The organism is Blastococcus sp. VKM Ac-2987, from assembly GCF_026967805.1.
In the GTDB taxonomy this organism is placed as follows: Bacteria; Actinomycetota; Actinomycetes; order Mycobacteriales; family Geodermatophilaceae; genus Blastococcus.
Genome location: NZ_JAPVBG010000001.1, coordinates 230181 through 342749, shown reverse-complemented (window position 1 = coordinate 342749; position 112569 = coordinate 230181). Strand labels below are relative to the sequence as shown.

Genomic DNA, 112569 nt, shown 5'->3' with positions numbered 1-112569 from the left:
GCGCAACCGGAAGGGGGTCGGCGGTCAGTGCCCGCCGCGGCGGCCCGGCGCGGCCTCCCGCACCAGCCGGCGTGCGGTGTCGACCTCGCGGGCCACCGGCGCGAGCACGCCCTCGGCGTGCAGCTCGGCGTCGTCGGGGGCGCGCGGCGCCCGGACGTCGCCCTCCAGCGAGCGGATCGCCCGGCGCAGCACGGCGACCTGGGCGAGATCCGGGGCCGGTTCGCCGCCGCGGGTGGCGATGACCGCCTCGGTGACCGCGTCGGAGGTGCGCTCCAGCTGCACGATGACCGGCCACCAGGCCGCCGCCCGGGTGCTGATCGGCGGTGGCTCGGCGAGCCGCCGCTGGAGCTGCGTCTGCAGCTCGGTGAGCGCCCGGTAGTTGCGCCGGCGGGCGCGGCGGCGTTCGGCCGGGCTCCCGGTGAAGGCGGCCTCGACGAAGGCGTCGAGGGCCAGCGCGGCGTCCCGCAGCGCCTCGTCGAGCGGGGCCCGCCAGGTCTGCGGCCACAGCAGGTACCCGAAGACCAGCACGATCGCGCAGCCGATCAACGTGTCCAGCAGCCGGGCACCCACCAGCCCCGGGCCGCCGGGGATGGCGACGTCGAGCAGCAGGATGATCAGCGGCGTCTGGAAGACGGAGAACAGCCCGAAGTTGGCGTTGCGGGCCCACGGCAGCACGGCCGCGGAGAGGGCCAGTGCGACGATCACCCAGCCGTTGCGCGGCAGGGCCGCCAGCAGCGCCGAGCCGATCAGGACGCCCAGCAGCGTTCCCGCGCCGCGCTGCACGGCGCGGGTGAAGACCGACCCGAAGTCGGGCTTGAGCACGATGGCGACGGTGAGCAGCACCCAGTACGGGCGCTCGATCGGGAGGTACTGGCGGGCGATCTCGGCCACGGTCATGCACAGCGACAGGCGGACCGCGAAGGCGCGGGTGTCGGCGCTGGCCACGGTCCGGTCGGCCAGGTCGCGCACCCGGGCCCGGAGGCTCGACGCGGGCCGGGCCGCGGCGGCGCTGGCCCGCTCCTCGGGGTCCCCGACGACGTTCCACACCAGTCGCACGCCGTGCCGCACCGCCCGCACCGCAGGGTGGCCCTCGGTGAGGGGAGGCGGCCGCCGGTCGGTCAGCTCGCCGCCGGTGACCGCCGCCGCCAGCGCGTGCACCGCCGTGATGTCGTGCGGATCGGCCGGGACGCCGGCCCGCGCGGCGGCGACCGCTCCCTCCACCAGCGGCGCGGCGGCGTTCAGGACCCCGGCCAGCTCCGACAGCTCGCGGGTGCGGCCGGCCGACCGGCTGCGGCTGCGGATGACGCGGTCGTAGGCGGCGTTGAGGGCGGTGGTGAGCTCCCGCCGGGCGTCGGGTGCCCGTTCGCTGCCGGCCGCCGCGAGCAGCTCGGCGATCCGGGTGAACACCGTGGCGACGGCTGCCCGGTCGGGGTCCAGCTGCTCGGTGCCGGCCTGGACGAGGGTGATCAGCGTCGCCCACGCCGCGCCGCCCAGGAAGAACCCCACCTCGGCGGCGGGCGGCAGCGGGGTGAGCAGGCCGGAGGCGAGCGCCGTGTAGATCAGCAGCTGCAGCGCGCCGAGCGAGAGCGCGGCGTTGACCGCGCTGATCAGCGCGGCGGCCGCGGACAGCACGGCGATGACCACCACCGGCTCCCACCCGCCGCCGGTGGCGTACTGGCCGGCGAGCAGCCCCAGCATGCCGAAGAATGTGGCCGCCGCGATCCGGCGGAGCCGGTCGCGCAGCGGGCCCGGCTGCGGTGCGAGGGTCGCCGCGAGCGCGCCCATGGTGCCGAACACCCCGGCGCCGAGACCGGCAGCGGAGTCCAGCCCCCCGGTCACGGCGACCGCCAGGGCCAGGGGAGCGGGGATCGCCACGGCGAACCGGGCGACGTCGCGCCACGGCACCGGGGGAGGGGTGGTGCGCACCAGCTCCTCGAGCCACGCCGGTGCGCGCAGCGCCCGCTCACGCCGCTCCGCCACACCGGAGAGCTTGTCATTCCGCCCGGCAGGTCGCGTGCACCCGCCGCCTACGCTGCGGAGCCGTGACCGTGCAGCTCGGGACCGTCCTCGCCGCCCTGGAAGCCCGCTACGACCCCGCGCTCGCCGAGAGCTGGGACGCCGTCGGCCTGGTCTGCGGCGACCCTGCCGAGGAGGTCCGGTCGGTGCTGTTCGCCGTCGACCCGACCGCCGCCGTGGTCGACGAGGTGATCGCGACCGGCGCCCAGCTGCTGGTCACCCACCACCCGCTGTTCCTCACCCCGGTGCACGGCGTGCCGGCCGACGACGCCAAGGGCCGGCTGGTGCACCGGCTGGTCCGGGCCGGCGCCGGGCTGTTCGTCGCGCACACCAACGCCGACCGGGCACCCGATCACGGGGTCAACGCCGCGCTGGCCGCCGTCCTCGGTCTCGCCGACGCCGTCCCGCTGGAACCGGCCGGCGACGACCCGCGCGCCGGCCTCGGCCGCGTGGGCACGCTGCCCGAGGCGATGACCCTGCGGGAGTTCGCCGGGCACGCCGCGGCGGTGCTGCCGGCCACGGCCGGCGGCGCCCGGGCGGCCGGCGACCCCGGACGGCTGGTGCGGAGGGTGGCGGTGTGCGGCGGCAGCGGGGGATCGCTGCTCGCCGCGGCGGCCGCGGCCGACGCCGACGTGCTGCTCACCAGCGACCTCAAGCACCACCCGGTGTCCGACGCCCTGGAGGTGCCCGGGCCCGCCCTGGTGGACGTCGCGCACTACGCCTCGGAGTGGCCCTGGCTGCCGGTGGCCGCCGACGTGCTGCGTCGCGACCTGGGCGGTGCGGTGGAGGTCGCGGTCTCCACCCGGCGGACCGATCCGTGGAGCTGCCGGGCGGGCGGGCCGAGCTAGCCGGGACCGGCTACCCGTGGCCGGCGGCCCGCAGCGCCTGGATGCAGGTGCGTTCCAGGCTGCGCTGACGGCGCACCCGGGCGAACAACCCCGGCACCGGCTCCAGCTCGCGCGTGGCGGCCGGCCGGACCGCCGTCAGCCGGCCGTCGGAGTACCGGCCGGTGGTGGTGTGCACCGTCCAGCGCTCCACGTCGGGCACCGACAGCTCCTGGCCGACGAGCACCGCCGGGCCGGAGGCATCAGGGGGTCCGTCGAGCACCGGGAGAGGATCGGCGTCCCAGTCGGCGACGCGGACGGTGCGCACGTGCAGCGCCCCGTCGTCGACCCCGAGGACGGCGTCGGCGGGACCCTCGCGCCGGTCGACCGGGACGACGTCCGCCGCGTCGAGGACCAGCACCAGGCGCGGCAGGTACCACCAGTGCTCGCGGCGCAGCATGTGCGAGTCGGCGAGGGCCCGCGACGGCGGGTGCTTGCGCAGCTCCTGGTCGAGCAGCTCCTCGGTGAAGAGCTCGCCGGTCCCGTCCTCCACCAGGGTGAACCGGCCGGTCAGCGCCAGGGGTGACCACCGCGACCCGGTGAGGCGCGGGTCGGAGAGCACCAGCGCGGCGGAGCCGGCCGCCGCGGCGGCGCGGGCGGTGGCGACCTGCGCCCAGGGCAGGGCGACGGCCGCCCGGCCCCCGAGCACGAGCGGGACGACGCCGGTGGCGCCGGGCGGCCCGCCGGGCGCGGTCCACAACAGTTCGGCCACGCCCGCGGCGTGGAGGGCGGCGAGACTTGTGTCGTCCATCACCTGGATGTCTACTCCCTCCGACGGCGGCGACGAGGCCGCCCGTGACCTGGGAGTTCGCCGTGCCCGCGTTCGTCGTGGCCGCCGTGGTCGGAGTGCTGTTCTTCCTCGGCTACAGGTACTACTCCAGCTACTTGGCCCGGAAGGTTTACGCCCTCGACCCGGCGTTCGTCACCCCGGCGCACGAGTTCAACGACGGCAACGACTTCGTGCCGACGAACAAGCACGTCCTCTTCGGCCACCACTTCACGTCGGTGGCGGGGGCCGCGCCGATCGTCGGCCCCGCCATCGCCGTCTTCTGGGGGTGGGGCCCGGCGCTGACCTGGATCGTCCTGGGGACGATCTTCGCCGCCGGCGTGCACGACTTCGGCGCCCTGGCGGTGTCGGTCCGGCACAAGGCCAAGAGCATCGGCACCCTGGCCGGCGAGGTCATCAACGGCCGCGCCCGGCGGCTGTTCCTGGTGATCATCTTCTTCCTGCTCACCCTGGTGAACGCGGTGTTCGCCGTCGTCATCGGCAACCTCTTCGTCGCCAACCCGGGTGCGGTCATCCCGATCGTGCTGGAGATCCCGCTGGCCATCGCCATCGGCGTCTACATCTACCGGACCCGCTCCTCGGCGCTGCTGCCGTCGATCGCGGGCGTGATCGTGCTGTACGCGCTGATCCTGGTCGGCAACGCCTTCCCGATCTCGCTGGACGGGCTCGCCGAGGCGCTCGGGGTGGAGCAGACCCGCAACGTCTGGGTCGTGCTGCTGTTCATCTACACCTGGATCGCCTCGCGCATCCCGGTGTGGGTGCTGCTGCAGCCGCGCGACTACATCAACAGCCACCAGCTGTTCATCGCCCTCGGTGTCATCGGCCTCGGCGTGATCGTCGGCATGAACACCATCCAGGCGCCGATCGTGAACGACGTGCCCGAGGGCTCGCCGAGCTTCTTCCCGTTCCTCTTCATCACCATCGCCTGCGGGGCCATCTCCGGGTTCCACTCCCTGGTCTCCTCGGGGACCACCTCCAAGCAGCTGGACAAGGAGACCGACGCCCGCTACGTCGGCTACATGGGCGCCGTCGGCGAGGGCTCCCTCGCCACCGGTGCGGTCCTCGCCGCCACCGCCGGGGTCGCCGCCTCGCAGGCGGACTGGGAGGCGCTCTACCCGGACTTCGCGACGGCCTCGGGCGGCGCGGTCGGCAACTTCGTCAACGGTGTCGCGCAGTTCGCCAACAACCTGGCGATCCCGCTCGACATCGCGACGATCTTCGCCGCGGTCGTCGTCATCAGCTTCGCGGCGACGACGATGGACACCGGCGTCCGGCTGCAGCGCTACGTCGTCCAGGAGATCGGCGAGCTGATCGGGGCGCGGGTGCTGTCGCGCAACCTGACGGTCGCCACCACCATCGCGGTCGTCATCCCGCTGGCCATGGCGCTGCTGCCCGGCGGCGGGGAGGCCGGGTACACCTTCGGCGTCCTGTGGCAGCTGTTCGGCACGACCAACCAGCTCACCGCCGGGCTCGCGCTCTCGGTCATCGCGGTCTGGGTCACCCGGCGCGGCCGCAACCCCCTTCCCGCGCTGATCCCGCTGGTGTTCCTGCTGGCCATGACCACCTGGGCGCTGATCGTGAACCTGCGCAACTTCATCCGCGACGAGCAGTGGGTGCTCGCGCCGCTGGACGCGCTGATCTTCGTGCTGGCGGTCTGGCTGATCGTCGAGGCGGCCATCGCGCTCCTCGCGGCGCGGCGGGAGCGGCCGGCGGTCGCGGACGCCGACGGGACCGGCGGCGGGCGGGAGTCCGTCGTGGCCCGGGCGAACCCCGACGAGGCGGTGTCGGACCGGCCGCTCGGCGGTCCCGACCGGGACGACCGGCGGTGAGCCCGCGGGTCGTCCTCGTCCGCGGATCCCGTGCGCCCGCCGGGTCCGGCGGCTGCTGCAGCGGGGACGTCCGGCCCTTCGACGAGGGCGGCTCGCACTGCCACGTCCCGCAGGGGGACGACGCGGTGGGCGCGGTGTACCGGGCGCTGCGCGCGCGGCTGCCGGGCGACGTCGCCATCGAGGTGGTGTCGCCGTCGAACTGGCTGTGGCTGCTGCCGGAGCTGGTCGGCGCCGGGCGCCGCCGGGGCCTGCGGGGTGCCGCCCTGCGCCGGTCGGTGCGCGCGGGGATGGCCGTCGAGTCCCTCGTCGTCGACGGCGTGGTGCTCGCCACCGGGGGCCTGCCCGCGCCCGACGCCGCGGTCACCGCGGTGGAAGCCGAGCTGGCGCTGCGGTGACCGGGCCGGGGACGGGTGGGTGCACCGGTAGGTTGGCGGGGTGAAGGTCGACCATTTCGAGCAGCAGAAGCTCCTGGAGCTCGCGGCGGAGGACGTCGCGCTGACCCAGCTCGCGCACCGCAAGCGGACGCTGCCGGAGGCCGCCGCCGTCGAGGCCGCCGCGGAGGCGGAGCGGGCGCTGGCCGACGACGTCGTCCGCGCCGAGACCGAGGCGCGCGACCTCCAGCGCGAGGTGAAGCGCCTGGAGGACGACGTGGACACGGTCCGCCAGCGCGCCACCCGCGACCAGCAGCGGCTGGACGCCGGCGGGGTGGGCGCGAAGGAGGCCGCCAGCCTGCAACAGGAGCTGGAGTCGCTGGCCCGGCGCCAGTCGACCCTGGAGGACCAGGAACTCGAGCTCATGGAGCGCCTGGAGACGGCCGAGTCGACGCTGCGCACCGCCCAGGCCGGCCGTGACGAGGCCCGGGCGGCCCGGGAGCGGGCCGAGCAGCTGCGCGACGACGCGATCGCCGACATCGCCGACGGCACCAGCCGGCACGAGGCCGCCCGGGCGGCGGTCGCCGGCGCGATCTCCGCGCCGCTGCTGACCCTCTACGACCGGGTGCGCACCCAGACCGGCACCACGGGCGCGGCCATGCTCCGCGCCCGACAGTGCCAGGGCTGCCGGATAGAGCTCAACGGCCGGGAGCTGGCCGCGGTGCGCACCGCCGACCCGCACGAGGTCGTCCGGTGCGAGAACTGCGGGCGGATCCTGGTGCGCACCGCCGAGTCCGGGCTGTGACCGCGAGAGCGACGGTCGAGGGAGCATCGCAGGGAGCGCCAGCGACCGAGGAGCGGATCGAGACCGGAGCCGAGCGATGACGCGCCGGTTCGTCGTCGAGGCCGACGGCGGGTCGCGGGGCAACCCCGGGCCGGCCGGCTACGGCGCGCTGGTGCGGGACGCGCAGACCGGGCGGGTGCTGGCCGAGCGGGCCGCGTCGGTCGGGCGGGCCACCAACAACGTCGCCGAGTACGGCGGCCTGGTCGCCGGGCTGCAGGCGGTGCTCGACCTGGACGCCTCCGCGCAGGTCGAGGTGCGGATGGACTCCAAGCTCGTCGTCGAGCAGATGTCGGGCCGCTGGAAGATCAAGCACCCCGACATGCAGCAGCTGGCGCTCCAGGCCCAGCAGATCGCCCGGAAGCTCGGCGGGGTGCGCTACACCTGGGTGCCGCGCGCGCAGAACGGCGCCGCCGACGCCCTGGCCAACAGCGCGATGGACGGCCGGCCGGTGCACCGCGACGCCGCGGCCGAGCCGTCGGCCGCCGAGGACGACGTCCAGCCGGTGCGCGAGCCGGCGCCGGTGGTCACCACCGTCACCCATCTGCTGCGGCACGGGCAGACCGAGCACACGCCCGAGCGCCGGTTCAGCGGGCGCAACGAGCTGCCGCTGTCGCGCACCGGGCGGGCCGAGGCGGAGGCGGCCGGGGAGCGCGCCGCGCAGCTGGGCATCGAGGTCGTCGTCGCCTCGCCGCTGGCCCGGACGAGGGAGACCGCGGAGATCGTCGCCGCCCGGCTCGGCCTGCCGGTCGAGTTCGACGACGACCTCCGTGAGCTGGACTTCGGCGACCTGGAGGGGCTGACCTTCGACGAGGCCCGCGCCCGCCACCCGCTGGCCGTGCGCCGCTTCATGGCCGACGTGACGGTGGCCGCGCCCGGCGGGGAGTCGATCGCCGACGTGAGCACCCGCCTGGCCGGTGCCCGGCGGCGCATCCTCACGAGGCACGCAGGGAGGACCGTGCTCGTGGTCAGCCACGTCACGCCGATCAAGCTGCTGCTCGCGGCCGGGCTCGGGGTCGGCGACGACGTCGTCCACCGGGTGTTCCTGGAGGCGGCGTCGCTGTGCACCGTCGCCTGGACCTCCGAGGGGCGGGCCTCGGTCCGCCTGGTGAACGACACCGCGCACCTGCGCTGAGCGTCCGGCCGCGCTCAGCGGGCGGCCGGACGCGGCACCCGTAGCGGAAGGGAAACGCCAGCACCGGCGCCCAGGCCGAGACCGTCCCGGCGATCAGCCCGCGGCCAGGAGCACCACGGCGAGCGCCCACGTCGGGGCGCCGGGCAGCAGCCGGGCGCGGAGCAGGGCGGGCATGCGGAGCTCATCGGACCGCTCCGGCGCCGGATGACGGCGGCGCCGGCCGGTCTCCCCCCTCGGGGGTGGCGGCTCAGACGCGGGCGAAGAGGTAGATCGAGACGGCCACGCCGAAGGTCACGATGATGACGCGCAGCGGCGTGACCGGGATGCGGCCGGCGATCCGGGCACCGAGGAAGCCGCCGACCAGGCTGGCCGGCGCGGCGACGGCGACGACGGCCCACGCGACCGGCCCGAAGAGGCCGAACACCACCAGCGTCACGGTGGCGGTGACCGCCGACAGCGCCGACTTCAGCGCGTTTGCCAGCTTCAGCCGGTGCAGCCCGATGCCGAGCACGCCGACGAGGATCACCCCCAGCGCCCCACCGAAGTAGCCGCCGTAGACGGTGGCGAGGAAGAGTGCTCCGTACAGCCACGCGGGGTCTCGGCCGGGGCCGTCGGCGACCTGCTGGGCCAGGCGCCTGGTCACCAGGGGCTGGAGGGCGAGCAGCAGGCTGGCCAGCAGCACGAGCACCGGGACGACGCCGTCGAAGGCCTCCGAGGGCGTGGTGAGGAGCAGGACGCTGCCCACGAGCCCGCCGGCGACCGCCACCGCCGAGAACCGGATCAGCCGTCGGCGCTGACCGGCGTACTCGGGCCGGAACCCGGCGACGCCGCCGAGGTAGCCGGGCCACTGGGCCAGCGAGTTGGTGACGTTGGCCGCCACCGTGCCCAGGCCGAGCGCCACCAGGGTCGGGAAGAGGATCAGCGAGCCACCGCCGGCGATGGAGTTCACGACCCCGGCCACGAACGCGACGCCGGCGGCGATGAGCAGGTCGACGGCGGACACGACGGGGAACCTTACGGTGGGCACATGCGGGCAGAGACGCGAGCGCTGGGGATGGCGGCCGGGATGACCGGCGCCGGGGTGTTCCACCTGGTGCGGCCGCAGGTCTACGACTGGATGATCCCGCCGGAGCTCGGCCCGGCCCGGCCGTGGGTGATCGGCAGCGGCGTCGTCGAGCTGGCCACCGCGGCGCTGCTCGCGGTCCCCGCGACGCGGCGGGCCGGCGGCTGGGCGGCGGTCGGGCTCCTGGTCGGCGTGCTGCCGGCGCACCTGCAGACGCTGCGGGTCACCCGGCGGTCCCCGGTCGAGCTGGCGGTGGCCGCGGCGCGTATCCCCTTCCAGGTGCCCATGCTGCAGGCGGCCCTCCGGGTGGCCCGGGGCGGCTGATCCGCCGTCCGCACCGCGCGGTCGCCGTCCTCGGTCGACGCCGGGAACCGCTGCCGCACCGCGAGGACGACCGCGCGGACGCGGGCCGGGGCACACTGCGGGCATGCCTTCGCCCATGCCCGACGACTGGCAGCGCGCCCTGGTCGTCGCCGCCCACCCCGACGACATCGAGTACGGCCTCGCCGCCGCCGTCGCCGTGTGGACGGCGGCCGGCAAGGAGGTGCACTACCTCCTGGCGACCCGGGGCGAGGCGGGGATGGCCGGGGTGCCGCCGGCGGAGGCGGGGCCGCTGCGGGAGGACGAGGAACGGCGCTCGGCAGCCGTCGTGGGCGTGCGCGAGGTGGAGTTCCTCGACCACCGCGACGGGACCCTCGTGGCCGGGCCCGAGCTGCGGCGGGACCTGGCCGCGGCGATCCGGCGGCACCGCCCGGAGCTCGTCGTCACCGGCTACTTCGGGCCCACGTGGACCCCGCCCGGTGTGTCACCGGCGTACCTCAACTCCGCCGATCACCAGGCGCTCGGCCAGTCCGTGCTCGATGCCGTCGCCGACGCGGGCAACGAGTGGATCTTCCCGGACCTGGCCGAGGAGCGCTGGAGCGGCGTCCAGTACATCGCCGTCGGCGAGCTGACCGACCCGCCGCACGAGGTGGACGTCAGCGACGCGGTGGAGCTCGCCGTCGCCTCGCTGACGGAGCACCGCCGCTACCTGGAGCTGCTCTCCGACGAGCCGGTCGAGGACCAGGCCCGCCAGGTGGTGGACATGTCGACGCTCACCGAGGACGGCCGCCGCCGGGTGGGCTTCCGGCTCTACTGGGGATAGGTGGTACGGCCGCCCCCGCTGCTGACCGAATGGGTCAGAACGGCGGCGGGTCGGCATCCGGATCGGGCAGGGGCGGCGGTGGCTGCGGCCGCTCGGTGATCACCCGGTGGCCCGGTGGTCGGCTCACCCGGGTGACGCCGCTGGGGGTGATGACGGTGAGCACCCCGTCTTCGCTGACGGTGTGCCGCCAACCCGGTGCGAAGGTCTTGAGCCGGTGGTGGCGGCGGCACAGGCAGCAGAGGTTCTCGCAGGCGGTCTCCCCGCCGTCGGCGTGGGCGACGACGTGGTCGAGGTCGGCCCAGCCGGCACGCACGCTGCAGCCGGGATGCCAGCAGCTGCGGTCGCGCACGCGGAGGAACCGCTGCTGGGCGGCCGAGGGGCGGTACCGGTCGACCGGACCGGGCCTCCCCAGCAGCGGGCAGGCGCAGCGCCGGTGGGGGTGCTCGGGATCGGCGGGGTGCTCGGGGCAGCCGGTGGCGGCCAGCCGTGCCAGTTCACGGCGGCCGATGACGGCCAGCAGGGCGCCGGTGGAGCCGGTGATCGCGATGTCCAGGGTGCCGCCGGGCGGCGCGTGCACGTCCAGGGCGTCGAGCTGGGCGAGCAGCTCGCGCAGGTGGGTCGCGGTGATCGGCTCCCCGTCCACGTGGGCCACCGGTGCCGCTGCACCGGGCCGGGCGGACGCGGCCGGTCGCGGAGCGCCGGCGGTGAGGGGCGGGCCGGGGGTGAGCGCGTCGAGCGGGGCGACCACGGTCAGCTGCGCGGTCACCGCCGGCCGGTCCTGCCAGGGCTGCAGGACGAGGTCGGCGAGCGCACCCGCCCGCAGCATGCCGATCGGCCGGGGGTCCCCGGCCTCCTTGGCCGCCCGCGCGTGCTGGTCCACCGCGTCTCGACAGGCGCGTGCCTCCGGGTGCGGCAGCAGGGCGCGCAGCTCGCTCATCCCGTCCCCGACCGGCCGCACCGTCACGTCCGCCGCCTGCCGGGCCCGCTGCCGCCGTCGGTCCGCCGCGGCCGCATCGCGGGCCAGCAGGCCGGCCCGCACGGATCCGCGCAGCCGGCGTACCGACAGCTCGGCAGAGCACGGCAGCACCACCGCCTCCATCCCGGCGATCACCACCGGGTCGGTCTCCCGCCCGGTCGCGGCCACCTCCGCGGCCACCGCCCGGGCCCGGGGCCAGTCCAGCCGCCCCTGCCGCAGCTGCCCGTAGGTGGCCGGCAGCAGCGTGGTCAGCACCTGGGCGTGCTCGAGCAGCGTGACCGCCGCCGCCCGGCTGCAGTTGTGGATCATGGCCAGCTCGTCGGGCAGGAACTCGCTCACCCCGGCCGGCCCCACCTCACCGGTGGTCTCCGCACCGCGCGGCGGATCGGCGGGCGCCGGGCGCGCCGCGGCCAGGTCCATCACCAGCTCCGCGCGCAGCGCCGCCAGCTTCGCCTCGGCCACCACGATCTGCTGCAGCAGCGCGGTCGCCTCCGCCGCGCTCCGCCGGGGCGGCAGCAGCTCACCCAGCGGGTCGTCCCACCGGGCCGGCTCCGGATCGGCCGGCTCCCACGGCGCGGGCGCCTGGTCCACGGGCACCACGGTCACCCCGACCGCGAACCCGCCACCCGACGACATACCCGCAGGCTAGGCAGGGGGTACGACACTTCCGGCTGCACGCGTGACGGGGCGGAACGACCACCACGGCGCGGTGCAGCCGCCGACGCCGGAGCGCCGACCACCGCCTAGACTTCCCGGCACGACGGACGAGTCGGCTGGGCGGTCGCGTCGGCGGGGGAGACCCCGTCGCCGAGGAACGTCCGGGCTCCACAGGGCAGGGTGGTCGTTAACGGCGACCCGGGGTGACCCGCGGGACAGTGCCACAGAAAACAGACCGCCGGCGCGTGCGCTGGTAAGGGTGAAACGGTGGTGTAAGAGACCACCAGCACGCCGGGTGACCGGCGTGGCTCGGTAAACCCCACCCGGAGCTAGGTCAAGAAGGGACGGCGGTCCGCCGCCGTTCCGCGCAGGCGTTCGAGGGCGGCCCGCCCGAGCCTGCGGGTAGACCGCTGGAGCCTGCCGGCAACGGCAGGCCTAGATGGATGACCGCCCATCGGGAGGCCGCAAGGCACCCGTGGACAGAACCCGGCGTACAGGCCGACTCGTCCGTCGCCTCCCGCCGACCCGGGCCCGGTGGGTCAGCGGTCGGCGGCAGTCCGGCGGGGTCGGCGGGGCCGGTCATCCGACGGCGGACCAGCCCCCGTCGGAGGCGATGGTCTGGCCGGTGACCCAGTCGGCTTCGTCGCTGACCAGCCAGGCGACCAGCTTCGCGGTGTCCGCCGGGGTGCTCCAGCGTCCTCCGGGGTTCCGGGCGACCACGGCCGCGTGGGTGGCTTCGTCGGCGTACCCGGTGTCGTTGGGCCCGGGGTCGACGCAGTTGACCGTGATACCGCGGGGTGCCAGGTGCACCGCGAGGCTGGGCGTCAGCTCGTGCAGCGCACCCTTGGAGGCGATGTAGGGCAGCTCGGCCGGCATCGCCCCGTGGTACTGCCCCGAGGTGAACAGCACGACCCGACCACCCGGACGGCCGTCGTGCAGGGCGGCGTAGGCCTGCACGAGGAGCATGGTGGCGCGGGTGTTCACCGCGTAGCTGAGATCGATCTCGGTGGCCGTCAGCCGTTCCAGGTCCTGCATGCTGCTCCGCGCGTGGTTGGCCACCACGACGTCCAGGTGCCCGAACGCCTTCCTGGCGGCCGCGACCAGCTCCGCCGGCGCCTCGGGGTCGGCGAGGTCGGCGGACACGTGCGCCGCCCGGCCCCCGTCGGCGCGGATCTCCTCGACGAGAGCCGCCGGACCGTCCGGATCCGCGCCCCAGGGCTGTTCGGCGTCGTGGGGAGACCAGGAGTGCACCAGGACGGCGGCGCCGTCGGCGGCGAGCCGGCGGGCGACGGCAGCACCGATGGCGATGCGGCGGCCGGCGCCGGTCACGAGGACGGCGCGTCCGTGCAGCCGCCGGTCGGACGTCACCTGCTCGCCTCCGCGTGATCGATCGGCGGTCCCGTTCGCCGAGCCGCGTCCGGCAACGTCGCCATGCGCCACCGTATCCGGCCCCGATCGGTCTCATGCTGCCCCGCGCTGCCCGTCCGCGACGGCTGTGCGGTCACCCGAACGGGTGAAACGCGGCGCTGCGCGCATGGCTCGTGACTCCGCGTGCGGCGACGCGGAGGATCCGAGAAAAGGTCGGGAACGATCTCCTGGGTCACCGCCGGGCTGTTTACCGTTCCCCTCGTCCGCTGATCGGCGGGCCCGGATGGCCGCCCGCCGAACCTGCCCACGGCCAACCGGACGCGTCGACACGACGGGCAGGCGCGGGGGACCCACCGTTCAGTGGCCCTCCGGGACCTCGGGGTGAAGCCGCGCATGCGGCCGGGCAGCTCTCGCCCGAACCCGACAGCTAACTCCGCAGGCGGCGAGAGGCTCATATCTCCATGCGCACCAGCCACCGCACCGTGGGTCGACACCGTCGTCCCACCCGCAACCGCGCCATGACGGCCGTGGCCTACCCGGCCGTGGTCCTCGCGGCAGCGTCGGCCGTCACCCTGGGGGCCATCGGCCCCGCGGCGGCGCACACCGGCGAGCACACCGTCCAGTCCGGCGACACCCTCGGCAAGCTCGCGACCGCCCACGGCGTCTCGTGGCGCGACGTCTACGAGGCCAACCTCGCCACGATCGGCGCCGACCCGAACCTGCTGCGCGTCGGGCAGGTGCTCACCATCGGTGGCGCCGCACCGGCGGCACCGGCAGCGGCACCCAGCACGGCGGGTACCTACGTCGTGGTCGCCGGGGACACGCTGGCCGGGATCGCGGCTCGCCACGGCACCACCTGGCAGGACCTGCACGCCCTGAACCTCGCCGTCATCGGCCCGAACGCCAACGTGCTGCGCGTGGGTCAGGTCCTCGCCGTGAGCGGCGGGGGAGCGGTGCCCGAGCGCGCCAGCCGGTCGGACCGGGCCGCCCCGGCCCCGGCCCCGGCCCCGGCGCCCGCCCCGGCCCCGGCGCCCGCTGCGACGTCCGAGGCCTACGCCGCCTGGGACCCCCATGTCCGCCCAGCCGTCCAGGAGATCGCCCAGCAGTTCGCGATCGGCACGGTGCTCACCCGCCCCGGCCACAGCCCCACCCAGGGTCGCGCGGCGGACTTCATGGTGTACGACGACTCGGCCGCGGGCGACGCCGTCGCCCAGTACGCGATCGACAACGCGGCACGGCTCGGCGTGGACTACGTGATCTGGGAGCAGCGCATCGCCGGTGCGTGGACCGGTTGGGCGTGGCAGGCCATGGAGGACCGTGGATCGCCCACGGCCAACCACATGGACCACCCGCACGTGGCCTTCGTCGCCGGGTAACCGGCCGACGGGGCCACCGGCGGGCCCCACCACCGATGACGAGCGCCCCCTGCCCGGGTCCGGGCAGGGGGCGCTCGTCGTCGCACGGGCCGCCCAGCTGGTCGCGCGCCGGTCACCTGCGGTTGGCCCGGCGGCTGCCGCGGCGTCGCCTTCGCTGACCAGGGTCGGGACCACCTGTCCCGCTACCCCTGGAGCCCTCCTGTGCCATCCCGCGCCCGGCTGCTCAGCTGCACGTTCCCCGCGGCCGCCCTGGTCCTCGCCGCAACCGTCGCCCCGGCCGGTGCGGAGCCGGCGCCCGCGCCGGCCTTCGCCGAGCTGGCCACTTTCGAGGTGAGCGGGGAGGTCGCCGAGATCCTCGCGGTGACCCCCGACGGCCGGACGCTCCTCTACACCGACTCGGCCACCGGCGAGGTCGGGCTGGTGGACCTGACCAGGCCCGCGGCGCCCCGGGCGATCGGCAGCGTGCCGGTGGACGGGGAGCCCACGTCGGTGACCGTCACCAGGGACGGGCGCCACGCCCTCGCCGTCGTGGACACCAGCACCTCGTTCGACGCGCCGTCGGGGGAGCTGGCCGTCATCGACCTGCGCACCCACGCGGTCGTCCGGACCATCGACCTGGGCGGGCAGCCCGACTCGATCGCCCTCGCCCCCCACGGGGCGGTGGCGGCCGTGGCGATCGAGAACCAGCGCGACGAGGACGTCGAGGTCGGCGGCGTGGAGGGCGGCCTGCCGCAGGCGCCCGCCGGTTTCCTGGCCGTCGTCGACCTGAAGGGCGCGCCGGAGCGGTGGACGGTCGACCGGGTGGAGCTGACCGGGCTCGACGGGGCGCTCCACCCGGAGGACCCCGAGCCGGAGTACGTCGACATCGACCGCAGGGGCGTCGCGGCGGTGACGCTGCAGGAGAACAACGCCGTCGCCCTGGTCGACCTCCGGACCCGGACCGTCGTGGGGTCCTTCTCGGCCGGGACGGTGACGCGCGCCGATGCCGACACCTCCGACGACGGCACGATCGCGTTCGACGACCAGTTCGAGGCGCCCCGCGAGCCCGACGCGATCCAGTGGACGCCGGAGGGCAACCTGCTCACCGCCGACGAGGGCGACCTGGCCGCGGAGCCCAGCGGTGGGCGTGGCTGGACGGTCTTCTCCCCGGAGGGGGACGTCGTCGCCGCGTCCGGTGCGGCCGCCGAGCAGGCCCTCGCCGCCGCCGGCCGGTACCCCGACGGGCGCAGCGACGACAAGGGGGCGGAGTTCGAGGGCGCGGAGGTAGCCGCGCTGTACGGCACCACCTACGCCTTCATCGGTTCCGAGCGAGGAGACGCGGTGCTGGTCTACGACCTCGCCGACGAGAGTGCCCCGGAGCTGCTGCAGGTGCTGCCCACCGGCGTGGCCCCCGAGGGGCTGCTCGCCGTCACGCGTGGGCACCTGCTCCTCACCAGCAACGAGGACGACGGCACCATCTCGGTGTTCCAGCTGGCCAGGCGCTGAGCGACCGGCCAGGGGGCGCGGCGCCCCCTGGCCGCGGCACCGCCCACCGGGCTGGTCGGGTTGCCGTTCATCTTTGTGCGGTACACCTCCTGTATGCCTGCTGTTCACCTCGAGGTCGAGAAGAAGTACTCCGCGGACGACGCCTTCGAGCTCCCGCCGCTGACCGATCTCGTCCTGGACGGCGCCGTGGCCGTCGACAGCGGCGGCCCGGTGGTCGAGGGCGACCCCGTGCAGCAGCAGCTCGACGCCACCTACTTCGACACCGCCGACCTCCGGCTGGCGGCCGCCGGGCTGACGCTGCGCCGGCGGACGGGCGGGGACGACGCCGGCTGGCACCTCAAGGTCCCGGCCGGTGGGAGCGCCCGCTCCGAGGTCCGGTTGCCCCTGGGCCGTGCCTGGCGCACCGTGCCGCAGACCTTGCGGCGGATGGTCCGTGCGCACACCCGGGGAGCGGTGCTCCAGGCGGTCGCGGAGATCTCCACCGACCGGACCGTGCGCCGGCTGGTCGACGCCACGGGTCAGGTCCTCGCCGAGGTGGCCGACGACCGGGTCACGGCGCGCCGGATCCTGACGGCGGCCGACGGCGACGGTGCCGGGGAGCAGACGTCCTGGCGCGAGATCGAGGTCGAGCTGACCGGGGGCGCGGCCGAGCTGCTGGACGCGGTCGACGCGCGCCTGCGGGAGCGCGGACTGGCGTCGGCCGGCAGCTCCTCCAAGCTCGCCCACGTGCTGGCGGGCGCAGGAGGGGGCTCGGGCACGCCGGGCAAGGGCAAGGGGAAGGGGAAGGGGAAGGGGCGCAAGGGTGCGGCGGGGAAGAGCGGGAAGCGGTCCGGCAAGCTGACGGCCAAGTCATACGCCGGCGCCGTCGTGCTCGCGCACATCCGCGAGCAGGTGGAGCAGATCCGCAACCAGGACCTGCCGGTCCGGCTCGACGCCGCCGACAGCGTCCACAAGATGCGCGTCGCCACCCGCCGGCTGCGCAGCGCCCTCACCACGTTCAAGCCGCTGTTCGACGCCGAGGTCGCCCGCCCCCTGCGCGGCGAGCTCAAGTGGCTGGCCGCGGAGCTCGGCGCGGCCCGCGACGCGGAGGTGATGCGTGACCGCGTCGCCGGCACCGTGGGCGGCGACGAGGAGGCCGGCGCCCAGACCTCGGCGGACGTCGTCGAGGAGCTCGACCGGGCCTACCGCGAGGCGCACGACCGGGTGCTGGCCGAGCTCGACGGCGAGCGCTACCACCGGCTGCTGGCGAGCCTCGACGACCTGGTGGAGACGCCGCCGTTCACCGCGCGTGCCACCGAACGCGCGGGCACGGTGCTGCCGCGGCTGGTGGGCCGGAGCTACACCATCGTCCGCCGGCTGGTGGAGGACGCCGACGCCCGCCCGGCCGGGGAGGAGCGGGAGGAGCTGCTGCACGACGCGCGCAAGACCGCCAAGGCCGCCCGCTACGCCGGGGAGTCGGTGTCCCGGGCCTTCGGGGCGGACGCCACGGCGTTCGCCGAGGCCATGGAGGCGGTGCAGGAGGCGCTGGGGGAGCACCAGGACTCCGTGCTGATCCGCGAGCGGCTGCGCACGCGCGGGCTCGCCGCGACCTCCACCGAGGCGGCGTTCCTCTACGGCCGGCTCCACGGGCTGGAGGAGGTCCGGTCCGAGCAGTCCCAGCACCGCTTCGACGACGCCTGGAAGGCCGCGGGGCGCAAGTCGCTGCACCGCTGGACGCGCTGACGGAGGACCTCGCCGGTCGCCCGGTCATCGCTCCGCGCAGGCGCGTCGTCGGAGGCCAGCGCGCCGTCTCACGAGATCACCTGCACCCGAGCGGGTCGTGCAGGTTCCGACTGGCCCCGCCTGCTCCCGGCGGTCAGGCGGCGACGGCGGTGACGAAGGTGCAGATGCCCTCGCCCGAGTCGGCCCGGAGCCGCACGCCGATCGCCCACAGCAGCGCCATCTCGACCCGGTGGACCAGGCGCCGCGGGCCCGTGAACCAGGTGCTGCCGCCGGTCGTCACCGTGATGTCGGTGAACCCGGCCAGACGGACGTGCTCGGCGAGCATCCAGTCGGGGAGGATCGAGATGTGGCCGGGCTGGTGGTAGTGCCCGGGCCCGAAGATGAACGGCGCGCCCCGGAGGAACATCTTCAGCCGCGAGTGCGGATGGGTGATGTTCGGGGTGCTGACGACGATCCGGTCGCCCGGCCGGAGCAGCGAGCGGATCGACCGCAGCACCTGCCGCGGGTTCTCCACGTGCTCCAGCGTCTCGACGCACATCACCAGGTCGAACGGGCCGCGGGTCTCCTCGGTCCACTCCGGGTCGTCGAGGTCGAGGCGGTGGATCCAGTCGTGCGGCGGGTCCAGGTCGGTGGGCACGACGACGAACCCGGCGTCCCGGAGCCGGCAGGCCAGCGCGCCGCACCCGGCACCCACCTCGAGGATCCGGCCACCGTCGGGCAGAGCCTGCCGGGCGAGCTCGACCGCGTATTCGTGCACGCCCGGAGCGGCGTGCACGCCGTGCCCCTGGTACGACCCGGTGGCGGCGGTGCGGGTGGAGATGCGTTCGTCGGCGGTCACCCCGGCATTCTGGGCCACCGGCGATCGCTACGCGCGGCGGTCGGCCGGCCCGCGGCGCGCGTGCCGGCGGAGCCGGAGCGCGCGGAGGGCGACGCCGACGGCCAGGGTCGCCGCACCGGCCGCCACCGACGGCCACGGCAGGGTGGCCGCCAGCACCAGGCACCCGGCGGCCCCGGCCACCTGGAGCGCCCGCGGCCAGCGCCGGTGCTCGGCCGGCTGGGTGAAGGCCGCCAGGTTGGCGACGACGTAGTACAGCAGCACGCCGAACGACGAGAACCCGATGACCGCCCGCAGGTCGACGGTGAGCACGAGCGCGCAGACCACCGCTCCCACCGCGAGCTCCGCGCGGTGCGGCACCCGGAACCGGGGATGGACCGCGGCGAGCGGGCGCGGGAGGTCGCCGGTCCGCCCCATCGCCAGGGCCGTGCGGCCCACGCCGGCGACCAGGCCCAGCAGCGCCCCGAGCGCGGCGGCGGCGGCCCCGATCCGGACGAGGGGTGACGCCCAGTCCCAGCCCCCGGCCGCGACGGCGTCGGCGAGCGGGGTCGCCGTGCCGGCGATCCCGGTGGGCCCGAGGACGAGCAGCAGCGTGACGGCGACGACGGCGTAGAGGGCGACGGCGATGCCCAGCGCCACGGGGATGGCGCGGGGGATGGTGCGAGCCGGGTCGCGCACCTCCTCGCCCATGGTGGCGATGCGGGCGTAGCCGGCGAAGGCGAAGAAGAGCAGCCCGGCCGACTGGAGGACGCCGTACCAACCCTGCGGACCGTCGGTCCAGCCGGTGAGCCGGCCGGGATCGGCGGTCCCCGCCGAGAGGCTCGCGAGCACCGCCACAGCGAGCGCGGTGAGGACGACGGCCAGGAGCAGGCGGGTGAGGTGCGCCGTGCGGGTGATGCCCCGGTAGTTCACCGCCACGAGCGCGACGACGGCGGCGACCGCCACCGGGCGCTCCCAGGGCTGCGGGACGGCGTAGGCGGCGAAGGTCAGCGCCATGGCGGCGCAGCTGGCGGTCTTGCCCACGACGAACGCCCAGCCGGCCAGGAACCCCCACCAGGGGCCCAGCCGCTCCCGCCCGTAGAGGTAGCTGCCCCCGGACGCCGGGTACTGCGCGGCCAGCTGCGCCGACGAGGTCGCGTTGCAGTAGGCCACCGCCGCGGCCAGGGCCAGGCCGATCAGCAGCCCGGTGCCGGCGGCGCGGGCCGCGGGGGTGACGGCGGCGAAGATCCCGGCTCCGAGCATCGACCCCAGGCCGATGACGACGGCGTCGGTGGTGCCCAGCCGGCGGGCGAGCCCCGGCTCGCTGGTCATCGTGGTCCTCCTCGGCCGGCGCTGCTCGCCCGATCGGTCGTCGGGAGCACCGAACCACACCTGCCGCGGGTGCGCGGGAGCCTGGCGCGCCGGTGGTCGGGCGGTCCCGCGGCCGGCGGTGGTCGCCGTGCGAAGGTGCCCCCGTGAGCGCGCGTCCCCGGTCGTCCGCCCGGTGACCGGGCTCGTCGTCGCCGTCGCGGCGGTCGTGGGGCTGGTCGTCGGTTCGGCGGTGAACCGCGCGGCCGGCGCGTTCCCCTGGGACGGGTCCGGCTCCGGTCCGGCGGTCCGGCCGCCGCTGCTCGAGCTGGCGACGGCGGCGCTGTTCGCGCTCGTGGTGCTGCGCCTGGGCGTGGTGTGGGCGCTGCCGGCCTTCCTCGTCGTCACCGGGGTGGGGGTGCTGCTCGCCGCCGTCGACCTCCGGCACCGGCTGCTGCCGAACCGGGTGATCGCCCCGGCGGTCGTGGCCACCGCCGCCCTGCTCACGGTCGCGGCGGCCGTCGGCGGCTCGCGGGAGGAGCTGACCCGGGCGGCTCTGGGCGCCGTCGTGCTGTTCGCCGGCTACCTGGTCCTGGCGCTGATCTCCCCGGGCGGGCTGGGCATGGGCGACGTGAAGCTCGCCGGTCTCCTGGGTCTGCCGCTGGGCTGGCTCGGCTGGGACGTGCTGCTGCTCGGCGCGGTCGCCGGCTTCGTCGTCCAGGCGGCGCTGGCGCTGCTGCTGCTCGCCACCCGGCGGATCGGCCGCAAGGCGGAGCTGCCCTTCGGCCCGGCCATGCTGCTCGGCGCCGCGATCGCGGTGGGCTGGAGCGGGACGCTCCCCGGCTGATCGCCGCTCGGCCGGTCACGGTGCGTCAGCAGGAGCCCGGCAGCGTCCCCCGGCGGGCGGAACGATGTCCCCAGATCGGGTGAACGGCGCTCAAGCCCCGGTGTGTCCTGCACGACAACCCTCACAACGCCGCGAGGCCGGATCACCCCGATCCGGAACCCGACGGCCAAGAACCGAGGGAGCACCGCATGCTGATCAACGCCTACGCCACCCTGGCCAGCCTCGTCGCCGTCGCCCAGGACCGCCTCAAGAACGAGGAGAAGGGCGCGACCGCCGTCGAGTACGGCCTCATGGTCGGCCTGATCGCCGTCGTCATCATCGCGGCGGTCACGCTGCTCGGTGAGCAGCTGGATGCCCTGTTCGACAGCGTCAGCGACGAGCTGCCGGCCGCTCCCGCCGCCACCCCCTGAGCACTCGCTGCTGCGCGACCACGTAGCGGTTCCGGCGCAGCGGCCCTCGTCCCGGGGGCCGCTGCGCCGCTGCACGAGAGAGGCGGTGGATCGGATGCGGGGACGACTGCGCGGCGAGCGCGGCGCCAGTGCGGTGGAGTTCGCCTTCATCGTGCCGCTGCTGCTCACGCTGGTGCTCGGCATCGCCGAGTTCGGCCACGCCTTCCAGGTGCAGGGCACGCTCTCGGCCGCGGCCCGCGAAGGGGTGCGGGCGATGGCGCTGCGCAACGACCCGGCCGAGGCCCGGGACGTCGTCCGGACCGCCGCGGCCTCGCTGGACCCGGCGATCACCGACGACCAGATCCACATCGCGATCGTCGGGGGCGCGGCCGGGACCTGCCCCCTCACCGGCGCCGGCGACACCGCCGTCCGCCTCACCATCACCTACCCGATGCCCTTCCTCACCGACTTCTTCGGCGCGGGGATCGAACTCACCGGAACGGGGGTCATGCGATGCAACGGCTGATCTCCCGCGTCCGGCGCCGGCTGGCCGGCGAGCGCGGCGCCAGCGCCGTCGTGCTCTCGCTCCTGCTGGTCCCGCTCCTCGGCTTCACGGCCATCGCCGTCGACATCGGCGCCCTCTACGCCGAGCGCGCCCGGCTGCAGGTCGCCGCGGACGCCGCCGCCATCGCGGTCGCGCAGGACTGCTCCCGCGGCAACTGCGGGGACATGCTGGCGACCGCCCAGGCGCTGATCACGGCCAACGACCCCGAGGGCACGGCCGGCCAGCCGGTCCTCAGCAGCGACCCGCTGAGCGTCACCGTCACCGGCGGCGTCGCCAAGGAGCACTGGTTCGCGCCGGTCATCGGGCACGACTCCACCCTGGTCTCCGCCACCGCCACCGTCGGCTGGGGCGGCCCGAGCCAGGGCACCGCGGTGCTGCCGCTGACCTTCTCCTGGTGCTCGTTCAAGGCGCAGACCGGCGGCGGCCTGCCGTCGACGGAGACGCTGCAGACGATCATGTTCAGCAAGTCCGACGACGTGGGCGGCTGCACCGGGCCCTCGGGGAACTTCGTGCCCGGTGGATTCGGCTGGGTCGTGCCCGACGAGGGCAGGTGCCACGCCACCTCCAAGATCGGCCAGCGGCTCCTCTCCGACACGGGCGTCTCCCTGCCGGCCGGCTGCACCGAGGCCGACCTCACCGGGTGGCTCGGCCGGACGGTCCTGCTGCCGCTGTTCGACGAGTACGGGGCCGGCGGGAGCCACGGCTGGTACCGGGTCTACGGCTACGCCGCCTTCACGCTGACCGGCTACGCGGTGAACGGCTCGATCAAGAGCGGCCACAAGGTGTGCGGGCCGGGCACGAACTCCAGCGACCGGTGCGTCACCGGCTACTACACCCGGTTCGTCGAGCTCTCCGACGCCTGGAACTACAGCCCGGACGCCCCGCAGCTCGGGGCCTCGATCCTCCGACTGATCCGATAGGGGCGCCCACTCGTGAGACGTCGACTCCTGGCCGCTGCGGCGGCCCTCCTGCTCGTCGCGGCCGGCACCGTGGTCCTCCTGGCCTACGTGCGCGGCGCGGAGAGCCGTGCCTTCGCGGGCGTGCAGACCGTCGAGGTGCTGGTGGCCGATGCCGTCATCCCCGCCGGCACTCCCGGCAGCGCGCTGGCCGAGCTGGTGAGCACCGAGGTGCTCCCCGCCAAGGCGGCGCTGCCGGGCCGGGTCACCGACCTCGCCGCACTGGCCGACCGCGTCACCACGGTCGACCTGGAGCCCGGGGAGCAGCTGCTCGGCAGCCGGTTCGTGCGCCCCGACGAGCTGCAGGCCCCCGGCACGGTGCCGGTGCCCGAGGGCATGCAGGAGGTCAGCGTCGTCCTCGAGCCCCAGCGGGCCGTGGGCGGCCGGCTGGCCGCCGGTGACACGGTGGGCATCTTCGTCTCCCTGGACGGCGACACCGGTGCGAACACCCACGCCGTCCTGCACGAGGTCCTGGTCACCCAGGTCCAGGGCGCCCCCGCCCCGCCCGCCGCCCCTGCCGACGGGACCGTGGCGGCCACCTCCACGCCCGTCCCCTCGGGCAGCCTCATGGTCACCTTCGGGGTGACGGCCGCGCAGGCCGAGGCCGTGGTCTTCGCGGCGGAGCACGCCCGCATCTGGCTCTCGCTGGAGCCGCAGGACCCCGACGTCTCCCGCACCCAGGTGCTCACGCCGGACACCATCTACGGAAAGGCCTACTCATGAGCCGCGTCGTCCTGGCCGGAGCGGGGGAGGACCTGATCCTGCGGGTCAAGCAGGCCACCGACGGCGACGTGCACGTGCTGCCGCCGGGCCGGCTGCCCAGCGACCCGGCCCGCCTGTTCGAGCAGCTGGTCGACGACGAGCTGCCCGACGTGCTGCTCGTGGGCCCGTACGCGCCGGCCCCGGAGGTGCTGACCCTCGCCGGCCGGCTGGACGTGCAGTCCCCGGGGATCACCGTCGTCCTGATGGCCGAACCGTCCCCGGAGATGCTGCAGGCGGCGATGCGGGCCGGCATCCGCGACCTGCTGCCGCCCGACGCCGACGTGGCGGAGATCGCCGCCGCCGTCGAGCGGGCCGGGCACGCCGCCGCGGGCCGGCGCCGGGTGCTGAGGCCGGCCAGCGAGACCGACCGCTACGCCGGCCGGGTCATCACCATCGCCTCCCCGAAGGGCGGGGTCGGCAAGACCACCGTCTCGACCAACCTGGCGATCGGGCTCACCGCCGCGGCCCCCCAGTCCACGGTGCTCGTCGACCTGGACGTGCAGTTCGGCGACGTCGCCTCGGCGCTCGGCCTCACGCCGGAGTACACGCTGCCCGACGCCGTCCACGGCCCGGCCAGCGAGGACACCATGGTCCTCAAGACGTTCCTGACCCAGCACCCCAGCGGGCTGTACGCCGTCTGCGGGTCCGAGTCGCCGGCCGCCGGCGACACCATCACCGGTGAGGACGTCAGCCGGCTGCTGGCCTCCCTGGCCCGCGAGTTCCGCTACGTCGTCGTCGACACCGCCCCCGGGCTGTCGGAGCAGGCGCTGGCGGCGCTCGACCGGGCCAGCGACGTCGTGATGCTCACGAGCATGGACGTGCCCGGGGTCCGCGGGCTGCGCAAGGAGCTCGACGTGCTCCGCGAGCTGTGCATGATCCCGGCCGGCCGGCACGTGGTCATGAACTTCGCCGACCCCAAGGGCGGCCTGACCGTCCGCGACGTCGAGACCGCCATCGGCACCGGCGTGGACGTCGTCCTGCCGCGCTCGAAGGCGGTACCGGCCACCACGAACCAGGGCGTCCCCATCCTGCAGAGCGGGAGCCGCCGCGAGCCGATGGTGCAGGAGCTGCGCCGGCTGGTGTCCCGCTTCTCCGCCACCCCGCTCACGAAGGCCAGCCGCTACCGGGCCAAGCACCGGGCGGAGGCGTGAACCTCGCCCAGCGGCTCCAGGCCGCACGCGGCGGGCCGGCGGGGGCCACCCCGGCCCCGCCCGCTCCCGCGCCCGCCGTCGACCGGCCCGCCACCGCGGTGCCGGCCCCCGTCGCGCGACCGGTCGTGGCCCCCCGCGCCGCCGTGGCTCCCCGCGCGGCCGTGGCTCCCCGCGCGGCCGTGTCGCCGTCCCCGGCGCCGCCGACCGACGCCCTGGCGCGGCTCAAGGACCGCGTCGGCAAGGCACTGTTCGAGCGCATGGGCAGCCGGATGAACGACCCGTCCATGGCCGAGGACGCGCTGCGCGCCGTCGTCCTCAAGGAGCTCGACGAGGTCGTCGAGGAGGAGAACGTCCCGCTCAGCGCCGAGGAGCGGCAGCGGCTCACCGCCGAACTGGCCGACGACGTGCTCGGCTACGGCCCCCTGCAGCGGCTGCTCGACGACGACGCGGTCAGCGAGATCATGGTGAACGGACCGGACTCGATCTACGTCGAGCGCAGCGGCAAGCTGCAGCGCACCGCGACCCGGTTCACCTCCGAGGAGCACCTGCGCCGGGTGATCGACCGCATCGTCTCCCGCGTGGGACGCCGGATCGACGAGTCCTCGCCGCTGGTGGACGCGCGGCTGGCCGACGGGTCGCGCGTCAACGCGGTCATCCCGCCGCTGGCCTTCAGCGGCTCCACGCTCACCATCCGGAAGTTCGCCAAGGACCCGTTCCGGGTCGACGACCTGATCGGTTTCGGCACGCTGTCGCCGGAGATGGCCGAGCTGCTGCAGGCCTGCGTCGACGCCCGGCTGAACATCATCGTCTCCGGCGGTACCGGCACCGGTAAGACGACGCTGCTCAACGTGCTGTCCTCCTTCATCCCGGACGGCGAGCGGATCGTCACCATCGAGGACGCCGTCGAGCTGCAGCTGCAGCAGGAGCACGTGGTGCGGCTGGAGTCCCGGCCCCCGAACATCGAGGGCAAGGGCGCCATCACCATCCGCGACCTGGTGCGCAACTCGCTCCGCATGCGCCCCGACCGCATCGTCGTGGGGGAGTGCCGTGGTGGGGAGTCGCTGGACATGCTCCAGGCGATGAACACCGGCCACGACGGGTCGCTGTCCACCGTGCACGCCAACTCCCCGCGCGACGCCGTCGCCCGCCTGGAGACCCTGGTGCTCATGGCCGGCATGGACCTGCCGCTGCGGGCCATCCGCGAGCAGATCGCCTCCGCCGTCGACGTCGTCGTGCAGCTCACCCGGCTGCGCGACGGCACCCGCCGGGTCACGCACGTCACCGAGGTGCAGGGCATGGAGGGGGAGACGGTGACCCTCCAGGACGCGTTCCTCTTCGACTACTCCGCCGGCGTCGACGCCTCCGGCCGCTTCCTCGGCAAGCCGGTGCCCACCGGGGTGCGCCCGCGGTTCACCGACCGGTTCGACGAGTTGGGCATCAGCCTCTCGCCGCGGGTGTTCGGGGCCGCCGAGCCGGCCGGCGCGCCGAGGTGGGAACGATGACCCCGGTCCTCCTCGTCGTCGGCGTCGGGGCGATCGCCGCGGCCCTGCTGGTCCTCGCCCTCGCCGTCCTCCCGGCCGGGCCGCCGCGGGTCGCGCTCTCCCGGCTGGACCCCTCCGTGGCGCCGCCGTCCTCCGCGCTGGCCGGTGCCGGGGCGGCCGCGGGGGCCGCGGTGGAGAAGGTGCTGCTCAAGCGGGGCCGGCTGGCCGCCGGCGCCGCCGCCCTGGAACGGGCCGGCATGTCGACGACGCTGCCGAACTTCGTCCTCGCCGTCGGGCTGACCACGGTGGTCGCCGCGCTCACCGGCGCGCTCGTCGGTGGTCCGCTGCTCGCGGTGCCGGCGCTCGTGGGGGTCCCGCTCGGCGCCAAGCTGCTGCTGGGCTTCCGCGCGGGGCGCCGGCAGGCCGCGTTCGCCGACCAGCTCGACGACTCGCTGCAGCTGATGGCAAGCAGCCTCCGCGCCGGGCACAGCCTGCTGCGGGCGGTCGACTCGGTGTCCCGCGAGGCCGAGGCGCCGACCTCCGAGGAGTTCGCGCGGATCATCAACGAGACCCGCGTCGGCCGCGACCTCAGCGACGCCCTCGACGAGGTGGCCGCGCGGATGGGCAGCGACGACTTCACCTGGGTCGCCCAGGCCATCGCCATCCACCGCGAGGTCGGGGGCAACCTCGCCGAGGTGCTCGACGCCGTCGGCAACACGATCCGCGAGCGCAACGCCATCCGCCGGCAGGTCAAGGCGCTCTCCGCCGAGGGCAAGCTCTCCGCCGTCGTGCTGATGGCGCTGCCCTTCGGCGTCACGGGGTTCATCTCGGTGAGCAACCCCGGCTACCTCGCGAAGTTCACCGAGAGCCTCGTCGGCTACGGGATGCTCGGTGCGGCGGCCGTGATGCTGGTGGCCGGGGGCCTGTGGCTCAAGAAGACCGTGGCGATCAGGTTCTGATGAGCACCGTGCCCCTCTCCGTCCTGCTGGCCGCGGTCGCGGTCTGCGCCGCCGTCCCGGTGCTCGGCTGGTCGCTGCTCGCCCGACCCTCCGCCGCGGCGGTCCAGGCGCGCGACAACCTGGTGCGCGGGCTCACGCCGACCGACGGGGCCGCCGCGGCGGTGAGCTCCGGACCGGGCCTGCTCACCCGCATGGCCCGCGGCCTGACCCCCCGGGGCACGGTCGCCCGGCTCAACCGCCTCGCCGGCACCGCCGGCCGTCCGGCGGAGTGGCCGGTGCCCAGGCTGGTGGCGGCCAAGCTCGTGCTGGGAACGGTCGCCGGGGTGCTCGGGCTGCTCCTGGCCACGTCCCGGCCCGGCGTGCTCACCGTGCTGGTCGCGGTGGTGGCGACCGTCGTCGCCTACTTCCTCCCGGAGCTGCTGCTCCACAGCCGCGGGCAGGAGCGGCAGGAGGCCATCGCCCTCGAGCTCGCCGACACCCTGGACCAGATGACCATCGCGGTGGAGGCCGGGCTCGGCTTCGAGTCGGCCATGGCGCGGGCCGGGAGCAACGGCAAGGGCCCGCTCGCCGAGGAGCTCGTGCGCACGCTGCAGGACATCGCCGTCGGCCAGCCGCGCCGCGACGCCTACCTGGCGCTCGCCGAGCGGACCGGCGTCACCGACCTCCGCCGCTTCATCCGGGCGGTCGTGCAGGCGGACCAGTACGGCGTCTCGATCGCCGACGTGCTGCGCACCCAGGCACAGGAGATGCGGCTCAAGCGCCGTCAGCGGGCGGAGGAGAAGGCCATGCAGATCCCCGTCAAGGTGATCTTCCCGCTGATCCTCTGCATCCTGCCGACGCTGTTCATCGTCCTGCTCGGTCCTGCGGTCATGGACATCGCCGAGGCCTTCAGCGGCTGAGCACATCGGCGTCCCAGGCGCGGCCGACCTCCTCCCGCGCACCCCAGGCATAGGAGGCTTTGCCTACGGATTGACCTGCTGATCCGTAGGCAAAGCTTCCTATGCCTGCACCGGCCGGCCCGAGTTCCGTCAGCCGGTCAGCCGGTCAGCGGGGCTGGGCGGGGTTGGTCGGGTCGCCCTGCGAGGGCGGGTTCATCTTCGGGCCCGTCGTGGCCTCGGAGACCTTGGAGCCGCCCGACGGCTCCGGAGGCGCCTCCGGGGCCGGTGCGGCCGGGTCGCCACCGGAGGGCGCGGCGCCCTCGGCGAGCCCGTTCAGCCGGTGCTCCATGGCGGACACCACCTGCATGCGGTTGGCGTGGGAGCGCTCGTACTCGAGCAACGTCTTGAGGTCGTCGGACCCGAGGGTGCGGATCCGGGACGTCAGCGAACCGACGGGCAGGTGGTCGTAGTCGGGCAGCGGCAGATCGTCGCGCACGGTCATCGCTCGTCCTCTCGACTGGTTCTCGGGTCGGGGAGCCGCCTACCCGGCCGCCTGGGATCCGACACCGGGTGTGAGGGGACGGTCGGTGGGTAGGCGGCGACGAGGGGTTCGCGAGCAGCTGCGGCCCCGTGACCGACTACCACCCCCGATCGATCGAGGAGTTGTCCCGTCGTCATGGACGTGTCCTTCCTGGAGCCGGTGTTCGCCGCCGCAGGGCCCTACGCCACGGTGTGCGCCGACGTCACGCACACCACCGAGAGCGCCGACGCGGAGCTGGAGCTGCGGGTGCGCGCGCTGACCGGGCAGCTGACCGAGCAGGGCGCCCCCGAGGTCGTGACCGAGGCCGTGCGCGCCCGGCTGCTCGAGGGCAACGAGGGTGGCGAGGCCGGCACGCTCAAGGGCCGCGCCCTCGTCGTCGCCGCCGACGGCTCCGTGGTCCTGGACGAGGCGCTGGCCGACCGCCCCGCCCGCGAGTCGGCGGCGTGGTCGCCGCACCCGGATCTCGTCCCGGTGCTCCAGCAGCTCGCCGGCCGGGTGCCGCACGTGGTGGTCGTCGCCGACCGCGTCGGCGCGGACATCACCACGGCGGGCCTGCCCAGCCGGCCCGACCAGGAGCAGCAGGTGGAGGGCGACGACTTCCACATGCGCAAGGTCAAGGTCGGCGGCTGGGCGCACAACACCTACATGCACACCGCCGAGAACCAGTGGGAGGAGAACGCCGGCCGGGTCGCCGACGAGGTCGACTCCCTGACCCGCCGGCTGCCGATCCGGTTCGTCCTGGTCGCCGGCGACGTGCGCGCCCGGCAGATCTTCGGTGACACGGCACCCGCTGCGTGGTCGGACCTCGTCGTGTCGATGGAGGAGGGTGGCCGGGCCGCCGGTGCCGACCGCGAGCCGATCCAGCGGCGCACCGCCGAGCTGATCGCCGAGCACGAGGCCCGCGACATCGCCGACGTCGTCGAGAAGGTCCAGGGCGCCGCCGCGCACGGGCTGTCCGTCACCGGCACCGCTGCAGTGGTCGAGGCGCTGCGCAAGGGGCAGGTCGAGACGCTGGTGGTCACCGACGCCCTGGGGGACGACGCCACGCTGCTCGTCGGCGGCAGCCCGCTGGAGCTCGGCGTCAAGCAGCAGGACATGGACGCTCTCGGCACCCACGGCGAGGTCCGCCCCGCCGGGTCCGCGCTGCTGGCCGCCGCGGTGGCCAGCGCCGCCGGTGTGCTCGTCGTCCCGGCCGCCGCGCTCCCCGGTGACGAGCCCGTCGCCGCGGTCCTCCGCTACACCGACGCCTCCACGCCGTCCTGACCTCCCGCCCGAAAACCCGAAGGAGAACGAACCCGTGAGCGACCCGCACCAGCCCGCCACCAGCCCCGGCACCGACCCGGGCGACATCGAGCGTCGCGCCGCGCTCGCCGAGTCCCTCGGCAAGGAGGTCTGGCCGGCCGACCGCGACGCGCTGATCGCCAAGGCACAGGAGGGCACCGCCCCCGACCGGGTGCTCTCTGACCTGCGCCGGCTGCCGGCCGGTCAGCAGTTCAGAAACGTCCAGGAGGTCGCCGACGCGCTCGGCCTGGGCACCGAGCAGCAGCGGTTCTGAGGTGACCACGCAGAAGAAGCCCAGCGCCGAGGCGCTGGACAACGTCACCGAGGAGAACATCGAGACGCGGTCCCACCTGCTCCCGGAGGAGGCCGGGCTGAAGGGCAGCGGCATGGAGGAGGTCGCCGCCGAGGTGATCCTCGCCGAGTCGGAGGAGCGGACCGTGCACCCCGACGCCGACGACGCCCAGGGTGCGCACCGGGAGTCCGCCGAGACCGCGGACCAGCCCTGACGTGCGTCACGAGCACCCGGTCCGGCTGCGCTGGTCGGACCCCGACATGCTGGGCCACGTCAACCACGCGCGGGCGCTGAGCCTCCTGGAGGACGCGCGGCTTGCGCTGGGCGACGACCACGCCGGCGGCGGGCTGATCCTGGCCCGCCTCGAGGTCGACTACCTGCGCCAGCTCTACTACCGCGTCGGTGAGGAGCTCTGCGTGCGGAGCTGGGTCACCCGGCTGGGCACGAAGTCCTTCACGTTGCGGCAGGAGCTGGCGCAGGACGGCGAGGTGGCCATCCGCGCCGACGCCGTCCTCGTGGTCTTCGACTTCGCGGCGAACGCCAGCCGGGCGATGACCGACTCCGAGCGCGCGCACTGGACCCGGTACCTGGAGAGCTGACCACCGGGCTCCGCAGGGCCCGGTGCTGGTCGGAGCGCCGGTCGCCGCCTCCCTGATGTGATCATCTCCGCCGATCCGGGTAGGGCCGCCGGAGTCCACGAGAGGAGCGATCATGCCGAAGACGGCGAAGAACGGCTCGGCCAAGCAGTCGGAGCTGCCCAGCACGCTGCGGCGTTCGCCCAAGAAGGCGCAGCGCACCTTCACGAAGGCCTACGACTCCGCGGTCGAGGAGTACGACGACGAGGAGCGCGCCAACCGGACGGCGTGGGCCGCGGTGAAGCACAGCTTCGAGAAGGTCGGTGACCACTGGGAGAAGAAGCCCGGTGGCAAGAAGGGGCCCTCCGACGCCCAGGCCGCGGGTGGCCGTGGCACCGGCAAGGAGACCAAGGGCGGCGTGAACGCCAACGCCTCCAAGTCCCACCTCTACGACGTGGCCAAGAAGCTCGACATCTCCGGCCGCTCGACGATGGGCAAGAAGGAACTGGTCGCCGCCATCCAGAAGGCGAACGACAAGAAGACCGCCGCTGCACGCAAGAAGTAGCCGGCGCCGCGACGCCCGGGGCCGCTACCCCTGCCGAGGTCGGCCCGGGCGCGCGTCCCGGGGCACGCTCAGCCGGCCGGCAGGAGGATGAACTCGGTCTGCCGGCCGTCGAGGTACTCGAGGCCGGCCGCGGTCAGCGCGACGCCCTCCTCGAGCCCGAGCCGCACGCACTGGTCGTCCCACTCGGGTACCGGCCGGCGCACCGCGAGTTCCAGCGCGTAGGCGGTGTCCGCGTGCACCGGGTGGTCCCCGGCACCCGGCACGCCCTCCTGCTGGTCCCACTGGCCGATGGCCGGACCGGCGCCGTGCCCGTGGTAGCCGATCGGGTGCGAGTACACGTCGCCGTCGATGCCTTCGGCGGCTGCGGCGGCGCGGGCCACCGACAGGACCTCGTTGCCCGTCCGGCCCGGCACCAGGGCCGCCGCGGTCAGCTCCTGCATCCGGTTCGCCGCAGCGAGCGCCGCGCGCAGCCCCGCCGGTGCCGCCGTCTCCCCGGGGCGCAGGACGTAGGCGTTGCGCTGGGTGTCGGTCCGCAGGCCCAGGCTGCTCAGGCCGACGTCGCAGTGCAGCAGGTCACCGGGGCGGACCACCGCGTCGTACGGGACGGCGGGCAGCAGGGTGCCCCGGTCCTCGACCAGCGGTACCCCGGCCCGCTGCAGGAGCACCGAGGGCTGGAACCACGGCTCGACCCCGAGGTCGTGGAAGCGCTGCCGGATCCACCAGGCCACGTCCAGCGCCGTCGTCGTCCCGACCGTGACGACGACGGGGGAGAACGCCTCGGCGATGACCTCGTGGGCCAGCCGGTTCATCGCGCGCAGCGCCGCGATCTCCTCGGGCAGCCGCGTCTCCAGCCAGCCGACCGCCAGCTGCTCGGCCGACACCAGCCGGTCGGCGTAGGGCCCGAGCGCCTCGGTGAGCAGCCGGTGCTCGGTGTGCGACAGCCCGTCCCCGAGAGCGAAGTGCTCGGAGACGTCGATCCCGATCCGCCGGGGCCCGGCCTGCTCCACGAACCGGCGGACCTCGGCCCACTGGGCGCGCTCGCCGGCGTCCGCGGTGTCGCCCGTGTCGCCGGTGTCGCCGGTCCAGGCCGGGAGGAACTGGCCGACCGGGTAGCGCGAGACGGCGGCGGGGGTCACGCCGTCGTCGCTGCGGTGCAGCAGCAGGATGGTGCGGCGCCGGGCGGACAGCCAGGTGGCCGGCAGCAGCGTCGCGAGGACCGGGTCCTCGTTGTACTCGCGGCCCACGACGATCCACAGGTCGATGCCGGCCCGGTCCATGAGGCCGGGCAGCACGTCGAGCAGGCGCTGGGTGAGCCACCGGTCGCGCACGTCCGCCTGATCGCGCAGGGGCAGCGGCACCGTCCGCGTCGGATCAGGCGCGACGAGCGACATGGCCCTAGCGAAGCAGAGAACCGCCCGATGCACCGGTCGAGAGCGCCGCACCCGGCGGAACGTCCCCCGGCCGTGCGACAACGCCTACGTCGGGGTCTCCTCGGGCTGCGGGGTGCGGGCGCGGGGCGCGGCCGCGGTGGCCACCCGGTCCCGGCCCCGGCGCTTGGCCACGTACATGGCGGCGTCGGCGCGGTCGAAGAGCCGCCACAGCGCGGCGACCGGGTCCTCGCCGTCCACCGGCCGGGCGACGGCGAGGCCGACCGAGGCGGTCACCGCGTGCCCGTCGCACGCGCGACCCCGGGTCACGGCCACCCGGAGCCGCTCGGCCAGCCGGGTGGCCTCGGCGAGGTCGCTGACCGCCCCACGACGACGAGCTCCTCGCCTCCGGTGCGGGCCAGCACGTCGGCCGGCCGGACGGTGGCCGCGAGGGAGCGGGCCACCGCCCGGAGGACCGAGTCGCCGATGGCGTGCCCGAACTCGTCGTTGAGCCGCTTGAAGTGGTCGAGGTCGAGGACCATCGCGCTGACCTGGGTGCCGTCCCGGCGGGCCTGCCGCCAGAGGCGCGGGGCCTGCTCGACCAGGTAGCGGCGGTTGTACAGCCCGGTCAGCGGGTCGAGGCGGGTCAGCGTCTCGGTGGCGACCAGCAGCCGCTGCACCCGCCGGCGGAGCAGGAACAGCCCGGCCGCGGCGGCGTTGAGGGTGCCGGCGCTGACCCCCACCTGCACGCCCAGGCCGACTGCGCTGTCGTAGCTCGGCCACAGCGCGGCCAGGCAGACCGCCGTCGTCACCGCCATGTGGACGTACAGCTGGCGCAGCTCCAGGAACCACGCGGCCACCAGCGCCGGGAACAGCAGCATCAGCGGGGTGGCGTAGCGCAGCGGGTCCTGGATGCAGAGAACGACGACCAGGTAGACCAGGTCACCGACCAGCACCATGGCGAACGTGTGGCCGTGCCCGACCCGCCGTCGGACGGCGAGGCCGGTCCCGATCCCGATCAGCAGCAGCATGGTGGCGCCGTACGCCCAGCGGGCGGCGCCCTCCCGCAGCACCCCCTCGACGAAGAGGTTGACCGAGCCCATGAGCCCGCCGGCGGTGAGGAGCGTGGCGAGGGTGGACGCGGCGACGTGGCTCTCCGGGCCCCGGGCCGCGGCAGGGCCGGAGGAGTCGGGTGCCAGGCCGGAGATGTGGGCATCCGCGCTGGTCACGGGAGCAGGATGCCGTATCGGGGGACCTCCCGGCACCGGCTCGCGCACGACCGGTACGTCGGGCCCCCCGTCCGGGTGAGGGCGGTGCCAGGGTGGGGGCATGTCGCACCCCGATCCGGCCCTCGTCGACGTCCGGCCCCTCGCCGACCACCCCCTGGTCGAGGCGGGGGAGGGGCGGTCCCTCCGGATGGTCGCCCCGGGTGCGGTGACCCGCGGCCGGTTCGGCCTGGTCGAGTACCGGCTCGGCCCACGCACCCCGGGCGCGGCACCGCACTACCACCGCACCTTCGCCGAGTCCTTCTACGTGCTCTCGGGCCGGCTGACCCTCTACGTCGGCGGCGCCTGGCAGACCTACCGGCCGGGCGACTTCGCGATGGCCCACGAGCAGGGCGTGCACGGCTTCCGCAACGACGGCGACGAGCCGGCCTCGATGCTCATCCTCTTCACGCCCGGGGTGGCGCGCGAGGCGTTCTTCGCCGAGATGGCCGAGATCGGGCGCCGGGACCAGCCGCCGACGAAGGAGGAGATGGCCGCGCTCTACGCCCGGCACGACCAGGTGATGGTCGACGTCTGAGCGGGGTCGGGCGGCGGATGGAAGGCTGGACGGCGACGACGGACGAAGGAGGCTGCGCATGGCCGAGGGGCCCTGGTTCTTCTGCATGAAGCACAACCAGGTCGAAGGGCGCGACGGGTGCGCCGAGCGGCACCGGCTCGGCCCGTACGAGACGCGGCAGGAGGCGGAGCACGCGCTGCAGGCAGTCGCCGAGCGGAACGAGAAGCTCGACGAGGAGGACCGCCGGTGGGAGGGCGACTGATCCCCGTCCGCGCGGTTAGGCATGATCAAGCGAAGGAGCCGGGCTGTCCGGCGCCGCGGAGGGGGTGGACGTGACGGACGGTCGCGCGGTCGAAGAACTGGTCGTCGGGGTGCTGGGCGGCACCGGCCCCCAGGGGCGTGGGCTCGCCGTCCGGCTGGCCGCCGTGGGGCAGCGGGTCCTGATCGGCGGCCGTGAGGCGGCGAAGGCCGAGGGCATCGCCGAGGAGGTCGCCGGGCGCGCGTCGTCGGTCGCCGCTCCCGGGGTCGAGGTCTCGGTCACCGGCGGCTCGAACGTGGACGTGGCCGGCGCGGCTGACCTGGTCATCGTCGCCGTCCCGTACGCCGGGCACGCCGCGACCCTGGCCGAGCTGGCGACGCCGCTGGCCGGGAAGATCGTCGTCGACTGCGTCGTGCCGATGGGCTTCGACGAGCTGGGCGCCTACGTGCTCGACGTCGAGGAGGGCAGCGTGGCCCAGCAGGCCGCCGCGCTGCTGCCCGACTCGCACGTGGTCGGCGCGTTCCACCACCTGTCGGCCACGCTGCTCGAGGACCTCTCGAAGCCGACCATCGACGGCGACGTGATGGTGGTCGGGGACGACCGCGCGTCCATGGACACGGTGCAGGCCCTGGCCGGCCGGCTGCCCGGCATGCGCGGGATCTACGCCGGCCGGCTGCGCAACGCCCGCCAGGTCGAGGCGCTGACCATCAACCTGGTGTCGGTCAACCGCCGCTACAAGGTGCACGCCGGCATCCGGGTCACCGACGTCTGACGACAGCTGCGGGAGCGTCGCAGCGAGGGACGAGCGAGGAGCGGACCGGGGCGCGGAGTCGGACCGATGACACCGTCTGACGACAGCCGCGGAAGCATCGCAGTGCGGGATGACCGGGGTGGGGCCTACGACGGGCCGCCGCCGCGGCGGGTCGTGTCGCTGGTCCCGTCGCTGACCGAGGCGATCGCGGTCACCGACGCGACCCTGCTCGCCGGCGCCACCGATTGGTGCACGCACCCGGCCGGCCTCGACGTGCCGCGGGTCGGCGGCACCAAGTGGCCCGACGTCGCGCGGGTGCTCGCCCTGGCGCCGGACCTGGTGATCGCGAACGCCGAGGAGAACCGGGACGAGGACGTGGCCGCGCTGCGGGCCGCCGGGGTCCCGGTGTGGGTGACCGCGCCGGCGACCGTCGACCAGGCGCTGGACACCCTCGGCCGGATGCTCGCGGTGCTCGACCGGCCGGAGCCGGATTGGCTGGTGCGCGCCCGGGAGGTCTGGGCCGACCCGCCCCGGCTCGCCGGCGTCACCGCCGTCGTCCCGATCTGGCGCCGTCCCTGGATGGTGCTGGGCCGGAACACCTTCGCCGGGGACGTGCTGGCCCGGCTCGGCGTCCGCAACGTCTTCGCCGGCTCCGACGACCGCTACCCGAAGCTGGCCAAGGACGACCCCGCGACGGTCGACGCCGAGCTCGTGGTGTTCCCCGACGAGCCCTACGCCTTCACCCCCGACGACGGCCCCGAGGCGTGGCCGCAGGCCCGGCCGGTGTTCGTCAGCGGCCGGCACCTCACCTGGTACGGCCCCTCGCTGGCCGACGCGCCCGCGGTGCTGCTCGATCAGCTCGAAGGCTGACATCCTCCCCGTCGCCAGCCCCGCTCCGGGAGTGTTCCTCGCGCTCCGGGGGTTCTGCAGCCCCCGCAGAGCCCGAGGAGGGCACCCAGAGCGGCCACCGACCGGTCCGGCCCCGGGATCGAGCCGGATGCCGCCGGATCCCGCGGCCACCGGTGTCAGACTGCCGATGTGCTGCTCGCCGACCTGGTCGCCGTCCTGCACGCGGCCGCCGTCCTCCTCATGCTGACCGGCTCGCTGCTGGCGCTGCGGTGGCCGCGAGTGCTCTGGCTGCACGTGCCGGTCAGCCTGGTCATCCTCGCCCTGTACCTCACCGGCTCCGACTGCCCGCTGACCACCTGGGAGCTGGCACTGCGGGAGGCCGCGGGGGAGAGCGGCTACCGCGGCGGGTTCATCGGGCACTACCTCACCGAGCCGCTGGGTTTCCCGATCGAGTCGGCGTCCACGCAGCTCGGCATCTACGTCGTGGCGTTCACGCCCAACGTGATCGGCTACGGGCTCCTCGCCGCCCGGGCCCGGCGCGCACCCGGTCACCGGGCGAGCGCGACGAGCGGCTCCACCACGTCTGCCGGGTGAGGCAGGGCCGCGATCTCCGCGGCCACCTCGCGGGCGGCGACTCGGAGCGCGGGGTCGGTGACGAGGCGCTGCAGATCCGCGGTGGTGAGGTCGGCGGCCTCGACCGCGAGACCGGCGCCCCGGGCCGCGAGCAGCTCGGCATGGGTCCGGCGGTCGCCCGCGCCGGGCACGGCGAGCTGCGGGATCCCGGCGCAGAAGGCGGTCATCAGCGTCCCGGCGCCGCCGTGGTGCACGATGCCGGACAGGCGCGGCAGCACGTCCGCGAAGGGCAGCCAGTCGACGGTCCGCACGCCGGCCGGCAGCCTGCGCCGGGCGACCCGGCGGTCGGGCCGGACGAGGACGAGGTCGAGGTCGGCGCCCGCCGCGGCGTCGACCACCCGGCTCATCAGCAGGTCACGGCCGGGCCCCGGAACGGTCGTGCGGGTGACCAGGACGATCGGCCGGTCGCCCGACCCGAAGAGTTCCGCGGGGACGTCGCCCGTGGCGGTCGCCGGGACGTAGCGCACGAGCCGGCCGCGCCGGTGCTCCACGACGCTGGGCGGAGCCGTGCGGACCACCTCGGCCGGAACGGGGAGTGTGCCGACGCCGTAGCGCCGTGACCAGGCCGTCAACCGGGTGGCGGTGGCTGCCAGCAGCTCCTCGGGGTCGTAGAGGGAGAGGTCCACGAGCGCGACCGGCACGCCGTGACGGGCCGCGGCCAGCGTGCCGGCGGCCGCGAGGGGTTCGTGCACCACCAGGTCGGGCCGCCACCCGTCGACCAGGTCGACCAGCTCCGCGGCCATCCGCTCGGCGACCGCCGCGAAGAGCAGGCCCACACCGTCGGTGCCGCCCCGCCCGGCCATCTCCCTCCGGGCGATCCGCGGATGGGTGAGCATGATGCGGGCGAAGAGCGGCCCGGTGCGGAACCCCGGGGCGACGTCGCGGACGGGCAGACCCGACGGTGCGGCCGCCCCGACGCCCGCACCGCCGGTCGCCAGCACGACGTCGTGGCCGGCGTCCCGGAACGCCGTCGCCAGCGGCACCAGCGGCAGGACGTGCCCGACCAACGGCGAGGCGACAAACAGGACCCTCACGAGGTCCAGGGTGGCGGGCGTCCAGACGGACCGGAAGGGGCTGCGTCGGCCCGAGGTGGGTCAGTCGAAGGAGTGCTCGGGGCCGGGGAAGACACCGCCGCGGACGTCGTCGGCGTACTCCTTCGCCGCGCGCAGCAGCTCACCGCGCAGGTCGGCGTACTTCTTCACGAACTTCGGCACCCGGCCGCCGTTGAGCCCGGCCATGTCCGGCCACACCAGCACCTGGGCGTCGCAGTCGACGCCCGCACCGATGCCGATGGTGGGGATGGACAGCTCCTTGGTCACCTGGGCGGCGAGGGCGGCAGGCACCATCTCCATGACGACGGCGAAGGCGCCCGCCTCCTGCACGGCGTGCGCGTCGGCGAGCAGCTGGTCGGCACCGGCGCCCCGGCCCTGCACCCGGAACCCGCCGAGGGCGTGCTCGCTCTGCGGCGTGAACCCGATGTGCGCCATGACCGGGATGCCGGCCTCGTGCAGCATCCGGATCTGCGCGGCCACCCGCACCCCGCCCTCGAGCTTGACCGCCTGCGCGCCACCCTCCTTCATCATCCGGACGGCGGTGTCGAAGGCCTGCTGCGGGCCGGACTCGTAGCTGCCGAACGGCAGGTCGGCCACGATCAGGGCCCGCGAGGTGGAGCGGGTCACCGCCTTGGTCAGCACCAGCAGGTCCTCGACGGTGACGGCCACCGTGCTGGTGTGGCCGAGGACGACGTTGCCCGCGGAGTCGCCCACCAGCATCACCGGGATGCCGGCCTCCTCGAAGATGGCCGCGCTGTAGGTGTCGTAGGCGGTGAGCATCGCCCACTTCTCGCCGCGCTGCTTGGCTTGCTGCAGGTGGTGGATGCGCACCCGCGCGGTGGACTGACCGCCGTAGAGGACCGACTCCGTCATGCCTGAGCTCCTTCTCGCACGGTGGGGAGGCTCTCCCGCCAGCGGTTGGTGATGGGCAGGCGCCGGTCCCGGCCGAACGCCTTGAGGCTGATCTTGGTACCCGGTGCCGACTGCCGGCGCTTGAACTCGGCGGCGTCCACCAGCCGGAGGACGCGGGCGACCACCTCGGCGTCGTGCCCGCGCTCGAGCAGCTCGGCCATCCCGAGGTCGCGGTCGACGTAGTCGGCGATCACCGCGTCCAGCTCCTCGTAGGAGGGCAGCGAGTCGCTGTCCACCTGCCCGGGGGCGAGCTCGGCCGACGGCGGCTTGTCGATGGAGTTCCGCGGGACGGGCTCGGTCTCGCCCCGGTCGCGGGCGTACGCGTTCCGCCAGCGGGCGAGGTCCCAGACCAGCGTCTTGGGCACGTCCTTGATGGGGGCGAAGCCGCCGGCCGAGTCCCCGTACAGGGTCGAGTAGCCGACGGCGACCTCGCTCTTGTTCCCCGTCGTCAGCAGCAGGTGCCCGTGCTGGTTGGACAGGCCCATGAGGAGCGTGCCGCGGACCCTCGCCTGCAGGTTCTCCGCGGCGACGCCGGAGAGCTCCACCGAGGCCTCGTAGGCGTCGACCATCGGCGCGATCGGGACCACCGAGTAGCGCAGCCCCGTCCGGCGCGCCAGGTCCTCGGCGTCGGCGAGCGAGTGCTCGCTGGACCACTTCGACGGCAGCCCGACACCGTGCACCCGGTCGGCGCCGAGGGCGTCGACGGCGAGCGCGGCGACCACGGCGGAGTCGATGCCGCCCGAGAGACCGAGCACCACCGACGGCATGCCGTTCTTGTCGATGAAGTCCCGCAGCCCCAGGACCAGCGCCCGCCAGACCTCCTCGTGGTCGCTCAGCGGGTCGGCGATCGTCGCCGGGCGCCGCTCGAAGGCGGGCACGGGCTCCTCCGAGACCACGTGGCGGGTCACGGTCATCGGCCCGACCCGGCCGTCGCGCCGCTCGGGCACCGACGACGGGTGCAGGTCCAGGTCGACGGTCGCGAGGTGCTCGACGAACTGGGGGGAGCGGGCCAGCAGCGTGCCGTCGGCGGCGACGGCCATCGAGTCGCCGTCGAAGACCAGCTCGTCCTGGCCGCCCACCTGGTTGCAGTAGACGATCGTCGCCCGCGCCTCGGCCGCGCGCCGGCGGACCAGGGGGAGCCGCAGGTCGTCCTTGGCCCGCTCGTAGGGGGAGGCGTTGGGCGAGACGACGAGGTCGACCCCGGCCTGGCCGGCGACCCCGCACGGCCCGCCCTCGACCCAGAGGTCCTCGCAGACGGTCAGCGCGACGTCGACCCCGTGCAGCCGCACCACCGGCAGCTCGGTGCCCGGCACGAAGTAGCGGGCCTCGTCGAAGACGCCGTAGTTGGGCAGGTGCCGCTTGTAGTAGCGGACGACGACCCGCCCGCCGTGCAGCAGCGCGGCGGCGTTGCGCGGTGCGCCCCGGCGCGGGTTCGCGTCGGCCGGCCGATGGTCGTCGGTCGGGGGCTCGTCGACCGGTGCGGGGCCGCTGCCCTCGGTGTGCGCCAGGTACCCGGCGACGACGGCGACGTTCCCCAGCCCCTCGTCGGCGAGCCGGGCGGCGAGGTCGACCAGCGCCCGCTCGCTGGCGCGGGCGAAGGACTCCCGCAGCACCAGGTCCTCCGGCGGGTAGCCGGTCAGCGTCATCTCGGGGAAGACCACCAGGTGGGCACCGGTCCCCGCCGCCCGGGCCGTCCACCGCACCACGAGGTCGGAGTTGCCCTGCAGGTCACCGACCCGGGTGTCGACCTGGGCCATGGCCACCCGCAACTGCACCGGCTGCTGATCACTCACGCCGCCAGTCTGGTCGCTCCGCACGGCCGGCGGCCAGGTGGGGGCGCCGCACCGGTCCCGCGGCGCCGCGGCCGCGACACGTGCGGTCCCGCGACCGGGGACCGTGTGCGAACCGCCCGGAGGGGGCACGCTTGCGGCGACGTCACACCCCTGAAACGAGCGGACTGGATCATGGCGGGCATGGACCGACAGCAGGAGTTCGTCCTGCGGACCCTGGAAGAGCGAGACATCCGCTTCGTGCGGCTGTGGTTCACCGATGTCTCCGGCTACCTCAAGGCCGTCGCGGTGGCCCCGGCCGAGATCGAGGCGGCGTTCGCGGAAGGCATCGGCTTCGACGGCTCGGCGATCGAGGGCTTCGCCCGCGTCTACGAGTCCGACATGCTGGCCAAGCCCGACCCCGGCACCTTCCAGGTGATGCCGGCGCGCGAGGGGCGGGCCAGCGTCACCGCCCGCATGTTCTGCGACATCACGCTGCCCGACGGCTCCCCGTCCTGGGCCGATCCGCGCCACGTGCTGCGCCGGACCCTGGCCAAGGCCGCCGACATGGGGTTCACCTTCTACACCCACCCCGAGATCGAGTTCTTCCTGCTCAAGGACCTGCCCACCGACGGCAGCGCCCCCGAGCCGGCCGACACCGGTGGCTACTTCGACCTGTCCACGCACAACGTGGCGCACGACTTCCGGCGCGAGGCGGTCTTCGCGCTCGAGGCGATGGGCATCTCGGTGGAGTTCAGCCACCACGAGGTGGCCCCCGGCCAGCAGGAGATCGACCTGCGCTACGCCGACGCCCTGTCGATGGCCGACAACATCATGACCCTGCGGCACGTGGTGCGGGAGGTCGCGCTGGCCCAGGGGGTGCACGCCACCTTCATGCCCAAGCCGTTCACCGAGCTGGCCGGCTCGGCGATGCACACCCACCTGTCGCTGTTCGAGGGCGACCGCAACGCCTTCCACGACCCGGCCGACCCGATGCGGCTGTCGACGACCGGCAAGCAGTTCATCGCCGGCCTGCTCACCCACGCCCGGGAGGTCACCGCGGTGACCAACCAGACGGTGAACTCCTACCGCCGGCTGCTGGCCGGCACCGAGGCACCGACGGCGGCGACCTGGGGGCGGGCCAACCGTTCCGCCCTGGTCCGCCTCCCCAGCTACAAGCCGGACAAGGGCCAGTCCGCGCGCGTCGAGGTCCGCTCGCCCGACTCGGCCTGCAACCCCTACCTCACCTTCGCCGTCCTGCTGGCAGCCGGCCTGCGGGGGATCGAGAAGGGCTACGAGCTGCCCCCGGAGGCCGAGGACGACGTCTGGTCGCTCACCGACACCGAGCGCCGGGCAGCCGGGTACGAGGACCTGCCGGTCAGCCTCGGGGAGGCGCTGACGGCGATGCAGGGCAGCGAGCTGGTCGCCGAGACCCTCGGCGAGCACGTCTTCCAGTTCTTCCTGCGCAACAAGTGGGAGGAGTTCAACTCCTACCGCCAGAACGTCACGCCGTTCGAGCTGCGGCGCTACCTGCCCGGTCTCTGAGCCGGCCGCGGGGGTGCCGTCCGTCGACCGGACGTCCCGCGCGCCTGCGGGAGCACGGACGGCGCCCCCGGAACCGGCCGTGACGGCGGCCGGCCCGGGGCCACTAACCTCGGCTCCGTGACCTCCCGCGGCCGTCTGCTCGTCGTCGTCCCGAGCGAGACCGACCCGCCCGCCCGGCTGGGGGAGTGGTTGCGCACGGCCGGCCTGGAGCTCGACGAGCGGCACCTGGGGCTGGGTGACCCGCTGCCCGGCACCCTCGACGAGGTGGACGGGCTGCTGGTCCTGGGCGGGCCGCAGTCGTCGCTGGACGACGAGGCGACCAGTCCCGAGCTCGTCGGCGTGCGGCACCTGCTCCGCCAGGCGGTCGACGCCGACCTGCCCACCCTGGCGATCTGCCTCGGCGCCCAGCTGCTGGCCCAGGTGGGCGGCGGCCGCACCCGGACCGGGGTGGACGGGCCGGAGGTCGGCGCCACGCTGGTGGCCAAGCGCGACGCCGCCGACACCGATCCGGTGTTCGGCCCGGTGCCGCTCTCGCCCGACGTCATCCAGTGGCACCACGACGAGATCTCCGAGCTGCCGCGCGGCGCCACGCTGCTGGCGGGCAACCCGCACTACCCGCACCAGGCCTTCCGGGTCGGCGGACGCGTCTACGGGCTGCAGTTCCACATCGAGACGACGCCGGAGATGGTCCGCGCCTGGGCCGGCAGCGACCCGGTCGGCGTGGCCGCCTCCCCGCTGGACGTCGAGACCCTCTGCCTGCGCGCGGACGCCGCCCACGACGACGTCGCCGAGGCCTGGCAGCCCTTCGCCGTCCGCTTCGCCGACCTGGTCCGCGCCCGCGCCGGGACGCGGGCATGACCGTGCCCCGGGCGGAGATCCCGCGCCGGGCGGTCGTGCGCCTGGTCCGGTTCGGCTTCGAGGACGGCGAACGCGCGGCCCGGCTGCTGGCGGACCCCGCGCTGGGCCTGTGGGACCTCGAGCGCAACGAGCCGGCCGACCCCGAGGCCGGGCCGGTCGTCTCCGCGCTGGCCCGCGCCGGCGACCCGGACCTCGCCGTCCGCTCGCTGCACCGGCTGGTCGAGGCCCTCGACGACGCCGACGACAGCGGACAGGCCGCCGCCACCCTGCTCGCCCGGCTGCGCGGATCCGGCCACCTGCGCGGTCGCCTGCTCTCCGTCCTGGGCGCCAGCTCCGGGCTGGCCGACCACCTGGCGGTCCACCCGCTGGACTGGGACGTCCTCGACGACGAGCAGAACGGGTGGCACCGGCCGACGCCGCACGCGCTCGAGCGGCAGATGCTGCTCGCCGTCGGCGCCGATCCCGACGACCCCCCGTGGGGGGTGCGCCTGGGCGCGGCCGCACCGGACGCCGCGCCGGAGCGGGTGCGGGCCCTGCGGCTGGCCAACCGGCGGGCGATCCTCTCCCTGGCCGGGCGGGACCTCGCCGACGGCGTGCCGGCCGAGGACGCCGCCGCGGAGCTGGCCGACATCGCCGCCGCGGTGCTCACCGCGGGGCTGGCGCTGGCCGTCGCCGAGCAGCCCGCGGACGCCGCACCCTGCCGGCTGTCGGTCATCGCCCTGGGCAAGACCGGCGGCCGGGAGCTGAACTACGTCAGCGACGTCGACGTCGTCTTCGTGGCCGAGCCGGTCGACCCGGGGCAGCCGGAGGCCGCGGCGCTCGGCTCCGCCACCCGGGTGGCCGCCGCGCTGATGCGGATCTGCCGCGAGGCCGCCTGGGAGGTCGACGCCGCACTGCGCCCCGAGGGCAAGGCCGGGGCGCTGGTCCGCACGGTCGCCGGGCACGCCGCCTACTACGACCAGTGGGCCGACACCTGGGAGTTCCAGGCGCTGCTGAAGATGCGCCCGGTGGCCGGCGACCCGGACCTGGGGCGGGCGTACGTCGAGGCGCTGTGGCCGCTGGTCTGGAAGGCCGGCGACCGGCCCGGGTTCGTCGGCCAGGTGCAGGCCATGCGGCGCCGGGTGGAGGCCAACATCCCCCCGGCCCAGGCCGAGCGGGAGCTGAAGCTGGGCCGTGGCGGGCTGCGCGACGTCGAGTTCGCCGTCCAGCTGCTGCAGATGGTGCACGGCCGGGTCGACCCCACCCTGCGGGTCGGCGGCACCGTCCCGGCGCTCACCTCGCTGTCCTCGGGCGGGTACGTCGGGCGCGAGGACGCCGCCACGCTCATCGCCTCCTACCGCTTCCTGCGCACCGTGGAGCACCGGCTGCAGCTGCTGCGGCTGCGGCGCACCCACCTGCTGCCCACCGACGAGCAGCAGCTGCGCTGGCTGGCCCGCTCGCTGGGCTACAAGCCCGACCACCGCGGCGACGCCGTCGAGGTGCTGCGGGCCGAGCTGGCGCTGCACACCCGCGAGGTGCGCCGGCTGCACGAGAAGCTCTTCTACCGGCCGCTGCTGTCGGCCGTGGCCAGGGTGCCCGCCGAGGCGGCGCAGCTGGGCAGCAAGGCCGCGGGCGACTGGCTGCGGGCCCTGGGCTTCGCCGACCCGGACGGCGCGCTGCGGCACCTGGCGGCGCTCACCGGCGGGGTCTCCCGGTCGGCCTCGATGCAGAAATACCTGCTGCCGGTGCTGCTGCAGACGTTCGCCTCCTGCCCCAATCCCGACTCCGGGCTGCTGGCCTACCGGCAGGTCAGCGAGGCGCTCGGCGGCAACCAGTGGTTCCTGCGGCTGCTGCGCGACGAGGGGCAGGTGGCCGAGCGGCTCGCCCAGCTCCTGGGCTCCAGCCAGTACGTCGCCTCGCTGCTGACCCGGACCCCCGAGGCGCTGCGGCTGCTCGCCGACGACGCCGAGCTGGAGCCGCGCAGCGCGGCCGCCCTGGCCAAGGCCTGGCGGCAGGCCGCCGGCCGGGCCCCGGACCCGCAGGCGGGCATCCGGGTGATCCGGGCGCTGCGCCGGCAGGAGCTGCTACGGATCGCCGCGGCCGCCCTGCTGGGCCGGCTCGACGTGCACCGGGTGGGTCAGGCGCTCACCGACGTCGCCGTCGCCACCCTGCAGGCCGGGCTCGACGCGGCGCTGCGGGCGCACGCGGGCGAGGCCGGGGTCGCCGTCGCGGACCTGCCCATGGACCTCGCGGTCGTCGGCATGGGTCGGCTCGGCGGGGCGGAGATGGGCTTCGGCTCGGATGCCGACGTGCTGTTCGTGCACCGCGCCCGCCCGGGCGCCGACGAGACGAGGGCCTCGGCCGCGGCCAACGCCGTGGCGCACACGCTGCGCCGGCTGCTCGCCGAGCCGGCTCCCGATCCCGCTTTCGAGGTGGACGCCGACCTGCGGCCCGAAGGCCGCCAGGGAGCGCTGGTGCGCAGCCTCTCCGCGTTCCGTGAGTACTACGAGCGCTGGGTGTCGGTGTGGGAGGTGCAGGCCCTGCTGCGCGCGGTGCCGGTGGCCGGCGACGAGGAGCTCGGCGCCGCGTTCGTCGCGCTGGTCGACCCGATCCGCTACCCGGCCGACGGGCTCAGCGCCGAGCAGGTCGCCGAGATCCGGCGGATCAAGGCGCGGGTGGAGCGGGAGCGGCTGCCCCGCGGCGCCGACCCGGCCACGCACACCAAGCTCGGCCGGGGCGGGCTCGCCGACGTCGAGTGGACCGTCCAGCTGCTGCAGCTCGAGCACGCCGCCGGGGTGCCCGCGCTGCAGGTGGCCTCCACCACCGGGGCGCTGGGCGCCCTGGAGGACACGGGCCGGCTCGATGCCGACCAGGCCGAGGCCCTGCGCCTGGCGTGGGAGCTCGCGACCCGGGCACGCAACGCGATCTTCCTGGTGCGGGGGCGTCCCAGCGACCAGCTGCCGCGGCCGGGGCTGGAGCTCGACGGGGTGGCCCAGGCCTGCGGGTACGGCCCCGACGACGACCCCGGCCAGTTCGTCGACGACTACCGGCGGACCACCCGGCGCGCCCGGGCCGTCGTGGAGCAGGTCTTCTACGGGCAGCCGCCGCAGGGTTGAGCGCACCCCGGCGCGCATGTCGATCCGGTGGCAATGCGCCGCGCGGGGTTGAGATCGGCCGGGGACGGCAAGGGGAGAGGGAGCCCTGCCCCCGATCCAGTCAGGACGTGCGATGCGCCTCCTCCCTGCCGCCGGCGTCGCCTCGGTGCTGGTCCTGACCGCCTGCACCAGCGACGACGAGCCACCGGCCGACGCCGGGCCGACGGTGACCGCGACGGCGACGGCGCCGACGGAGGACGGCGCGGAGCCGGACGGCGAGGCCCCGGTCGACGACGAGGACGACGGCGGCGACGACGGCGGGGATGCCCTCCAGCCGGTGGAGGACGGCGACACCGCCGGCTCCACCGGCCCGGGGGACGGCCCGCCGGTGGCGCTCGTCGAGGTGGAGCTCGTCAGCCACGAGGGCTTCGACCGGATCGTCTTCCAGGTCGCCGGCGAGGGCGAGGCCGGCTGGCAGGTCGGCTACACAGACGAGCCGCAGGCCCAGGGGTCGGGAGCTCCCGTCGAGGTGCCCGGGACGGCGGCCCTGGGCATCACGCTGACCAACATCGCACTCCCCGGCGACGCACCCGACGGCATCGAGCCCTGGGCGGGGGCGTCCCAGCTGACCCTCGCGGATGCGAACGTCCTGGACACGCTGGTCGAGGACACGCTCTTCGAGGGCCGCTACACGTTCTTCGCCGGGGTGGACCGCGAGCGGCCGTTCGCGGTCGGCACGCTGAGCTCGCCGCAGCGGCTCGTGGTCGACATCCTCGCGGAGGAGCCGGCGGCTCCCCTCGCGCTCTCGCAGCGCTGCCAGAGCCCGGCCGGCTTCGAGGTCTCCTACCCGGGGTCGTGGTCGGTCAACTCGGGGCTGACCGTGCCCGCCTGCACGCGGTTCGCCCCGGAGCCGTTCGCGGTGCCGCCCGGTACCGACGCCCGGGTGGGTTCGATCACCGCGTCGGTGGACTCCATCCCGTACGACCTCGTCGTGGGCCCGGGCGGCCCCGAGGAGGTGAGCCGGACCGAGACCACGGTCGACGGCCGGCGCGCGGTGCGGATCGAACGGGTCTCCTCGGGCCAGGGCCTCTGGCCCGAAGGGGTCCGGTCGACCGGCTACGTCGTCGACCTCGGGGAGGGGGAGGACGGACCGCGCACCCTGGTGGTCAACACCATCGACCTGCGGCAGTTCGACTACCGGCGCAACGTCGGGCTCCTGGACCGCATGGTGGAGACCCTCGAGTTCACGGAGCCCTGATCCGGGGTGCCGGCGCGCCGTCCTGCGCGGCCAGGGCATGCTGGGGGCGTGTCGGGATCACCGCCGGTCGGGCCGGAGCTGCCGGAGGACGTCGAGTCCGGGGCGGAAGTCACCGCCGGGCAGGCCGACGGCGCCACCATCACCCCCTACCGGGACGGCCCGCTGCTCGTCCGGGGCAGCTTCCGGCTGGTGGACCAGGACGGCGCCGAGATCGACCCGGGCCGGGGGACCATCGCGCTGTGCCGGTGCGGCAAGTCGGGGATCAAGCCGTTCTGCGACGGCTCGCACAAGCGGTCGGGCTTCTCCGCCCCCAGTGCGCCCAGCCGGCCGCGCCCCGCGGCGCAGCTCCGGCGCGAGGAGCGCCGGGACGACTAGCCGCCGCGGCGCCCCACCCGACGGGAGCGGAGAACCGGTCAGCGGGCGGCCTCGAACGCCCGCGCCATGCGGACCTGCTCCTCGAGGATCTCCGCGATACGGGCCTGCACGGCGTCGAGCTCGCCGATGACCGCGCTGGTCGCGCTGATGCCCGCGGTCACCACCGGATGTCGAGCCGGAACGGCAGCGGTCCGCATCCGGCTCCGGCCGCCCGCACGGACGGGTGTGTCCCGCCCGCCGGGCTGTCGGACCGTGACCTGGATCGCGCATCATGCGCAGCAACACACCGCCGGCGGACCCTCGGTCCGGCCGGCGCCCGATCGGAGGAACCGTGGATTCTGCGCTCAGCACCGTCGCGCTGCCGCTCGCCCTTGCAGTGGTCATGTTCGGGCTCGGCCTGTCGCTCACGCCGGCGGACTTCGCCCGGGTCGGGCGGCAGCCGAAGGCCGTCGTCATCGCCCTCGCGCTGCAGCTCCTCCTGCTCCCGGTGCTGTGCTTCGGCCTGGTCCTCGCCTTCGACCTCCCGCCGCTGCTGGCGGTGGGCATGCTGCTGCTCGCGGCCTCGCCGGGCGGGACCACCGCGAACCTGTTCAGCCACCTGTTCCGGGGCGACGTCGCGCTGAACATCAGCCTGACCGCCATCAACTCGGTGATCGCGGTCGTCACGCTGCCCCTGGTGACGAACCTGGCGGTCGGCTGGTTCGACCCCCCGGAGGCCGGCACGCTGGGCCTGCAGTTCGGCAAGACGGTGCAGGTCTTCGCGATCGTGCTGATCCCGGTCGCCCTCGGGATGCTGGTGCGCCGGTCGGCACCGGCGTTCGCCGACCGGATGGACAAGCCGGTGCGGATCCTGTCCGCGGTGGTGCTCGCGCTGGTGATCGTCGGGACGATGCTGGCCGAGCGGGACGACGTCGGGAACTACCTGCGCGACGTCGGCCTGCCGGCGCTCGTCTTCTGCCTGTGCAGCCTGGCGGTCGGCTTCGCGGTCCCGCGGCTGCTGGGCATCGGGCGCACCCAGGCGATCGCCAGTTCCTTCGAGATCGGCATCCACAACAGCACCCTCGCGATCGCGGTCGCGGTCAGCGTGCTGGGCAGCGTCGAGCTCGCCGTGCCGGCCGCCGTCTACGGGGTGCTCATGTTCCCCGTGGCGGCCCTGTTCGGCTGGGTCATCACCCGGACCGGCGCCGCGGCGCGGGACGAGGGCGAGCCGGTCCGCGCCGGCTGACGCCGGCCGGCCCGGTCAGGCCGCGAGTGCGTCCTGCCGGTGGAGGGCCGACCGGCCGGCCTTCCAGGCGCCGAGCAGGTGGGTGGCGGCCAGCCCGTCCATGGCCAGCGAGGCCGCGGCGCCGAACAGGACGTCGCCGGTGAGCCCGGGCTCACCGGCCACCAGCGACCCGCACATGTCGACCGAGGCGATCTGCTCGTGGACGGCGTCGGCCTCGACGTGCTCGTCGTAGAAGACCGTCGTCCGCCCGTCGAAGCCCAGCCGGCGCAGCCCCGCGGAGTACCGCCGGCTGGGTTCGGAGGAGGTCATCTCCACGGTGGCCAGGTGCCCCAGCGCCGCACCGCGCCAGCGCCGGTGCAGCCCGAACAGGGACATGGTGTTGACCGAGGCGAAGGCCACGGCCGGGGCCTCGTCCCACAGCGCCCCGTAGCCGGCGTCGAGGTCCAGATCGCGCATCAGACCAGCGAACAGCTCGCTGTGCATGCGCTCGGCCGAGCCACCGCCGTACTCGTCGGCCTGGATCTCGACCATGGCCGCCTTCGTCCGCCCGGACAGCCGGGGGATGGCGAAGGTGTGCGGATCGGCCTCCTTCAGGTGGTACACCGACCGGAGGGTCAGGTACTCCCGCCACTGCTCGAGGGTGCCGTTCTTGGCCATGAAGGACGAAAGCGAGGGGCCGTCGTCGGCGGCGATCAGCGCCGTCAGCTGCTGGTCGATCGGCTCGGTGCTCACCGGCACCTGCCCGATCAGCTCCCGCAGCGCGGCCAGGTGCCGCCGCTCCAGGCCGGCGCGCAGCTGCAGCAGCGCGGGATCCCACTCCCAGTCCTCCGACACCCCGTCGAACCCCCGGTAGTGCAGCTCGTAGCAGACGGCGAGGGAGAGCTGGAGGTCGTCGTCGGTCAGGGCACCGCCCGGATCGGTGGGCAGCCGCTCGGCGCGGGCGATCGTCGTGGCCGCGAGACCGGCGCCGGCGGCGAGGTCGGCGGCGAGGGCGTCGCTGAGCGGACCGCGGGGTTCGGGCAGGCGCATGATCGTCACCATGCCCAGCGGCCGCGGAAACGATGCACCGCCGGATGTGACGTCGCCCGGCGGCAGGGGTGGCGAGCTTGGCACGATCCGCGCGTGACCCGGCCGTCGCGCCGCGGGAGCGCACCGGCCCTGCGCTGAGCGGAACGGGCCGGGGACGGGGACGGGGAGGAGAGGCGGTGCCGTTCGAGGTCGGGGGCGTCGTGGTGCGGCGGCTGGACGAGCAGCGGTGGACGGTGGTCGAGCCGCTGGTCTACGCCGGCGACCGCGACCGCTTCGTGGTGCCCGCCGGGTTCGTGACCGACTTCGCCACGGTGCCCCGGGCGGTGGTGTGGCTGGTGCCGCGGTTCGGCCGCTACACCGCCGCGGCGATCCTGCACGACTGGCTCGTCACCGCCGGGATCGTCAGCGGGCTGGTGACGGCGTGGGAGGCCGACGGCCTCTTCCGGCGGGTGCTGCGGGAGAGCGGCGTCCCCGTGGTGCGGCGGTGGTTGATGTGGACCGGCGTGCGGTGGGGCGCCTTCGCCGATCCGGTGCGCGGAGCGGGCTGGTGGCGCAGCGCGCCCGCCGTCCTCGGCATCTCCCTGCTGGCGGCGCCGGTGGTCCTGCCGCCCGCCGTGCTCATCACCGCGGCGCTGGTCGCCTACGGCTTCGTCGAGGCGGTCGTCGGCCTGCTCACCGGGTCGTCGCCGGAGGACGCCGGTTCCTTCCGCACCTGACCATGCGCTGCGACCGGGAGCGGCGATCCGTGTCGGATCCGGGGAGCCGGGTAGGCGACCAGGGAACCGATCGCGCACAACCGATCCCGGAGGTACCCATGGCACTCTCGTACGCGACCCAGCCGGGCGACATCGACCACCTGATCGCCGACGACCACGCCGCCGTCGAGCGGCAGTTCCAGCACCTGGAGGCCGGTCGCGGCAACCGGCGGGTGCTCGTGGACCAGATCTCGGTGCAGCTGGCGCTGCACGCCTTCGCCGAGGAGACCGTGCTCTACCCGCTGTGGACGGAGCTCGGGATGGAGGACGAGCACGACGACGCCGAGCAGGAGCACCAGGAGATCAAGGAGCTGCTCGTCGTCCTGGGCCGCACCGAGCCCGGCGAGCCGGAGTTCGAGCAGGCCCTGACCACGCTCATCCAGGTCGTCCGCCACCACGTGCACGACGAGGAGGACGAGGAGCTGCCGGAGTTCCGGGCGAAGGCCGGGCCTGCGCGCATGGCGGAGCTGGGGGAGAAGTTCCTGGCGGCCAAGCGCCAGGCGCCGACCCGCCCGCACCCGCACGCGCCCGACGAGGGCCTGGCCGAGCGGATCGCCGGGATGCTGGCCAAGCCGCTGGACCACGTGCGCGACATCCTGTCGGGCAAGCAGAAGGAGCAGGCCACCGACCCCTCCGGGCTGCTCGACCCCCAGGCGCAGGCGATCATCGACGCGCACTCCTCGCTGGGTCCGCTGCCCTTCGAGATCCTCACCCCGGACCAGGCGCGCAAACAGCCGGGCCCCAAGCAGGCGGTCCAGAAGGTCATGGCCGAGCGGGGCATCGAGGGTCCCGAGCCGGTCGGCTCGGTCGAGGACCTGATGATCCCCGACGGTGCGGGCGGCCAGCAGCGGCTGCGCGTCTACAAGCCCGCCGGCACCTGGCCCGGTGCGCTGCCGATCATCATGTGGATCCACGGCGGCGGGTGGGTCCTGTTCGACACCGACGACCACTACGACGACTCCTGCCGGGGCCTGTGCAACAAGACCGGCGCGATCATCGTCAGCCCCGACTACCGACGGGCGCCCGAGGCGGTCTTCCCGGCGGCCCACGACGACGTCCTGACCGCCTGGACGTGGGTGCGGGAGAACGCCGCCCAGCTCGGCGGCGACCCGTCCCGGATGGCGATCGGCGGCGAGTCGGTCGGCGGGAACATGGCCCCGGCGACCGCGCTGACGCTGGCAGTCAACGACCAGCCGCTCCCGCTGGCGCAGGTCTGCGTCTACCCGCTGACGACCGGCGAGCAGTTCGGCGAGTCGATGGAGGACGCCGCCGACGCCCGCCCGCTGAACCGGGCGCTGCTGTCCTGGATGGCGATGCACGCCTTCCAGGGCAAGCCGGACGCGGCGACGGACCCGCGCATCGCGCTGCTGGACTGGACGCCGGAGCAGCGGGCGTCGATGCCGCCGACGCTGGTCATCACCGACGAGCGGGACGTGCTGCGCAGCCAGGGCCAGCAGTTCGCGACCGACCTCGAGGCGGCCGGCGTGCCCACGACGCACCGGTACTACGAGGGCGTCATGCACGAGTTCTTCGGGGCCGCCGCCGTCCTGGACAAGGCCGAGCAGGCCCAGCAGGAGGCGGCGCAGCACTTCCGGCGCGCCTTCGGGACGACGGCGTGACGGCGGCGGAGGAGCCTGCGGTCCACGAGACCCTGGGCCGGCTGGAGGTCGTCCACCTCTTCCACGGGGCGATGCCGACCGGCGTGAGCGTCTCGCACGCCGGCCGGGTGTTCGTCTGCTACCCCAAGTGGGGTGACGACGTCGGCTTCACCGTCGGCGAGCTGCGCGACGGCGAGGTCGTGGCGTTCCCGAGCCAGGAGCGCAACGACAACCGCTCCGACGCCGACCCCGAGCGGCTGGTGTCGGTGCAGAGCGTCGTCGTCGACCCTGCGGACCGGCTGTGGCTGCTGGACACCGGTAGCCCGATGTTCCGGCCCACCGAGCACGGCGGGCCCAAGCTGGTCTGCGTCGACCTGAGCACCGACGAGGTGGTGCAGACCATCCTGTTCCCGGCCGACGTCGCCCTGCAGACGACCTACCTGAACGACGTCCGGTTCGACCTGCGGCGCGGCGAGGCGGGGACGGCGTACATCACCGACTCCTCCGACCAAGGGCCCAACGGCATCATCGTGGTGGACCTGGCGTCGGGGGAGAGCTGGCGCCGGCTGCACGAGCACCCGTCGACCAAGGCCGTGCCCGCGCCGGAGCTGCGAATGGTCGTGGAGGGGCAGGACTTCGTCGAACGGGCGGAGGACGGCGGCACCTCCCCGATCCTGATGGGAGCGGACGGCATCGCCATCGCCGCCGACGGGAGCCGGCTGTACTACTGCTGCCTGGCCTCCCGCCGGTGGTGGAGCGTGTCGGTCGACGCGCTCACCGACCGGTCGGCCGACGACGACGCGGTCGCCGCCACGGTCACGGACGAGGGCGACAAGGGCTCCGTCGGCGACGGCATGGAGACCGACGACCAGGGCCGGTTGTACGTGACCGACGGAGAGCACGACGCCATCCACCGGCGGCTGCCCGACGGGACGTGGGAGACCGTGGTGGCCGATCCGCGGCTGCTGTGGCCCGACACCATGTCGGTCGCCGCGGACGGGCACCTCTACGTCACGGCCAACCAGCTGTACCGGCAGGACAAGTACCGCGGCGGGGAGGACCAGCGCCGCAAGCCCTACGTGCTGTTCCGCACCCCGATCGACGCCGGGCCGGTCCGGCTGCGCTGAACGACGCACGCACGACGCAGCCCCCGCCGGGAGATCCCGGCGGGGGCTGCGTCGCGTGGTCCCGTGCCCTGGAAGGCCGGGATCCTGGTCAGGCGCCGGGCTTGAGCAGCACCTTGGTCCAGCCGCTGTCGCGGTCATCGAAGTGCTGGTAGCCCTCGACGGCCTGGTCCAGACCGAGCTCGTGCGAGGTGATCAGCCCGGGGTTCGCCCGGCCGCTGACGATGAGGTCGCGCAGCTGCCGGTTGTACCGCTTCACCGGTGCCTGCCCGCTGCCCATCGACTGCCCCTTGGTGAAGAAGGTCCCGAACTGCCATGGGATCCGGCCCTCCTTGGCCAGGTCGCTGGCCGCGCCCGGGTCCTCCGGCATGTAGACACCGACGACCCCGATCCCGCCGGTCGAGCGGACGACCTGCGCCAGGTTGTCCAGCACCAGCTCCGGGTGCTCCTCGCCGGAGGGGTCGTGCGCCTGGTAGCCGACGGCCTCGACGCCGCGGTCCACGCCGCGGCCGCCGGTGGCGTCCAGCAGCTGCTGGACCGGGTCGGCGGCGCTGAAGTCGACCGGGGTGGCGCCGAACTTCCCCGCCAACGCGAGCCGGTCGGGCTCCTTGTCGACCACGAAGACCTGCGACGCGCCGCGGATCATGGCGCTGTGCGCGGCCATCAGGCCGACGGGTCCGCCGCCGAAGACCGCGACCCGGTCGCCGACCTGGAAGCCGGAGAGCTCCACCCCGTGCCAGCCGGTCGGGAAGATGTCCGACAGCATGGTGAAGTCGTTCTCGTGCTCGGTGCCCTCGGGCAGGTGCAGCAGGTTGACGTCGGCCCACGGCACCCGGAGGTACTCGGCCTGCCCGCCGTCGTAGGGCCCCATGTTGGCGTAGCCGTAGGCCGCGCCGTCCATGCCCTCGGTCGGGTTGGCGCGCAGGCAGAACGACGTCCACCCGGCCGTGCAGTTGCGGCAGGTGCCGCAGGCGATGTTGAACGGGACCGACACCCGGTCGCCGACCTTGATCCGGTCGACACCGTCGCCGACCGCCTCGACGACGCCCATGTTCTCGTGGCCGAGGACCTTGCCCTCCTCCACGGAGGTGCGGCCCTCGTACATGTGCAGGTCGGACCCGCAGATGTTGGTGGTGGTGATCCGGATGATCGCGTCGGTCGGCGACTGGATCGACGGATCGGGAACCTCTTCGACGGAGACGTTCTTCGGTCCGCGGTAGACGACGGCTCTCATGTGCGCTCCTGTCTTTCGGGCGGCCGGCCGCGACGGCGGGTGCCGTACGTGGCGAGCCGGGGAGGGGCCGGCCAGAGGCGGTGCGCGACCCGGCGGGGTGCGGTGCCGCGGCGGCCCCGAGACCGTTCTCCCCTACCCGACGACCGGGGGTGCACACCCGGATGGCACGCAACGGATACTCCCGGTCGGACGGCCGGCGTAGGGCCCGCTCACACCCCGGAGGCGGACGCCGGCCCCCGGATGCGGTCGACGACCAGCTCCGGCTCCGTGTACGGCTCCCCGGGCACGGCCTTCCCGGGGAAGTCGAAGACGGCCAGCATGGACTGCATCGGGTAGTCGGGGGTGACGCCGACGGTCCGGACCGGCTCGCCGTCCACGAGGAACACCGCCTGCTCGGCCCGCCAGTCGACGGCGTAGGTGTGGAACTTGGTGACGTCGAGCGCCAGCCGGGGGGCGGCGAAGTCCTCGACCATGCGCGGGTCGCGGAACGGGTGCGTGCCCATGCCGACGGCGGCGCTGACGCCGGGCTCCACGGCGTCGCCGAAGACCTCCATGACGCAGAGCTCCGCGCAGCGCTCCGGCCGGTCCTCCAGGCCGACCAGCCACCAGGCGACCATGGACCGAGGGGTGAGCCTCGCCCGCGCCCGCATCTCCAGGTGGCCGTACCGCGGCATCCAGCCCCGGAGCGGCGCCTGCTCCTCCTTCACGACGGCGCCGGGGCGCACCGGTTGCTGGCCGATGGTGCTGCCCACCGGGCCGGAGAAGACGCCGGACTGGATGCCGGAGACCCGTAGCGGCGGGTGGTCGTCGGGGCACCAGAGCGGGTGGTGCTCGGGCAGGTGCAGCCGCAGGCAGGAGCCGGCGATGTCGTAGGCCGCCGCGGACTCCGCCCGGGAGCTCCAGTGGGGCAGGTAGTGCGGCAGCCAGACGCCGGGATCGAGGACCGGATCGTCGAAGCCCTCGTCGAAGGGGAGGTCGGCGGTCATGGCGATCCAGGGGAGGTCAGGCGGCGGCCAGGAACCGGTCGAGCGCCTCGGCGATCTGGGTGTGCCCGACCGCGGTCGGGTGCACGCCGTCGGCCGACATGCCGAAGTCCGGCAGCGCGGACAGGTCGGCGAACGCGTACCCCCGGTCGGTGGCGACGTCGGCCATGGCCTGCAGGTAGGCGTCCCAGGCGGCGGTGGAGACGTCGGTGCGCCGCGGGTACCCGACGATCAGCACCGACGGGTCGGGGCCGACGTCGGGGCTGCGGAGGTGCGCGACGGTCGTGGTGAGGTAGTCGCGGAACTGGGCGGCGGTGAACCCGGCGACGACGTCGTTGTAGCCGAGTGCCACCACGACCAGGTGCGGCGCCGCGGAGGCGACGGCCTGGCCGTGCTGAGGCGCGGTCGGCCGGTTGGCGTAGTCCTCGGCCTGCCAGCCGGAGTGCCCCGCCTCCCACAGGCGGACGCCGGCGGCCTCGTCGCCGTCGTAGACGCTGATGCCCTCGACCAGCACGGTCCGGCCGCTGGTGTTGGTGAGCGTGACCGTGTGCGTGCCGCGGGGCAGCGGCGGGGAGGTCCAGCTGCCGCCGTCGCCCGGGGTGTAGCTGCCGCCGGCGGTCGGGACGGGGGTGCCCGCCGCGCCGTCGACGGAGACGGTGATCGTCCCCGTGTTGAGGCTGCTGGCGTAGTGCAGCTCGAACGACGTGCCGCTGAACGTCGCGGTCATCGAGTTCCCCGCGCCGGAAGGCATGTGGTTGGCGCGCATCCCGAGGCCGTACTGGGACCCCAGCGTGGGCGTCCCACCGAAGGTGAAGCGGTCGGCCATGCCCCCGGCGGCGTAGTAGGCCGGCACGTAGCCCTCGCCGCCGGCGATCCCGGGCGGCTGGTAGCGGTCGCGCAGCAGGTCGAGCAGCGTGTCCACCCACCGGTTGCCCTTGCCCACGTCACGGCCCTCGGTGACCGAGTCACCGACGACCACGACGTCGAGCGGGCCGCGGCCGGCAGCGCTGTCGGCGCGGGCCGCGAGGAAGGCGGCGAGGGCTGCCGACCCGCCGCCGGCCGGGGGCGGGGTGGTCGTGGTCGGCGGTGTCGTCGTCGTGCTGGGAGCCGTCGTGGTGGTGGGGACCGGCGTCGTGGTGGTCGGGGTGGCCGTGGTGGTCGTGCTCGTCGCCGAGGAGGTGGGCGTGGGCGACGGGGCGGGGGTGAACGACGCGGCGATCTCCCGGGCGGCCTGCAGCATCAGGGAGCGGTAGCCGGTCCCGGAGTGGATCTGCGACGCCTCCTTCAGCGCGGACAGCGACGGGGAGACGCCCCGCTGCAGGAGGCGCACCGGGTCGAAGTCGCAGGCGATGTCCCGGGCGAGGCAGAGGTCGAACACCGGCGGCGTCGCCGCGACGTCCCGGCCGGTGGGCTGGAGGGCGGTGCGGATCCCCTGCGCGGTGGAGGCCGCCGTCCCGCGACGCGTGGCTGCCGTCTGGGCCACCCGGTCCCCGTCGGCGACGAGGACGCTCCCGGTGACGCGCGACAGCAGGCTCGTCCGGCCCTCGTCCGCGAGACGGGAAAGCACCTGGTGCACGACCATCGCGCCCTGCGAGTAGCCGGCCAGGACGAAGCCGGCGCCCGGGCACCGGGCGTGCAGCGCGACCATCTGGTCGACGGCCGACCCGACGCCCGGGTCGACGCTGCGCGTGTACGCCCCGAGGCGTTCGGTCTCGTAGCGGTCCATCGCCGCCGCTCGCCGGGCAGGATCCGCGAGCGCGGTCAGCTCGGTCCGCGTCGGGGTCAGCACGCTGACCGGGGTGGGGGAGTGCGCGACGGCCACGTCCTCGATCACGAGCCCGCTCCCGTGCCGCGCCCGGAGCTCGCGCTCGAGCCCGTCGGCGAAGTAGTCGGCGTTCGTGCCCATCCCGCGGTTGGTCGTGGTGATCGGCTCCGTCGAGCCACGCGCACCCACGATCGCCACGTCCGGGCAGTCGCCGGGCTCGGCCCCGGCGGCGATCGTGACGGCGGCGGACGAGGTCAGCAGCGCGACGACGCCGCCGATCGCCAGCGCACTGCGACGTGCAGGACCCACGACGACTCCCCGTGACGGAGACGGGCACCGCACGGCGGGCGGTCGGCCGCCGGGTGCGCATCTGCCTGAGGGGCCGGACGCTACGCCGCGCCAATGACATCGGCTACGGTCCCGGGCCCGGTCGCCCACCACGACCCGCACGCACCGCGGACCCGACGATCGTCCGGTCGGCCACATGGACATCGTGCGGGAGAGCCGCTGGCTCGCACGGGCCCATCGTCGGTGTACTCAACTGTCGACCCGCCCAACGGCTCTCTGGGCCGCTCGTGGTGTCGATGCGGCCCATCCCGCCTCGCTGGTCGTGCAGGTTGTGCAGGTCACCGCCCGGTTGCCCGTGGTGCATGGGGCGCCGGTGCACGTCGGGGCTGGCCTCGCTGGGCATTTCCGACCCCATCACCCAGGCGCCGGGGCACATGGTCGTCACCGACTCCTGACGAGGTCCACCGGCAACCGTGACGTGCGAACACGCCACGGTTGCCGGCGTACTGGTCGCTAGGGTGCGGGCTCTTCCTCGACGCCTCCCTCAGGTGCAGCCGCGCCGGCTGCCCTCACCAGCTCGATCGTCTGGTCTACGACGGCTTGGCGGTCGGCTTCGAACTCAGGGCTGGTCAGTGCGGCGAGGTCCTCGGGGTACTCGAGAGCCGAGATGTGCAGGTGTCCTCCTGGGACATCCCACGCCCCGATGCCGATGCGCAGTCGGTTGGAGCGGTACATGCTCTCGTTGGACAGGTAGCTCCCGCCCGGCCCGGAGGCTGCCGTGGAGCCCTCTGACGGGTCGTCCTGGCACTGCACCGCGGACGGGGATGGATAGGTCCCCGCAGGCCATTCGCAGATCCCGTCGTTGAGCACGACCGGCCAGGGGCCGGTGCCGGCGTCGATCATCGCCTCGTAGGGCAGCGTCGTCTCGATCCACTCCGGTGAGTCGAAAGGCTGTGGCCAATGCGAGGGACGTGAGATCGGCCCGAAGAGCATGTTGCGGTTGTTGTCGGGGAACCCACCGCGGAAATTGGCGGCCCACTGCTCGATGTCCATCCTTCCGCGGCCGGTCTGGCTGATCGTCATGATGAGGTCAGCACGGTTCTCTCCGGTGGCGAGAACCTGACCGAATGCGTCCTCGACGATGCCCTGGTCGAAGTCGGTCCAGTTCACCGGGAATACGACGGCCTCTACGACCACGGGGCCGGTGTCGGTCTCGAGTGTCCGGCCATCGAGTTGCAGGGCAGTGGCCCCCGAGGGGTTGGAGTTCCGCAGGCTGCTGTCGAGGCTGTAGGTGTCGAATCCGCTGATCATCACCCGCTTGGCGCCCTCGGAATCCTCCGGCCACTCGATGGAGGTGATGCCACGGGATGCGTAATCCAGGATGTGCACCAAGGCATTGCGCTGGATGCCACTCACGTCGACCGGCGCCTCCCACTGGCGCAGCGCACGCGTCATGTGCAGACGGGCCCAGTAGAGGGGTCGGTCGTCGTACCGGTCGATCGTCCCGATCTCCTCCTCGCCCTGGGCGCGAGCCACGGCAAGCTCCCACAGCGCCTCGCCGTGACGCCGTACGACCTCCTCGGCCTCGGCGAGATCCTGCGCCGCGCAGAGATCGGAGGTGAACTGCCTGACCGCGTCCTCGAAGCCTGCGGCCTCGAGGAACTGCTCCGCTGCGGACTCCCCGCCCTCGACCAGCGGCTGGCCGATGCGCTGCTCCTCGACGGTGAGGACCGCGTCGCTGGTGAGGCAGGTCGTGGGATATGGCTGATTCTCCGTCTCCTGCTGAGGCGTAGCGTTCGCCGACGACGCCGACCACGACGCGACCGACGACAATGCGACGGCCGAGCTGACGCCAACAACCGCGGCGCGCCGGCCGAGCGACCTGCTTGTTGCCATGTGGACCTCCCGTAAGACGAACGTGGGCGGCGACTGTGAGGGCGGACGCCAGAGCAACACTGTCCTACCGGATTGGTTCCGCGGGAACCCCTGCACAGCGTTTATTCCGCGGTCTTCGAATTCACGGTGACGAGCGGACATGTTTTCGAGCACGGCGAATTCTCCCGACGTAAGGCCGGGAGTGGGCCGACAATGCTCGACAGAGAAGTGTCCGCTGTCGGGCGCGCCTTCTTTCAGTCCGCTGTCAGCCTCCCCGGTTCGCCGAGCTATCTGTGGAACATGCGAGTCGAACGGGTGGCCCGTTTTTCGAATCCACACAGTGCGGGCGTGGAGACATGAGGACCGAGCTAGCCGCGAAATCGCAAGGCTTGGCCTGGGCGCAGCTGCGCGCACCGGTCGACGTCCTCGTCCACGACGTAGGCGACGACGGGGTAGCCGCCGGTGACCGGGTGGTCGGCGAGGAAGAGCACGGGTTTGCCGGACGGGGGGATCTGCAGGGCGCCGCGGACCATGCCTTCACTCGGGAGCTCGCCGGTGCGGGAACGCTCGAGCGGCTCACCCTCGAGCCGCACTCCGACCCGGTTGCTGTCGCTGGTGACCTGGTAGGTCTGGCCCGCGAGGATGGCCCACGCCTCGTCGGGAAACCAGTCCCGTCGAGGTCCCGGCACGATGCGCACCGTCACGTCATCACCGGCGGGATCGGCTACCGGCGCCAGGTCCACCCCGGGCATCTGGCCGTCGAGGGCGCCGACCGGGAGGACGTCGCCGTTGGCCACCACGGCCGGCCCGAGCCCGGCCAGGATGTCGGTCGAACGCGAGCCGAGCACCGGATCGACCGCGATCCCGCCGCGCACCGCGAGATAGGTCCGCAGCCCGGTCGCCGGCGGACCGAGTCTGATCTCCGCACCGGCCCGCAGCTCGACGGGGCCATTGTGGGCGATGGAGCCCGGGCACCGGGCGCCAGTGGTGACCACCACCAGGTCTGCGTCGGCGCGCAGGCCCAGTCCACCGAACGTCACCTCGAGCACCGCGGCGTCCGGGGCGTTTCCCACCAGACGGTTCGACAGCGCGTACGACACCCGGTCACACGCACCCGAGCGTCCGATGCCCAGCGCCGCCTGTCCGGGACGCCCGGCGTCCTGCACGGTCGTCAGCGGCCCGGCAGCCAGCACCGTCAGGGTGCGGGTCATGCCCGGCCCTCGTCGATGAAGCGGACTCGGTTCCCGGGGACCAGCAGCGCTGCGGGGTCGCGGGCGAGGTCGAACACGGCGACTTCTGTGCGCCCGAGAAGCTGCCACCCGCCGGGTGACTCGCGGGGGTAGACCCCGGTGAACTCCCCCGCCAGGGCGACCGACCCCGGTGGCACCTTGGTGCGGGGCGAGGAACGGCGCGGAAGGTCCCACGGCCAGTCGGGCGAGGTCAGGTAGCCGAAACCGGGGGCGAAGCCGCAGAACGCCACGCTCCACTCGATCTCGCTGTGCCGGCGCACCAGCCCCGCCGCGTCGACACCGACCAGCCGCGCTGCTTCTTCGAGGTCCTCGCCGTCGTAGGTCACCGGGATCTCCACGAGCTCGCCCACCGCGCGACGGTCGCCACGAGGCGTCGTGCGACGGACCGCCTCGGCGACGGTGTCCAGCGACGTGACCGATGGGTCGGCCATGACGAGCACCGTCCGCGCAGCCGGGACGAGATCCACGACCCCGGGGGGCGGATCCTCGACCAGCGCGGCGTAGAGGGCGAGCACCTCGTCGAGGTCGTCCAGTTCGACGAGCACCGAGGTGGTCCCGCTGGGCAGCACCCGCATCAGGGTGCGAACGGCGCGACGGTGACCCCTGCCGCGGTGAGCGCCTCCTTCACCGCGCGGGCGATGTCGACGGCCCCTGCGGTGTCGCCGTGGACGCAGATGGAGTCGGGGCTCAGGGTCAGTGCATCGCCATCGATGTCGGTGACGGGTTTCCCGGTGGCCATGGCGAGGCAGCGGTCGGCGATCTCGTCGGCGTCGTGCAGCACCGCCCCCGGCAGGCGCCGGGAGACCAGCGTCGCACCCGGTGTGTACGCGCGGTCGGCGAAGGCCTCGCGTACGACCGTCAGCCCGGCTTCCTCGGCCTGCCGCAGCCAGACCGACCCGGGCAGTCCCATCACCGGCAGCGTGCGGTCGTAGTCGAGGATCGCCCGCACGACCGCGCCCGCCTGCTCCTCGTGGTGCACGATCGCGTTGTACAGCGCGCCATGGGGCTTCACGTAGCGCACTCGCGACCCCGCGACCCGCGCGAACGCCTCGAGCGCACCGATCTGATAGATCACGTCCTGGGTCAGCGCATCGGGCTCGATGTCGATGAAGCGCCGCCCGAACCCCGGCAGGTCGCGGTAGCCGACCTGAGCGCCGATCACCACCCCGGAGGCCACCGCCTGCTCGCAGACCCGCCGCATGATCGAGGCATCACTCGCGTGGAAGCCGCAGGCGACGTTGGCGCTGGTGACGATGCCCAGCAACGCGTCGTCGTCACCGAGCGACCAGTGCCCGAAGCCCTCGCCGAGATCGGAGTTCAGATCGATGCTCACAAGGGTCCCTCTCAGGAGAACAGGTCGATGACGGGGCGGATGGAGTTCACGGCCAGGTAGACCGTGAGCAGCCACGCGACCCAGCCCACGACGAGCAGCCACCTCGGGTAGGCGTAGCCACGCAGCAGGTCGGTGCGACGCGTCGCGACCCACAGCAGCACACCGATGCCGAAGGGCAGCAGCAGGCCGTTGAACGCGCCGGCGAAGATCAGCAACGTCGTCGGCGCGGCACCGACCACGACGAAGACGAAGGTGGTGAACACGATGAAGGCGCACACCAGGGCCGTACGCGTGCGCTCGCTCGTGCCCTTCTGGGTCGTGACGAACGAGACGGTCGTGTAGGAGGCGCCGATGACGCTGGTGATCGCGGCGGCCCACAGCACGATGCCGAACACCCGCAGGCCCAACTCGCCTGCAGCCTGGTTGAACGCCGACGCCGCCTGGTTCGTCGGGTCGAGCTCGGCCCCGCCGGCGACGACGCCGAGGATGGCCAGGAACAGGATGATGCGCATGACGCCGGTGATGAGGATGCCGGTGACCGAGCCACGGGTGATGTCTCTGACGCGGTCCGGGCCCGAGACACCGGAGTCGAGGAGGCGGTGCGCTCCGGCATACACGATGTAGCCCCCGATGGTGCCGCCGATCAGCGTGGTGATGGCCAGGAAGCTGATGTCCTCGGGCAGGACGACGTTCTTCAGTGCCTCGCCGACCGGCGGGCCGGAGCTCACGGCGATGTAGGTCGTCAGAAGGATCATCACCACGCCGAGGACGACGACGATGCGGTCGATCGCCACACCCGCACGCTTGCTGATGAAGATGCCGATGGCGATGGCGGCCGAGATGGCCCCCCCGATGCGTGGGTCGAGGCCCATCATCGCGTCGGTGCCCAGACCCGCACCGCTCACGTTCCCGATGTTGAAGACCAGTCCGCCGATCAGCAGCAGCGCGGCCATCGCCCACCCGAGGCCGGGAGCCACCAGGTTGCCCAACTCCTGCGCGCGTCGTCCCGAGACGCCGATGACCCGCCACACATTCAGCTGCAGCGCGATGTCCACCACGATCGAGACGGCGATCGCGAACGCGAACGCCACCCCGAGTTGCACGGTGAACGCCGTGGTCTGGGTGATGAACCCCGGACCGATCGCCGAGGTGGCCATGAGGAACATGGCGCCGAGCAGGGTCGACCTCGTGCTCGAGGAGAACTTCGAGGTCGGCTGTGGCTCTCGAGGGGCGGCGGGTGCGGGGCCCTCGGTCGGATTGTGTGACATGTGCGCTCCAGAGTGTGGAACCGGTCAGGCCCGGGGGATGCTGTCGGCCACGCTGCCCGCTTTGGCTCGATGAACGTAGGCTCGCCACGAAATGTCGGCAAATGGACCTGTCCAAGATTCCTCAGGAACCGAGGTCTCCAGCTCGCTGGCGGGAAATCGTGCCTTCGCCCCAGGGCGCCGGACGGGCTATCCGGGGAGTGATCCGTCGGTCGCGCTGCCAGGCTCGGAGGTGGCCGTAGTCGTAGCCCTTGTCGGCGTGCAGCCCGGCCGGTCGGCGCCGCGGCGGTCCGCGTCGGGAGCGGATCGGCGGTATGGCCTGCGCCAGCGGGATCAGCGCGAGGCAGTGGTGGGTGTTGGCCGCACTGAGCACCACGGCCAGCGGCAGGCCGCCGGCGTCGGTGCGCACGTGCAGCTTGGAGCCGGGTTTGCCGCGATCGACCGGGCCGGGCCGGTCATGAAAACCCCTTGTGGCTCGCATGCCGCCCGCATCCACCACCGCGTGAGACCAGTCGATCCCTCCTGCTCCTCGAGCCGGTCGAGCGCCGCCCGATGCAGCCGGCGCCACAGCCCCGGCCTGGGTCCAGGTCACGACGCGGCGGTGCGCGGTCGCGGTGGATGCGCCGAACTCCGCCGGCAGATGCCGCCAGGCGCACCCGGTGGTCAGTACCTGGACGACGCGGTTGACACCGCCCGGTCCTCCACGTAGCGGGTGCCACCGCCCTGCGGCCGCTCCGGCTGCGGCGGAATCAGCGAGACGATCTTCCACAGCTGATCAGGGACCAGTTGTCGTTCCCCCGCATCTGGACACCGCTACGCAGGTCACCGCCCGTCCACATGAGTCAAGCTCTTACTACAGAACGGCGCGCATGTCACAAATATGGGTAGTCCGGGCCCCGCTTCGCGCCCGCTGCCATTTCTGGGGATGGCGTGTTGGTCATTGTCGGGTGGCGTTGATGAATGCACGGCGGGATGAAGGTCTACGCCGGTGATCCATCCGCGGCCCGGCACCGTGTGGAGGTCGGCCGGGGCCGGGCCGATGACTTCTACCTCACCGAGGGAATCGGCATCGCGCGCCGCTACACCGCTGGCGGCGGGCGGGTTCAGGTGCTGGCACCGCTCGCCGGGGATGACCACGAGGCGTGGGCGGCCGGCCTGGACCCCACGGAGCCGCAGCAGAGCGCGCGCCTGGCTGACCGGGCCGACGACCGACCGCGGCTGTGGACCGCCTTCGACCGGTACGCCCGCCACCACGCCGAACGCGCCCACCCGGAGCACACCCAGTCGTGCGCGACCGCAGCCACCGCGCCGGTGAGCCACCGGCACGCCGGAGTCGCGGTCGCCGACGCCGCCGTCAACATGAGGACCGGCTCGCCCGCTTCGGGCGCCCCTCGGCTGGACCCCCGACCCGGCGGAGCGACTGGCCGACCCCGACCGGGACATCACGACCACCCACGCAGAACTGGTCGCCGTCCGCGCTCGCATCGCGCGACTGACGGCCGAGCCGGCTCTCCGCCCTCAGCCCGCCGAACGGCTCGCCGTCGAACGCGACACCTGGGGCGCAGAGCGCGACGACAACCGGCGTCAGCGCCACACATCCACCTCGCGGCCGAGTGACCTCCCACTCCGTCCCGCCAGGAACGTCGCGCGAAGACGACGCTCGACACCTGTGGCCACCTCTGGCCGGACAGCGATGAGTCCGCACGAGCCGCCATCGGTGCTGGCGGCTCGTGCGGACCCGGTGCGGACTGTCAGCGCCTAGCTACGGCATGACCGCAGGTTGGCGCCTCGCGCGACTCAGATGTCGTAGTACATCGCGAACTCGTGCGGGTGCGGGCGCAGGCGGATCGGGTCGATCTCGTTGGCCCGCTTGTAGTCGATCCACGTCTCGATCAGGTCGGGCGTGAAGACGCCGCCGTCGATCAGGTACTCGTGGTCGGTCTCGAGGTTGTCCAGCGCGGCGTCCAGCGACGCGGGCACCTTCTCGATGCCCAGAGCCTCCTCGGGCGGCAGCTCGTAGAGGTCCTTGTCGACCGGGGCCGGCGGCTCGATCTTGTTCTTCACGCCGTCGAGGCCGGCCATCAGCATCGCCGAGAAGGCGAGGTAGGGGTTGGCCGACGGGTCGGGCACGCGGAACTCGATGCGCTTGGCCTTCGGGCTGTCGCCGGAGATCGGGATGCGCAGGCAGGCCGAGCGGTTGCGGGCCGAGTAGACCAGGTTGATCGGCGCCTCGTAGCCGGGCACCAGGCGGTGGTAGCTGTTGACCGTCGGGTTGGTGAAGGCCAGCAGCGACGGGGCGTGGGCCAGCAGGCCGCCGATGTAGTGGCGGGCCATGTCGGACAGGCCCGCGTAGCCGGTCTCGGCGTGGAAGAGCGGCTGCCCGTCCTTCCAGAGGCTCTGGTGGCAGTGCATGCCCGATCCGTTGTCACCGAACAGCGGCTTGGGCATGAAGGTGGCGGTCTTGCCGGCGGCCCAGGCGGTGTTCTTGATGACGTACTTGAAGAGCATCAGGCTGTCGGCCGAGCGCAGCAGCGTGTCGAACTTGTAGTTGATCTCGGCCTGACCGCCGGTGCCCACCTCGTGGTGCCCGCGCTCGAGCTCGAGGCCGGCGCCGATCAGGTTCTTCATCATGTCCGAGCGCAGGTCGCTCTGCTGGTCGTAGGGCTCGACCGGGAAGTAGCCGCCCTTGGGGCGCGCCTTGTAGCCGCGGTTGGGGCTGCCGTCGAGCTCGGTGCGAGCACCCGAACGCCAGGAGCCCTCCTCCGAGTCGATGTGGTAGTAGCCCTCGTTGATCGAGGTGTCGTACCGCACCGAGTCGAAGACGTAGAACTCGGCCTCGGGGCCGAAGTACGCGGTGTCGGCGATGCCGCTGGAGGCCAGATAGGCCTCGGCCTTCTTCGCGACGTTGCGCGGGTCGCGGCTGTAGGCCTCACGCGTGATCGGGTCGTGGATGAAGAAGTTCACGTTCAGCGTCTTGTGCTTGCGGAACGGGTCCACGAACGCGCTGTTGGCGTCGGGCAGCAGCAGCATGTCCGACTCGTTGATCGCCTGGAACCCGCGGATCGAGGAGCCGTCGAAGCCGAGGCCCTCGCTGAAGGTGTCCTCGCCGAACGTCGACGCAGGGATGGTGAAGTGCTGCATGACGCCGGGCAGGTCGCAGAAGCGGACGTCGACGAATTCGACGTCGTTGTCGCGGATGTAGGCGGCGACCTCGTCGGGACTGTTGAACATCGATCCTCCGGGTGTGGGCGGACGGCTGAACGGCACGCTACGAGCGGGGAGTTGCCCCGCCGTGTCCCGAGTGTTTCGGCGCGGTAACAACGCCTGCGGCGTGTCGCCGGCCACGACTGCGCTGGATCCTCGGGGGCCGGTGCAGCGGAGTCCTACGCTGGCGGTCATGGTCAGGAATGCCGAACAACCCTCTCAGGCCCCGGACCGTGGCGCCTCCCTGGGGTTGCCCGCCTCGGGGCCCGGCTCGCTGGCCCCGTTCAGCAGGCGGGCCGGCGGCTTCGTCGTCGACGCCCTGGGCACGGCCCTGATCGGCTGGGCGTTCACCGCACCCGACGGCCCGGGCAACTGGAGCCTGGTGATCTTCGGCGTCCTCACCGTCGTCACGCTGGTGCTGTTCGGCCAGACGCCCGGGCACCGGGTGTTCGGCATGCGGCTCGCCCACCCTGCGCCTGGCGCCCGGCTGGCACTCTGGCGCGCCGTCGTCCGGACCGCCCTGCTGATGCTGCTGGTGCCCGCCCTGCTGGTCGACGCCGACGGCCGCGGCCTGCACGACCGGCTCACCGGCACCGCCGTCGTCCTCGACTGACGCCCCGTCCCGCGGCACGGGGGAGCGCGCCGGAGACGCCGAGAGCCCCGCACCGGTAGGTGCGGGGCTCTCGGTGGAGCGGGATCAGCGACGGCGGACCTGGCGCTGGCTGATCGACATCTGCCGGCCACCGGGCAGCGGGCCCCCGGGCACCGGCATGCGCGGGCCGCCCAGTGCGCTCATCCGCCGGCCGAGAGCGTTGACCTCGGCGGCGCTGAGGTTGCGCGGCAGCTTCATCACGTGGGAGCTCAGCTTCTTGAGCGGCACCTGGCCCTCGGCGTCACCCACCAGGACGTCGTAGATCGGGGTGTCGCCGACCACGCGGGCGATCTTCCTCTTCTCCTGCGCGATCAGCCCGCGGACGCGGACCGGGGCACCCTCGCCGACGAGGATGATCCCCGGCCGGCCCAGCACCCGGTGCACCGCGTCCATCTGCGGGGTGCCGGCGACGCCGGAGGACACCCGCCAGTCGCCACGCATGCCCTCGAGCACCCACGCGGCCGCACCGGGCTGGCCCTCGACCTGCCGGTAGGCCGAGCCCTGGGCGCGACGGCCGAAGACGATCAGCGCCGCGAGGCCACCGGTGAGCAGGGCCAGCGGGAGGAAGATGAACGGCGCGCTCAGCAGGATGCCGATCAGCTCGACGACGGCGGCGACCGCCACGAACCAGATCAGCATGACCCAGGGGAGCTTCGGGTCGTTCTTCCGCGTCAGGGTGTAGGCCTGCTTGATCATGCCGGCCTGGCCGCGGACCTTCTTCAGCCGGCCGACCTTGGGCTGGCCGTTCTTGTCCAGCTTCGGCGCCTTGCCCGGCTTGCCGGCCTTGCCGGAGGCGGTGGCGCCGGATGCGGTGGCACCCGAGCTCCGGCCGCGCCCACCGTCCTTCGGGGCGCGCCCGGCGTTGCCGCCCGGGGCGGTGGGGTCTGAGGACTTGCTGCGTGCCATGGCCCCAGGATAGGGCCGTCGGTCGCGCCCGCCCCGGACCCGCCGCTGCCGAGCCGCCGGGTCAGCCCTGGTGGGCCAGCCCGCGGGCCTCGATCGCCTGCTGGTACAGCCGCCCGGCGCGGTAGGAGCTGCGCACGAGGGGCCCGGCCAGGACGCCCAGGAAGCCGATCTCCTCGGCGTCCTTCTGGAACTGCACGAACTCGTCGGGCTTGACCCAGCGGACGACGGGGTGGTGCCGCGGCGAGGGGCGCAGGTACTGGGTGATGGTGAGGAGGTCGCACCCGGCGTCGTGCAGCGCCTGCATCGTCTCCACGACCTCGTGCGGCTCCTCGCCCATCCCCAGGATCAGGTTGGACTTCGTGACCAGACCGGCCTCGCGAGCGGCGGTGATCACCGAGAGGGACCGGTCGAAGCGGAACCCGGGGCGGATGCGCTTGAAGATCCGCGGCACCGTCTCGACGTTGTGCGCCAGGACCTCGGGCCGGGAGGAGAACACCTCGGCCAGCTGCGCGGGATCGGCGTTGAAGTCCGGGATCAGCAACTCGACGCCGCACCCGGGGAGCTGGGCGTGGATCTGCCGCACCGTCTCGGCGTAGAGCCAGGCGCCGCCGTCGGGGAGGTCGTCGCGGGCGACACCGGTGATGGTGGCGTAGCGGAGACCCATGGTGGCGACGCTCTCGGCGACCCGCCGCGGCTCGTCGGCGTCGAAGTCGGCGGGCTTGCCGGTGTCGATCTGGCAGAAGTCGCAGCGCCGGGTGCACTGGTCGCCGCCGATGAGGAAGGTGGCCTCCCGGTCCTCCCAGCACTCGTAGATGTTGGGGCAGCCGGCCTCTTCGCAGACGGTGTGCAGGCCCTCGCGGCGGACCAGCGACTTGAGCTCGGTGTACTCCGGGCCGGTCTTCAACCGGGTCTTGATCCACTCCGGCTTGCGCTCGATCGGCACCTGGCTGTTGCGCACCTCGAGGCGCAGCATCTTCCGGCCGGCGGGCTCGATCCGGGAGTCCTGGACGGGGGACTGCTCAGGGTTCCTCGGGGGCGCCTCGCTCATGATCCCCACGGTACTCGCGAAGACACCGCAGCCCCCGTCGCGCGGGGCGACGGGGGCTGCGGCGGTGGAACGGTGCGGGTGGTCAGACCTGCCGGTCGTCCGGACCGGCCGTGGGGCCTTCGAAGGACCCGCCACCGGAAGAGGACGGCTCCGGGCTGTTCTTGATGTCTTCGCTCGCGCTGTCGGCGCCGTCGCCGTCGACGAACTGGGCGTCGCGGACGCCCATGTCCGACTCCGGAGGAGCGGAGTCGCCGGTGGTGTCGGCGGTGGACACGGTCTTGCCGGAGGTGCTGTCGGAGCTGGGCACGGGGTCCTCTCGGTAGCTGGGCACCGGGCCGTCCCCGGCCGGTGCGGGCGTCCACGCGTCGTTCTTCTTGCGACGCAGCAGGACGAACGCGGCAGTACCCGCAGCCAGCAGAACGAACACCCACGGCCAGCGGCGCGGCTCCGGCTGCAAGCCCGTCCGCCGCTTCACGGTCTTGGCGGTGGCGACGGCGGCCTTCTCGAACTCGCGGTGCTTCTTGCCGGCCTTCTTGCGGGCCTTCTTGGCGGTCTTCCGGGCCTTGCGGGTGGATTCCGCAGCCGCGGCGGCCAGCTCGGCGCGGCGGGCGTCGAGCTCGCTGCGGGCGCTGTCCACCCCGGCGACCAGGGTGTCGCGGGCGCTCTCCAGCGCCGGCGACACCGCCTCGCGCGCCGCCACGACCCGCGGGGTCGCGTACGCCAGGGCCGCGGCCTGCGCCGCGGTCAGCCGCGGACCGACGTCCTCCCGGGCCTTCAGGGCCGCCTTCTGCGCGGCCTCGACCCGGGGGGTCAGGTCGGCAGCGGCCCGGTTGGCGGCGGCCTGCGCCGACAGCACCGCAGCGGCGACCCGGGGCCCCGCTGCCTGGCGGGCCGCGTCGACCCGGGGCACGAAGGCCTCGCGGGCCGCGTCGACCCGCGGACCGAGGGCGTCGCGGGCGGCGTCCACCCGCGGACCGAGGGTGTCCCGGGCGGATGCGACCGCGGGGGCGGCCACCGCCACGGCGGCGGCCATCTTCGGGGCGACGGCCCGCTGGGCCGCCTCCAGGGCAGGGCCCGCGGCGTCGCGGGCGGCCTCCACGCGTGGACCGAGCTGTTCGGCGGCGGCGCGACCTGCCTCGGTCACCGCCGTCCCCAGGTGGGCCAGGCCCTCCTGCACTTCGGCGCTGATGATTTCGCCGCGCGTCTTCTTGCGGAACACGAGCTGCACCTCCGAGTTGATCGTCTGGCGATCATCCTGCCCGGTCCGGCCGATACGCACACCCCGAGACCTCAGCCGGGTGGGCGATCGGGCGTGGTCCTCGTTACGGTCCGGCCGTGCAGCTGCGCATCTTCACCGAACCCCAGATGGGCGCGGCCTACGACGACCTGCTGGCCGTCGCGCGCCGCACCGAGGAGACCGGCTTCGACGCCTTCTTCCGGTCCGACCACTACCTGACCATGGGCGGCGACGGCCTGCCCGGTCCCACCGACGCGTGGATCACCCTCGCCGGGCTCGCCCGGGAGACCAGCCGGATCCGCCTCGGCACGCTCATGACCGCCGGCACGTTCCGGCTCCCCGGCCCGCTGGCCATCTCGGTGGCGCAGGTCGACCAGATGAGCGGTGGCCGGGTCGAGCTGGGCATCGGCTCCGGCTGGTTCGAGGCCGAGCACACCGCCTACGGCATCCCCTTCCCGCCGCTGGGGGAGCGCTTCGACCGGTACGAGGAGCAGCTGGCCGTGCTCACCGGGCTGTGGCGCACCCCGGTGGGCGGGACGTTCGACTTCGACGGGCGGTACTACCAGCTGTCCGGCTCGCCGGCGCTGCCCAAGCCGGTGCAGGACGGCGGCGTGCCGATCCTCGTCGGCGGCCGGGGGAAGAAGCGGACGCCGCGGCTGGCGGCGCGGTACGCCGGCGAGTTCAACGTGCCGTTCATGCCGGCCGCGGACAACGCCCGGCTCTTCGCCGGCGTCCGGGAGGCGTGCGACGAGGCGGGCCGGGACCCGGCGTCGCTGGTGTACAGCTCGGCGCTGGTGCTCTGCGTCGGCCGCGACGAGGCCGAGCTCGCCCGCCGCGCCGCCGCGATCGGCCGGGACGTCGACGACCTCCGGGAGCACGGCGTCGCCGGCACGCCCGCCGAGGCGGTCGACACCCTCGGCCGCTACGCCGAGGCCGGCGCCTCGCGGGTCTACCTCCAGGTGCTCGACCTCGCCGACCTCGACCACCTGGACCTGGTCGCCGCCGAGGTGGCTCCTCAGCTCGGCTGAGCGGGCCGCGAACCGGCCGGAGCAGGCGTCGGGCGGTCGCCCCCGCGCTCGAGCCAGGCGCGGAATGCCTCGGGGGTCATCGCCGGGCCGGGCGCCCCGAGCACCTGGCAACCCAGTCGCCCCAACACCGCGTCGGTCTGCCGGTCCACGGAGTCGGCCACCACCGTGCCACCCAGCGCGCCGGCCAGCGCCACGGTGTGCCCGACGACGAGGGAGGCGCGCGGGTCGGCGACGACGTCGCGGACGAGCGCCGGGTCCAGGTGGATCCGGTCGGCCGGCAGGTCCCGCAGTCGGGTGAGGGCGAGGACGCCGGGGCCGTGGCCGTCGACCGCGGTGCGCACGCCGCTGCGGCGCAGCGCACCCAGCAGCGCAGAGACGTCGCCGGTGTCCGGGATGTCGGTGCGCAACCGGACCACGAGGGCCTCGGGAGGCAGCCCCGTCCGGAGCAGCTCGGCGGCGATCCGGGCCGGCAACCGGGCGGGTTCCTCGTCCAGCGGCAGGAGGGTGAGCTGCACCGGCACGGGGTGGTCGGCCCACCAGCGGGCCACCGCGGCGAGCGCATCGGGGAGGAGGGCCGTCCCGGCCGGGTTGCCGTCGCCCGCACCGGGGACGGCGTCGGCGACGACCACGCGCCCGTCGGCGTCCAGGACCGGCCGGACCTCCAGCCTGCCGGTCTCCGAGCCGTCGCCGCCGGCAGGTGCCGGTGCGGCGTCCGGACCGCCGGGAGAGAAGCGCTGGACGCCGCCACCGGAGGCCTTGGCGGCGTACATCGCCACGTCCGCGCAGTGGAGCAGACCGCTGACGTCGGTCGCGTGCTCGGGCGCCAGCGCGATACCGATGCTCACCCCGACCTGCACCGGTACTCCGGCCACCTCGACGGGCCGGTGGATCAGCGTGGCGATCCGTTCCGCGCACTCCTCGGCGTCCGCCGGGTCCCCGGTGGGCAGGACGACGGCGAACTCGTCGCCCCCGAGCCGGGCCAGCAGGTCGGTCGGGCGCACCTCCGGGAGCAGCCGGGCCCCCAGTTGGCGCAGGAGCTCGTCACCGGCCTCGTGCCCCAGGCCGTCGTTGACCGCCTTGAACCCGTTCAGGTCCAGCAGCAGCAGCCCGGTGGGGCGGCCGGCGGTCAGCCGCCGATCCAGCCGCTGGAGGAGGGCGCGGCGGTTGGGCAGCCCGGTGAGGTCGTCGGTCGAGGCCTGCCGCCGGGCCTCGTGCAGCCCGCGGCTCTCCGCGAAGGACACGGCCGTCCGGAGCAGGAACGCGGCCAGGCAGGCCAGCGCGAGGACCTCCTCCACCGCGGCGGCCCCGTCGCCCCAGCGGGCACCGAGGACCACGAGGGAGGAGACCGCGCAGGCGACCGGGATGACGAGCGACCGCCAGCGCACCGGGGAGCCCGTGTCCGCCGCGGGCTGCTGCCGCCGGCGCGGGCGCGCCGCTGCCGCCACGACGGCGGCCAGGCAGGCGTTCGCCATCCAGAAGAGGTCCAGCGGACCGCCAGGGACGTACCCGCCGCCGGCCTGTGCCTTGGCGAGCATCAGGTCGCCGGCGAACTTCGACGTGAGGATGACGCACACGCTGGTCAGGACCGGGTCCGCGCGGAAGCCCACGATGGCGAGCACGGCACCCACGAGGGTCAGCAGCAGCACGTCGGCCACCGGGTAGGCCAGGTTCGCGGCGGTGGCCAGGGCCGACAGGTCCGCGGAGGGCACGGCCGGGACGATCACCACTGCCACCGCGACCGCGGTCACCCCCAGGGCGCCGATCACCCCGTCGAGCCAGGTGCCGGCGTGCGGCCAGGCCAGCCGGGCCCGCACGAACAGCAGCGGGACCGCGAAGAGCGCGGGGTAGGAGCCGAGCCAGAAGACGTCGGCGACGGACGGGAAGGGCGGTTCGCCACCACTGACCAGGAGCAGCCGGTAGGCCAGGTCCCCGGCGATGTTGAACGAGAACCCGGCCGCCGCGGCCCACCACGCGAACCGTTCCCCGGGGACACGCCGGGCCGCCTGCAGGCAGACGACGACGGCGAACACCGGCACGAGGACGGAGAGGACGCCGGAGTACACGAGGGTCTCGGTCGGGGTGTGCGGCAGGCGCCAGGCGCCGGTGGCGAAGGCTGCCGTGCAGAGGAGGGCGGCGAGGACCAGGGGCTGCGACAGGGCCGTGGACCAGGCGTTCCTCCGGGCGTCAGGTCTCACGCCACGCACGCGGGGCACCCTGTCACGACGGGACCCGGCCGGGGCCGGAACCGGAACCCGACGCGCGAGCACGGGCCTGCGTCGGCGGCACCGGCACCCGCGGGGCGGGGACGAGGAGGGCGGTCCGGCGCGGCTCCGGTCCGGCCGTCGCGAGCCAAGTGAGCAGGTCCTCGACCGGCATGGGCGGGGCGACGGCCCAGCCCTGCGCGACATCGCAGCCGAGCGAGGCCAGGACCGCCCGCGTCTCGTCGTCCTCCACGCCCTCGGCGACCAGGGTCAGCCCAAGGTCGTGGGCGAGGGCGACGGTGTGCCGGACGATCGCCGTCGCCCGGTGGTCGCGCCCCACGTCGGCGGTGAGACTGCGGTCCAGCTTGAGCTCGTCGGCCGGCAGGTGCCGCAGGTAGGCCAGCGAGCTGTACCCGGTGCCGTAGTCGTCGATCGAGGTGCGGACGCCGAGCCGGCGCAACTCGCCCAGCACCGTGCGGCCGCGGTCGGGGTCGGCCATGAGGGTGTCCTCGACCAGTTCGAGGGTGAGCGCCGCGGCCGGGAGGCCGTGGGCGTGGAGCAGCGCCGAGACGGTGGCCGGGAGATCGGGATCGGTCACGCCGGCCGCGGACAGGTTCACCGACACCGGCACCGCCCGCTCCGGCCACCACCGGGTCGCGGCGCCGAGCGCCAGCCCGAGGACGGCGTCGGTGAGCGGCCGCATGAGACCGGCCTGCTCCGCGGCGGGCAGGACGACGGCGGGCGAGAGCAGCCCCCGGACCGGGTGCTCCCACCGCACCAGCGCCTCCACGCCGACCACCTCGCCGCTGCCGAGCGATACCTGCGGCTGCAGGTGGACGACCAGCTGCCCGTGGTCGAGGGCGGTCCGGAGGTCCTCCATCGTGCGCAGCCGGTCCCCGGAGCCGCTCCCGGGATCGGGGACGTAGGAGCGCACCCCCTCGCGGGCGTTCTTCGCCGAGTACATCGCCGCGTCGGCGCAGCGCAGCAGCTCGGTCACCGTGGCGGCGGGCACCGGGCCGGTGGCGATGCCGACGCTCACCCCGACGTGCAGCCGGACGCCGTCGACGACGAAGGGCTCGAGCACCCGGGCCCGCAGCCGGCCGGCGCGCGCGACGGCGTCGTCGAGACCGGCGCCGGGCAGCAGCACGGCGAACTCGTCGCCGCCCAGGCGCGCCAGCAGCTCCCCGGGGCCCAGCTCCGGCCACAGCCGGGGCCCGACCATCCGGAGCAGGTCGTCGCCCGCGGCGTGCCCGAGGCTGTCGTTGACCTCCTTGAACCCGTCGAGGTCCAGCAGGAGCAGGGCGACCGGGTGGTCGCTGCCCGGGGCGAGAGCCGCGCGGCCCCGCTCGAGGAGCGCCCGCCGGTTGGGCAGGCCGGTCAGCTCGTCGGTGCGCGCCTGCTCCCGGATCTCGTGCAGCCCGCGCAGCTCCTGGACGGACATGGCCGTGCGCGCCAGTGTGGCCAGCAGGCAGGTGACGGCGGCCCAGCCGGCGATGCCGAGGCCGGCCGATCCCCAGGTGGACACCAGGACGGCGACGCTCATCACGCTCGAGCCGAGGGGGACGAAGGCGACCCGCCAGCTCAGGCGCGCCACCGGATCGGCGTCGGCCGGCACGATCTCCGGTGTGCGCCCGGCGACGTGGGCCGACAGCGCGGTGAACGCGGCGCCGGCCAGCCAGGTGAGCGTCAGCGGCCCGTCGAGGACCACCTCGCCGTCCACCACGCGGCTCAGCATGAGGGCGTCGGCCGCGAGGGTGCACAGCAGGCCGGCGACGATCAGCACGAGCGGCCAGTCGCGGCGGAAGCCCATCACGGCGCAGACGGCGGCGACGGCGGCCAGGAGCAGGGTGTCGGCGACGGGGTACAGCTGGATGACCGCGAGCCGGCCGTCGGTCGGTCCCGACGCGATCGAGGGCAGCAGGGTGACGGCGAAGATCACCGCACCGCAGGCCCCGGTCAGCGCGTCGAACCACATGCTGGGGTGCGGCGTGCCGACGCGGGACCGCACCATCCCGACCAGGGCCACGCCCATCGCGGGGTAGGCCGGAGCCCAGAGGACCACGGTCAGCCAGGTCGGGACGACGCCGAGCGCGGGCTCGAGGACGAGGGCGTAGAGGGTCGTGCTCAGCGCCACGGCGGCGAGGGCGACGGCCAGGGCGTTCCACACCAGCCGGTCGTCGCGGCGGTGGACCGCCGCCCGCCGGCAGACGGCCGCCCCGAGCAGGTAGACCGCGTCGTAGACCACGAGGTCGTAGGCGAGCGCGACGGCGTCCGCGGACGGGCGCCACAGCTCACCCGTCGCGTAGGCGGCCAGGGCGCCCAGGCAGGCGAGCAGCAGCCCACCGGTCCGGGGGGCGCGACCAGGGCCGGCGTGCGCGTCGGTGGGCTCCACGGTCGGGTCATCGGTCCCGGGGGCAGGCGCGTCGAGACGAATCCGTCTGTCATGGCCCCAAAGGGGGACGCCGCCCCTGCCCGCCGACGGCCGCGGAGCCGGCCGGCGCCCGCGGCCGTCGGCGGGCGGCCAGGCGGTAGGCTCGGGCGCGTGACCGGGCGGCTCCTGCTTCTCCGGCCGTGCTGACCTGACACATCCGGACAGCACGGCGACCCCTCCTGCGTGAGGGGTTTTTTGTTGCCCGCCCACCGGTACCGCACCGCGCGCACCACGATCCGGGAGCACGAGACGATGAGCCAGACGGACAGCCAGCCCAGCACCGGGCCCGCGGGCGACGGCATGCCGCCGCACCGGTACACCCCGGCGCTGGCCCAGCGCATCGAGCTGGCCTGGCAGGACCGCTGGGCGGCCGAGGGCACCTTCCACACGCCCAACCCGGTCGGGCGGCTGAGCGCGGGCTTCGACGAGGTGGCCGACCGGCCCAAGTACTTCGCGATGGACATGTTCCCGTACCCGTCGGGCGCCGGGCTCCACGTCGGGCACCCGCTGGGCTACCTGGGCACCGACGTGACCAGCCGCTTCCGCCGCATGGACGGCGACAACGTGCTGCACCCGATGGGCTACGACGCCTTCGGCCTGCCCGCCGAGCAGTACGCCGTCCAGACCGGGCAGCACCCGCGGATCACCACCGAGGCGAACATCGCCGCGATCAGGGCTCAGCTGCGCCGCCTGGGCGTCGACCACGACGACCGCCGGACCTTCGCCACCATCGACCCGGGCTACTACAAGTGGACCCAGTGGATCTTCCTGCAGATCTTCGGGTCGTGGTTCGACGAGGCGGCGGGCAGGGCGCGGCCGATCGAGGAGCTGGTCGCCGAGCTGGACGCCGGCACCCGCGAGCCGGCCGCCGGGACCAACCCGACCGGCCGGCCGTGGGGCGAGCTGGACGAGGCCGAGCGGGGTGCCGTCGTCGACGCGCACCGGCTGGCCTACCTGAACGAGGCGCCGGTGAACTGGTGCCCGGGCCTGGGCACGGTGCTCTCCAACGAGGAGGTCACCCCCGACGGCCGCTCCGAGCGGGGCAACTTTCCGGTGTTCCGGCGGCCGCTGAAGCAGTGGATGATGCGGATCACCGCCTACGCAGACCGCCTGCTGGCCGACCTGGACCGGCTGGACTGGCCGGATTCGCTGAAGCTCATGCAGCGCAACTGGATCGGCCGCTCGACGGGTGCCCGGATCCGGTTCGCCTGCTCCGGGCAGACCGTCGAGGTCTTCACCACCCGCCCCGACACCCTGTTCGGCGCCACCTACATGGTGCTGGCCCCCGAGCACCCGCTGGTCGGCGAGCTGACCGCCGCGGCGTGGCCGGACGGCACCGACCCGCGCTGGACCGGTGGTGCCGGAACGCCGGCCGAGGCGGTGCGCGAGTACCAGCGGCAGGCCTCCCGCCGTTCGGAGCTGGACCGGCAGGACGCCGGCCGGGAGAAGACCGGCGTCTGGCTGGGCGTCACCGCGGTGAACCCGGTGAACGGGCACGAGCTGCCGGTGTTCATCGCCGACTACGTGCTCACCGGTTACGGCACCGGGGCGATCATGGCGGTGCCCGGCGAGGACCAGCGGGACTGGGAGTTCGCCCGGGCGTTCGGGCTGGAGATCGTCCCGACCGTCGAGCGGCCGGAGGGCTTCGACCACGACAGCGGCGCCTGGACCGGCCCCGGCGCGATGATCAACTCGGCGAACGACGAGATCAGCCTGGACGGCCTGGACAAGGCGCAGGCGATCGCCCGCATCACCGAGTGGCTGGTGCAGCGCGGCGCCGGCGAGGCGACCACCACCTACAAGCTGCGCGACTGGCTGTTCAGCCGGCAGCGCTACTGGGGCGAGCCGTTCCCCATCGTCTACGACGAGCACGACCGCCCGGTCGCGGTGCCCGAGTCGATGCTGCCGGTGCTCCTGCCCGAGGTCGACGACTACTCGCCCAAGACGTTCGCCGACGACGACGCCGACTCCGCCCCGGAGCCGCCGCTGTCGCGCGCCGGCGAGTGGACGACGGTCGAGCTCGACCTGGGCGACGGCCCGCGCAAGTACCGCAGGGAGACCAACACGATGCCCAACTGGGCCGGGTCGTGCTGGTACTACCTGCGCTACCTGGACCCCGGCGACGACGAGCGGATGGTCGACCCGGAACTCGAGCGCTACTGGATGGGCCCGCGCGGCGAGGGCGACGTCGGCGGCGTCGACCTCTACGTCGGCGGTGTCGAGCACGCGGTGCTGCACCTGCTGTACGCCCGGTTCTGGCACAAGGTGCTGCACGACCTCGGGCACGTCTCCAGCGAGGAGCCGTTCCGCCGGCTGGTGAACCAGGGCTACATCTCCGCGTACGCCTACACCGACGAGCGCGGCTTCTACGTGCCCGCGGCCGACGTCGTCGAGCGCGACGGGCGGTTCCTGTTCGAGGGCAAGCCGGTCAACCGCGAGTACGGGAAGATCGGCAAGAGCCTCAAGAACATGGTCACGCCGGACGAGATGATCGGCGCGTACGGGGCCGACACCTTCCGGGTGTACGAGATGTCGACCGGCCCGCTGGAGCAGTCGCGGCCGTGGGAGACCAAGGCCGTGGTCGGCTCCCAGCGCCTCCTGCAGCGCGTCTGGCGGGTCGTGGTCGACGAGCAGACCGGCGCCGTCCGGGCCACCGACGACGTCGCCGCGGACGACGGGACGCAGCGCGCGCTGCACCGGGCCATCGCCGGTGTCCGGGACGGCTACGCGACGCTGCGGTTCAACATCGCGATCGCCCGCATCACCGAGCTGACCAACCACCTCACCTCGGTGTTCGGCGCGTCGTCGCCGGTGCCGCGACCGGTCGCCGAGGCGCTGGTGCTCATGCTCGCCCCGCTGGCACCCCACGTCGCCGAGGAGCTGTGGTCGCGGCTGGGCCACCCGGGGTCGTCGGCGTGGGCACCCTTCCCGCAGGTGGAGGAGCGCTGGCTGGTCGAGGACACCGTGCAGGTCGCCGTCCAGGTCAACGGCAAGGTGCGGTCGCAGGTGACCGTCCCCGCCGACGCGGACGCCGCGGCGCTGGAGGCGGCTGCCCGGGCCGACGAGAAGATCGCCGGCTACCTGGACGGGGCGACCGTCCGCCGCGTGGTCGCCGTCCCCGGCCGGCTGGTCAACTTCGTCCTGGGGTGAGGCAGGGCCTCAGCGGGGGCGGATGCGGATGATCGCGTGGCGGTCGCCCGCCCGGCGGAGGAGCCGGTGCGCCAGCCGCGCGGTCGCGTCCCCGACGGTGAACTTCCACCCGTAGGCGCGGCGGAGCGCGGCCAGCGCCCGCGGCCGCTCCGCGTCCGGGACGAAGTCGGCGGTCCCCTCGACGGCGGGGCCCCGGGCGCGGCCCCGGACGTCGCACGGGGCGACGGTGACGCGGGTGGTGTGCCGCAGCCGCTTCACCTTGCCCGAGTCGGCGCGGGTCCAGACCACCAGGGCGTCGCCGTCCGGCGCGGCCCAGACGGGGGTGGCGACGGGTACGCCGGTGCGCCGGAACGTGGTGAGGCTGACGTACTCGCTGCGGGGGAGCGCGGTCACGCGGGGGCGGCCGTGCGCTCGGGCGAGCCGGTGAGGACGGCGCGCATCGCGTCCTCGACCGGCTGCACGGCGTCGGCCACCGTCACGTCCCGGCCCAGCTCGGCCGACAGCGAGGTCACCCCGGCATCGGGGATCCCGCACGGGATCATGTTGCCGAAAAAGGACAGGTCGGGGTCGCAGTTCAGCGCGAAGCCGTGCATCGTGACGCCCCGGGCGACCCGGATGCCGATGGCGGCGACCTTGCGCTCGGGCCGGAACCCGCTGCCCGGGGCGTCGGCCGGCAGCCACACGCCGCTGCGGCCCTCGACCCGGCCGGCGTCCACGCCGAACCCGGCGCACACCTCGATCAGCGCGCTCTCCAGCCGCCGGACGTAGGCGACGACGTCGACCGGGTCGGGCAGGGCGACGATCGGGTACCCGACCAGCTGTCCCGGGCCGTGCCAGGTGATCTTGCCGCCGCGGTCGACGTCGACGACCGGGGTGCCGTCGAACGGGCGCTCGTGCGGCTCGGTCCGGCGACCGGCCGTGTACACCGAGGGGTGCTCGAGCAGGAGCAACATGTCGGGGACCTCCCCGGCTACCCGCTGGGCGTGCAGCTCGCGCTGGCGCGCCCAGGCCTCCTCGTAGGGGACGGTCCCGGCGTGCACCACGCGCAGCTCAGCCACGGGCCCAGCCTATGCCCGTGTCACGCGAGGCGGCGCGGATCGAGCCGGGTCTCCACCGCGGTGCCGTCCGGCCCGCGCGCCACCCGGTAGCCCGCCGCTCCGGGCCGGTCGGAGACCACCTCGACCAGCTCCGTGCCCCGGTAGACCAGGCCGGCGCCGTCGTCGGTGGCGTGGCCGCCGGGCAGCGTGCCGTCGGCCACCAGCCGGTGGTACAGCGGCCGGCGCTGCTCCTCGGAGTCGTGGTGGACGCCGTTGGAGGTCGGGATGAGCCCGAGGCCGTCGGTCACCGGCCGCAGGTCCGGCCCGTAGGAGTCGGTGGTGCCGCCCACGTGCCAGCACAGCGAACCCGCCGAGACCCCGGCCAGCACGACCCCGGCCTGCCGCACCTCGCGGAACACCTCGTCGAGCCCGTGCACCCGCCAGACCGCCAGCAGGTTCGCCACGCTGCCGCCGCCGACCCAGACGACGTCCTGCGCCAGCAGGTGCGCGCGGACGTCGGCCACCGTTGGCATCGGGAACAGGCTGAGGTGGCTGACCTGGACCGCGCTGCCGGCGAAGGCCCCGTAGACGCCGGCCACGCGGGCCGGGTCGTCGCCGGTCGCCGTCCCCAGGTAGCACAGCCGCGGCCGGGCGGGTGCCCCGGCGAGCTCGACGGCCAGGTCGAAGACCGGGCCGGGGCGCCAGTCGTAGGGGCCGCGGCCCCGGGAGGCGAAGCCCATGCTGGTGGCCAGGATCGTGGGCGCGGCAGCGGGCATCAGCCGGCGCTCCGGTCGTCGGGATCCACAGCCGGCCGCAGGGTGCGGAGGACGGCGCGCGCGGTCCGGGCCCCGCTGGCCATCGCGCCCTGGATGGACGGGGTGTCCCGGTGGTCGCCGCAGACGAACACGCCGTCGCCCAGGTCGACCGGCCGGCGAAGCTGCAACGGGGGGAGCGCGGCGGGCTGCGCGCCCGGCACGGTGACCGACGTCAGGTGCGCCAGCTCCGACGGCGGGACGCCGTGCGCCGCGGCGATCTCGCCGGCCACCTCGTCCGCCCGGGTGCGGTCGAGCGTCGAGCTGGCGACGAGCGCCCGCCCGTCGGGGCTGTAGCGCGGCTGGGCGTCGGAGAGGACCACGGTGTTGACCAGCCGGCCCCCGGGGCTGCCGAGCACGATCAGCGGCACCCGGGTCGGTGACTCCGCCAGCACGTGCAGGTGGGTGGTGACCTCGCGCGGGGCGGCGGCGTCGACCGCGGGGAGGAGGCGGGCAGTCGTCGCGGGGTCGGTGGCGACCACGACCGCGTCGGCCGACCAGCTGCCACCGTCGGTGACCACGGATCCGGAGGAGACGGCGTGGACGGCCGTGTGCAGGTGCACCCGGTCCGCGCCGATCCGCCCGGCTAGCTGCTCGCCGACCGCCTGCATGCCCGCCGCCGGGAGCGCGATCCCGCCCCGTACGAAGCTGCGCCACAGCAGGTCCAGGTACCGGCTGGACGTCGCGAGCTCGTCCTCCAGGAGGACGCCGGCCAGGAACGGGCGCAGGAACCGCTCGATGGCCGCGTCGCCGACGCCCGCCGCGCGCAGGGCCTGCTCCGCGGAGCTCTCCGGCGACCGCAGCAGCCGGTCGACGGGGGAGTAGCCGGCGCGCAGGGAGAAGGCCACGAGGGCCGCCTTCTCCCGCAGCGATCCGAGCGGCGCCGCCGCGGTGCCGAGGACGGCGGCGGGACGCTGCCGGGGGTCGACGACGCGGTGGGCCCGGCCGTCCACCCGGATGACCGCGCCGCGCTCGAACCAGCCGAGCTCCAGCGCCGGTAGGTCGAGGTCGGCGGCCCGGGGGTAGCCGGTGTTCAGCACCTGGAAACCGCGGTCGACGACGAACCCGTCGATGCGCTCGCTGGCGAGCCGGCCGCCGGCGTGCCCACCGGCCTCCAGCACGTGCACGTCGATGCCGGCGTCGGCCAGCCGGGTCGCGGCGGAGAGCCCGGCCAGGCCGGCACCGGCGACGACGACCTGGGCCCGCTGCGGCATCGACACGGCCCGACGGTAGCCGGGACCGGGCGCCGCGGACCGCGCACCCGCGGTCCGCGGCCTGTGGACGACGCCGGCACGGACCGGCCGGATCGTCCTACGGTCCCGGTCATGCCCGTCGTCCCGCCGCCCGGTCCCGGTGCCGCCCCGCCACCCGTCGTCCCCGGCTACACCCTCGAGGCGCTGCTGGGCCGGGGCGCGTCGGGCGAGGTGTGGCGGGCGGTCCCGCGCGGTGGCGGGGAGGCCGTCGCGGTGAAGGTGCTGCTGGCCGGCGACCCCGAACGGCAGGCGCGCGAGGCGGTGCTGCTCGGGGAACTGGACCACCCGCACCTGGTGCGCCTGCACGAGGTGGTGCACCAGCCCCGTCGCGGCGGGGCACCACGGGTCGCGCTGGTGCTCGACCTGCTCGCCGGGGGCAGCCTGGCCGATCTGCTCGGCCGGCGCGGGCGGCTGCACCCGGGTGAGGTCGTCACCGCGATCGCCCCGGTCGCCGGGGCGCTGGCCCACGCGCACGACCACGGCGTCGTGCACGGCGACCTGTCGCCGGGCAACATCGTCTTCACCGCCGAGGGGCGGCCGGTGCTCACCGACCTCGGCGTGGCCCGCGTGCTAGGGGAGACGGCGGCCGCGGAGGTCACCCCCGCCTACGTCGACCCGGCCGTGGCCCGCGGCGGTGCGCCCGGCCCGGCGTCGGACGTCTTCGGGATCGCCGCGGCCGCCTTCCACGCGCTCACCGGCATAGCCCCGTGGAACGCCGCGTCCCCCGCAGACACGCTCACCGTGGCCGCCGGGGGTCATCTCCCGGATCTGGCCGAGCTCGCCCCGGACGCCCCCGCCGAGCTGGTCGCGGCCATCCGCCGCGGGCTCTCCGCCGATCCGCACGACCGGGGCGGCGCGGCGGCGTTCGCGCTGGACCTGCGGCACGCCTGCCGGCCGGAGCCGGTGGCGCTGTCGGCCGGGCCCCGGGCCGGTGCCGGCCGCCCCGACGTGCGCACGGAGCTGACCCACGTGGTGCCGGGCCGCCGCCCGCGGCCGGCCCCCGTCGTCGTCGACCCGCCGGGCCGCGGCAGGCGGCGGGCCCGGCGACCGGTGGCCGCGACCGGTCCGCTCGCCCGGGGGCTGCTGGTCACGGCCCTGGTCGTGGCGGCGCTGGCCGTCACCGCCTGGGCGGGCACGCGCTGGGGTGGTGGCAGCGACGCGGCGGGCACCGCGCCGGCCGCCGCCGCCCCCCGTGACTCCGGCGCCGATCCGCCGGCGGACCCCACGCCGGCTGCGGGAAGCGCGGCGACCGCGGCGCCGGAGCCCGAGGTGACGGGGGACGGGCTGCCGGAGACGGCGGCGCCCGCGGGGCCGGACGAGTGGCGTGCGCTCGTGGCCGAGCTGTACGCGCGGCGGGCGGAGGGGCTCAGCGGCACGCCGGCGAGGCTCCGCGACGTCTACTCCGCCGGCAGTGCTCTGCTGGCCGCGGACGAGGAGCACGCGCAGCGGCTGGCGGCAGCGGGGGAGGCCCTGCACGGGTTCGCCCCGGCCCTCGTCGAGCTCGGCGTCGGCGAGTCCTCTTCCGACCGGGCCGAGCTGCGGCTCACGGATCGCTGGCCCGACTACCGCGTGGTGCCGGCGGACGACCCGGCCGGCGCACCGCTGCGCACGGTTCCCGGTCGGCCGGACGCCGAGGTCCGGATGGTGCTCGTCCGGACGCCCGACGGCTGGCGGATCGAGCAGGCCGAGCGCGTGTCCTGAGCGGACCGCCCGACCGGTCGGTGCCCGAGCGGTCAGGCCGGCGCGACGGCGGCGCGCAGGGCGGAGTCGACGTCGCGGTGCGCGAAGCGGTACCCGGCCTCCGACAGCTTCGCGGGGACGGCCCGCTGCCCGGCGAGCACGCCGACGTCGGCGAACTCCCCGAGCACGATGCGCAGGGCCGGGGCGGGCACCGCCAGCACGGTCGGGCGGTGGAGCACCCGGCCCAGGGCGGCGGTGAACTCGGCGTTGGTCACCGGTTCGGGCCCGCAGAGGTTGACCGGGCCGGGCACGTCGCGGGTCAGCAGGAAGCGGATCGCGCCGACCTCGTCCTCCTGGCTGATCCAGGGCATGTACTGCCGGCCGGAACCCAGCCGCCCGCCCACCCCGGCGCGGAACAGCGGCAGGATCCGCCCGAGCAGCCCGCCGCGTCCGAGCGCCAGACCCGTGCGCAGGGTGGTCACCCGAACGCCGGCGTCGGCGGCCGGCGCCGTCGCCCCTTCCCAGGCCACGCACACCCGGGCCAGGAAGTCGTCCCCGGCTGGCTCGGACTCGTCGACGACGCGGTCGCCGGTGTCGCCGTACCAACCCACCGCGGACCCGTTGAGCAGCACCCGCGGACGGTCCGGGTCGGTGCGCGCGGCGGCGGCGAGCGCCTCGCTCAGCGTCGCGGTGGTGTCCACCCGGCTGCTGAGGACCGCCTGCTTGTGCCTGGCGTTCCAGCGGCGGTCGCCGACCCCGACGCCGGCCAGGTTGACGGCGGCGTCGACGTCCTGCAGCACCGCCGGGTCGATCCGCCGGTGCTGGGGGTCCCAGCGGTGCTCGTCGGCGGTCCGCGGGGTGCGGCGCACCAGCTGGACCACCTGGTGACCGTCGGCCCGCAGGGCGGGCAGCAGGGCGCTGCCGATCATCCCGGAGGCACCGGACACGGCGATCTTCATGCAGCACTTCCCAGCGGGAACGGGTTCTGCGGGCAGGACGGGCTCGGGGCCCCGGTGGTCACCGGGGCCCCGAGCGGTGGTGCGTCAGGCGAGACCGAGCTCGCCCTGGAACTGACCGGCCTCCAGGCGCTCGCGCACCGTGGTGAGGAACCGCGCGGCGTCGGCGCCGTCGACGATCCGGTGGTCGTAGGTGAGGGCCAGGTACACCATGGAGCGGACGGCGATGACCTCGCCGAGCTCGGCGTCCTGCACCACGACCGGCCGCTTCACGACCGAGCCGGTGCCCAGGATGGCGACCTGCGGCTGGTTGATGATCGGCGTGTCGAACAGGGCGCCACGGCTGCCGGTGTTGGTCAGCGTGAACGTCCCCCCGCCGAGCTCGTCCGGCGTCACCTTGTTGGTGCGGGTCCGCTCGGCCAGGTCGGCGATCTTGCGCGCGAGCCCGCCCAGGCTCAGGTCGCCGGCCTCGTGGATGACCGGGACGAGCAGGCCCCGATCGGTGTCCACGGCGACGCCGAGGTTCTCGGAGTCGTGGTAGGTGACCGTGCCGGCCTCGAGGTCGATCGAGGAGTTCACCGACGGGTGCTGCTTGAGCGCCTCGACCGCCGCCTTGGCGAAGAACGGCAGGAACGACAGCTTCACGCCCTCGCGGGCCTCGAAGTCGCCCTTCGCCCGCTGGCGCAGGTTGGCGATGCGGGTGACGTCGGCCTCGACCACCGTGGTCAGCTGCGCGCTCACCTGCAACGACTCCACCATCCGGCGGGCGATCACGCCGCGCAGCCGGGAGAGCTTCTCGGTGCGCCCGCGCACCGAGGTGTCCGGCGTGGCGGCCGGCGACGGCGTGCGCGCGCCACCGGAGGGCGACGACGCGGCGGGCTTCGCGGCGGCCGGGGCCTCGGCCGGGGCGGCGGACTTCTCGGCGGCGGCGAGCACGTCCTGCTTGCGGATGCGCCCACCCACGCCGGTGCCCGAGACCGTGTTCAGGTCCACCTTGTGCTCGGCGGCCAGGCGGCGCACCAGCGGGGTCACGTACTGACCGCCGCCGCCGTCCCCCGACGGTGCCGGGGACGAGGAGGACGGGGCCTGCGGGGCCACCTGCGGCGCGGGTGCCGAGGTCGGCGACGTCGACGGCTGGGAGCCGCTGGCGCCGTAGTCACCACCGGGCTGCTCGCTGGCCTGATCGGCCTCCTTGGCCTTCGGGGCCGCCTGGGGCTCGGGCTCGGCCGGAGCCTCCTCCTTCGGCGCCTCCTGCTGCTGGGGGGCCTCCTGCTCCTGCGGGGCCTCCTGCTGCGGCGCGGGGGCGGTGCCGCCGCCGGATCCGCCGGTGCCGATCACGGCCAGCTGCGCGCCGACGTCGACGGTCTCGTCCTCGTCGACCGTGATCTCCAGCAGCGTGCCGCTGACCGGGGCCGGGATCTCGGTGTCGACCTTGTCGGTGGAGACCTCGAGCAGCGGCTCGTCGGCGGTGATCTCGTCGCCGACGGCCTTCAGCCAGCGGGTGACGGTGCCCTCGGTGACGCTCTCGCCGAGCGCCGGCATGGTGACGGGGGTGCCCTCGCCGCCACCGGAGCCCCCGGAGTCGCCGCCACCGGACTCGGCGGCCGGTGCCTGCTCGGGCTCCGGCTCGGCGGCCGGCTCCTCCTGCTGCCCACCGGAGCCGGCGTCCTCGACCTGCTGGTCGGGGGTCTGCGGCGCGTCCTCGGCGTCCTCGGCGGAGGCCGGCTGGCTGCCGGCCCCCTCGTCGCCGTCCCCGCCGCCGATCACGGCCAGCTCGGCGCCGACGTCGACGGTCTCGTCCTCGGCCACGAGGATCTTGCTGAGCACGCCGGCGGCCGGCGAGGGGATCTCGGTGTCGACCTTGTCGGTCGACACCTCGAGGAGGGGCTCGTCGACCTCGACCTGGTCGCCCTCCTGCTTGAGCCATCGGGTGACCGTGCCCTCGGTGACGCTCTCGCCCAGGGCGGGCATGGTGACGGAGGTCGGCATCGGGGCAGTGCTCCTTCTGGCGCTGGGTGGATGGGGGTGGAGCGGGATCAGCCGTGCACGTGGAGCGGCTTGCCGGCGAGCGCGAGGTGGGCCTCGCCCAGGGCCTCGCTCTGCGTCGGGTGCGGGTGGATGAGGCTGGCGACGTCGTCGGCCTCGGCCTCCCAGTTGTAGATCAGCTGGGCCTCGGCGATGAGCTCGCCGACCCGGCTGCCCACCATGTGGATGCCGACGACGGGCCCGTCCGGGGCCTGCACCAGCTTGACCGCGCCCGTCGTCTTCAGGATCTGGCTGCGGCCGTTGCCGGCGAGGTCGTAGGTGAGCGTGGTGACGTCCCCGTAGCGCTCCTTGGCCTGCGCCTCGGTGAGGCCGACCGAGGCGACCTCGGGGTCGGAGTAGGTGATCCGCGGGACGCCGGCGTAGTCGATGGGAGCGGGCTCCAGCCCGGCCACCCGCTCCGCGACGAGGATGCCCTCGCCGAAGCCGACGTGGGCCAGCTGCAGCGTCGGGACGAGGTCGCCGACGGCGGAGACGGTCGGGATGTTGGTGCGCATGTACTCGTCGACGAGGACGTAGCCGCGCTCCATCTGGACGCCCACCTCCTCGTAGCCGATACCGGAGCTGACCGGGCCGCGGCCGACGGCGACGAGCACCAGCTCGGCCTCCAGCTCCTTGCCGTTCTCCAGCGTCACCTTGACGCCGTCGTCGGTGGTCTGCACGCCGGACACCTTGTTGCCCAGCTCGAAGCCGATCTTGCGGCGGCGGAAGGCGCGCTCCAGCAGCTTCGAGGACGACTCGTCCTCCAGCGGCACCAGGTGGGGGAGGCCCTCGACGATGGTGACGTCGACGCCGAAGGACTTCCACGCGCTGGCGAACTCGCAGCCGATGACGCCGCCGCCCAGGATGATCGCCGAGCTGGGGACGCGGTCGAGCTCCAGGGCGTCCTCGCTGGTGATGACCTTGGTGCCGTCGAGCTCGATGCCCGGGAGCGTGCGCGGGTAGGAGCCGGTGGCCAGCAGGACGTGCTTGCCCTCGTACGACTGGCCGGCCACCTCCACCGTGGTGGGGGACGTGAGCCGGCCCTCGCCCTCGACATAGGTGATCTTGCGGGCCTTCACCAGGCCCTGCAGGCCCTTGTAGAGCTTGGCGACGACGCCGTTCTTGTAGTTGTTGACGCCGTCCATGTCGATGCCGGCCAGCGACGTCTTGACGCCGAACTGCTCGCCCTCGCGGGCCATGTCGGCCACCTCGCCGGCGTGCAGCAGCGCCTTGGTCGGGATGCAGCCGCGGTGCAGGCAGGTGCCGCCGACCTTGTCCTTCTCGATCAGGACGACGCTGAGGCCGAGCTCCGCGGCCCGGAAGGCTGCGGCGTAACCGCCCGAGCCACCGCCGAGGATGACCAGGTCGGCGGGAGAGGTGGGTGCGCTCACGGATGCTCCTCAGGTGCGACGGACGGCGTCCCCGCTCGAGCGGGCGGGGGCTGTTGCCCATCCTGCCACTCCGGGAACGACCTGGCCGGTAGCACCGTTGCTCCCGCGGGCGTCGCGGGTGATCACCGCGGCCACGGCAGGACGGAGAGGCCGATGGGGTTGTTCGACCGGTGGCGGGGCCGGCGCGGGCGTAGCGGCGGTGCGGGCCGCCCCACGCTGGACCGGGGGTCGCAGCGCGGCGACCTCAGCCACCTCGAGCAGTTCGTGGCCAGCCGCCGCGGCGTCGAGGGCTACGTGGAGCCCCGGACGGCGGTCACCGAGGTGACGATCGTGCTGGTCGCGGCCGACGGCGAGTGGACCCGCCGGCGCATCGACGGGCCCGACGTCGCGCGGAAGCTGTCCAAGGACCTGGCCATCCCGGTGTACGACGCCGCGGTGACCGGCTACCCGCAGCGCATGCGCGACTGGAGCGCCCGCCAGAAGAAGCTGTGACACCGCGGGCTGTGACACCGCGATCCTCCGGATCGCACCGCGGGCTGTGACACCGCGATCCTCCGGAGCGCACCGCTGCCAGGTGCCGTGTCCGGCCGCGGTGGAGCCGCTTCGTCGTCCCTGCGCGGACCCCTCCGGGGCCCACTCGGGACGACCAACCCATCGGTTCAGGCCTCGGCGATGAGGGCCTCGATGGTCGCGAGCAGGGTGCGGACCGGGACGCCGGTGCCGCCCTTGGGCGTGTAGCCCCAGGGCGCGGCGGTGTTGTAGCTGGGCCCGGCGATGTCGATGTGCGCCCACGGCAGTCCGGCCGGCACGAACTCGGCGAGGAAGTGCCCGCCCACGAGCATCCCGCCCATCCGGTCGGCGTTGGCGTTGACGAAGTCCGCGACCGTCGAGTCCAGCCCCTTGCGCAGCTCCTCCGGCAGCGGCATCGGCCACATGGACTCACCGCTGCGCTCCGCGGCCGCGATCACCGCGTCGCGCAGGTCGTCGGTGCCCATGACGCCGGAGGTGCGGGCGCCGAGGGCGACCATCTGCGCGCCGGTGAGGGTGGCCGTCTCCAGCAGGACGTCCGGGGAGTCCTCGGCGGCGCGCGCGATCGCGTCGGCCAGCACGACCCGGCCCTCGGCGTCGGTGTTGGTGATCTCCGCCTTCTTGCCGTTGCGGAAGGTGACCACGTCGGCCGGCCGGTAGGCGGTGCCGCTCGGCAGGTTCTCCGCCATCGGCACGGTCGCGACGACCTCGACGGCCAGCCCGAGCTGCGCGACGAGGCAGATGGTGGCGATCACGGCGGCGGCGCCGGCCATGTCGCTCTTCATGTCCTCCATCTTGGCGGCGGGCTTGATCGAGATGCCGCCGCTGTCGAAGGTGATGCCCTTGCCGACCAGCGCCACCTTCTTGCGCGCGCCCTTGCCCGCGTAGGACAGCCGCAGCAGCCGCGGCTTGCGGGTGGACCCGCCCCCGACGGCCAGGATGCCGCCGTACCCGCCGGCGGCCAGCGCGTCCTCGTCCAGGATCTCCGCGGTCAGCCCGAGCTTCTCGCCGGCGGCGGCACCGCGCGCGGCGAACTCGGCCGGGTAGAGGTCGTTCGGCGGGGTGTTGACCAGGTCGCGCACCAGGGCGACGGCGTCGGCGACGGCGCGGACCCGGCGCAGGGCGGTCTCGGCGGCACCGGCCCCCGGCACGACGATGGTGAACTCGCTCGGCGGGGCCGGGCGGTCGGCGGGCAGCTGCGACTTGTAGGCGGTGAACTCGTAGGCACCCAGCAGGGAACCCTCGCCGACGGCGTGCAGCCGCTCGGTGTCGGGCGTCCCGCCCACGGCGGCCAGCAGGCTCACCACCGAACGGCGGCCGCGCAGCGCACGGCTGGCCGCGCCGGCGGCCCGGCGCACGGCCTCGGTGCGGTAGCCACCGGACGGATCGGGCGCGCCCAGCCCCACGACGGCGACCACGGGGAACGGCCCCTGGCCGAAGGAGGGCAGCCGGGTGACCTCGTCCTCGGCGCCGCGGACGCCCAGGTCGCCCAGCGCGGGGAGGAGCCGGCCCCCGAGCAGGCGGTCGACGGCCTCCGCGCCGGGCGTGGGGAGCGGCCCGTCGGGGCCCTTCCCGACGGCGACGACGACGGCGTCGCCGGTCAGCTTCTCGAGCGGGTGGTCGGTGGCGGAGATCGTCGGCGGCACCGCCCGATCCTAGGAGGCCCCTCCGGCACCGCTCCGCCCGCCCGCTCGCTCGCTCGCGGCGGACCCCTGCCCGCAGGGCCGCGCTAGCGTGCCCCCCGTGACACCGCTGACCTCACCCCTGCACGACCGGCACCTCGCGGCCGGGGCCAAGCTCGCCGACTTCAGCGGCTGGTCGATGCCGATCGAGTACGCCGGTGGTGGCGTGCTCGCCGAGCACTCCGCGGTGCGGGACGGGGTCGGCCTGTTCGACGTCTCCCACCTGGGCACGGGGACGGTGCGCGGGCCCGGTGCCGCGGCGTTCGTGGACACCTGCCTGACCAACGACCTGTCGCGCATCGGTCCGGGGCAGGCGCAGTACACGCTCTGCTGCGTGCCCGACGGGGAGCCGGGCGCCGGGGGAGTGGTCGACGACCTGATCGTCTACGTGCACGGCCCCGACGACGTGCTCCTCGTGCCCAACGCCGCGAACGCCGCCGAGGTGCTGGGCCGGCTGGCCGATGCCGCTCCGGCGGGCATCGCGGTGGAGAACCGGCACGCCGAGGTCGCCGTCCTGGCCGTCCAGGGCCCGCGGTCGCTGCAGGTGCTGGAGCTCCTCGGCGTCCCCGGGGAGATCGGCTACATGTCCTTCGTGACCGGTACCGGCGGGCGGGGCGCCGAGGTGACGGTGTGCCGCACCGGCTACACCGGGGAGCACGGCTACGAGCTGCTGGTGGACGCCGATCGCGCCGGGGAGACGTGGGACGCCCTGCTGGAGGCCGGGCAGGACCTGGGCATCCGCCCGTGCGGGCTCGGGGCCCGCGACACGCTGCGGACGGAGATGGGCTACCCGCTGCACGGGCACGAGCTCTCCCGGGACATCACCCCCAACCAGGCCCGCGCCGGCTGGGCGGTCGGGTGGCGCAAGCCGGAGTTCTGGGGACGGCAGGCGCTGACGGCGGAGAAGGAGGCCGGGCCGGCCCGCCTGCTGTGGGGGTTGAAGGCGACCGGGCGCGGCATCCCGCGCCCCGGCATGCCGGTGCTCGACGCCGCCGGGGAGCGGATCGGCGTCACGACCAGCGGCACGTTCTCGCCGACGCTGCGGACCGGCATCGCCCTGGCGCTCCTCGACGCGCCGGCCGGCGTGGCGGCGGGCGCCGAGGTCGCCGTCGATGTGCGAGGCCGCCCGCAGGCCGCCGAGGTGGTCACGCCACCCTTCGTCCCCTCGCACGTCCGCTGAGCCCGGACGGCGCGGCGGACCGCTAGGGCGCCGCCTTGCGGGTGGGGTCGCTGTCGCCCTTCTCCGGCTCGGCCTTGGCCGGCAGCGTGTCGGCCTTCACCGCGTCGCGCTCGCCCATGGGCATCGGCTCGCCGTCGGTGGTGTCGTGGCCGGTCTGGTGCTCGGCTTCGGAGTTGATCTCCGCGCCCAGGAGCACCAGGTAGCAGGTGAGGTACAGCCACAGCATCAGCACGATGACCCCGGCGATCGCCCCGTACGTCGCGTCGTAGGAGCCGAAGTTGTTCACGTAGAAGGTGAAGCCGAGGCTGACCACCGCCCAGACGACGGTGACCAGCACCGAGCCGAGGCTGACCCAGCGGAACCGCGGCGCGTCCCGGTCGGGGGCCACCCGGTAGAGCACGGCGAGGGAGCCGGCGACGACGGCCAGCAGCGCCACCCAGCGGCCGATCTCGGCCAGCACGGTGCCGACCGAGCCGAGCGGCAGCACGTCGATGACCACCGGCAGTACGGCGATCAGGCCGATGGTCAGGACGACGAAGACGATCGCGCCGAGCGTGAGCACCAACGAGAGCGCCCGGAGCTTGATGAAGTTGCGGGTCTCGACCTCGTCGTAGGCGATGTTGACCGCCTTGACCAGGTTGTTCACGCCGCCCGAGGCGCTGAAGAGTGCGCCGAAGGTCGAGAGGACGAGGCCCCAGGTGAGGGCCCCGCCGGCATCGGCGATGTTGGTGACCTGGGTCTGGATGAGCGTACGGGCGTCCTCGGGGAGCCCGGTGGTCAACTCCTCGACCTGCGTGGCGGCCTGTTCCGGGGAGACGATCAGGCCGTAGATGGAGATCAGCGCGATCAGCGCCGGGAAGATCGCCAGGAAGCCGAAGAACGCCACCCCACCGGCGATGATCGGCATGTTGTCGGCGTTGTTCTCCGCCCAGGCGCGCTTGAGGACCTGCTTCCAGCCGCGCGCGGGGATCTGGGTGGGGGAGTCGGCATCGATGCCCGGGAGCTGCTCCGGTGCGGGGGCGCCGGGGGGCAGCCGGTTGGCGTTGCCGGGCGGCCCGCCGTCGGCCGTCGTCTGCGCTGCTGCCGCGCGCCGGGCTGCCTTCTCCTCGACCCGCTGGCGGATCCGGTCGACGGCGCTCTCGCGGGGGCGGGTGCCGGTCACTGCTTCTCCCTGCTGCGGGGCCGTCGTCCGGCCGCGGTGGAACGGGGTGTGCGCCGGTGGCCGGGACCCGCTGTCCCGGCCACCGCGCAAAGGGCTCAGTCGCCCGGCCAGGCCCCGGTGAGCTTGGTGAAGCCTTCCGCGCCCAGGCGGTCGATGGCCGCCTTCGTGGCCGCGAAGATCGCACCCTGGAGCGCGGCGGAGACGATGATCTCCCACATCGGGTACTCGCTCTGGAGCGCGTCCGGGGCGTCCTCCTCGTCGCTGATGCGCTTCCACACCTGCTTGAAGACCGCTCCGGACACCGCCCCGGCCAGCAGACCTGCCGCCAGGCCGATGGGCCGGTAGGCGAGCTTGGCCCCCTTGGCGCCCTTGGCTCCCTTGCTCAACGCTTCCTCCTCGCGGTGCGACGGGCCTTCCCGGCCCTCGTGGCGGCCTTGCGTGCGTCCTTCTCGGCGCGCTTCCTGGTCTTCCGCGCGTCCTTCTCGGCCGACGTGGCGGCCTTCCGCGCGGCGACCCGGCGGGTGGCCAGTTCCCGGCGCGCCCGCTTGGCCTCGCGCTTGCGGCCCACCCGGGCCCCGACCAGGAGCTCCTCGGTGCTGGCCCGCCGCCGTGCCCGCCGCCGCCGCCACAGCACCAGACCGACCAGGCCGGCCAGCGCCGCGCCGGCACCGGCGAACGCCGGGGGGCTCTCGCGGTAGGTCTCGACGGCGGTGTCCTTGGCGCGCGCCGCGCTCTCCTTGGCCCGGGCCGGCACGTCGAGGCGCTGGCTGAGCTCGTCCACCGTGCGGCCGAGCTGCTCGCGGGTCGCCTCGATGTCGGCCCTGATCTCGTCGGGCTCCGTGGGTCCGTTGGCGGCCTGGGCGTCGTCGGGCCGCGACCCGCTGGGCGTGCTCACCGGTGTGCACTCTCCTTCACGGTCGCGATGTCGGTCTTGACGCTGGAGATGGCCTCGGTGGGCACCGGGGGCGACCCCTTCTGGACGTCCTTCTTCCCGACCAGGGCCAGCACGCCGGCGATGGCGAAGAGGACCACGGTGACGATCAGCGCGGCCAGCCAGGCGGGCATCACCAGCGCGAGGGCGAGGATGACCGTGGTGATCAGGGTGGCGAGCCCGAAGAAGGCCACGAGCCCGGCGCCGCCGAACAGCCCGGCGCCCACGCCGAGCTTCTTCGCCTTCTGGGTCACCTCGGCCTGCGCCAGGCGGGCCTCGTCACGCACCAGGCGGCTGATCTGCTCGGTGAGCTGGCCGATCAGCTGCCCGGTCGAGGCGTTCTCGGGCAGGGGCTTCGCGTCGGCGCGGCTGGCGCCGGCCGTCGCGTCGGGGCGGGGTGCGGTCATCGGTCCTCCGGTTGGGCGGGTCGATGCAGGTCCATGCCCCCGCCGGTGGGGCCGTAACCAGGCGGGTCGATCACATCGGCGCAACGCTGCCCCGGAGAGCCGCCGCCGCTAGCCTGGCGCGCATGAGCTGGCACTGGCGCCTCGAGGACCCCGCTGGATCCACCCTCGACCCGGCCGCGGTCGGGGTGGAGGTGCCCGAGTTCGACAACCAGGGCGACGCGGAGTCGTGGCTGGGGGAGAGCTGGCGGGAGCTGCTCGACCGCGGCGTCGCGACGGTGACCCTGTTCGACGGGGACCAGAAGGCCTACGGCCCGATGGGCCTGGCGGCCACCTGACCCTCGGGTAGAGGTCGAGGGTCAGGCGGCCGGCGGCTCCGTCAGCCCCGGGCGGTCTTGCCGGGGTCGCGCTCCACGACGTCGCCCAGCGCCTCGTCGATCCGCGCCAGCACGTCGGCGTCCAGGGTGACGCCCGCAGCCGCGACGTTGTCGTGCACCTGCTCCGGGCGCGTCGCGCCGATGATCGCGGCGGCGACGTTGCCGTTCTGCAGCACCCACGCCAGCGCGAGCTGGGCCATCGACAGGCCCAGGTCGTCGGCGATCGGCCGGAGCTGCTGGACCCGGCCGAGGATGTCGTCGGTCATGAAGCGCTGCATCGACTGACCCGCCTCGGGGTGCCCGGCGCGGCTGTCGGCCGGCGGCTGCTCGCCCGGCCGGTACTTGCCGGTGAGGATGCCCTGGGCCAGCGGCGACCAGACGATCTGGGACAGCCCCTCCTGCTCCGACGTCGGCACGACCTCGGACTCGATGACCCGCCAGAGCATCGAGTACTGCGGCTGGTTGCTGATCAGCTGGATGCCGAGCTCACGGGCGAGCGCGGCGCCGGCGGCGATCTGCCCGGCGTTCCACTCGGAGACGCCGATGTAGAGCGCCTTGCCCGCGCGGACCAGGTCGGCGAAGGCGGTCATCGTCTCCTCGAGCGGCACCGTCGGGTCGTACCGGTGGGCCTGGTAGAGGTCGACGTAGTCGGTCCGCAGCCGGCGCAGCGAGGCGTGGCAGCTCTCGATGACGTGCTTGCGCCCCAGCCCGCGGTCGTTGCGGCCCGGTCCGGTGGGCCAGTAGACCTTGGTGAAGAGCTCGATCGACTCGCGACGGTGCCCGTCGAGGGCCGTGCCGAGCACCGTCTCGGCCCGGGTACCGGCGTAGACGTCGGCGGTGTCGAAGGTGGTGATGCCGGCGTCCAGGGCGGCTCGGACGCAGGCGTGCGCGGCGTCCTCCTCGACCTGCCCGCCGTGGGTCAGCCAGTTGCCGTACGCGATCTCGGAGATGGTCAGGCCGGAGCGGCCGAGGCGTCTGAATTCCACGGAGGGCGACGTTAGGCGCCGCGCCGGACCGCCGCCCCCCGGCCCCGGGCGAGCAGGGTGGCGCCGTCGGGGACCAGCCGGGCGCCGTGCGGCGCCAGTCGCCGGCCGAGCGCGGCCGCCGGCGGGTTGTGGTGCCCCAGGTGCACGGCCACGACATCGGTGGCTGGGGTGACCGCACCGACGGTGCGGAGCCGGTCGAGCTGTTCGGGGAAGGTGCGCAGGTCGAGGTGGCCGGTGCCGTGCCCGACCAGATCGCCGAAGGTCTCCTCCAGCAGGACGACGTCGAACGCGGCGCCCCGCACCGCCTCGAGCGTCGACGCCGGGAGGGGCCCGGTGTCGGTCGCGTAGAGCAGCCGGGCGCCGTCGGGCCCCGTGACGTCGTACAGGACCGTGGGCACCTCGTGGTCGGCGGCCAGCGCGCGGACGGCGTAGCCGTCGCGGTCCAGGGTGGTGCCCGGCCCGACCGCGACGAGCTCCACCGGGTCGTCCGGTCCCAGCCACGGCCGGACGGCGTCGAGCACCGACGGCGGGCCGGCGACGGTCAGCGGATCGGCGCGCCGCACCCACTGCCGGGCCAGCAGCATCAGCGGTGCGCAGTGGTCGGGGTGGTCGTGGGTGACCAGGACCGTGCGCACGCCGGCGAGCAGGACGCCGTCCGGCGGTGGGGCCGGTGCCAGGTCGAGCAGCAGCGTGCCGTCGACCAGGGCCGACGTCGGCCCGCGCTGCTCCCGGCGGCTGCGCGCATCGGTGCAGGAGGCGCAGGTGCACCACGGGTTGGGCCAGCCGTCGGCGGCGCCGGTGCCGAGCAGGGTGACCTGCATCAGCGGTGCGGGGCGGGCCGGCGCTCAGACCTCCGCGCCGAGCGGCACCTCGGGCTTGGGGAAGCGCCACCGGCGGATCATGGTCGACCGGCTGATGCCGTACCAGACCAGGCCCTTCATCTTGTGGTTCCCGTCGGGGAAGCGGTTCGCGACGGCGGTCTTGATCCGCCGGCCCAGGACCACCGAGTCGATGATGAGGAGGAAGAAGAAGCCGAGGAGGAGGAAGCTCGAGTAGCTCCTCACCGCGAGGTTGGGCACGAAGGTGCCGACCAGCGCCACCGCGGCGGCGAGGAGGAAGAAGTTGCCGACGTTGCGCCGGCTGTCGACGACGTCCCGCACGAGCTTGCGGACCGGGCCGCGGTCCCGGGCGGGCAGGTAGCCGTCGTCACCACGGGTCATGCCCTGCCGGGTCTCCGTGCGGCGCTGCGCCTGCTGCTCGCGCATCCGCCGGTAGGCCTCCTTGCGCGTGGTGGGCGGCGGCGGGGGAGGACCCGGCCGCTTGCCCTGCGCCACGTGGCGCTTGGGGGTGGGGCGGCCCTTGCCGCCGGCCCTCACGAGCTGCTCGGTCTGCGCTGCGGTGCTCCCGGACGGGGCGTCGGGAGTCGCGTCGTGGTTTCGGCGGCCGGGCAGGCGGAGCTTCACGGCAGGGAAGTCTACGTGTGTGAGCAACGCAGCCCCGGACGGCGAGCCCTGAGCCGTACAGTGGGTGCGCACGGGAAGAGGAGCCGTTCCGGCGGCGTTCGATCGCGACAGGACGCGCCTACGCGGACACCTCGGAGGGAGAGGACAGGAATATGACGGTGCAGGACACCACGGCCACCGGCGTCGTGCTCAGCGACCCCGCGGCCGCCAAGGTCAAGGCACTGCTGGACCAGGAGGGCCGCGACGACCTGCGGCTGCGCATCGCCGTCCAGCCCGGTGGCTGCTCCGGCCTGCGGTACCAGCTCTTCTTCGACGAGCGGTTCCTCGACGGTGACCAGACCTACGACTTCGACGGCGTCGAGGTCATCGTCGACCGGATGAGCGGCCCGTACCTGGGCGGCGCGGTGATCGACTTCGTCGACTCCATCGAGAAGCAGGGCTTCACCATCGACAACCCCAACGCGCAGGGCTCCTGCGCGTGCGGTGACTCGTTCAACTGAGTCGCGATGACACCGCGGTCCTCCGGACCGCACCGCGGCCAGGTGCCGTCCCCCGGACGCACTGAGCCGTTTCGTCGTTGCTCGTGGAGCCCTCCGGGCCCCGCTCGTCACGACACAGCAGCGGCCCCGCCTCCGTCCGGAGGCGGGGCGCTGCTGCGGTGTCACAGCCTGACCGGGTAGACCGTCTCGGGGACCTCCGGCGTGATCCGCCCCTCGACGAAGATGCCGTGCCAGACCATGAAGACCAGCAGGGTCCAGAGCTTGCGGGAGTGGTCGACCGGCGAGCCGGCCCGCTGGTTCTGCCGGTGGGCGGTGAGCATCGCCAGCACCTGCTGCTTGTCCAGCCACTCGTCGGTCTGGCTGTCCTCGATGGTCTGCCGTGCCCAGTCGTGCAGGTCCTCCGCGAGCCAGTGCCGGGTGGGGACGGGGAAGCCGAGCTTCCGCCGGTTCAGCACGTGCGGCGGCACGATCTGCTCCAGGGCCCGGCGCAGGGCGTACTTCGTGGTGTCCTTGGTCACGCGCTGGTCGACCGGGATGGTCGAGGCCACCCGGAACACCTCGGGGTCGAGGAACGGCACCCGCAGCTCCAGCGAGTTCGCCATGGTCATCTTGTCGGCCTTGACCAGGATGTCGCCGCGCAGCCAGGTGAACAGGTCCACGTACTGCATCGCCGTCACGTCGTCGTATCCCGCGGCCCGGGTGCGCTCGTAGAGCTCCCGGGTGACGGCGACGTGCGACAGGTCCGGGTCGCGCTTCTCGAGGAAGGTCAGCTCCTCGTCGCGGAAGATCCGGGCGTTGCCGTAGTAGCGCTGCTCGAGCGGGATGGAGCCGCGGCGCAGCAGGTCCTTGCCGCGCATGCCGTCGGGCAGCTTCGCCGACAGGGTGCCCAGCGCCCGCCGGATGCCCTGCGGCAGCCGCTCGAACGCGGCCAGCGACAGCGGCTCGCGGTAGATGTTGTAGCCGCCGAAGAGCTCGTCGGCGCCCTCGCCCGAGAGCACGACCTTCACGTGCTTGCGGGCCTCGCGCGCCACGAAGTACAGCGGCACGAGCGCGGGGTCGGCCACCGGGTCGTCGAGGTACCAGACGACCAGGGGGATCGACCCGGCGAACTCCTCCGCCGTCACGACCTTGGTGATGTGCTCCACCCCGATGGCGGCCGCGGACTCGGCCGCGACGTCGATCTCGGAGAACCCCTGCCGCTCGAAGCCGACCGTGAACGTCATCAGGTCGGGGTTGTAGCGCTTGGCGAGGGCGGCGATGGCCGTGGAGTCGATGCCGCCGGAGAGGAAGGACCCGACGGTGACATCGGCCCGCATGTGCACCCGCACCGAGTCGTCGAGCACCTCGGCGATCCGGTCGTACAGCGGCTGCTGCTCGTCCTTCGTCACCGGCCGGACCGGGAACGTCGGGTGGAAGTAGCGCGAGGTCGACAGCTCCCCGCCGGAGACGGTGAAGCTGGTGCCGCTCTCGATGCGCCGGATGCCGCGGTGCAGCGACGCCGGCTCGGGCACGTACTGGAGCGTCAGGTAGTGCTGCAGGGAGGCGGGGTCGACGCCGCCCGCGGCGGTGCTGCCGCCCAGCATCTCCAGCAGGGCCTTCTTCTCGGAGGAGAAGGCGATGGCGCCGTCGGCCAGGCGGGTCGTGAACAGCGGCTTGATGCCGAAGGGGTCGCGGGCGCCGAAGACGGTGCGGGTCTCGCTGTCCCAGATGACGAAGGCGAACATGCCGCGCAGGCGGGTGACGACCTCCTCGCCCCACAGGTGGTAGCCGGCGACGATCGCCTCCGTGTCGCCCTCGGTGGCGAACGCGGCGCCCGCGGCGGCGAGCTCTGCCCGGAGCTCCAGGTAGTTGTAGATCTCGCCGTTGAAGACGATCCGGTACCGGCCGTCGGCGTACGGCATGGGCTGGTGGCTGTTCTCGATGTCGATGAACGACAGCCGGTTGAAGCCGTAGACGACTCGGTCGTCGTGCCAGACCTCGTTCTCGTCCGGGCCCCGGTGCCGCAGGCAGTGCAGCGCCTCCTGGACGTCGGAGACGACGGTGTCGTCGACGCGCGGGGCATCGGTGGAGAAGTAGGCGAGCAGGCCACACATCAGGCGCAGGTCCTCGGGATGGGGGAGAGGTTCGCGGTCACACGCGCTCGCCGGCGCGCATCTTCTGCGTGACGGTCCGCTCGGCGACGAAGGAGAGGAAAGGGATGGTGCCCAGGACCAGCGCGACGACGGCGCCCTTGAGAGTCCACTTCGCCCGGAGCGCCAGGTCCACGGTGGCCAGGAAGAACAGCGCGTAGAGCCAGCCGTGCGCCGTCCCGAGGACGGTGACGGGCTCCGGGATGCCGGCGAAGTACTTCAGGGGCATGGCGACCACGAACAGCAGGACCAGGAGGACGCCGACGACCGTGGCCATCACGCGGTAGCGCTGCAGCGCCGCGGCGATCGCCTGCTCGGAGTCGCGGGCCGGGGCGGTCCGGTCAGCGGCCATTGCTGCTCCGTTGTCCCAGGGCGCGCTCGTTCAGCTCGGCGAGGTAGGCGTTGTAGGCGGCGAGCTCGGGGTCGCCGGTCGTGTCGATGCGCGGCCGCTGGTACAGCACCACGGCGTTGCCCGGCAGGTCGTCGTCCGGGTCGCGGTGGAGCTCGACCCGCACCATCCGGACGTAGAACCACAGGCCCATGAAGCCGTAGAGCGGCCACTGCAGGGCGTAGCTCCAGTTGACCGCGCCGCCACCGGCCTCCGCCTTGGACAGCTGCCAGTAGCCGAGGAAGAAGGTGGCGACGAACAGGGCGACCACGAGCAGGTGCAGGAGCACCCATCTCGGGGTCAGCAGCCGGGAGAACACGACACCGACTCTAACCGTCGCGCCGGTGCCACCGGCCCCGGCGACCGGTGTGCCGCGCCGGGCCGGGCGGGGTCCTGGGTGCGCGCGCGGCGCAGCCGCCGGTCGCGGGCGGCGGGGCGGGCCGGGACCATGCGGGCGGGTGACGGGCCCGCGACCCGCCCGACCGTCTCCGGTGGTCGGCCCCTGAGGCGGGTCGGCTAGTCTCGGCCCACACTGAGTCCGGCGGGGTCCCACCCTGCCGCGGACCGGTGGACGACCCGCTGGAAGGACCGCCCGGGCGCCGGGCGGAGGACGAGGAGGCAGCGAGCAGTGGCTCGAGGCAGCAGGCTCGCGCGGCTGGCCGCGCTCGGTCTCCTGGGGGTGCTGACCCTCACCGGATGCGAGCTCGGCGAAAGCGAATGGTGGGAGCGCAATTTCGTCCGGTGGGGTTGGCCCGAGGGCGTCACCGACGAGGCCGTCGAGATGCGGGAGCTGTGGGTCGGGTCGACCTGGGCCGCCCTGATCATCGGCCTCGCGGTGTGGGCGCTGATCGCCTACTCGGTGATCCGCCACCGCAAGAAGGGCGACGAGCTGCCGCGGCAGACGGCCTACAACCTCCCGCTGGAGATCGTCTACACGATCATCCCGTTCATCATCATTTCCGGCCTCTTCTTCTTCACCGTGGTGACCCAGAACAAGGTGCGGGAGATCAGCCCGGACCCTGACGAGATCATCGCCGTCAACGCCTTCAAGTGGAACTGGCAGTTCGTCTACCCCGGGACCGAGGACGCCGACGGCGAGCCGGTGAACACCGTCGGCACCAGCACGGAGGTCCCGATCCTGGTGCTGCCCACCGACCGCACCATCCGGTTCGAGCTGGCCTCGGCCGACGTCATCCACTCGTTCTGGGTCCCCGAGTTCCTCTTCAAGCTCGACGTCATCCCCGGCAACGAGAACGGCCGGGACAACGTCTTCGAGGTGACCGTCCGCGAGGAGGGCGCCTACGTGGGCCGCTGCGCCGAGCTGTGCGGCACGTACCACGCGTACATGAACTTCGAGGTCCGCGCGGTGTCCGGTGACGAGTACGACGCCTACCTGGAGGCCCGCGAGGCCGGCCTGAGCACCTACGAGGCGCTCGAGGAGATCGGTCAGGTCGGTGAGGCCGGAACGACGACGCCGCTGGACCTCATCCAGGAGAAGGTCGTCGACCTGCAGCAGACCGGTGACTGACGTCCCCGCTCCCGGCAACCGGACCCCACACATGTACGAGGAGGCACGGCCGTGAAGGTCGAGGCACTGATCTTCAATCTGATCGCGGTGTTCTGCTTCGTGGCCGCGCTCGTCTACGGCGTCTGGTCGCAGGAGCCGATCGGCACGACGGCGCTGGCGCTCTCCGGTGGGCTCACCGTGCTCATCGGTGGCTTCTTCTGGTTCGTCTCGCGGCGGATCGATGCCCGCCCGGAGGACCGCAAGGACGCGGAGATCGCCGACGGCGCCGGCGAGCTGGGCTTCTTCAGCCCGGCCAGCTACTGGCCGATCACGCTCGCTGCGGCTGCCGGCCTCATGGGCCTCGGGGTCGCGTTCTGGTACTTCTGGCTCATCCTCATCGCCACGGTCGCGCTCCTGATCGCCGTCGGCGGCCTGCTGTTCGAGTACTACGTGGGGCAGAACGCCCAGCAGAGCTGACGTCCCACGCGCACGACCGAGGTCCCCTTCCGCCGGCAGGCGGAGGGGGCCCTCGTCGTCGGTGACCGGTTCGCCGCCGGCCGTGGGTGGTCGATGGCAGCCCTGGGCGGTGCCGGCCCGGGCGTTCGATCGCGCTCCCGGGCGGTGCCCGCCTGGTCGAGTACGGCGATGCGGTAGTGCTTCCCGCTGAGCGCCGGACCTGCCGGGAGCCGCCGCCGTGGCGGCATCGGGCGTCGTGACCGCCGGCGGGGTGTCTGCGTGGCCGTCGGCTCCCGGCCCCTCCCGCGTCCGCGGCCCCGTGCCCGGCGCCCACGAGTTCCCGGCACCAGGGAAGCCGCCCCGGCGCTCGGCGAGGTCGCCTGGACAGCGAGGCCGGCCCTGGCGCCCGCAGAGGGCCTCCCTGGCGCTCGCGGAGGCCGCGGAGGTCGGGCCCGGCGCCCACAGAGCCTCCCAGCGCCCGTGAGGCTCCCTGGCGCCGATGGGGCTGTCACGGCAGCGATGTGCACCCGCGGCGTCTTCGGGCCCCAGGAGCGCGCCGTCCGCGCACATCGCTGCCATGGCACGCGCCATCTCGCGGCCCGCCGCCACCCGGTCATCGATCTCCCGCTGAGGGCCGGGCGTCGTCAGCGCAGCGCGTGCCGGGGTGAAGCCGGCGGGTGGAAGTGCCGCCCGGGGAGCCGTTCCGTCCGCGGGAAGCGGCATCCCGGCCCGGCGCGGATCCCGGGCCGGCGCCGACCAAGGCTCGGTCTGGTCCGCCGGCCGAGGGCGCGTGCAGGCCGGACGCAGAAGGGCCCCGGTGGAGATCCACCGGGGCCCTTCTGGTTCGTGCTGATCAGTCGCGCGGGTCCTGCGGGCGACCACCCTCGGACGGGCGACCACCCTCGGACGGGCGACCCGAGGAGGTGAGCTCCCGGTCGGACTCGGAGGCGGAGAGGCCGCGGCCCTCGCGCCGCTGCTCCAGCTCCACCGCGGACGGCTCCTCGATGGGGGAGAAGAAGCCGCGGATGGCGCGACGCGAACCGCCCACGTGGTTCATCCGCTTGGGCACCGGTGCGCCGCCGTAGGCGAGCTGGCCGTGACCGTGCTCGTCGACCGGGCCGAGGGGCTGGTGCACCTCGATGAACTCACCGTTGGGCAGCCGGCGGATGACGCCGGTCTCGATGCCGTGCTCGAGCACCTCGCGGTCGTGCTGCTGGAGACCGAGGCAGATGCGGTACGTGAACACGTACGCGATCGCCGGCAGCACGATGACGCCGATGCGCCCGAACCAGGTCATCGCGTTGAGGCTGATGTCGAACTTGTCGGCGATGACGTCGTTGCCGCCCGAGATCGCCAGCACGAAGTAGAAGGTCAGCCCCATGACACCGAGCGAGGTGCGGACAGGGACGTCGCGGGGGCGCTGCAGGAGGTGGTGCGACGCCGTGTCACCCGACAGCTTGCGCTCGATCATCGGGTAGAGCGCGAGCAACGTGAACATCGCGCCGGCGATGACGACCGTCGGCCAGAACAGCGCCGGGATCGTGTAGTCGCCGGGGAGGTTGATGTCCCAGGCCGGGAAGATACGCGTCGAACCGTCGAGGAACAGGATGTACCAGTCGGGCTGGGACGCGGCCGAGACCTGGGCCGGGTTGTACGGCCCCCACAGCCAGACCGGGTTGATCTGGACGAGGCCGGCCAGTGCGGCACACGCGCCGAACACGATGAAGAGCAGGCCGGTCGCCTTCGCGGCGAACGTCGGGAAGAGCCGGTTGCCCACCACGTTGTGCTCGGTCCGGCCGGGGCCGGGGAACTGCGTGTGCTTCTGCTTCACCAGGATCAGCAGGTGAGCCGCGATCAGCGCCAGCAGGATCGCCGGGAGGATCAGCACGTGGGCGATGTAGAACCGGCCGATGATCTCCGTGCCGACGAAGTCGCCGTTGAACACCGCGAAGTGCGCCCACGTCCCGATGACCGGGATGGAGAGCAGGATCGCGCTGATGATGCGGAGCCCGGTGCCCGACAGCAGGTCGTCGGGGAGCGTGTAGCCGGTGACGCCCATGAGCAGCGCCAGCACGAGCATGACCACACCGAGCAGCCAGTTGGTCTCCCGCGGCCGGCGGAACGCACCGGTGAAGAAGATGCGCAGCAGGTGCACCACGATCGAGGCGACGAACAGCAGCGCCGACCAGTGGTGCAGCTGCCGCATGAACAGGCCGCCGCGGACGTCGAAGGAGAGGTTCAGCGCGGAGGCGTAGGCCCCCGACATCTCCGTGCCGCGCAGCGGGTCGTACGACCCGTCGTACACGACCTCGTTCATGGTCGCGTCGAAGAAGAAGGTGAGGTACGTGCCCGACAGCAGCAGGATGACGAAGCAGTAGAGGGCGATCTCCCCGAGCAGGAACGACCAGTGGTCGGGGAAGACCTTGTTGAGCGTGCGCCGGACCGGACCGGCGACGATCAACCGGTCGTCGAACTCGGTCGCGGTCTTGCCGAGCCGGGAGGTGGGGGCTCCCGGCGCAGTGGCGGTAGCAGCCATCAGATGCGCTCCCGGTTCCAGTAAGTGGGTCCGACAGCTTCAATGTAGTCACTGCGTGCCACGAAATAGCCTTCGTCGTCGACAGTGATCGGGAGCTGCGGCAGCGAGCGCGTGGCCGGGCCGAAGATCGGCTTGGCGCCCTGGGTGACGGCGAACTGCGACTGGTGGCAGGGGCACAGGATGCGGCCGGTCTCCTGCTCGTACAGCGACACCGGGCAGCCGGCGTGCGTGCAGATCTTCGAGTAGGCGACGTAGTCGCCGTAGGAGAAGTCCGCCTGCCCCTCGCGGGGCTCGTCCTGCAGCACCTGCTCGGGACGGAGCCGGATGAGCATGGTCGCGGCGTCGGACTGCAGGTTCCCTCCGGGCACCTCCGGGAACACGGTCTCCAGCGAGCCGGGCTCCTGGTCGCCGGGGCGGATCGGGCTGCCGTCGTCCCGGAGGAGGCGGACGCCCTCGGCCCACGAGGTGCGGCCGAGCGGGTTGCCCGTGTTGGGGTTCTTGATGAGGCCGCCGAGGGGGGCCAGCAGCATGACGCCGACGGCGGCGCCCATGAAACCGAGCGACCGGGTGATCAGCTTGCGGCGGGCCAGGCCGGTGCTGTGCAGCCCGCCCACCAGGGTCGCCCCGGTGGTGACGCGGTCGAAGTGCGAGCCGTCGTGCTTGTCCTGCACGGCCGTCTCGTGCGGCAGCAGCTTCTTGGTGAAGAGCACCAGGCCGACGCCGACCATCGTCAGCGACAGGCCCATGAACAGCCCCAGGAGCGGGGTGAACAGGGCGCTCCAGGTGGTGCCCTCCTCGGCCCAGTTCCACTCCGGGAGGAACCAGCCGGACCCGGCGTAGACGACCAGGAAGAGGAAGGCGAAGACACCGGCCAGCGTGAAGGCGAGGCCGACCTGGCGGACCGCACGCTTCTCCAGCCGGGACCCCGGCTCCGGGCCCGGATCGACGTGGAGGATCTCCACGCCGTCGTACCGGGCGCCGAGGCGGTCGAGGTCCTCGCGGCTCATGCCGGCGAGGCGCTCGGGGGTGTAGTCCTCGTCCGGACCGCCGTACAGCGGGCCGGGGGTGTCCTCGCCGCCGGTCGAACCGGGGCGGGTGTCGTGCGTGGTCACGCTGCCTCCTCGCTGACGCGCGCCGTCAGCGTTCCCAAAGGTGCTCCGGTGGATGCCGAGCTCGGACGCTCGCTCACGCCTTGCTGCCCATCCAGAAGATGCCGAACATGAGTGCGCTGATGCCGACGACCCAGATGACCAGACCCTCGGCGACGGGGCCCATGCGGCCGATGCCGGCGCCGCCCGGGTCGGCCATGCCCTGGACGGTCTGGATGTAGGCGATGATCGAGCGCTTCTCGTCCGGGGTCAGCTGGTTGTCGCCGAACACCGGCATGTTCTCCGGGCCGGTCAGCATCGCCGTGTAGATCTCGAGGTCGGTCGAGCTCTCGAGGCTGGGCGCCGCCTTGCCGGAGGAGAGGGCGCCGCCCTCACCGACGAAGTTGTGGCAGGACGAGCAGTTCAGCCGGAACAGCTCGCCGCCCTCGGCCAGCTCGCCGTCGCGCAGGTCGCCGGAGGGCAGGGTGGGCCCGCCGCCGTTGGCCTGCACGTAGGCCATGAGCTGGTCGATCTCCTCGTCGGAGAAGACGACCGGCTTGTCGGGGGCGTCGGCCTCCTGGCGCACCAGCGGCATGCGGCCGGTGTGCACCTGGAAGTAGACCGACGCCTCGCCGACGCCGATGAGCGAGGGGCCCCGGTTCGGGACGCCCTCCAGGTTCTCGCCGTGGCAGCTGATGCAGCTGCGCTCGTACAGCTCGCGCCCGGCTGCCTCGGCGGCGGACTCGCTGGTGGTCTCGACGGCGGCCTGGGCCGGTGCGAACACCGAGTACAGGGCGCCGGTCATCAGCAGCGAGGCCATGAGGCCGGCGGCGTTGGCCAGGCGGCGGCGGTGCTTGGAGCGACGCCGTGCGCGGGCCCGGCCCACGGGGGTGCCGGCGTCGTCGAGCGGGGCGTCGGACTGCGGGTTCGTGGTGGACACCGGTTCCCTAGCGGATCAGGTAGATCGTGGCGAAGAGCCCGACCCACACGACGTCGACGAAGTGCCAGTAGTAGGAGACCACGATGGCCGAGGTCGCCTGTGCCGGCGTGAAGCGGCCCATGGTGGACCGGATGAGCACGTAGACGAAGGCGATGAGCCCGCCTATGACGTGCAGCGCGTGGAAGCCCGTCGTGATGTAGAACACCGAGCCGTAGGTCGACGACGCGATCGTCGTGCCGTGGTCGACCACCAGGACGCGGTACTCGTTCGCCTGGGCCAGCACGAAGACCAGGCCCATCACGAAGGTGATGGTGAACCAGCGCCGGAGCCCGTAGACGTTCCCGTTCTCCGCCGCGAAGACGCCGAACTGGCAGGTCACCGAGGAGAGCACGAGGATGATGGTGAAGAAGGTCGCGTACGGGAGGTTCAGCTCCGTCGGTTCCGGCGGCCACCCCTCGGTGGACCGGGCGCGCGCGGTGAAGTACATGGCGAACAGGCCGGCGAAGAACATGAGCTCGCTGGCGAGCCAGATGATCGTGCCGACGCTGACCATGTTCGGTCGGGTCAGGGAGTGCACCCGCGAGGTGTCGAAGGTGCTGCTCGCGACGGGGGCCGTTGTCACGAGGCCCATCATGGCATCGGCTGCCCCCCGTCACGACCGCGGGTGCGGTGGGCGTGGCGCCACCGTGACCAGTCCGAGACCGATCGACGGTCTTGGCCTGCGACGACGCCGTCGGGCACTAGTCTCGGCCGCGTGAGTGCTGCCGAGAAGCCCGCCGCACCGGCCACCGTGCTGCTCTACAGCCACCGCCCGGAGGTGCGCGAGGCGGTCCGGACGGCGGTGGGCCGCCGGCCGGCCGCCGACGTGGGTCCGCTCACGTGGCTGGAGTGCTCGACCGGCGACGAGGTCGTGGCCGCCGTCGACGCCGGCGGGATCGACCTGTGCATCCTCGACGGCGAGGCGCAGCCGACCGGCGGCATGGCGCTGACCCGGCAGCTCGAGGTGGAGGTCGCCGACCGGCCCGCCGTGTGCCTCCTCGTGGCCCGGCAGCCCGACCGCTGGCTGGCGCACTGGTCGCGCGCCGAGGGCACCCTGGCCCAGCCGGTCGACCCGCTGGTCGCCCCCGGCGTGGTCGCCGACCTGATCCGCGCGCACGCCCACCGTCCCGCGGCCAGCCGGTGAGCCGGTCGGTGCCGCCGTCGGCCGCGCCGACCTGGCCCGGCCTGCTCAACCGCCTGCTCGCCGGTCACGACCTCTCCGCGGAGGACACCCGCTGGGCGATGCGCGAGGTGATGACCGGGGAGGCGACCCCGGCCCAGGTGGCGGGGTTCACGGTCGCCCTGCGGGCCAAGGGCGAAGCGCCCCAGGAGGTCGCCGGGCTCGCGGCCGAGATGCTGGACCAGGCGACGCCCGTCGAGCTGCCGATGGACTGCGTCGACATCGTCGGCACCGGCGGCGACGGCGCCCACACGGTCAACATCTCCACGATGGCCGCGGTCGTGACGGCGGCAGCGGGCGCGCCGGTGGCCAAGCACGGGAACCGGGCGGCGTCGTCCTCGTCGGGCGCCGCGGACGTCCTGGAGGCGATCGGCGTCGTCATCGACCTCCCGGCGCAGGCCGTCGTGCAGTGCGTCCGCGAGGCGGGCATCGGCTTCTTCTTCGCCCCGGTGTTCCACCCGGGCATGCGGCATGCCGCCGCGCCACGGCGCGAGATGGGCATCGGGACCGTCTTCAACTTCCTCGGTCCGCTCACCAACCCGGCGCGTCCGGTCGCGGCGGCCATCGGCTGCGCGAACGAGCGCATGGCGCCCGTGCTGGCCGAGGTGCTGGCCGCCCGGGGGAGCCGGGCGCTGGTCTTCCGTGGCGACGACGGCCTCGACGAGCTGACCACCGCCACGACGTCGGCGGTCTGGACGGTGCGGGACGGCGCCGTGGAGGCCGACCGGGTGGACCCGGCGGCGCTGGGCATCGCGGCGCCGGGACCGGACGCCCTGCGGGGTGGGGACGCCCGCGAGAACGCCGAGGTGTTCCGCCGGGTGGTCGACGGCGAGCGCGGGCCGGTGCGCGACGCCGTGCTGCTCAACGCCGCCGCCGCGCTGGTCGCCTTCGACGAGCGGCCCTCCCGGCTGCACGACGGGCTGGCGGCCGGGCTGGAGCGCGCCGCCGCCGCCGTCGACGACGGCCGGGCAGCGGCGCTGCTGGACCGCTGGGTGACCGTGAGCCGCGCCGCCCGGGGCTGAGCGCGGACCGCGGTCGGGGGCGCGACCGGAGGGGCGCGGCCCGGCGGTCAGTCGGTGTCGAAGCCGATCGAGAAGGCTGCCTCGAGGTCGTGCCGCGAGTACGCGCGGAAGGCGATGTGGGTGTCGGTGTCGACCACGCCCGGCACCTTGTTGATGCGGCCGGCGATGACCTCGGCGACCTGCTCGAACTCGCGGACGCGGACGATCGCGATCAGATCGGCCGCACCGGCGACGGAGTAGACCTCGCTGACCCCGTCGAGCTCGGCGACGGCCTGCGCGACCTCGCCGATCGAGTCGGTGGCGGCGTCGATCATCACGATGGCGGTGATCACGCGGGCGATGCTATCCGCTCCGGGCGCGCGCGGGTGCCCAGCGACCGGCCGTCGGCGAACGGGTCGCGGGCGTCGCGCCCGGTCTCCACGCGGGCCAGGAAGCCGCTGTAGGCCCCGGTGCCGGGGGCCGGGCTGGCCAGCGTCCCCGTCAGCTGGACCAGCCGGGTCCCCGGCCTCTCCAGCCACCGGAGGACCAGCTCGGTCTCGTCGACCGACGTGGTCTCCTCCCCGTCCGCCCCGCAGACGGTCTCGGCCGTGGCCAGCAGGCCGGCCAGGACGCTGCGCACCGTGGTGCCGCGCGGGGCGTTCCCCGCCGCTGCCAGCCGGCCGAGCCGGACGACGGACAGCTCCCAGCCGCCCCCGCCGTCGGGCCGGGCGAGCACCAGCTCGGGCACGGCGGCCAGGGACTGCAACCGTTGCCGACGGCGGACGGCCCGGACCAGCACGGCGACCCGGTCGCGCAGCACGGCGGCGTCCTCGTACCGCTCCTCGGCCGCCAGCCGGTCCACCCGGTCCAGCAGGGGCGCGAGCAGCGGGCGCGGGTCGGCGGCGACCGCGGCGGCGAAGACGGCAGCCACGTCGGCGTACTCGGGCACCGACTGGGCGCCGGTGCAGGGAGCGCCGCAGCGCCCCATGTCCGCCAGCGCGCAGGCGCTGACCGGGGTGCGCGGGGAGAGCCGGGCGGTGCACTGCCGCAGCGGGATCGCCTCGTGCACGGCCGCCACCGCGGCGTCGGCGGCCCGCCGGTCCGGGAACGGCCCGAGGAAGACCCCGGCGCCGGGGCGGACCCGGCGCACGACCGACAGCCGGGGGAACGGCTCCTCGGTGAGCCGGACCCACAGCGCCCGCTCGGGGAAGCGCGAGCGCCGGTTGTACCGCGGCTTGTGGCGGGCGATGAGCCGCAGCTCCCGGACCGCTGCCTCCAGCGCGTGCGCGCACGGGATGGAGTCCACCCGCTGCGCCAGGCCGACCATCTCGGTGATCCGGCTGCGCTGCTCGCCCGAGGTGAAGTAGCTGCGGACCCGGCTGCGCAGGTCGGTGGAGGTGCCCACGTACAGGGGCTCGTCCCGGGGGCCGCGGAAGAGGTAGACCCCGGGACCGGAGGGGACGTCGTCGGCGAGGTGCCGCTTGCGACGGCGTTCCGGGTCGACCGTGCGGGTGAGGCCGGTGAGCTCCTCGAGGGTGGTGACGCCCAGCGGCCCCAGCCGCTCGAACAGGCCGTGCAGCACGTCGACGGTGGCGCGCGCGTCGTCGAGCGCCCGGTGGGTGGGCGACGTCGTGGCCGAGAAGTACGGGGCCAGCGTGGCCAGCTTGCAGTTCGGCACCTCGTCCCGGCTGAGCAGCCGCCGGGCCAGGACGGCCGTGTCGACCGATGCCGCGGGCGGCCAGGCCAGCCCGTTCTCGGCGCACGCCGCCTTGAGGAACCCGAGGTCGAACGGGGCGTTGTGCGCGACGAGCACGGCCCCGCGGGCGAACTCCAGGAAGGCCGGGAGGACGGCCCCGATCCGCGGCGCCGCCGCGACCATCGTGGAGGTGATGCCGGTCAGCACGCTGATGTACGGCGGGATCTCGTGGCCCGGGTCGACCAGCGTCTGGAACTCCCCGAGCACCTGGCCGCCGCGGACCTTCACGGCACCGATCTCGGTGATCGCGCTGTCCTTCGGCGATCCGCCGGTCGTCTCGAGGTCGACGACGACGAAGGTGACCTGGGCCAGCGGCGTCCCGATGTCGGCGATCGTGACCTGCTGGTAGCGCGGCGGAGCGGTGGCGGGTGGCACGGCGCGGACGCTAGGGCGGGGTGCTGACAGTCCGGGGGACGCGCGCCGCCGGACCGCCGGCCCGGCGGACCCCCAGACCAGGGGGGCCGGGCAGATCGAGGGCCTCGGCACCTGGCGTCCCGGGCGCGTGCGGGACACCATTCGTGCCGGTGGCGACGCCGGTCGTGCCGCCGGCCTGCCGGGGGAGGGGGCGCGATGCTCGCGCGCACGTGGTCGCGCCGCACCGCCGCGGCCCGGGGCCGGACCGCGGGAGCCGTCCTCGCGGCGTGCGCGGTCGTCCTGCTGCCCGCCGGCCCGGTGGCGGCCGCGCCCAGCGACCAGCCGGGCGGCACCTCGGGCGTGCTGGACAGCGGCGACCTGGACCACCTGCAGCGGCGTGCGGCCGAGGTCCAGCAGAGCCTCCGGGCACGGCAGGCCGAGGTCGTCGCCGCCCGTGCGGCGCTCGCCGACGCCCAGGCGGAGGTCGAAGCGGCCAGAGCGGTGCTCGCCGACGCGCAGGGCGTGCTGGACGGCTACCAGGGCGAGGTCGCCGGCTACGCCTCGGCCGTCTACCGCGACGGCGGTGCGGTGACCCCGCTGATCCTCCTGCTCCGCTCGGGCGACCCCGCCGAGGTGCTCTCCGCGCTGGGGTTCCTCGACGCCGTCGACGCGCACGCCGCCGAGGTGGTCGCGATCGCGGAGGGGCACCGGCGCGAGGCGCTGGACCACCAGCAGCGGGCCCGGTCCGCGCTCGAGCAGGCGCAGGCGCGGGCCGACGAGGTCACCGCCCGGGTCGCCGAGCTCCAGGCCGCCGCCGACGCGGTCACGGCGGAGCTGGAGGAGGCGCTGCAGGTCGTCGACGGCCAGCTGTCCCGGCTGCAGCGCGAGCAGGTGGACGTCAACGAGCAGACGGCGGCCAGCTGGCGCGCCTACGTCGACCAGTTGCGCGCCGCGGGCGTCGACACCGTGCCGGCCGCCGCGCTGGGTGACCCCGCGCGCGGGCTGCCGGACCGGCTGGTGCCCGTGGGCGCCACCGGAGGCGGCGCCCAGCGCGGGGTGGCCCAGCTGCCCGGGCAGCCGACCTCCCTGCTGGTGCTGCCCGCCGAGACGCTGACGGCGGTCAGCGCCGCGATGGAGGCGCTGGGCCGGCCGTACGCGCCGGGGACCGCGGGACCCGACTCCTGGGACTGCGGCACGCTGGTGCAGTCCGCGTTCCGACGGGCCGGCGTCCCGTTGCCGGCCACGCAGGGGGAGCTGTTCGCGACCGCCACCCCGGTGGCCGCCGCCGACGTCCTCCCCGGCGACCTCGTCTTCCTCGGCTCCGGCGAGGCCGGGCTCGGGCACGTGGGGATCGCCCTGGATCAGCGGACGATGGTCGCCGCCGACGCCCGGGCCGGCGTCGTGGTGGTGCGCACGCTGCCGGCCGACCAGGTGCTGGCCGTCGGCCGGGCGGCGCTGGGTCGGCAGCCCGCCGTCCCCGTCCCCGGCCCGGCCGCCGGAGCGCTGCGCACCGAGTGCGGCAACACCGTCCACCCGCCGAGCTTCGGCGGTGCGCGGGCCTGGGGCGGCTACCCGAACGGGCTCATCCCGCCCAGCGCGATGTGCCCGCTGGGCGTCGCCGGGCACGTGCTGCGCTGCGACGCGGCCGCGGCCTACCGCGCCCTGTCGTCGGCCTACGCGGCCGACTTCGACGCACCGCTGTGCATCACCGACTCCTACCGGACCTACGCCGGCCAGGTCCGGCT

Annotated in this window: 106 protein-coding genes, 1 other RNA gene, 1 pseudogene and 1 riboswitch (1 of these 109 cut by a window edge); of the genes and pseudogenes, 53 read left to right on the top strand and 55 right to left on the bottom strand. The window is 74.2% G+C overall.

Annotation, left to right across the window (positions count from 1 at the left end; translation table 11 throughout):
* Positions 1-24 precede the first annotated feature (24 nt).
* Positions 25-1980 (bottom strand): FUSC family protein, encoded by a 1956-nt coding sequence (locus O2W17_RS01615; RefSeq protein ID WP_269190646.1) that lies wholly within the window; start codon positions 1978-1980, stop codon positions 25-27.
* A 62-nt stretch (positions 1981-2042) separates the two neighbouring features.
* Between O2W17_RS01615 and O2W17_RS01610 the strand changes: the two genes are divergently transcribed.
* Positions 2043-2864 carry a Nif3-like dinuclear metal center hexameric protein gene (locus O2W17_RS01610; protein ID WP_269190645.1) on the top strand — a complete coding sequence of 274 codons (822 nt, stop codon included), beginning with the start codon at positions 2043-2045 and terminating at the stop codon, positions 2862-2864.
* 10 nt (positions 2865-2874) lie between these two features.
* Here O2W17_RS01610 and O2W17_RS01605 read toward each other — a convergent pair whose 3' ends face one another.
* A complete protein-coding gene (locus O2W17_RS01605) occupies positions 2875-3651 on the bottom strand; it encodes a hypothetical protein (protein ID WP_269190644.1) in 777 nt (258 codons plus the stop codon).
* A gap of 44 nt (positions 3652-3695) precedes the next feature.
* Between O2W17_RS01605 and O2W17_RS01600 the strand changes: the two genes are divergently transcribed.
* From O2W17_RS01600 to O2W17_RS01585, 4 genes are all read left to right on the top strand, one after another.
* Positions 3696-5516, top strand: coding sequence for a carbon starvation CstA family protein (locus tag O2W17_RS01600; RefSeq protein WP_269190643.1), 1821 nt, complete (start codon positions 3696-3698; stop codon positions 5514-5516).
* Positions 5513-5911 (top strand): hypothetical protein, encoded by a 399-nt coding sequence (locus tag O2W17_RS01595; RefSeq protein ID WP_269190642.1) that lies wholly within the window; start codon positions 5513-5515, stop codon positions 5909-5911. The genes O2W17_RS01600 and O2W17_RS01595 overlap by 4 nt, the downstream gene beginning before the upstream one ends.
* Before the next feature lie 40 nt (positions 5912-5951).
* Positions 5952-6692, top strand: a complete 741-nt coding sequence (locus tag O2W17_RS01590) for a zinc ribbon domain-containing protein (protein ID WP_269190641.1) — start codon at positions 5952-5954, stop codon at positions 6690-6692.
* 76 nt (positions 6693-6768) lie between these two features.
* On the top strand, positions 6769-7863 hold the full coding sequence (locus O2W17_RS01585; RefSeq protein WP_269190640.1) for a bifunctional RNase H/acid phosphatase: 1095 nt from the start codon (positions 6769-6771) through the stop codon (positions 7861-7863).
* A gap of 247 nt (positions 7864-8110) precedes the next feature.
* Here the strand turns inward: O2W17_RS01585 and O2W17_RS01580 are convergent, their stop codons facing one another.
* Positions 8111-8866: a sulfite exporter TauE/SafE family protein gene (locus O2W17_RS01580; protein ID WP_269190639.1), complete on the bottom strand. Its 756-nt coding sequence runs from the start codon at positions 8864-8866 to the stop codon at positions 8111-8113.
* Positions 8867-8890: 24 nt separating this feature from the next.
* Between O2W17_RS01580 and O2W17_RS01575 the strand changes: the two genes are divergently transcribed.
* Both O2W17_RS01575 and O2W17_RS01570 read left to right on the top strand, forming a co-directional pair.
* Positions 8891-9250: a DoxX family protein gene (locus O2W17_RS01575; RefSeq protein WP_269190638.1), complete on the top strand. Its 360-nt coding sequence runs from the start codon at positions 8891-8893 to the stop codon at positions 9248-9250.
* A 103-nt stretch (positions 9251-9353) separates the two neighbouring features.
* A complete protein-coding gene (locus O2W17_RS01570; RefSeq protein WP_269190637.1) occupies positions 9354-10070 on the top strand; it encodes a PIG-L deacetylase family protein in 717 nt (238 codons plus the stop codon).
* 34 nt (positions 10071-10104) lie between these two features.
* On the opposite strand, the gene O2W17_RS01565 is transcribed toward O2W17_RS01570, so the two are convergent.
* A complete protein-coding gene (locus tag O2W17_RS01565; protein ID WP_269190636.1) occupies positions 10105-11682 on the bottom strand; it encodes an HNH endonuclease signature motif containing protein in 1578 nt (525 codons plus the stop codon).
* A gap of 129 nt (positions 11683-11811) precedes the next feature.
* On the opposite strand from O2W17_RS01565, the gene rnpB reads away from it, so the two are divergent.
* An RNA gene (gene rnpB / locus O2W17_RS01560) (RNase P RNA component class A) lies at positions 11812-12213 on the top strand.
* 69 nt (positions 12214-12282) lie between these two features.
* On the opposite strand, the gene O2W17_RS01555 is transcribed toward rnpB, so the two are convergent.
* Positions 12283-13071 carry an SDR family oxidoreductase gene (locus O2W17_RS01555; RefSeq protein ID WP_269190635.1) on the bottom strand — a complete coding sequence of 263 codons (789 nt, stop codon included), beginning with the start codon at positions 13069-13071 and terminating at the stop codon, positions 12283-12285.
* A gap of 311 nt (positions 13072-13382) precedes the next feature.
* Positions 13383-13528, top strand: a riboswitch (cyclic di-AMP (ydaO/yuaA leader).
* 4 nt (positions 13529-13532) lie between these two features.
* Between O2W17_RS01555 and O2W17_RS01550 the strand changes: the two genes are divergently transcribed.
* The 3 genes from O2W17_RS01550 (at position 13533) to O2W17_RS01540 (ending at position 17654) form a co-directional block, all read left to right on the top strand.
* A complete protein-coding gene (locus O2W17_RS01550) occupies positions 13533-14447 on the top strand; it encodes a LysM peptidoglycan-binding domain-containing protein (RefSeq protein ID WP_269190634.1) in 915 nt (304 codons plus the stop codon).
* A 201-nt stretch (positions 14448-14648) separates the two neighbouring features.
* Positions 14649-15932: a hypothetical protein gene (locus O2W17_RS01545; protein WP_269190633.1), complete on the top strand. Its 1284-nt coding sequence runs from the start codon at positions 14649-14651 to the stop codon at positions 15930-15932.
* Positions 15933-16025: 93 nt separating this feature from the next.
* The gene (locus O2W17_RS01540; protein ID WP_269190632.1) at positions 16026-17654 is read left to right on the top strand and encodes a CYTH and CHAD domain-containing protein; all 1629 of its coding nucleotides are present in this window, start codon (positions 16026-16028) and stop codon (positions 17652-17654) included.
* 133 nt (positions 17655-17787) lie between these two features.
* On the opposite strand, the gene O2W17_RS01535 is transcribed toward O2W17_RS01540, so the two are convergent.
* Positions 17788-18492, bottom strand: a complete 705-nt coding sequence (locus O2W17_RS01535) for a class I SAM-dependent methyltransferase (protein ID WP_269190631.1) — start codon at positions 18490-18492, stop codon at positions 17788-17790.
* Between the two features lie 27 nt (positions 18493-18519).
* Positions 18520-19800 carry an APC family permease gene (locus O2W17_RS01530; RefSeq protein WP_269190630.1) on the bottom strand — a complete coding sequence of 427 codons (1281 nt, stop codon included), beginning with the start codon at positions 19798-19800 and terminating at the stop codon, positions 18520-18522.
* Between the two features lie 172 nt (positions 19801-19972).
* On the opposite strand from O2W17_RS01530, the gene O2W17_RS01525 reads away from it, so the two are divergent.
* The 9 genes from O2W17_RS01525 to O2W17_RS01485 all read left to right on the top strand — a co-directional run bounded on the left by O2W17_RS01525 (position 19973) and on the right by O2W17_RS01485 (position 27785).
* On the top strand, positions 19973-20623 hold the full coding sequence (locus tag O2W17_RS01525; protein WP_269190629.1) for a prepilin peptidase: 651 nt from the start codon (positions 19973-19975) through the stop codon (positions 20621-20623).
* A 188-nt stretch (positions 20624-20811) separates the two neighbouring features.
* Positions 20812-21033, top strand: coding sequence for a Flp family type IVb pilin (locus tag O2W17_RS01520; protein WP_269190628.1), 222 nt, complete (start codon positions 20812-20814; stop codon positions 21031-21033).
* 94 nt (positions 21034-21127) lie between these two features.
* Entirely contained in the window at positions 21128-21538 is a 411-nt protein-coding gene (locus tag O2W17_RS01515; protein ID WP_269190627.1) for a TadE/TadG family type IV pilus assembly protein, read from the top strand.
* The gene (locus O2W17_RS01510; RefSeq protein WP_269190626.1) at positions 21526-22497 is read left to right on the top strand and encodes a pilus assembly protein TadG-related protein; all 972 of its coding nucleotides are present in this window, start codon (positions 21526-21528) and stop codon (positions 22495-22497) included. Before O2W17_RS01515 ends, O2W17_RS01510 begins: the two co-directional genes overlap by 13 nt.
* Before the next feature lie 12 nt (positions 22498-22509).
* Complete coding sequence (cpaB, locus tag O2W17_RS01505) at positions 22510-23256, top strand: Flp pilus assembly protein CpaB (protein ID WP_269190625.1); 747 nt, start codon at positions 22510-22512, stop codon at positions 23254-23256.
* Positions 23253-24446: an AAA family ATPase gene (locus O2W17_RS01500; protein WP_269190624.1), complete on the top strand. Its 1194-nt coding sequence runs from the start codon at positions 23253-23255 to the stop codon at positions 24444-24446. The genes cpaB and O2W17_RS01500 overlap by 4 nt, the downstream gene beginning before the upstream one ends.
* The gene (locus O2W17_RS01495; protein ID WP_269190623.1) at positions 24443-25948 is read left to right on the top strand and encodes a CpaF family protein; all 1506 of its coding nucleotides are present in this window, start codon (positions 24443-24445) and stop codon (positions 25946-25948) included. The genes O2W17_RS01500 and O2W17_RS01495 overlap by 4 nt, the downstream gene beginning before the upstream one ends.
* Entirely contained in the window at positions 25945-26886 is a 942-nt protein-coding gene (locus tag O2W17_RS01490; RefSeq protein WP_269190622.1) for a type II secretion system F family protein, read from the top strand. Before O2W17_RS01495 ends, O2W17_RS01490 begins: the two co-directional genes overlap by 4 nt.
* A complete protein-coding gene (locus O2W17_RS01485) occupies positions 26886-27785 on the top strand; it encodes a type II secretion system F family protein (protein ID WP_269190621.1) in 900 nt (299 codons plus the stop codon). Before O2W17_RS01490 ends, O2W17_RS01485 begins: the two co-directional genes overlap by 1 nt.
* Before the next feature lie 145 nt (positions 27786-27930).
* On the opposite strand, the gene O2W17_RS01480 is transcribed toward O2W17_RS01485, so the two are convergent.
* Positions 27931-28266 (bottom strand): hypothetical protein, encoded by a 336-nt coding sequence (locus O2W17_RS01480; RefSeq protein ID WP_269190620.1) that lies wholly within the window; start codon positions 28264-28266, stop codon positions 27931-27933.
* Positions 28267-28440: 174 nt separating this feature from the next.
* Between O2W17_RS01480 and O2W17_RS01475 the strand changes: the two genes are divergently transcribed.
* The 5 genes from O2W17_RS01475 (at position 28441) to O2W17_RS01455 (ending at position 31018) form a co-directional block, all read left to right on the top strand.
* Entirely contained in the window at positions 28441-29568 is a 1128-nt protein-coding gene (locus tag O2W17_RS01475; RefSeq protein ID WP_269190619.1) for a baeRF2 domain-containing protein, read from the top strand.
* A gap of 34 nt (positions 29569-29602) precedes the next feature.
* Entirely contained in the window at positions 29603-29860 is a 258-nt protein-coding gene (locus O2W17_RS01470; RefSeq protein ID WP_269190618.1) for a DUF2795 domain-containing protein, read from the top strand.
* Between the two features lies 1 nt (position 29861).
* On the top strand, positions 29862-30092 hold the full coding sequence (locus tag O2W17_RS01465) for a hypothetical protein (RefSeq protein WP_269190617.1): 231 nt from the start codon (positions 29862-29864) through the stop codon (positions 30090-30092).
* Position 30093: 1 nt separating this feature from the next.
* Entirely contained in the window at positions 30094-30477 is a 384-nt protein-coding gene (locus tag O2W17_RS01460; RefSeq protein WP_269190616.1) for an acyl-CoA thioesterase, read from the top strand.
* Between the two features lie 112 nt (positions 30478-30589).
* Positions 30590-31018: a ChaB family protein gene (locus O2W17_RS01455; RefSeq protein ID WP_269190615.1), complete on the top strand. Its 429-nt coding sequence runs from the start codon at positions 30590-30592 to the stop codon at positions 31016-31018.
* 68 nt (positions 31019-31086) lie between these two features.
* Here the strand turns inward: O2W17_RS01455 and O2W17_RS01450 are convergent, their stop codons facing one another.
* The 3 genes from O2W17_RS01450 to O2W17_RS01440 form a co-directional block, all read right to left on the bottom strand.
* Entirely contained in the window at positions 31087-32409 is a 1323-nt protein-coding gene (locus tag O2W17_RS01450; protein ID WP_269190614.1) for a M24 family metallopeptidase, read from the bottom strand.
* 84 nt (positions 32410-32493) lie between these two features.
* Positions 32494-32682 carry a hypothetical protein gene (locus O2W17_RS01445; RefSeq protein WP_269190613.1) on the bottom strand — a complete coding sequence of 63 codons (189 nt, stop codon included), beginning with the start codon at positions 32680-32682 and terminating at the stop codon, positions 32494-32496.
* Positions 32683-32711: 29 nt separating this feature from the next.
* Entirely contained in the window at positions 32712-33614 is a 903-nt protein-coding gene (locus O2W17_RS01440; protein ID WP_269190612.1) for a GGDEF domain-containing protein, read from the bottom strand.
* Between the two features lie 100 nt (positions 33615-33714).
* Here O2W17_RS01440 and O2W17_RS01435 point away from each other — a divergent pair, with 100 nt between their 5' ends.
* The 5 genes from O2W17_RS01435 (at position 33715) to O2W17_RS01415 (ending at position 36620) form a co-directional block, all read left to right on the top strand.
* Positions 33715-34188: a cupin domain-containing protein gene (locus O2W17_RS01435; RefSeq protein WP_269190611.1), complete on the top strand. Its 474-nt coding sequence runs from the start codon at positions 33715-33717 to the stop codon at positions 34186-34188.
* A 58-nt stretch (positions 34189-34246) separates the two neighbouring features.
* Positions 34247-34429, top strand: a complete 183-nt coding sequence (locus O2W17_RS01430; protein ID WP_269190610.1) for a hypothetical protein — start codon at positions 34247-34249, stop codon at positions 34427-34429.
* 70 nt (positions 34430-34499) lie between these two features.
* Complete coding sequence (gene npdG / locus O2W17_RS01425; RefSeq protein WP_269190609.1) at positions 34500-35198, top strand: NADPH-dependent F420 reductase; 699 nt, start codon at positions 34500-34502, stop codon at positions 35196-35198.
* Between the two features lie 102 nt (positions 35199-35300).
* Positions 35301-36047 carry a helical backbone metal receptor gene (locus tag O2W17_RS01420; RefSeq protein ID WP_269190608.1) on the top strand — a complete coding sequence of 249 codons (747 nt, stop codon included), beginning with the start codon at positions 35301-35303 and terminating at the stop codon, positions 36045-36047.
* 168 nt (positions 36048-36215) lie between these two features.
* Complete coding sequence (locus tag O2W17_RS01415) at positions 36216-36620, top strand: DUF2784 domain-containing protein (RefSeq protein ID WP_269190607.1); 405 nt, start codon at positions 36216-36218, stop codon at positions 36618-36620.
* Here O2W17_RS01415 and O2W17_RS01410 read toward each other — a convergent pair.
* The 3 genes from O2W17_RS01410 to O2W17_RS01400 are packed head-to-tail and all read right to left on the bottom strand — an operon-like array spanning position 36575 to position 40416.
* A complete protein-coding gene (locus tag O2W17_RS01410; RefSeq protein WP_269190606.1) occupies positions 36575-37693 on the bottom strand; it encodes a glycosyltransferase in 1119 nt (372 codons plus the stop codon). The two genes, O2W17_RS01415 and O2W17_RS01410, sit on opposite strands and share 46 nt — an antisense overlap.
* Before the next feature lie 60 nt (positions 37694-37753).
* Positions 37754-38584, bottom strand: coding sequence for a 3-methyl-2-oxobutanoate hydroxymethyltransferase (gene panB / locus O2W17_RS01405; RefSeq protein ID WP_269190605.1), 831 nt, complete (start codon positions 38582-38584; stop codon positions 37754-37756).
* Positions 38581-40416 carry an NAD+ synthase gene (locus O2W17_RS01400; RefSeq protein WP_269190604.1) on the bottom strand — a complete coding sequence of 612 codons (1836 nt, stop codon included), beginning with the start codon at positions 40414-40416 and terminating at the stop codon, positions 38581-38583. The genes panB and O2W17_RS01400 overlap by 4 nt, the downstream gene beginning before the upstream one ends.
* Before the next feature lie 180 nt (positions 40417-40596).
* On the opposite strand from O2W17_RS01400, the gene glnA (O2W17_RS01395) reads away from it, so the two are divergent.
* The 5 genes from glnA (O2W17_RS01395) (at position 40597) to O2W17_RS01375 (ending at position 47502) form a co-directional block, all read left to right on the top strand.
* The gene (gene glnA, locus O2W17_RS01395; RefSeq protein ID WP_269190603.1) at positions 40597-41937 is read left to right on the top strand and encodes a type I glutamate--ammonia ligase; all 1341 of its coding nucleotides are present in this window, start codon (positions 40597-40599) and stop codon (positions 41935-41937) included.
* A 117-nt stretch (positions 41938-42054) separates the two neighbouring features.
* Positions 42055-42795 carry a type 1 glutamine amidotransferase gene (locus tag O2W17_RS01390; RefSeq protein WP_269190602.1) on the top strand — a complete coding sequence of 247 codons (741 nt, stop codon included), beginning with the start codon at positions 42055-42057 and terminating at the stop codon, positions 42793-42795.
* Entirely contained in the window at positions 42792-45890 is a 3099-nt protein-coding gene (locus O2W17_RS01385) for a bifunctional [glutamine synthetase] adenylyltransferase/[glutamine synthetase]-adenylyl-L-tyrosine phosphorylase (protein WP_269190601.1), read from the top strand. The genes O2W17_RS01390 and O2W17_RS01385 overlap by 4 nt, the downstream gene beginning before the upstream one ends.
* Positions 45891-46002: 112 nt before the next feature.
* Entirely contained in the window at positions 46003-47127 is a 1125-nt protein-coding gene (locus tag O2W17_RS01380) for an AMIN-like domain-containing (lipo)protein (protein WP_269190600.1), read from the top strand.
* A gap of 48 nt (positions 47128-47175) precedes the next feature.
* Positions 47176-47502: a CDGSH iron-sulfur domain-containing protein gene (locus O2W17_RS01375; protein WP_269190599.1), complete on the top strand. Its 327-nt coding sequence runs from the start codon at positions 47176-47178 to the stop codon at positions 47500-47502.
* A 38-nt stretch (positions 47503-47540) separates the two neighbouring features.
* Here O2W17_RS01375 and O2W17_RS01370 read toward each other — a convergent pair whose 3' ends face one another.
* Positions 47541-47663 carry a hypothetical protein gene (locus O2W17_RS01370; protein ID WP_269190598.1) on the bottom strand — a complete coding sequence of 41 codons (123 nt, stop codon included), beginning with the start codon at positions 47661-47663 and terminating at the stop codon, positions 47541-47543.
* A 170-nt stretch (positions 47664-47833) separates the two neighbouring features.
* Between O2W17_RS01370 and O2W17_RS01365 the strand changes: the two genes are divergently transcribed.
* Positions 47834-48727, top strand: coding sequence for a bile acid:sodium symporter family protein (locus tag O2W17_RS01365; RefSeq protein WP_269190597.1), 894 nt, complete (start codon positions 47834-47836; stop codon positions 48725-48727).
* Positions 48728-48742: 15 nt separating this feature from the next.
* Here the strand turns inward: O2W17_RS01365 and O2W17_RS01360 are convergent, their stop codons facing one another.
* Positions 48743-49756, bottom strand: a complete 1014-nt coding sequence (locus tag O2W17_RS01360; RefSeq protein ID WP_269190596.1) for an iron-containing redox enzyme family protein — start codon at positions 49754-49756, stop codon at positions 48743-48745.
* Positions 49757-49932: 176 nt separating this feature from the next.
* On the opposite strand from O2W17_RS01360, the gene O2W17_RS01355 reads away from it, so the two are divergent.
* From O2W17_RS01355 to O2W17_RS01345, 3 genes are all read left to right on the top strand, one after another.
* On the top strand, positions 49933-50472 hold the full coding sequence (locus O2W17_RS01355; protein ID WP_269190595.1) for a DUF1353 domain-containing protein: 540 nt from the start codon (positions 49933-49935) through the stop codon (positions 50470-50472).
* 98 nt (positions 50473-50570) lie between these two features.
* Entirely contained in the window at positions 50571-52130 is a 1560-nt protein-coding gene (locus O2W17_RS01350) for an alpha/beta hydrolase fold domain-containing protein (protein WP_269190594.1), read from the top strand.
* Positions 52127-53236 carry an L-dopachrome tautomerase-related protein gene (locus O2W17_RS01345; RefSeq protein WP_269190593.1) on the top strand — a complete coding sequence of 370 codons (1110 nt, stop codon included), beginning with the start codon at positions 52127-52129 and terminating at the stop codon, positions 53234-53236. Before O2W17_RS01350 ends, O2W17_RS01345 begins: the two co-directional genes overlap by 4 nt.
* Positions 53237-53324: 88 nt before the next feature.
* Here the strand turns inward: O2W17_RS01345 and O2W17_RS01340 are convergent, their stop codons facing one another.
* The 9 genes from O2W17_RS01340 to O2W17_RS01300 form a co-directional block, all read right to left on the bottom strand.
* The gene (locus tag O2W17_RS01340) at positions 53325-54467 is read right to left on the bottom strand and encodes a glutathione-independent formaldehyde dehydrogenase (RefSeq protein WP_269190592.1); all 1143 of its coding nucleotides are present in this window, start codon (positions 54465-54467) and stop codon (positions 53325-53327) included.
* A gap of 209 nt (positions 54468-54676) precedes the next feature.
* Positions 54677-55453 (bottom strand): glycoside hydrolase family 16 protein, encoded by a 777-nt coding sequence (locus O2W17_RS01335; RefSeq protein ID WP_269190591.1) that lies wholly within the window; start codon positions 55451-55453, stop codon positions 54677-54679.
* Between the two features lie 16 nt (positions 55454-55469).
* Entirely contained in the window at positions 55470-57524 is a 2055-nt protein-coding gene (locus tag O2W17_RS01330; protein ID WP_269190590.1) for a GDSL-type esterase/lipase family protein, read from the bottom strand.
* Positions 57525-58016: 492 nt separating this feature from the next.
* Positions 58017-59399, bottom strand: coding sequence for a hypothetical protein (locus O2W17_RS01325; RefSeq protein ID WP_269190589.1), 1383 nt, complete (start codon positions 59397-59399; stop codon positions 58017-58019).
* 347 nt (positions 59400-59746) lie between these two features.
* Positions 59747-60589, bottom strand: a complete 843-nt coding sequence (locus tag O2W17_RS01320) for a biotin-dependent carboxyltransferase family protein (RefSeq protein ID WP_269190588.1) — start codon at positions 60587-60589, stop codon at positions 59747-59749.
* Positions 60586-61203 carry a 5-oxoprolinase subunit B family protein gene (locus tag O2W17_RS01315; protein WP_269190587.1) on the bottom strand — a complete coding sequence of 206 codons (618 nt, stop codon included), beginning with the start codon at positions 61201-61203 and terminating at the stop codon, positions 60586-60588. The genes O2W17_RS01320 and O2W17_RS01315 overlap by 4 nt, the downstream gene beginning before the upstream one ends.
* Complete coding sequence (locus tag O2W17_RS01310) at positions 61203-61961, bottom strand: LamB/YcsF family protein (RefSeq protein WP_269190586.1); 759 nt, start codon at positions 61959-61961, stop codon at positions 61203-61205. The genes O2W17_RS01315 and O2W17_RS01310 overlap by 1 nt, the downstream gene beginning before the upstream one ends.
* An 11-nt stretch (positions 61962-61972) precedes the next feature.
* Entirely contained in the window at positions 61973-63229 is a 1257-nt protein-coding gene (locus O2W17_RS01305; protein WP_269190585.1) for an NRAMP family divalent metal transporter, read from the bottom strand.
* Between the two features lie 121 nt (positions 63230-63350).
* Positions 63351-63995 carry a transposase gene (locus O2W17_RS01300; RefSeq protein WP_269190584.1) on the bottom strand — a complete coding sequence of 215 codons (645 nt, stop codon included), beginning with the start codon at positions 63993-63995 and terminating at the stop codon, positions 63351-63353.
* Positions 63996-64198: 203 nt separating this feature from the next.
* Between O2W17_RS01300 and O2W17_RS22240 the strand changes: the two are divergent.
* A pseudogene (locus tag O2W17_RS22240) lies at positions 64199-64988 on the top strand (hypothetical protein).
* 35 nt (positions 64989-65023) lie between these two features.
* On the opposite strand, the gene glnA (O2W17_RS01290) reads toward O2W17_RS22240, so the two are convergent.
* The gene (gene glnA / locus O2W17_RS01290; protein WP_269190583.1) at positions 65024-66457 is read right to left on the bottom strand and encodes a type I glutamate--ammonia ligase; all 1434 of its coding nucleotides are present in this window, start codon (positions 66455-66457) and stop codon (positions 65024-65026) included.
* Between the two features lie 166 nt (positions 66458-66623).
* Between glnA (O2W17_RS01290) and O2W17_RS01285 the strand changes: the two genes are divergently transcribed.
* On the top strand, positions 66624-67043 hold the full coding sequence (locus O2W17_RS01285) for an RDD family protein (RefSeq protein WP_269190582.1): 420 nt from the start codon (positions 66624-66626) through the stop codon (positions 67041-67043).
* 84 nt (positions 67044-67127) lie between these two features.
* On the opposite strand, the gene O2W17_RS01280 is transcribed toward O2W17_RS01285, so the two are convergent.
* The 3 genes from O2W17_RS01280 to O2W17_RS01270 form a co-directional block, all read right to left on the bottom strand.
* On the bottom strand, positions 67128-67988 hold the full coding sequence (locus O2W17_RS01280) for a DUF4191 domain-containing protein (RefSeq protein ID WP_269190581.1): 861 nt from the start codon (positions 67986-67988) through the stop codon (positions 67128-67130).
* 61 nt (positions 67989-68049) lie between these two features.
* A complete protein-coding gene (gene lipA / locus O2W17_RS01275; protein ID WP_269190580.1) occupies positions 68050-69036 on the bottom strand; it encodes a lipoyl synthase in 987 nt (328 codons plus the stop codon).
* A gap of 82 nt (positions 69037-69118) precedes the next feature.
* Positions 69119-70264, bottom strand: a complete 1146-nt coding sequence (locus O2W17_RS01270; RefSeq protein ID WP_269190579.1) for a hypothetical protein — start codon at positions 70262-70264, stop codon at positions 69119-69121.
* A gap of 107 nt (positions 70265-70371) precedes the next feature.
* Between O2W17_RS01270 and O2W17_RS01265 the strand changes: the two genes are divergently transcribed.
* Positions 70372-71301 carry an LLM class F420-dependent oxidoreductase gene (locus tag O2W17_RS01265; RefSeq protein WP_269190578.1) on the top strand — a complete coding sequence of 310 codons (930 nt, stop codon included), beginning with the start codon at positions 70372-70374 and terminating at the stop codon, positions 71299-71301.
* Here O2W17_RS01265 and O2W17_RS01260 read toward each other — a convergent pair.
* Entirely contained in the window at positions 71289-73496 is a 2208-nt protein-coding gene (locus O2W17_RS01260) for a diguanylate cyclase domain-containing protein (RefSeq protein WP_269190577.1), read from the bottom strand. The two genes, O2W17_RS01265 and O2W17_RS01260, sit on opposite strands and share 13 nt — an antisense overlap.
* 22 nt (positions 73497-73518) lie before the next feature.
* A complete protein-coding gene (locus O2W17_RS01255) occupies positions 73519-75894 on the bottom strand; it encodes a putative bifunctional diguanylate cyclase/phosphodiesterase (protein ID WP_269190576.1) in 2376 nt (791 codons plus the stop codon).
* 237 nt (positions 75895-76131) lie between these two features.
* Between O2W17_RS01255 and leuS the strand changes: the two genes are divergently transcribed.
* Positions 76132-79083, top strand: coding sequence for a leucine--tRNA ligase (gene leuS / locus O2W17_RS01250; protein ID WP_442864483.1), 2952 nt, complete (start codon positions 76132-76134; stop codon positions 79081-79083).
* A 9-nt stretch (positions 79084-79092) separates the two neighbouring features.
* Here the strand turns inward: leuS and O2W17_RS01245 are convergent, their stop codons facing one another.
* Genes O2W17_RS01245 through O2W17_RS01230 form a run of 4 tightly spaced genes read right to left on the bottom strand, consistent with a single transcriptional unit; the run spans position 79093 to position 82146 of the window.
* Entirely contained in the window at positions 79093-79476 is a 384-nt protein-coding gene (locus tag O2W17_RS01245) for a PPOX class F420-dependent oxidoreductase (protein ID WP_269190575.1), read from the bottom strand.
* A complete protein-coding gene (gene lipB, locus O2W17_RS01240) occupies positions 79473-80141 on the bottom strand; it encodes a lipoyl(octanoyl) transferase LipB (RefSeq protein ID WP_269190574.1) in 669 nt (222 codons plus the stop codon). Before lipB ends, O2W17_RS01245 begins: the two co-directional genes overlap by 4 nt.
* 20 nt (positions 80142-80161) lie before the next feature.
* Complete coding sequence (locus O2W17_RS01235) at positions 80162-80896, bottom strand: peptidase E (RefSeq protein ID WP_269190573.1); 735 nt, start codon at positions 80894-80896, stop codon at positions 80162-80164.
* Positions 80896-82146, bottom strand: coding sequence for an NAD(P)/FAD-dependent oxidoreductase (locus tag O2W17_RS01230; protein WP_269192035.1), 1251 nt, complete (start codon positions 82144-82146; stop codon positions 80896-80898). The genes O2W17_RS01235 and O2W17_RS01230 overlap by 1 nt, the downstream gene beginning before the upstream one ends.
* Before the next feature lie 111 nt (positions 82147-82257).
* Here O2W17_RS01230 and O2W17_RS01225 point away from each other — a divergent pair, with 111 nt between their 5' ends.
* The gene (locus tag O2W17_RS01225) at positions 82258-83886 is read left to right on the top strand and encodes a serine/threonine-protein kinase (RefSeq protein ID WP_269190572.1); all 1629 of its coding nucleotides are present in this window, start codon (positions 82258-82260) and stop codon (positions 83884-83886) included.
* Positions 83887-83918: 32 nt separating this feature from the next.
* Here the strand turns inward: O2W17_RS01225 and O2W17_RS01220 are convergent, their stop codons facing one another.
* The 3 genes from O2W17_RS01220 to lpdA all read right to left on the bottom strand — a co-directional run bounded on the left by O2W17_RS01220 (position 83919) and on the right by lpdA (position 88237).
* A complete protein-coding gene (locus O2W17_RS01220; RefSeq protein ID WP_269190571.1) occupies positions 83919-84824 on the bottom strand; it encodes a TIGR01777 family oxidoreductase in 906 nt (301 codons plus the stop codon).
* Between the two features lie 84 nt (positions 84825-84908).
* Positions 84909-86810, bottom strand: coding sequence for a 2-oxoglutarate dehydrogenase, E2 component, dihydrolipoamide succinyltransferase (gene sucB / locus O2W17_RS01215; protein ID WP_269190570.1), 1902 nt, complete (start codon positions 86808-86810; stop codon positions 84909-84911).
* Positions 86811-86857: 47 nt separating this feature from the next.
* Complete coding sequence (gene lpdA, locus O2W17_RS01210; protein ID WP_269190569.1) at positions 86858-88237, bottom strand: dihydrolipoyl dehydrogenase; 1380 nt, start codon at positions 88235-88237, stop codon at positions 86858-86860.
* 153 nt (positions 88238-88390) lie between these two features.
* On the opposite strand from lpdA, the gene O2W17_RS01205 reads away from it, so the two are divergent.
* Positions 88391-88729 (top strand): oxidoreductase, encoded by a 339-nt coding sequence (locus O2W17_RS01205; RefSeq protein WP_269190568.1) that lies wholly within the window; start codon positions 88391-88393, stop codon positions 88727-88729.
* A 167-nt stretch (positions 88730-88896) separates the two neighbouring features.
* On the opposite strand, the gene O2W17_RS01200 is transcribed toward O2W17_RS01205, so the two are convergent.
* Entirely contained in the window at positions 88897-90411 is a 1515-nt protein-coding gene (locus O2W17_RS01200; RefSeq protein WP_269190567.1) for a leucyl aminopeptidase, read from the bottom strand.
* A gap of 97 nt (positions 90412-90508) precedes the next feature.
* Between O2W17_RS01200 and gcvT the strand changes: the two genes are divergently transcribed.
* Positions 90509-91627 carry a glycine cleavage system aminomethyltransferase GcvT gene (gcvT, locus tag O2W17_RS01195; RefSeq protein ID WP_269190566.1) on the top strand — a complete coding sequence of 373 codons (1119 nt, stop codon included), beginning with the start codon at positions 90509-90511 and terminating at the stop codon, positions 91625-91627.
* Positions 91628-91649: 22 nt separating this feature from the next.
* On the opposite strand, the gene O2W17_RS01190 is transcribed toward gcvT, so the two are convergent.
* From O2W17_RS01190 to O2W17_RS01175, 4 genes are all read right to left on the bottom strand, one after another.
* Positions 91650-92789 carry a YihY/virulence factor BrkB family protein gene (locus O2W17_RS01190; RefSeq protein WP_269190565.1) on the bottom strand — a complete coding sequence of 380 codons (1140 nt, stop codon included), beginning with the start codon at positions 92787-92789 and terminating at the stop codon, positions 91650-91652.
* A gap of 95 nt (positions 92790-92884) precedes the next feature.
* The gene (locus O2W17_RS01185) at positions 92885-93175 is read right to left on the bottom strand and encodes a DUF4235 domain-containing protein (protein ID WP_269190564.1); all 291 of its coding nucleotides are present in this window, start codon (positions 93173-93175) and stop codon (positions 92885-92887) included.
* Positions 93172-93684: a DUF3618 domain-containing protein gene (locus tag O2W17_RS01180; RefSeq protein WP_269190563.1), complete on the bottom strand. Its 513-nt coding sequence runs from the start codon at positions 93682-93684 to the stop codon at positions 93172-93174. Before O2W17_RS01180 ends, O2W17_RS01185 begins: the two co-directional genes overlap by 4 nt.
* Positions 93681-94127 carry a phage holin family protein gene (locus O2W17_RS01175; RefSeq protein ID WP_269190562.1) on the bottom strand — a complete coding sequence of 149 codons (447 nt, stop codon included), beginning with the start codon at positions 94125-94127 and terminating at the stop codon, positions 93681-93683. The genes O2W17_RS01180 and O2W17_RS01175 overlap by 4 nt, the downstream gene beginning before the upstream one ends.
* A gap of 122 nt (positions 94128-94249) precedes the next feature.
* On the opposite strand from O2W17_RS01175, the gene O2W17_RS01170 reads away from it, so the two are divergent.
* Positions 94250-94462, top strand: coding sequence for a hypothetical protein (locus tag O2W17_RS01170; protein WP_269190561.1), 213 nt, complete (start codon positions 94250-94252; stop codon positions 94460-94462).
* 41 nt (positions 94463-94503) lie between these two features.
* Here O2W17_RS01170 and O2W17_RS01165 read toward each other — a convergent pair whose 3' ends face one another.
* From O2W17_RS01165 to O2W17_RS01155, 3 genes are read right to left on the bottom strand one after another with little or no spacing between them, the layout of a single operon-like run.
* Positions 94504-95487 (bottom strand): aldo/keto reductase family protein, encoded by a 984-nt coding sequence (locus tag O2W17_RS01165; RefSeq protein WP_269190560.1) that lies wholly within the window; start codon positions 95485-95487, stop codon positions 94504-94506.
* Between the two features lie 11 nt (positions 95488-95498).
* The gene (locus O2W17_RS01160; protein ID WP_269190559.1) at positions 95499-96308 is read right to left on the bottom strand and encodes an MBL fold metallo-hydrolase; all 810 of its coding nucleotides are present in this window, start codon (positions 96306-96308) and stop codon (positions 95499-95501) included.
* A 24-nt stretch (positions 96309-96332) separates the two neighbouring features.
* A complete protein-coding gene (locus tag O2W17_RS01155) occupies positions 96333-96950 on the bottom strand; it encodes a DUF3043 domain-containing protein (protein ID WP_269190558.1) in 618 nt (205 codons plus the stop codon).
* A 152-nt stretch (positions 96951-97102) separates the two neighbouring features.
* Between O2W17_RS01155 and O2W17_RS01150 the strand changes: the two genes are divergently transcribed.
* Positions 97103-97450, top strand: a complete 348-nt coding sequence (locus O2W17_RS01150; RefSeq protein ID WP_269190557.1) for a HesB/IscA family protein — start codon at positions 97103-97105, stop codon at positions 97448-97450.
* A gap of 161 nt (positions 97451-97611) precedes the next feature.
* Here the strand turns inward: O2W17_RS01150 and asnB are convergent, their stop codons facing one another.
* From asnB to O2W17_RS01135, 3 genes are read right to left on the bottom strand one after another with little or no spacing between them, the layout of a single operon-like run.
* Complete coding sequence (gene asnB, locus O2W17_RS01145; RefSeq protein ID WP_269190556.1) at positions 97612-99543, bottom strand: asparagine synthase (glutamine-hydrolyzing); 1932 nt, start codon at positions 99541-99543, stop codon at positions 97612-97614.
* A gap of 37 nt (positions 99544-99580) precedes the next feature.
* Positions 99581-99931: a DUF3817 domain-containing protein gene (locus tag O2W17_RS01140; RefSeq protein ID WP_269190555.1), complete on the bottom strand. Its 351-nt coding sequence runs from the start codon at positions 99929-99931 to the stop codon at positions 99581-99583.
* Positions 99921-100286, bottom strand: a complete 366-nt coding sequence (locus O2W17_RS01135; protein WP_269190554.1) for a metalloprotease — start codon at positions 100284-100286, stop codon at positions 99921-99923. The genes O2W17_RS01140 and O2W17_RS01135 overlap by 11 nt, the downstream gene beginning before the upstream one ends.
* Before the next feature lie 309 nt (positions 100287-100595).
* On the opposite strand from O2W17_RS01135, the gene ctaC reads away from it, so the two are divergent.
* Together ctaC and O2W17_RS01125 are read left to right on the top strand one after the other, a co-directional pair.
* Complete coding sequence (gene ctaC, locus O2W17_RS01130; protein ID WP_269190553.1) at positions 100596-101495, top strand: aa3-type cytochrome oxidase subunit II; 900 nt, start codon at positions 100596-100598, stop codon at positions 101493-101495.
* Positions 101496-101546: 51 nt separating this feature from the next.
* Positions 101547-101951 (top strand): cytochrome c oxidase subunit 4, encoded by a 405-nt coding sequence (locus tag O2W17_RS01125; RefSeq protein WP_269190552.1) that lies wholly within the window; start codon positions 101547-101549, stop codon positions 101949-101951.
* Positions 101952-102783: 832 nt separating this feature from the next.
* Here the strand turns inward: O2W17_RS01125 and qcrB are convergent.
* The 4 genes from qcrB to ctaE all read right to left on the bottom strand — a co-directional run bounded on the left by qcrB (position 102784) and on the right by ctaE (position 107125).
* On the bottom strand, positions 102784-104466 hold the full coding sequence (gene qcrB / locus O2W17_RS01120) for a cytochrome bc1 complex cytochrome b subunit (protein ID WP_269190551.1): 1683 nt from the start codon (positions 104464-104466) through the stop codon (positions 102784-102786).
* Positions 104466-105578: a cytochrome bc1 complex Rieske iron-sulfur subunit gene (qcrA, locus tag O2W17_RS01115; RefSeq protein WP_269190550.1), complete on the bottom strand. Its 1113-nt coding sequence runs from the start codon at positions 105576-105578 to the stop codon at positions 104466-104468. Before qcrA ends, qcrB begins: the two co-directional genes overlap by 1 nt.
* A gap of 73 nt (positions 105579-105651) precedes the next feature.
* Positions 105652-106494 carry a cytochrome bc1 complex diheme cytochrome c subunit gene (gene qcrC, locus O2W17_RS01110; protein WP_269190549.1) on the bottom strand — a complete coding sequence of 281 codons (843 nt, stop codon included), beginning with the start codon at positions 106492-106494 and terminating at the stop codon, positions 105652-105654.
* 7 nt (positions 106495-106501) lie between these two features.
* Positions 106502-107125 (bottom strand): aa3-type cytochrome oxidase subunit III, encoded by a 624-nt coding sequence (gene ctaE, locus O2W17_RS01105; RefSeq protein ID WP_269192034.1) that lies wholly within the window; start codon positions 107123-107125, stop codon positions 106502-106504.
* 123 nt (positions 107126-107248) lie between these two features.
* Between ctaE and O2W17_RS01100 the strand changes: the two genes are divergently transcribed.
* Together O2W17_RS01100 and trpD are read left to right on the top strand one after the other, a co-directional pair.
* A complete protein-coding gene (locus O2W17_RS01100; protein WP_269190548.1) occupies positions 107249-107677 on the top strand; it encodes a hypothetical protein in 429 nt (142 codons plus the stop codon).
* Positions 107674-108735, top strand: coding sequence for an anthranilate phosphoribosyltransferase (gene trpD / locus O2W17_RS01095; RefSeq protein ID WP_269190547.1), 1062 nt, complete (start codon positions 107674-107676; stop codon positions 108733-108735). Before O2W17_RS01100 ends, trpD begins: the two co-directional genes overlap by 4 nt.
* 47 nt (positions 108736-108782) lie before the next feature.
* On the opposite strand, the gene O2W17_RS01090 is transcribed toward trpD, so the two are convergent.
* Positions 108783-109067, bottom strand: coding sequence for an Lrp/AsnC family transcriptional regulator (locus tag O2W17_RS01090; protein WP_269190546.1), 285 nt, complete (start codon positions 109065-109067; stop codon positions 108783-108785).
* Positions 109064-110845 carry a DEDD exonuclease domain-containing protein gene (locus O2W17_RS01085; RefSeq protein WP_269190545.1) on the bottom strand — a complete coding sequence of 594 codons (1782 nt, stop codon included), beginning with the start codon at positions 110843-110845 and terminating at the stop codon, positions 109064-109066. The genes O2W17_RS01090 and O2W17_RS01085 overlap by 4 nt, the downstream gene beginning before the upstream one ends.
* Before the next feature lie 195 nt (positions 110846-111040).
* On the opposite strand from O2W17_RS01085, the gene O2W17_RS01080 reads away from it, so the two are divergent.
* Positions 111041-112569 carry the 5' portion of a D-alanyl-D-alanine carboxypeptidase family protein gene (locus O2W17_RS01080; protein WP_269190544.1) on the top strand. It continues 217 nt past the right edge of the window, so 1529 of the gene's 1746 nt are visible here — the first part of the coding sequence; the start codon lies at positions 111041-111043; the stop codon falls past the right edge of the window.

Bases quoted from the DNA above. Each gene is read 5' to 3' on its own strand.
- O2W17_RS01605 (WP_269190644.1), bottom strand. From the start codon at position 3,651: ATGGACGACACAAGTCTCGCCGCCCTCCACGCCGCGGGCGTGGCCGAA.
- O2W17_RS01585 (WP_269190640.1), top strand. From the start codon at position 6,769: ATGACGCGCCGGTTCGTCGTCGAGGCCGACGGCGGGTCGCGGGGCAAC.
- O2W17_RS01575 (WP_269190638.1), top strand. From the start codon at position 8,891: ATGCGGGCAGAGACGCGAGCGCTGGGGATGGCGGCCGGGATGACCGGC.
- O2W17_RS01570 (WP_269190637.1), top strand. From the start codon at position 9,354: ATGCCTTCGCCCATGCCCGACGACTGGCAGCGCGCCCTGGTCGTCGCC.
- O2W17_RS01565 (WP_269190636.1), bottom strand. From the start codon at position 11,682: ATGTCGTCGGGTGGCGGGTTCGCGGTCGGGGTGACCGTGGTGCCCGTG.
- O2W17_RS01550 (WP_269190634.1), top strand. From the start codon at position 13,533: ATGCGCACCAGCCACCGCACCGTGGGTCGACACCGTCGTCCCACCCGC.
- O2W17_RS01540 (WP_269190632.1), top strand. From the start codon at position 16,026: ATGCCTGCTGTTCACCTCGAGGTCGAGAAGAAGTACTCCGCGGACGAC.
- O2W17_RS01530 (WP_269190630.1), bottom strand. From the start codon at position 19,800: ATGACCAGCGAGCCGGGGCTCGCCCGCCGGCTGGGCACCACCGACGCC.
- O2W17_RS01520 (WP_269190628.1), top strand. From the start codon at position 20,812: ATGCTGATCAACGCCTACGCCACCCTGGCCAGCCTCGTCGCCGTCGCC.
- O2W17_RS01515 (WP_269190627.1), top strand. From the start codon at position 21,128: ATGCGGGGACGACTGCGCGGCGAGCGCGGCGCCAGTGCGGTGGAGTTC.
- O2W17_RS01510 (WP_269190626.1), top strand. From the start codon at position 21,526: ATGCAACGGCTGATCTCCCGCGTCCGGCGCCGGCTGGCCGGCGAGCGC.
- O2W17_RS01500 (WP_269190624.1), top strand. From the start codon at position 23,253: ATGAGCCGCGTCGTCCTGGCCGGAGCGGGGGAGGACCTGATCCTGCGG.
- O2W17_RS01490 (WP_269190622.1), top strand. From the start codon at position 25,945: ATGACCCCGGTCCTCCTCGTCGTCGGCGTCGGGGCGATCGCCGCGGCC.
- O2W17_RS01485 (WP_269190621.1), top strand. From the start codon at position 26,886: ATGAGCACCGTGCCCCTCTCCGTCCTGCTGGCCGCGGTCGCGGTCTGC.
- O2W17_RS01480 (WP_269190620.1), bottom strand. From the start codon at position 28,266: ATGACCGTGCGCGACGATCTGCCGCTGCCCGACTACGACCACCTGCCC.
- O2W17_RS01475 (WP_269190619.1), top strand. From the start codon at position 28,441: ATGGACGTGTCCTTCCTGGAGCCGGTGTTCGCCGCCGCAGGGCCCTAC.
- O2W17_RS01455 (WP_269190615.1), top strand. From the start codon at position 30,590: ATGCCGAAGACGGCGAAGAACGGCTCGGCCAAGCAGTCGGAGCTGCCC.
- O2W17_RS01450 (WP_269190614.1), bottom strand. From the start codon at position 32,409: ATGTCGCTCGTCGCGCCTGATCCGACGCGGACGGTGCCGCTGCCCCTG.
- O2W17_RS01435 (WP_269190611.1), top strand. From the start codon at position 33,715: ATGTCGCACCCCGATCCGGCCCTCGTCGACGTCCGGCCCCTCGCCGAC.
- O2W17_RS01430 (WP_269190610.1), top strand. From the start codon at position 34,247: ATGGCCGAGGGGCCCTGGTTCTTCTGCATGAAGCACAACCAGGTCGAA.
- panB (WP_269190605.1), bottom strand. From the start codon at position 38,584: ATGACGGAGTCGGTCCTCTACGGCGGTCAGTCCACCGCGCGGGTGCGC.
- glnA (WP_269190603.1), top strand. From the start codon at position 40,597: ATGGACCGACAGCAGGAGTTCGTCCTGCGGACCCTGGAAGAGCGAGAC.
- O2W17_RS01385 (WP_269190601.1), top strand. From the start codon at position 42,792: ATGACCGTGCCCCGGGCGGAGATCCCGCGCCGGGCGGTCGTGCGCCTG.
- O2W17_RS01380 (WP_269190600.1), top strand. From the start codon at position 46,003: ATGCGCCTCCTCCCTGCCGCCGGCGTCGCCTCGGTGCTGGTCCTGACC.
- O2W17_RS01360 (WP_269190596.1), bottom strand. From the start codon at position 49,756: ATGCGCCTGCCCGAACCCCGCGGTCCGCTCAGCGACGCCCTCGCCGCC.
- O2W17_RS01350 (WP_269190594.1), top strand. From the start codon at position 50,571: ATGGCACTCTCGTACGCGACCCAGCCGGGCGACATCGACCACCTGATC.
- O2W17_RS01340 (WP_269190592.1), bottom strand. From the start codon at position 54,467: ATGAGAGCCGTCGTCTACCGCGGACCGAAGAACGTCTCCGTCGAAGAG.
- O2W17_RS01335 (WP_269190591.1), bottom strand. From the start codon at position 55,453: ATGACCGCCGACCTCCCCTTCGACGAGGGCTTCGACGATCCGGTCCTC.
- O2W17_RS01325 (WP_269190589.1), bottom strand. From the start codon at position 59,399: ATGGCAACAAGCAGGTCGCTCGGCCGGCGCGCCGCGGTTGTTGGCGTC.
- O2W17_RS01320 (WP_269190588.1), bottom strand. From the start codon at position 60,589: ATGACCCGCACCCTGACGGTGCTGGCTGCCGGGCCGCTGACGACCGTG.
- O2W17_RS01315 (WP_269190587.1), bottom strand. From the start codon at position 61,203: ATGCGGGTGCTGCCCAGCGGGACCACCTCGGTGCTCGTCGAACTGGAC.
- O2W17_RS01305 (WP_269190585.1), bottom strand. From the start codon at position 63,229: ATGTCACACAATCCGACCGAGGGCCCCGCACCCGCCGCCCCTCGAGAG.
- glnA (WP_269190583.1), bottom strand. From the start codon at position 66,457: ATGTTCAACAGTCCCGACGAGGTCGCCGCCTACATCCGCGACAACGAC.
- O2W17_RS01285 (WP_269190582.1), top strand. From the start codon at position 66,624: ATGGTCAGGAATGCCGAACAACCCTCTCAGGCCCCGGACCGTGGCGCC.
- O2W17_RS01280 (WP_269190581.1), bottom strand. From the start codon at position 67,988: ATGGCACGCAGCAAGTCCTCAGACCCCACCGCCCCGGGCGGCAACGCC.
- lipA (WP_269190580.1), bottom strand. From the start codon at position 69,036: ATGAGCGAGGCGCCCCCGAGGAACCCTGAGCAGTCCCCCGTCCAGGAC.
- O2W17_RS01235 (WP_269190573.1), bottom strand. From the start codon at position 80,896: ATGCCCGCTGCCGCGCCCACGATCCTGGCCACCAGCATGGGCTTCGCC.
- O2W17_RS01230 (WP_269192035.1), bottom strand. From the start codon at position 82,146: ATGCCGCAGCGGGCCCAGGTCGTCGTCGCCGGTGCCGGCCTGGCCGGG.
- O2W17_RS01225 (WP_269190572.1), top strand. From the start codon at position 82,258: ATGCCCGTCGTCCCGCCGCCCGGTCCCGGTGCCGCCCCGCCACCCGTC.
- O2W17_RS01220 (WP_269190571.1), bottom strand. From the start codon at position 84,824: ATGAAGATCGCCGTGTCCGGTGCCTCCGGGATGATCGGCAGCGCCCTG.
- sucB (WP_269190570.1), bottom strand. From the start codon at position 86,810: ATGCCGACCTCCGTCACCATGCCCGCCCTGGGCGAGAGCGTCACCGAG.
- O2W17_RS01205 (WP_269190568.1), top strand. From the start codon at position 88,391: ATGGGGTTGTTCGACCGGTGGCGGGGCCGGCGCGGGCGTAGCGGCGGT.
- O2W17_RS01175 (WP_269190562.1), bottom strand. From the start codon at position 94,127: ATGACCGCACCCCGCCCCGACGCGACGGCCGGCGCCAGCCGCGCCGAC.
- O2W17_RS01170 (WP_269190561.1), top strand. From the start codon at position 94,250: ATGAGCTGGCACTGGCGCCTCGAGGACCCCGCTGGATCCACCCTCGAC.
- O2W17_RS01160 (WP_269190559.1), bottom strand. From the start codon at position 96,308: ATGCAGGTCACCCTGCTCGGCACCGGCGCCGCCGACGGCTGGCCCAAC.
- O2W17_RS01150 (WP_269190557.1), top strand. From the start codon at position 97,103: ATGACGGTGCAGGACACCACGGCCACCGGCGTCGTGCTCAGCGACCCC.
- asnB (WP_269190556.1), bottom strand. From the start codon at position 99,543: ATGTGTGGCCTGCTCGCCTACTTCTCCACCGATGCCCCGCGCGTCGAC.
- O2W17_RS01140 (WP_269190555.1), bottom strand. From the start codon at position 99,931: ATGGCCGCTGACCGGACCGCCCCGGCCCGCGACTCCGAGCAGGCGATC.
- qcrB (WP_269190551.1), bottom strand. From the start codon at position 104,466: ATGGCTGCTACCGCCACTGCGCCGGGAGCCCCCACCTCCCGGCTCGGC.
- ctaE (WP_269192034.1), bottom strand. From the start codon at position 107,125: ATGGGCCTCGTGACAACGGCCCCCGTCGCGAGCAGCACCTTCGACACC.